This is a genomic window from Micromonospora sp. NPDC127501 (assembly GCF_040302185.1).
In the GTDB taxonomy this organism is placed as follows: domain Bacteria; phylum Actinomycetota; class Actinomycetes; order Mycobacteriales; family Micromonosporaceae; genus Micromonospora.
This window is the reverse complement of sequence record NZ_JBEORJ010000004.1, coordinates 1-115,343: the sequence shown is the minus strand read 5'-3', so window position 1 is coordinate 115,343 and position 115,343 is coordinate 1. Positions and strand designations below refer to the sequence as shown.

Here is a 115,343-nt window from a genome sequence, read left to right as displayed (position 1 = left end):
TGTCAGCCAGCACCGCGATGGTGAACACGGTGAACGTGACCAGTCGGAAGACCACGGTGAACCGGTAGAACACCCGCCACTCGGTCACCGTGGCGAGCAGGTAGTAGACGCCCATGTTGAAGGCCGCCATCGAGGACGCCAGCAGGAACGTCCCGGTGTGATCACCGACGGACCGCGTCGCCGGCACCTCGAACCCGAGCATGCGCAGCTGCGCCTCCGGCCAGAGCAGCCCGACCGCGCCCATCACCAGCGCCAACACGCCGAAGACCGCGATGGTCCAGCCCGCGATGGATCGCGGCAGCTTCATGAAGGGCCTCCCCAGGCACGGCGACGGTCACCACTGTGGACCCGTACGCGGTGCTGACACGCTAGCCGCTCCCCGAGACCACCACATCCCCAGAACCGGCAGAACCTGCACCCCACCCCCGGCTGGCGTTGATCAAGAGCTTTCGGTCATCGGTGGCCCGGACCCTGACGCGAACCTCTTGATCAACAGCGGAGGGTGAGGGGGTGGGTCAGACCAGGGCGGTCAGGCGGGTGTGGAGGGCGTCGGCTGCGGCTCGTTCGCTGCGCTGCTCGGTGGCGTACGCCAGGCGGACCGCCTCCTGCGCGCAGGACACCGCCTCCGCCGGGCGACCGCACGCTGCCAACGCCTCGGCCAGCACACTCGCCGCGATCACCTGGCTGCGCACGTCCTCGGCCGGCGCGGTGACCGCCCGGCGGGCCCAGTCCAACGCCTGCTCCCGCTGACCGTGAGCGAGCAGCGCCGCCGCGTACTGAGCCATCGTCTGGCGGCGGGAGAAGAGCAGCGAGGGTGCGTTCGCGGCGGCCGTGGCCACCGGGGCGAGCAGCCCGACCGCTGTCGCCGAGTCGCCGGCGGCGAGACGGGCCGTCGCCAGCAGCACCCGGGGCGCCACCTGCGCCGGAGCCTGCGGGTTGTGCGGCTCCACGGCGGTCAGCACCGCGCGGGCCACCCGCTCGGCCGTCTCGCAGTCACCCATGTCCAACGCGACGAAGCCGCGCAGTGTGCCGGCCATCCCGGTGAGCAGCGGATGCGAGGTGCGCTCCGCGTACGCCAGGGCGTCGGTGAGCAGGTCGGCCGCGTGCTCCGGCTCGCCCAGGCCACGTGCCACCACCGCCCGGACCACCAGGGCGAACCCACGCCCCCAGTCGTCGGACGCGGCGGCGAACTCCCGGTACGCCCGTCGGGCCTCCCGGTCCGCCTCGGCCAGGTCACCCAGCTCGGCCGTGGCGAACGCCGCCACCGCGCGCAACGTGCCCACCGCCCACGCCTCACCGACCCGCTCGCCGAACGGCAGGAACACCTGCGCCATCCGACACGCCTCGCGCAGTCGGCCGGCGAGCAGCCGGGCGAACGCCGTCGTGCCGCGCAGCCAGGCCCGCCCGTACGGGTCCTTCAGCTCGGCGAAGAGTCGGGCGGCCCGGCCGAGCACCGCGTCGGTCCCGGCGAAGTCACCCCGGGTGGTGGTCACCCAGGCCAGGTTCTGCAGGGACCACGCCTGCCCGCGTCGGTCCTGCGCACCGAGGCTGACCTGGTAGGCGGCCGCCAACCGGCTGCTCGCCTGACTCAGCCGCCCGGCCACGAAGTCGGCCATGCCGAGCCGGCGCATCGCCGTGGCACGCTGCGTGGGCAGCCGACCCTCGGTGGCCACCTGCAACGCCTCCTCCCAGGCGGTCACCGCCCGGCCCTGGTCGCCGAGGGTCTCCTGGGCCTGCCCCGCCAGCAGCAGGGCGCTGACCCGGGTGGCCTCGTCCCCCGCGTTCGCGGCGATCTTCTCGGCGTACGCCAACGCGTCGGAGACCCGGCCGACCTGGAGCAACGCCCGCGCGTGCACCACCCGATCGGCTGCCGGCACTCCATCGCGGGCCAGTTCGGTGGCGCGCTCGGCGTACTCGACGGCCATTGCCGGCTCACCGGCGGAGAGCGACCGGCGGGCGGCCCGGCCGAGCGCGGCGACGCCGAGCGGAACCACCGCCCGGGCCGGCGCGTCCGGGCGCAGCTTCACCGCGTCGGCGAGCGTGGCGGCCCGCTCGACGTGCGTCGCCACGAAGTCGTCCCGGGCCTCGTCGGTGAACCCGCCCACCGTGCTGGCCGTGGTCTCGTCCGCTGGCGCCGCCCAGCGGGCCAGCGCCGCGTGCCGCTCGGCCAACTCGGCCTTGCTCACCCCGGCGTACGCGGCCTCCCGCATCAGCGGTGTGGCGAACGAGTAGCCAGCACGCGAGCGGTGCAGCATGCGGCGTTGCAGCAACTCCTCGACCGCCCGGTCGAGCTCGACCGCGACCACGGCCGACGGCCGGCCGTCGCGACCGCCACGTTGCTCCCGCATCGCCTCCAGCGCGCCGGTCGGCACCGTGTCACCGGTGACCGCGGCGTCGCGCAGCACCGACCGGGCGTCCGGCGGCAACGCGTCGATCCGGGCCGCGAGCACGGCGGCGAGGTCCCGGGAGAGCAGCCGACTGCCCAGCGAACCCGGCACCAGCCGCCAGCCGGTCGACCCGCTCTGCTCCCGCTCGCCGGAGCCGGACCGATCCGCCGCGGCACCCCGCGTCGAGGCGGCACCGCGCACTGATTCGGTGGTGAGTGCGCCCCGTTCGATGAGAAGGGTGACCAGCTCGGCCAGGTAGAACGGATTGCCCTGCGCGGTGGCGAGCAACCGGTCGGTGTCGGCCTGCGGCAGCTTGCCGCCGCCGAGGTAACTCGTGAGCAGCCGGGCCGCGTCGGCACCGCGCAGCGGCGGCAGCGAGTGCACCTCGGCGTCCGCGACCCGGGTCAGCGCGCCAGCGGTACGCACCAACTCGGGGCGGCCGAGCAGCAGCACCAGCACCGGGCCGGTGAGCCGGGACAGGGTCAACCCGAGGGCACTGATCGTCTCGGCGGTGGCATCGTGCAGGTCGTCCACCACGATCACCAGCGGCGCCTCCGAGGCGAGCCCACTGAGCAAATCGGCGACCGCGTTCGGCACCACCTCGGCGTCCGCTGCCGGAGTGCCCGATCCGCCCCACTCGCCGCTGTCGCTGCCACCGTGCGCCGGGAGTTCGGCGTAGCCGAGCAGGGCCAGCAGCTGCTCAGTGGCGATCGGCGGTGTCTCCGCACCGGAGCGGGCGAGCCGCTGCCCGAGCCGGCGCAGCCGCTCCTCGACCGCCGGGCGGGTCAGCGCGGTGGACGCGTCGCTGGGCAGACCAACGGCGGCCCGCACCAGATCGGCCAGGGGCGCGAGCCGTCGCCGCTCCCCGAACGCGGCACAGCGCACCGAGAGCACCCGGGCCCCGGTGTGCGCCGCGTACCGGCCAGCACCGACGTCGTACCCGGCGGCGAGGCGCTCCACCTCGGCGGCGAACCGGGACTTGCCGATGCCCGCCTCGGCGGTCATCAGCAGCACCCGTGGGTCGCCCTGGTCGATGACCTCGGCGAGCCGGCCGGCGACCCGACCGATCTCCGTCTCCCGGCCGACGTACGGCGCCTCGTCGCCGAGCCCCGAGCGGGTGCCCGGCGCGTCCAGCAGGCCCAGCAGCTCGTACGCCTCGACCGGCTCACGCTTGCCCTTGAGCCGCAGCGGGCGCAGCGCCCGCCAGGAGGAGACGTGCCTGGTGGCCGTGACGGTACGTCCACCGGCGTAGACGGCCCCGACGGCGGCGGCGTCGGCGAGCCGGGCCGCGGTGTTCACCGTGTCGCCGATGACCGTGTATTCAATCGCGGCCTGGATGCCCGCGATGACGTCGCCGGTGTTCAGCCCGACCCGCAGCCCGAGCGGCGCGCCGCCGCCCCGCTCGTCGTCGAGCACCCGGCGGACGGCCCGTTGCATGGACAGGGCGGCCCGGACGGCACGTTCGGCGTCGTCCTCGTGCGCCACCGGCGCGCCGAAGACCGCCATGATGCCGTCACCGGTCAGCTTGTCGACGTGCCCGCCGAATGTCTTCACCGCACCGGCGAGGGCGGCGAGGACCCGGTCGGTGACCGCGCCGACGCGTTCCGGGTCGAGGTCCTCCGACCAGGAGGTGAACTCGGAGAGGTCACCGAAGAGCACGGTGACCACCCGGCGCTCGGCCGCCGGCAACGTGGCGGCGGCCGGCAGCGCGGCGCCACAGTTGTGGCAGAACCGCGCGCCCGGAACGGCAACGGTTCCACACACGGGGCAGGTCACATGTGCTCCAACCCACTGACCCCGGGCGCGGATTCCCCGGTGTCGACGCCCAGATACTCCAGTTGGGCCCGGACCGACCATTCGGCCGCCCACCAGAGTGAGCGGTCCACGTCCGCGTAGACCGTCGCCACCACGTCGGCGGGGGTGTGGGCGCCGGCGGCGACCGCCGCCCGGACCTGGTCGAGCCGGGCCCGGCGGTGGGCGAGGTAGAAGTCGGCGGCGGCGGCGCAGTCGGCCAGCGCCGGGCCGTGTCCAGGCAGCGCCGGGATCCCCCGGTACGCGGACAGCAGCTCCAGGCTGCTCAGGTAGTCACCGAGGTGCCCGTCGGGGTGGGCGACCACGGTGGTGCCCCGGCCGAGGATGGTGTCACCGGTGAGCACCACCCGCTCGTCGCCGTGCTCGACCAGGAAGCAGACCGAGTCGGCGGTGTGCCCTGGCGTCGGCAACAGACTGATGTGCAGACCGAAGCCGCCGAAGTGCTCGCCCGGCCCGGTCAGCGGCTCGCCGCCGATGGTGTGCGCCGGGTCGACGGCGAGCACGTGCACGCCGCCGAGCAGTTCACTCAGCCGGGCCGCGCCCTCGGTGTGGTCGGGGTGGCCGTGGGTGATCAGGATCAGCCCGACCGGGCCGTGCTCGGCGATCCGGGTCAGGTGCCCCTCGTCCGCCGGCCCCGGGTCGATCACGATGCCGGACTCGGCCGCCGGGGCACGCAGCACCCAGGTGTTGGTGCCGTCGAGGGTCATCGGCCCCGGGTTCGGCGCACGCAGCAGTGAAACCCAGCGGGGCAACTCGTCGGCAAGCGCCGCCACCGCCCCCGTCACGTGCCCGCTCATGGCTGCGATCGTACGACCCCGCCCGCCACACCCCACGATCTTGCACTTGCGGCCCCTGATTCATCCCGGTTCAAGGCTTTCGTCCGAGCAGAAAGTGCAAGATCGCGGGGCGATGGGGACGTGTCAGGCGACCTCGACGATCAGCTCGATCTCCACCGGGGCGTCCAGCGGCAGCTCGGCCACACCTACCGCGCTGCGCGCGTGGCGGCCGGCCTCCCCGAAGACGGTGCCGAAGAGGTCGGAGGCGCCGTTGATCACGGCGGGCTGACCGGTGAAGCCGGGCGCGGAGGCCACGAACCCGGTCACCTTGACCACCTTCACCACGTTCTCCAGGCCGACCAGCGAGTCGACCGCGGCCAGCGCGTTGAGCGCACACCGCTGGGCCAGATCCTTCGCCTGCTCGGCGGAGATCCCGGCGCCGACCTTGCCGGTCGCCAGCAACTTGCCCTCGGCCATGGGCAACTGGCCGGAAACGTACACGTGCTGCCCGGACTGCACGGCCGGGACGTAACTGGCCACCGGCGGCACGACCTCGGGCAGGTCGAGACCCAGCTCGGCGAGCTTCGCGTGCGGACCGTTGCTCACGCCTTCGGCCGCTTCAGGTAGGCGACCAGCTGGTCCGGATTCGGGCCGGGGACCACGGCGACGAGCTCCCACCCGTCCTCGCCCCAGTTGTCGAGGATCTGCTTGGTCGCGTGGACCAGCAGCGGGACCGTGGAGTATTCCCACTTCTGCATCGCTGAAGGGCTCCCTCTCGGTGCGGAATTGTTCGAGGGACAGCCTACGGTCCGCTGGCCGGACGAGGTACGGGACGCTGCTCCGGCGCGGCCGGCAGCTCCCCGCAGCGCCCTTCGTGCTCGTATCCCTGGGGGCAGCGGGACCGGTCTGGCAGCAGCAGGTCGCAGAAGACCCGGTGCCGGTTGTTCTGATCGTCGGCGTTGGAGACGGTGGTCTCGCCGGCGTCCAACTCGGGCAGGAAGCCCAGGGACACCGCGACCCGACCGGCCAGCACGGTCGCCGCCGCCAGATTCGGCACCCGGATCGGGAGGTGGATGACGAAGCCCGGCTCGTCGTCCTCGCGGGTCCGCTCGGCGGGCTGGCTCGGCATCCGGGCCGCCTCCGCCTGTTCCGGCATCCGGCGGTACGACCGTTCGTTGATCGGCTGGTTGGTGACCTGCCCGCCGGCCTCGACCACGGACCCGAGCCGGCGAGGCCGATCGTTCGTCGGGAACTGGGTGCGAGGGATGTTGTCCGCGTCGCGCATGCACTGCCTCCGGTCGTACCTCTCGGACCATGCTTCCGGCCCGGACCCATTCGTCCGTTCCGGCCCCCGCACCGGGACGAAGGTAGGTCTGGGGCTGCGGTCCCACCAACAGGACGCGCACAAGAGGCCACCAACAGTCACATATGCGACACACCGCAGGTCGGGGGCCCGACACCGAAACCGACGCGGGTACCGCTCACCGGATCGCTGGGCCGCTCGACAGGCAGGGGCGACACCGATCCGGTCATCGACCGCTACCCTTCCGGTCGGACGGTCGCGCAGCGCCCGGCCGCCCGCTCGATCACGCTCGGCGCCAGGGGTGGCGGCGGGCGCCGCACCCCTGGGGGAACGACATGACCCACCCGCCCAGCGGCGACCAGGCCGGCACACCCGCTCACCCACCGGCCCACCCGGATCCCGCCGGTCAGCCCGGCGCGCCGACCATCCCCAGCCAGCCGACCCCCGCCGCACCGCCCGGGCAGCTCGCTCTTCCCGCCTCCCCCGCCCAGCCGGCACTCTCCGCCGCCCCCACCTCACCGGCTTTCCCCGGGCAGCCCAGCGGCGCCGGGCAGCCGGCTTTCCCGGGGCAGCCCAGCGGCGCCGGGCAGCCGGAAGGGCCTGGCGGCCCCACCTCGGCCGCCGCACCGACGCAGCCGGGTGCACCGAACCCCTCGTCGATCCCTGCGGCCCCGCCGGCCTATCCGCCCTACCAGGGCACGGCCGAGCCGAAGAAGAAGCGCGGTCTGCTGATCGCGGCGATCGCCCTGGTCGTGATCATGGTGCTCTGCGTGGGGGGCGGCGTGGTGGCCTTCCTGACCCTGCGCGATGCCGAGACCGGCGAGGGTGCCAAGGAGCCGGCGGTCGCCGTCGACGAGTTCCTCACCGCGGTCTACAAGGATCGCGACGCGACAAAGGCGGCCGCTCGCGTCTGCGCCGCTTCCCGCGACGACGACAAGATCGCCGCGAAGGTGGCCGAGGTGGAGAAGTACGCCTCCACCTACCAGAACCCACGCTTCCGGTGGACCACCCCGAAGGTGGACAACCAGACCGGGGAACGGGCCACCGTCTCCACCCGGCTCACCATGACCACCGCCGACGAGAAGGTGGCCGACCAGGAGTTGCGCTTCACTGTGGTGCAGAAGACGGGTTGGTGGGTCTGCGAGGTCGCCTGACCGCCCAGCCTGGATAGGCTCGACGGGTGTGTGCAGCTGAGCGTCCGATCGACCCGGCCGGTACCGGATGGCCCGCCCGTCTCCACGTGGTGACCGGCAAGGGCGGCACCGGTAAGACCAGCGTGGCGGCGGCGCTGGCCCTCGCGCTCGCCGCCGGCGGCCGGCGCACCCTGCTGGTCGAGGTCGAGGGGCGGCAGGGCATCGCCCAGCTCTTCGGCATCGAGCCGCTGCCCTACGAGGAGCGGCACCTCGCCGACGCGCCGGACGGCGGTGAGGTGCGCGCGCTGGCGGTGGACGCCGAGGAGGCGCTGCTCGAGTACCTGGACATGTTCTACAAACTGGGCGCGGCGGGCCGGGCACTGCGCAAGCTCGGCGCCATCGACTTCGCCACCACCATCGCGCCCGGCCTGCGGGACGTCCTCCTCACCGGCAAGGTGAAGGAGGCCACCACCCGCACCACCGGGCAGCGGCGCGCGTACGACGCGGTGGTGCTGGACGCCCCGCCGACCGGGCGGATCGGCCGGTTCCTCAACGTGACGGCGGAGACCGCACGACTGGCCAAGGTGGGCCCGATCAAGACGCAGAGCGAGGGGGTCGCCGCGTTGCTGCGGTCCCCGATGACCGCGGTGCACGTGGTCACGCTGCTGGAGGAGATGCCGATCCAGGAGACGATCGACGCGATCGCCGACCTGACCGCCCTCGGCTTCGGCGTCGGGAAGGTGCTCGTCAACGGGGTCCGACCGCCGCTGCCCGCCGGAGCCGCGGTCACCGCCGCGGAGTTGAGGCGCGGGCTGGTCGCCGCCGGGCTGCCGGCCGATCGGGACATCGTGGCCGGGTTGCACGATGAGGCGCGTGACCAGCTCATCCGGCGCGAACTGGAAGATTCGCTCCGCGCCGACCTGGTGGAGTTGGGGCTGCCGATGATCGAGCTGCCGTTGCTGCCCGACGGGGTTGATCGGGCGGGGCTCGCGACGCTGGCCCAGGCCCTCGTCCGCGCCGAATGACTCACACCTGAGCGCAGCACGGGCGCACGGACCCACCGGCCCGATACGCTCGATTGGTGCCTTCCGAAGACGCGGCGCCGCAGCTGGACGTCGACCAGATCCTCGCCGACCCAGGCGTGCGGATCGTCGTGTGCTGCGGTGCCGGCGGAGTGGGAAAGACGACCACGGCCGCGGCGCTGGCGCTGCGGGCCGCCGAGCACCACGGCCGGCGCACGGTCGTGCTCACCATCGACCCGGCCCGCCGGCTGGCCCAGTCGCTGGGCCTGACCGAGCTGGACAACACCCCTCGCCAGGTCAAGGGGATCGACGTCGAGAGCAGCGGCGGCGAGTTGCACGCCATGATGCTGGACATGAAGCGCACCTTCGACGACGTGGTGTTGCAGCACACCGACCCGACGAAGGCCGCGGAGATCTTCGCGAACCCGTTCTACCAGGCGATGAGCTCGACCTTCGCCGGCACGCAGGAATACATGGCGATGGAGAAGCTGGGCCAGCTGCACGCCCGGGGCGAGTGGGACCTGATCGTGGTGGACACTCCACCGTCCCGCTCGGCACTGGACTTCCTTGATGCGCCGGCTCGGCTCTCCCGTTTCCTCGACGGCCGGATGCTGCGGCTGCTGCTGGCCCCGGCGCGCAGCGGCGGGCGGAGCATGTTCAGCCTGGTCACGGCCTCGTTCGGGATGTTCTCGAAGGTGGTGCAGAAGGTGCTGGGCGCGCAGCTGCTCACCGACCTGTCCGGCTTCGTGGCGGCACTGGATTCGATGTTCGGTGGTTTCCGGCAGCGCGCCGAGCAGACGTACCGCATCCTGCAGGCGCGGGAGACGGCCTTTCTGCTGGTCGCGACGCCGGAGCCGGACGCGGTCCGGGAGGCCGCCTACTTCGCGGGCCGGCTGCGGGACGAGCGGATGCCGCTGGCCGGCCTGGTGCTCAACCGGGTGCACCGCCCGGCGGTCCCGGAGCTGGACGCCGAGCAGAGCCGGGTCGCCGCCGAGCGGCTGACCCAGCTGGGTGGGCATGAGGCCACCGCCGACGTGCTGCGGGCGCACGCGGCGTTGGCTCGCCAGGCGGTACGCGAGCAGCAGGTCGCCGCGCGCTTCACCGAGGCGTTCCCGGCCGTGCCGGCGGTTTCGGTCACGGCGCAGCCCGCCGACGTGCACGACGTCGACGGGCTACGGACGATCGGCACGGCGATCAGCCGGCCGTGACCGGCGTCAGTTGGCCGCGCTGACGAGAATCTTGTCCTTGCCGGCCTTGTCCTTGCTGTTCTTCTTCATCGCGGCCTCGAACATCTTGCGCCAGCTCGTCACCTGCGGGTGACGACGCAGCAGCGCCCGCCGTTCGCGTTCGGTCATGCCGCCCCACACACCGAACTCGATCCGGTTGTCCAGCGCGTCGGCCAGGCACTCGTACCGAACTGGGCAGCTCCGGCAGATCCGCTTCGCCACGTTCTGTTCGGCGCCCTGTACGAACAACGCGTCCGGGTCCCCGTTCTGACATGCCGCCAGCGACGGCCAGTCAGTGATCATGCCCATGTGTACACGTCCCCCCTTGCAGTACCTACCGACCTCGTCGATGCACGTCAGCCGGCAATTCCCCCCGATCGTCCGGCCCGCCTTCCCCAAGGCGGCGCGGACGACATGTGGCGCTGTCGCCGCCCCCATCATGCTCTGTAGTCGACTGATTACGCAACGTTGTCGACGAAATCCATCATTCCGGACACTCCCGGCTTCCCGGGCCTTCGACCGCCGGTTACCCCGCCCGGGTCAGCGATAACGCTGCGCCGCCTCACTGAATCGGAGGAGACTCACGCCAGTTCACACGCAACCAAGCACCGGGGGTCGTGCGTTTAGCACAACGAGGGCAGCGCGCGCAGGAAATGGGGAAAGAACGCCCCAGCGCCCCTCGTTCCCTACTCGCGTACCCTGTCGAGGTGACCTGGATGCGGAAACGTGACCACAATGTGCTGACCAACGCCGCATCGCTACTCGTGTGTGGCCTGCTGGCCGGCGTGGTGGTCGCTGCGGCGGCCTTCCCCGCGGTAGCGATGTCCGGCTTGGCCGCGAAGGCCGGCGCCGAGACATTCGGTGCCCTGCCCACGGAGCTGACGGTGGCCCGCGCGCCACAGATCAGCTACCTGCTGGCATCGGACGGCAAGACACCGCTCGCGACGATGTACGACGAGAACCGACGCGACGTCAAGCTCGCCGACATCTCGCCGGCCATGCAGAAGGCCATCATCGCGGCCGAGGACCACGACTTCTACAAGCACAACGGCGTCGACATCAACGGTGTCGCCCGCGCGTTCGTCAACAACCAGAGCGAAGGCTCCGGCCGGCAGGGCGCCTCGACGCTGACCATGCAGTACGTCCGGCTGGCCATCGCCTACTCGGCCACCCACCCGGCGGACGTCGTCGCGGCGACCGAGGACACCAGCGCACGCAAGCTGCGCGAGATGCGGCTGGCCCTCCAGGTCGACAAGGAATTCTCCAAGGACGAGATCCTCACCCGCTACCTCAACCTCGCCTCGTTCGGCAACGGCGCGTACGGAATCTACGCCGCAAGCCAGGTCTACTTCGGGAAGCCGCCGAGCAAGCTGAAGATCGAGGAAGCGGCCTTGCTGGCCGGCATGGTCAAGGCGCCGACGACGAACGACCCGACCACGGAGGCGGGTTACCCGCTCGCCAAGGACCGGCGCGACTACGTCATCCAGAACATGGTCGACATCAAGGCGATCACCCAGCAGGAGGCGGACGCCGCCAAGGCGACCGAGCTGGTCGTCAAGGACAAGCGCACCCCGAACGGCTGCGTCGCCGCCAACGTCAACGAGTGGGGCTTCTTCTGCGACTACTTCTACCGCTGGTGGATGGATCAGGAGACGTTCGGCTCGACCAGGTACGACCGGGAGCGGCGGCTGAAGAGCGGCGGCTACAACGTCGTGACCACGATCGACGTCCAGGCGCAGCGCGCCGCGGACAAGGCGGTCCGTAAGGCAAAGAGCGTGAACAGCAAGGAAGCGGCAATGGTCGCGGTGGTCGAGCCGGGCACCGGCCGGGTGCGGGCGCTCGCGGTCAACCGGCAGTTCAAGCTCGACGACCCGAAGAACCCGAAGAACAAGCTCTCCAGCGATCCCGCGAAGAGCAAGAAGAAGATTCGGGGCAACTACCCGGCGACGGTCAACCCGCTGCTCACCGGCGGTGACGGCATCACCGGCTACCAGGCCGGGTCGACGTTCAAGATGTTCACCATCGTCGCGGCGCTGGAGAAGGGCATTCCGCTCAGCTACCCGATCAACGCGCCGAAGCAGTTCCGGTCGGAATACATCATCCGGCCTGGCCCGGCGGCCTGCCCGGGGACCAACCTCTACTGCCCCACCAACTCGACCGAGAGCATGGCCGGCGTACACAACATGTGGAGCGCGTTCGGCCGGTCGGTGAACACCTACTTCGTGCCGCTCCAGCAGCAGGTCGGCGCCGAGAACGTGGTCAAGGCGGCCAAGCGGCTGGGCATCAACTTCCGGTCCCAGGAAGATCTGACCCTGGAGAAGGGCGCGCACCAGTGGGGCGCCTTCACCCTGGGCGTCTCACAGACCACCCCGCTGGATCTGGCCAACGCCTACGCCACCCTGGCCGCGGACGGCAAGTACTGCGAACCCATCCCGGTGCAGGAGATCCGCGACCCGGAGGGCAACAAGCTGGACATCGCCAACCCGCGCTGCGAGAAGCGGTTCAGCACCGAGGTGGCCCGCGCCGCTGTGGACGCGGCCCGCTGCCCGGTCGGCGACAAGTCGTCGTCCTCCCGGTGTGCGGGGGCGACCGCACCCAACGTGCGCGGCGACGTCGGTTATCCGGTGGCCGGCAAGTCCGGCACCACCGACTCGGAGAAGACCGCCGCGCTGGTCGCGATGACCAAGCAGTACGCGGTCGCCGGCATCATGGCCGACCCGGACTGGCCGCAGACCAACGTCGAGATGAAGCACGCGGAGAAGGACGGCATCAACCCGCCGGTCTGGGAGACGCTGCGCGACGCGATGAAGGGCAAGGAGCGCATCGACTTCACGCCGCCGGGTCAGAAGATCTCCGAAGGTGACCAGCGCAGCATCCCCGACGTGAAGTGCGTTTCGGTGGATCAGGCGAAGTCCCGGCTCAAGGGCGCCGGCTTCGAGCCGGTCGTCTCCAGCGCGAAGGTGCCGTCCTCCTGCAAGGCGGGCGACGCGGCCGGCACCAGCCCGGACGGACGCACGATCAAGGGTGGCGTGGTCACCATCGAGGTCAGCAGCGGTGGCGGCACGCCGGGCAACACCGACGGCAACCCGGGCGGCCAGCCCGGGGGCCGACCCGGTGGTCGCCCCGGCGGCTGAGCCGACCAGTAGGACACAACGGGCGGCCACCCTCCTCGGGTGCCCGCCCGTTTCGTCTGTCCGGACCCGCGATCGGCTACGACAACCCGTCGCGCCGCGCCGCTGACCCTGCCGGGTCAGAGACCGAGCTGTCGGCGTACCTCGGCGGCCACCCGGCCACCCTCGGCCTGGCCCGCCACCGCGGCCTGGGCCGCCTTCATCGCCGGGCCCATCTGGGCCTTGCCGGTGAAGCCGCCCGCGGCGAGCGCCCCCGACACCAGCTCGGTCAGCTCGGCGTCCAAGAGCTGCTTGGGCAGGTAGCGGTCCAACACCTCACCCTCGGCGCTCTCCTTCGCGGCCTGCTCGGCGCGCCCGGCGTCGGCGAAGGCGGTGGCCGCCTCCCGACGCTTCTTGGCTTCCTTGGTCAGCACCGCGAGCACCTCGTCATCGGTGAGCTCGCGCTTGGCCTTGCCGGCGACCTCGGCGGTGCCGACGGCGGCCAGGGCCATCCGCAGCGTGGAGGTGGTCAGCTCGTCGCGCGCCTTGAGCGCGGAACGCATGTCGGCAGTGAGGCGGTCCTTCAGCGTGCTCATGGACGGTCAAACTACCCTGAACGCCATGCGAAAGCGCACACTATTCCGGCTCGCCGCCGGAACCGCCACGATCGGCGCGGCCACCCTCGCGTACGCGTCGCTCGTCGAGCGCAACATGTTCACCCTGCGGCGGTACGACGTGCCGGTGCTCCCGGCCGACGCGGAGCCGCTGCGCGTGCTGCACCTGTCGGACCTGCACATGATGCCCGACCAGGCGCGCAAGCAGCGCTGGGTGGCATCGCTGGCCGCCCTCGACCCCGACCTGGTGGTGGTGACCGGTGACAACATGGCACACCCTGGCGCGGTGCCCGGGGTGCTGCGGGCCCTGCAACCACTGCTGGACTACCCGGGCGCATTCGTGTTCGGCTCCAACGACTACACCGGGCCGGTGTTGAAGAACCCGTTCACCTACTTCCTGCCCGACCGGGAGTACACCGAGGGCGTCGAGCTGCCCTACGAGGAGTTGCGTCAGGTCTTCACCGGCGCCGGATGGGCGGACCTCAACAACGCCAGGACCACGCTGAAGGCCGGCGGCCGACAGCTCGACCTGGTCGGCGTCGACGACCCGCACATCGACCGGGACGACTACCCCTCCGTGGCCGGCGCGGTGTCGTCCTCGGCGGACCTCTCCATCGCGCTGACGCACTCACCCGAACCGCGGGTGCTCGACCAGATGGCGGCGGACGGCTTCGGGCTGCTGCTGGCCGGGCACACCCACGGTGGTCAGGTCTGCGTACCGGGCTTCGGGGCGCTGGTGACCAACTGCGGCCTGCCTCGCTCGATGGCGCGCGGCCTGCACCGGTGGCCGGGCTCGGACTCCTGGCTGCACGTCTCCGCCGGCCTCGGCACCCACCCGACCGCCCCGATCCGCTTCGCCTGCCCCCCGGAAGCCAGCATCCTGACCCTCATCCCCCGCTGACCGCGCTGCCCCCGCTGCGCCGCCCCCGCCTCGCCCCGCCCGCTTCAAGATTCGCGCACCATCAGGGATGTTGCTGCCTCGGCGCGTCGTGAGGCAGCAACATCCCGGAAGTAGTGCGGATCTTGACCACTCCGGGCAGGGTCGGAGCAGCAGGGGTACCGAGTTTGACCATCGGGGCGGGTGGGCTACTATTTGTCGGCACGCCTCGGGGTGTGGCGCAGCTTGGTAGCGCGCTTCGTTCGGGACGAAGAGGTCGTCGGTTCGAATCCGGCCACCCCGACCAGAGGTAACAGCAGGTCAAGGCCCCTCCACGGAGGGGTCTTGATTCGTTTTCAGGGCTTATCGCTCATCCTGAGGCAGCGAGAAGGCAGCGAATGACGCGAGCACCCTGCGATCCCGGTCGCGGGTCGAGTGTGTGTAGCGGTCCAGGGTCGTGGATGTCTGCTCGTGTCCCATCACCTTCGCAACGTCATTGATCGGCACGCCATCGGAGACGAGCCAGGTCGCATACGAGTGCCGCAGGTCGTGAAACCGGAGCGCGAGGGGCAGCCCGGCCCGTTGCAGCGAAGGCTTCCAGATCCGCGCCCGGAAGGTGCCGCGCTTGAGCGGTTCGTCGGTCCGGGCAACGAAGATCAGATCTTCGACGCCGGTCTCGAAGGACTGCCGGTGGTCGGCCAGCGCCTGGACCACGAAGGGCGGCAGCGGCACAGTCCGCCGGCCAGCTCGTGACTTCGGGTAGGGCTTAAGCGTGACGTGTCCTGACACCTCCTCCGCGACCCGCACCACCCGGAGCAAGCCCGCGGCCAGGTCCACGGCATCCCAGCGGAGTCCCGCGCACTCACCCCAGCGGAGGCCGGTGCCAGCGGCGACGGCGACCAGGGCGCGATACCGGTCCGGAACGGCGGGGAGAAGCCTGTCGAACAGATCCGCGCGGGAGATGACCAGTTCGTCGGTGTCCATGCGCCGCCGGGGCGGGAGACGGACGCCCTCGCAGGGGTTGAAGCCGATGAGCCGGTCACGAACCGCCGACCGGAGCACCCCTGACGTGAGCCGATAGCACTCGCGGACCGTAGCTGGCGACAGCCGCTCCCCCAGCTTGGTCACCCACTCCTGCACGGCCGAGTGTTCGATCTTCGCTAGCGGCACCGCACCCCAACGCGGCACGACGTGGTTTCGCATGATGGAGGCATCGCGGGCCGCGGTCGCCTTCTCGTCGTTGCGATTGCTCAGCCAGCGTTGCGCGTAATCGACGAAGCGGAGCCGGCCGGCATCGGGAGCGACGTACGTTCCGCGGTTGAGCGCCGACTCGACCTCTGCCAGGAAGGCGTTGGCCTCCTTCTTGGTGCGGAACGTCTTTGATCGCTGCTGGCCGGCCGGATCACGCCAGCACGCCCGGTGACGCCCAACGGGAGTCTTACGAACGAAGCCCATCAGGCCCACCCCTCCGATGCTCGGTTGTCCTGCTCGTTGGCCTCGTTGAGCCAGTCGTGGAATCGCTTCTTGGGGATAACCCAGCGCCCGCCGAGCTTCCGGGCGGGTATCTCTCCCTCGCGGACCAGGGCATAGGTGCTGCCCAGGGAGAGCGAGAGCAGGCGGGCAACCTCGCGGACGGAGTAGACGGCGCGGGTGTCACTAGTACGCAGGATCCGACCGGGCAGATCCGGACGGTTGGCGACGGGGATGGTGGCGCGTTCCATTACTCCTCCAGTCAAGACGTGGGGTGGTCGACGGTGGTCGGGGCGGCGGTGGCAGCGCGGTCTCGCGCGGCCAGGAGCGCGGCCTTCCATTGCGCCCGTTGCGACAGGGCACGTAGGAGCCGGTGTTGCAGGGGCGGGATGTCTGGGTCGTCGGGGCGGGCCATCTCCCAGGCGTATGCGGTGGGTTGGTCCGGGCCGGCGGGGTCGGCGTCGTCGGCGCCGGTGGTGATGCCGAGGAGGTTGCGGACCCAGGCGCGAGCGTCGGCGCGGTGGTCGGCGAGGGTTTTTCCGGACCAGTCGCGGGAAACGAGGATGCGTCGGCCGCCGATGCCGAGGGTGGCCCGTTGGTGGACCTTGCCCTTGCAGCGTCCTGCTTGCAGCCGCTCGTGTGCCTTCTTGGGTTGGATGCCGTAGAGCAGCCAGTTGGCGCACCGCTCGTTGCACGGGGTCACCCGGAGTTGGTGCCACAGCCGGTCGAGGTGGTTCCGCTGCCGGTCGGTGTCGGTCTTGTGGCAGTCGGCCGCGCTCTTGGTGATGTACTTCGTGATGTAGCCGATGGTCCGGTCGGCGTGCACGGTGCCGGGGGTGACGCCCTCAGCGTGGACTTGCTGGCCGAAGCGGACGACGTGCACCGGTTCGGCGGTGGGGTCGGAGTCGACCAGGTCCAGCGCGTCCCGCCATGAGGGCAGTGGGTCGGCGGTGTCAGGGTCGACCCACTCTCCGCGATCGTTGTTCCACACGGGGGGCCTGTCGAGGGAGTACACGAGGTCGTCAGCCGGTGGCCACCACACCTGGTGATAGGTGGCGGCGGCGACCTGCCGCAGCATCGCTCGGGGGATGGTGCCTCGGATGGCGAAGTGGCCGTGCGGCGCCAAGCGGCGTTGAGGCTCGACGCACCCGGCGTACTGGACGTTCCAGCCCACACACCGGCGCAGGTTCTGCCAGAACCGGTCGAGGAGCCGGGCGAAGTGCACCGCATCCCAGGCAGCGCGCCGGTAGTCGTAGCTGTCCGGGTCGACCGGTGTCCCATCGGGCCGAACGCGCCCGTAGCTATCGAGGGTGAGCGACAACCACATCGACGGGCGATGTTCCGTGCCATCCGGCGCGGTGTAGATCTTGCCCAGGGTGCGGCGTTCTACTTTTTTGCGGGGCAGGTCCGGGGCGTCCTGGCGGCGGCGAGTGGAGCGTTTGCGGCGCCCGCCGAGGTTGATGCCCAGACCGAAGCCGTCGGCGTCGTCGTGGGGTGGGGCGACTTGCCCGCGGAGTCCTTCAGCGGCGATGGCTTCTTCGACTTCGGTGATGGCGTGGTCGATGCCGGGTACCTGGTCGAATTGCGCGGCGCGTTGGGCCTCATCGCGGGCGAATTCCAGGTGCGCGCGCAGCAGGATCAACTCTCGCTGGGCGTCGGTGGCGGGGTTGGGTGCGGGGGCGGGTTCGTCGGTGCGGTGCCAGCCTTCCCGGATCTGGGTTTGGCGTAGCCGGCGGGCGCGTTTGGCGCACGGCTCGCATTTGTCTTCCCGGGTGGAGCCGCAGGGCAGGTCGATGACTTCGGTTTGGCCGGTGTGCAGGTCGGTGCGGCGCAGGGTGACCGGGCGCAGGCACACGCCGTACTCGGCGGCCATCTCCTTCAGCACCTGACGCGACATGGGCAGAGCAAGGCGGGCAGCACGGGACCCACTCGCCGGCGGGACAGCCAGGGCGGGGGCGGGTTCGGTGGTGGCGTCGGGGGCGAGGCCGGGCAGGGTCGGGGCGGTCAACGGGTCACCTCCGGGAGGTCGAACAGGGCGGGTTGGGTGTCACCGATTGGAGTGGTGCGGGTCGAACCGGCGGTGCCGGCCCAGCGGTGGGCGGCAGCGGTGTGCCGGGCGCAGGTGGTTTCGGCGCGGTAGCGGCCGGTGCCGGGTTGGCCGGCTTCGATCAGGGCGGTGGCTGGCCCACCGCAGCGGGCGCAGTAGGTGGGCCAGCCGGTAGCCATGGCGGTCAGTGGCCGCATCCGGAGCAGTGCAGACCCGGGCAGCAGCGACCCGAGCGCCGCAGGAGCAGGGCGATGACGATCAGGACCAGGACGACGCCCGCGATAGCGGGAAACGCGGCCCGGATCGCCTGGACGAGCTGCGCGGCGAGATAGCCGACAGCGGCGACGACGCCCACAGCCGGGACGGCGATCGCGGCGGCAATACGACCGCGGTTGACCCTGCTGGCCGGGACGAGTGTGGGTCGGGTGGTGTCGAGGAACCGCACCGTGACCGTCACCCGGGAGTCCCCGGGGATCAGTTGGGGCTCGCTCATGGAGAGCAGCCGGTTGGAGTCGCGGACGAGGGCGACGGTCGCGGCGACTTCGGCGGGGGTGCCGACGATCCGGCGAGCGACAACGGCGGGACGGCGGGTCTGGACGCGGGCGAGCTGGGTGCGGGTCATCGGGTCACCTCCGAGGTGAAGACGTGGCCGTTGCGAGGCGACTGGACGACGGACGACACCAGCGCGGCGCGCATCACCGATGCCGGGGCGGACATCGGCGCGGTCGGCACCACGGCGGCCGGAGCCGGATCGGCGGGCACGTTGACCGGAGCGAGGTCGGTGGGCTGGTGCGCCGGGACCGTGGCAGGCTGGGCCGGAGCCGGGGCGGTCGGAGTCGGCGCGGACTGAGCGGACTTGCCGTTCAGGACGAGTTTGGACAGGGCGAGGAACGCCAGCGCCGGGACCGAGGACAGCAGCCGAGACGAGAAACTGTCGTTGGCGACGGCGATCTGCGCGGCCAGGGACAGCGCCACGGCAGCGATCAGGATCGCCAACGGGTAGAGCACGGAGGCTTCCGGGTCGTGGCGGCGGCGTCGGCGAATGACCAACAGCGCGGCGGCCGGGGTCAGCTCGGAGATGACGGCGTTGGACCAGCCGAACCAGTCCCCCGTGCCGGCGGGAGCGTGGAGCATGGTCCAGTCCTTGACGTGGGTGAACGACGCGGCGCCGGCCATCCCGCCCACGGCCAGGAGGATGAGGACCAGGGCGATGGCTTCCAGCCGATCGGCGTTCAGGACGCGGCGCATTCGGTCACCTCCGCCTCGGGCGCGGCCGGCGGGGTGGGACGGAGCCAGGCGAGCAGGTTGCGGATGTAGATGGCGCCGTAGGCGAAGCAGGAGACGAGGAAGCCCCACTGCTCGGTCGTGATGGAGTAGGCCAGCCACAGGAGTTGAGCGGCGAGACCGACGGCCCAGCCGGTCCAGGAGCGCTTACCGGCGAGGTAAAGGCCGGTGACGCCGACGGCCATCAGGAGCCAGGACCACAGCTGCGGGTTCATGCGGCCCACCCCCACGCTTCGACGTCGTCGGCGGCGATTTCGGCGTGCCGGGCGAGCGCGGCGGCGAGGATCGCGTCGGCAGCGGTGTCGGGGGCGCAGTAGGGGCACTGCTGGTCGGGGTCGGTGTGGGCGAGATCGAGGCAGGTCCGGCGGATGGGCCGGCGAGTGAGTCGACGGGTACGCATCACGTGCTCCAAGGAGGGCAGAGGGTCAGCGGTGGGTGGGGGTGATGTGCACGCGGATCCACTCCGGCGGCTCACCGGTTGAGGCCACGGCTTCTGAGAGGCAGCGCCACAGCGCCCACGCCTCAGCCGGGGTGAGGTACATGCGGCGCCGGCCGGAGCCAACCGCGACGTACAGGTCGGCGTCGGGGGTGACGCGGACCGTGACCGGCACCGTGGCCTTGTCGACGTGCGGGGCGCGCAGCCGGTAGAAGCGACGCTGCTCCGGGGTCTGCTCGTCGGGTTCGTCGGCGTAGGGCATCCGAGCGGCCGTGCCCTCGGGCAGCTCGATGGTCATCGGGGGTCACCGCCGTTCGGGGTGGTGTTGAGGTCCAATGCGTTGAGCAGCGACGGCGGCAGCAGCGGAGCGGCCTGCCGAGGCGGGGTCGGCCGGTAGGTATGCCGCCCGTTGCCGTTGGAGGGGGCCGGCTTCACCGGGGCCGGGGACTCGACCGGTTCCGGCGCCATCTCAGGTGACGCGGGGAACGTCGCGGCCATGTCCCGGATCACGTCATCAGCGATGTAGGAGAACCGGACGCGGGCGGGTTCCGGCTGGCCGTCAAGCAGGACGTAGGCCACGCCCTTGGCCGACAGCGGGATCTGATCCGCAAGCGCTCCCCGGTCACGGGCGCCGTCACCAAGCAGGAGATCAACGTGGCCGCGTTCTGTGAGGCCGAGCGCGATGCGGGTCGGGAAAAGGTCCCGGACCGAGACGACTTCCTTGCGGGGGTCCTGGGTAGCGGCGATGACCAGGACGCCGAGCCCGGCACCCTGCGACAGCAGCAACCCCAACGACTGAGCGATCCGATTGCGGATGTCGCTGTCGGGCAGGTACGCCAGCAAGGCGGCGATCTCGTCAATGACGATGACGATCAGCGGCTCATCCACCGTCGGCGTGTGCACCCGAACCTTGCCCCGGAGTAGCCGTTGCCGGGCGCGCATCCGGGTCACGGCGTCATCGAGCATGTCCGCCATACGGGTCCAGTCGTCATCGACGTAGCGGGAAAACAACGGCCGACCGATGGACAGCTCCATGCCGCCCTTCGGGTCGATCGCCCACACCCTCACCAGACCCGACCGGATGCCCGCGGCCAGAGCGCGAAGCAGGGACCAGATGACCGAGCCCTTGCCCATCCGCGTCGCCCCGCCGATCAGGACGTGGGTGGCGAGCAGCCGCAGGCAGTAGACGGCCAGGTCTTCGCGCAGCCCGAGCGGTAGGGCGGTGAAGTCGGGGCGGGCCGGCACAGGCAGCGGCGCCACGATGCGGGTCAGCGGGTCGCGGCGGATGAACACCAACCACACATGCCGAGGTCGGTCCCGGAACCGGATTGCGTCGAGGCGGCGCAGCAGCCACGCCAGCCGACCCGAGCGCACGGGTGGTGCCTGCCGGCGGCCGGAGAAGACACGGCAATGCCGGGTGCCGAACGAGTACGCCAGATCCCGGGCAGCCTTGTGGTACGCCTCCGGGTTCTGCCCCCGAGGCATCCGCAGCACCACTTCATCGGTGGCGTAGGAGCAGCGCACCGAGAGCAGGTCGGGGACTTTCTCGCCACCGTCGTACTTCTTCACCAGCCCGCACAGCGTCATCGCCTCGTGCCACTGACGCCGGTAGACCCACAGCCGCCGCCACACCGTGACGGCACGCAGAACGACGAGGCGGTGGAAGGAGTCCCGACCGCGCCAGAACCACAGGCCAGCGCCAGCGGCGAGGACGAGCACGACCAGGAGGTGCGGCCACCAGCCGCGCGACTGGTGAACGTCGACGGCGACCAAGACCAGGACGACGCCCGGCCAGGCCCGCCAGTTACGCAACGCCCACACCACGAGGCGCACCACCGCTATGGCGAGGCGGACCAGAACGAAGGCGATCGTGACCGTCCAGACCAGGGGCCACGGAGTAGCCACCTGGAGGCGGCGGAAGTTGACCAGCGGAGCGCGCATCACGCCACCGCCTTACGGGTGCTGTGCTGCTCGGTCCACGCCTCTGCGCAGGTCTTGTGTACCGGCTTGCCCGCGGGGCTGCGGCAGATCGCCGGTTTCCCGCAGATCACACACGGGACCGGCGCGCCGGCACTACCGCCGCGAGTCCAGTCCAAGGAAATTGGCATGATGAACCTGCCCTTCCAGGCCGAGAGGGTTGAGAGGGCAGCGGGGCGGTCAGGCCGTAGGAAGCGGACCGCCCCGCGCCAGAGAAGGGATCAAGCAGCCTTGCCGCGCGACTCGGCCAGGGTCTTCGGAGCCGTCAGCGCCGTGGCCCGGTAGGAGTAGGCCAGCCTGCCGTTGCTGCCGACGTACGGCGTCACCATCAGGTTCTCGAACTCCACCGGCTGAAACGGCCCCACCGGCGGTACCGGCTGCACATCCGCCAAAACCTTGATCGACACCTCACGCGAGCGGGAACCCAGTTCCGGGTCCATGTCCATCACCCGGCACTGCCACACCCGCTGCCCCGTCAGCTTGTCCTTGCTCGGCGTTCGCGCCCGGGTCTTCTCGTCGAAGTCCTGCGCCTCCGCGATCGAGTCCGGCACCAACACACACCCGTGCGGAAAGACCGCCTCGAACGGAACCGAGAACCGAGTACCACCCCTGAGGGCCATGTCGATCTCCTTCGCTGCTGCGACTTGACCGGCGCTCCGGTCTCTGTGATGCACCTAACCTAACAACTGATATGGAAGCCAGTCAACTGTTAGATGCAACGTTCTCGCGGAGCGCAAGCGAGCGGTCAGAGCACCTGTCATCTGTTAGGCCGCTGGTAGCCTGCAAGCGATACGCGACACCAACCAGAGGGAGCGCCGCGATGACCTCTCCGCAGGGCCGCACCGAGCGGCCGGAGGCTCGGCATCAGCAGGTGGCTCGGAACATCCGCAACGAGATTGAGGCGGGTCGGCTGGTCCACGGCACTCCGCTGCCGTCGACCAGGAAGCTCGCGGAGGAGTGGGGCGTCAGCGTCTTCACGATCACCGAAGCCATGAAGGTGCTGGCTGAGGAAGGTCTCGTCATCAACGAGTCCCGCTCGAAGCGGGTGGTACACGCGCCAGACCAGCTGCGCCGCAGCGAGGTACGCCCGGAGCGTCCGCGAGTTTTGTTGATCGGTGGTTACGCAGGTAGCGGCAAGACCGAGTTGGGCCGCATCTTGGCGCGCGAAACGGGGTGGCCGATGCTCGACAAGGACACTCTGACTCGGCCAGTAGTTGAGGCGGCGCTGGCTACGCTTGGACTATCGCCGAACGATCGCGAGTCGCAGACATACTTGAGCACTATCCGCCCGCGCGAGTACGAAGCCCTGCAAGACGCGGCTAGTGAGAATGTGCAGTGCGGCAACAGCGTCGTTGTGACAGCGCCCTTCATCCGAGAGTTCGGCGATCCTGCATGGATGGCTCGCACACGTGCGTTCTATGAGGCGGCGAACGCCGCTGTCACGGTGGTGTGGGTGTACTGCGATGCCGACACGATGCTGACTTACGTACGTCGGCGCGGCGCTGCCCGCGATGGGTTCAAACTTGCCGACTGGCCGGCGTACGTGGGCTCCATCAACCTTGGCTTCCGTCCGGTGGACGCTCACGTGGTGGTAGACAACTGCGCTTCGAGCCGTCCCTTGCAGGAGCAGGCCAAGGAATTGGTAAAAGGGATCCTCGCGGGCGAGGGCTTGTGACGCGGGGTGTGGTCCTCTACGGACCACCGGCGGCCGGCAAGGACACCGTGACCGCTGCGTTGCGCGACCTCGACCCCCGGTACGTCCTGTTCGAGCGGCTGAAGGTGGGACCGGGCCGCACGAGGGGTTATCGCATGGCCGATGCGACGACGCTCGACCAGTTGCGCCGTGCCGGCGATGTCGTTTGGGAGAACCATCGATACGGCGCGCGGTACGTGGTTGACCGTCCGTTCCTGACGCAGCGGCTGTCGGCCGCGGTGCCTGTCGTGCACCTTGGGCAACGTGAAGCTGTCGCGGCTGTTACGAGGGCTGTCCCCGATGCCAGCTGGTGGGTGGTCTACCTCTGGTGTCCCCGTGACGTGGCTGAGCGGAGGATCCTGGCGCGGCAGACCGGCGACGCGGACGCGCGTCTGCGGGCATGGGATGACACCGAACCTCTACCCGATGCGGATCTCACCATCGACACCGCAGAGGTGTCGCCGCATGCCGCAGCCGAGCGAATCCACCGTCACGTCCTGGCCGATGGTCGATGGACCGTGCCGCACGCCTGACGGAGCAGTTCGAGTAGACCGTGACCGTCCTGGATGGTCGCGTCGGGAGTCAGGCCGGGGTCGGGTGGTTCACGGTCTGTGCGGGGTGAACGCATCAGAATGGCGGCTTGAGCAGCAGCGCGGCGGGCGCAGGCGATGTCCCGGTGCAGGCTGTCACCGATGAACCAGCAGTCTCCGATGGGTACGCCAACAGCGTCAGCTGCCAGAAGGGCCAGCTGGGGGTTGGGTTTGCGGGGGCCGGCTTCGTCGCTGTAGAACTCGGCGGTGAACAGGTCGGACAGGCCGGTGGTGGCGAGGTAGTCGCGATGGGCGGCGCCGCACAGGGTGTTGCTGACTACGGCCAAGGGAAGCCCGGCATCGGCAGCGGCGCGCAGTGCCTCCGGGACGCCGGGACGTACCTCCCATTCGGCCCGCCAGGTCCAGGCGTATGCCAGCGCGGTGGCTTCCCGCTCGACCGCGTCTCGGGCTGACTGAGGCCAGGTGGGGGAGACGAAGTTCGCCCACACCTGCGCGTGCGGAAGCTCGATCGGGTCGCCGGTCTTGCCCACCTCATCGCGCCACAGCGCGTATGCCCGTACGCCCTGGCTCAGATCAGCGGCGATCTGCTCATCGGATACCGCGCCTTCCACGATCCGGGCGAACTGGCGAACCAGCTCGGGCGGGGCCGAAGGCTGCGGAGGGGCGTCAACCAGGACGCCGCCGAAGTCCAGCAGGAGTGCGCGAGGCGTATGAAGCATGCGGCCATCCTTCACCAGCGAAGAGAAGGGGTGAAGGAGCAGTGATTTAGGGCGTGGTGAGCCGGCAGGATCTCGATGTGAGCGGGTCGGGGCGCCGGAGCGTTGAGTGCCCTTTCGCGGCTGCTTCGGTTGACTGCGCCGGAGCGTGACCTGAGTGGCATGTCGCGGCCGGTGGAGAGCTCGATTGGGTGAGTTGCGTCGCGCTGGCCTTGGTCGCTCGGAGCTGCCTGTGATCTGTTGCCGAATTGGCCTGTACTAGATCAAGGCGCTCCGCGCGGCGCGGGCCGGGGCGCGGTAATCGGCTCCTACGGAGCCGCCGCCCCGGCCGCCTTCGGCGCCGGGGCGGAAAGTCAGCCGGCCCGAACCCCACACCCCGCCCCGCGCGTCACCCCTGGGTCAGTGAGGTGACCGGGTGACGAGTCCGGAAGACCGTGGCCGGGCAGACATGCCTCTACCCGTTCTCAGCGATCCGAAGACGCGAAGACTAGCTAGGCACAAACCGGAGTTGCCGAACGGCCGTCACGGGGCCACTGAGGCCCATGAGAGAGGAAGGAGGTGGAGTGGGTAGGTGAGAGAGGGGGCGGGGTTAGGGCTGCCTCCGGCGGGGGCAGACGACTCCAGGATGGAGTTGCCGAACGGTTTCGGTGGGTGGGTGGTTGGGGAGCTGCCATCCCGTCTACCACCGACCCAGGCAAGCCGAGCAGACCAGGGCCAGGGCGCCAAGGTCGTTCGTCCAGTAGGGCGCTCCACCTTGTCACCCTGGCCCTGGCCCGCTCCACGGTGTGTGGGTCGGCGGCAGACGGGATGACAGTCGGAGGCTTGCGGGAGGTTGACACGATTCGGCGTGGTGTCTGAACCACAAGGCGTGGCCGCATCAACCCAGCCCGTTCCCGCCATGGAGGGTGCTTTGGCCGATCCACGTGACATCCCGACACTCTCACCTCTGAGAGAGCGGTCAGGTCAAGTAAAACTCATACTCCTAAAGAGGATCGCCGAGTTAGGCGAACCGCGGTTAGGGAGTGGGTTTTACGCGCTCCTCCCCGTCGCGGCCGCGACCGCCATCATATTGTTTCTTGTCCTCTTTATATTCCTATGGATCCTGATTGCGATTCTATCGGGGTTCAACGCACCGAACGACAGAACCCTGCCGGCCGTTCTTACAGCATCAATAAGTATGACCGCGCTAATTGGAGCATCTTTAGGCGCGATATACGCGTTTCGGAAGCAGGTGTTGGCGGAGCGCGACGGGCTTAGGGCCGATCAGCAAGTGTATTCGGACAGGTACGTCAAGGCCGCGGAGCTGCTGGCTCACGAAAGGCCGTCGGCCCGTCTTGCTGGACTTCACTCCCTGGCCATCCTCGCCGACGATTGGAAAGAAGGGCGGGTTCCATGCGTCATGGCCATCTGCTCCTACCTGAGACTGCCAACTCTCGATCTTCAAGCCGAAAACCCGGATGCGGGAGAACGAGAAGTGCGGCGGACAGCATGGAAGTCGATTCGAACTCGACTGCTAGACCCGACGGACGGCATCTCGTGGCATCAGCAGGAGTTTGACTTCTCGGGTGGGCATTTCGACAATGTAGACCTAGACCTGACAAGGCTCAACGATGCGAGGATCCAGTTTCGCAACTGTGTTTTCCGGGACGGAGAATTGCGGCTGCGGGCGACGAAACTCACGGACGTTGTGCTGGACTTCACCGGGTCGAGCTTCCACAACATGAAGGTCATGCTACAAGGTGCGGAGTTGAATGATGGAGCGGTCGTATGTTTCGACGAGACATCGGTGACCAATTCTTCATTCGAGCTTCATCAGATGTCGATGAAAGCGGAAAGCCACCTTTTGGTTCGTCGCGCTCAAATCTCGGACTCAGCCTTCAAGTTCGACGCGGACGACGAAGGGTTCTTCTTCCAGCGACCCGCATCGAAAGTCGATGGAGAAGTCGATTTCTCCGAGTCAACGCTCGATCGGACGCGGTTCTCAATGCATGCGTACGCCCTTACTGGAAGGCTCGTACTGCACGAAGTCCGGACCAATGATGTTCGCATCTCGGTCCCGTCGCGGATCTCTGGAGACGCATACGTCAACTTGGATGTTGTGTCCAATGGGCCGACAGAGATCAGCATCGGACCGGGAAAGCTGGAGGGCGGCGATCTTAGAATCAGGCCACGCGGAGGGGAGCCCAAAACCCTTGAAGTTCAGTTCAATACCTTCGAGCTGGCTGGAGGTGAGGTATTAATCTACCCGTCCGTACCTTATTGGAAGCGCTTTCGCTTCGATTTAATCCACGAACAGCGCGGCCGACTGGTTATCAGCGGCGATTTCGACGAGGACGTTGATCTCGACATAGACCGAGCCGCCGACATCAGGGAGCACTGATGGCGTCCAACCTCTCCCATCTGCCAAGGCGGCGCGGCCGCGGCAGACTTGATGATTAGTCCCGAGCGCCAGGCTGTCCAAACAGCCGCTGCGACAGCCGTCGGAGGAGGCCTTCCCGGTCTCGGCTGCTCACGCTGGGAAGAGTGCCATCAGGCGACGATGTGGCAACCTCCCTGACCCCAGGCCCATCAGCCCCTTCGGCTGTTGGCATCCACGGCGGGAGCGACAAGTGTTCGAGGTCTAGCGCTTCGCTGTGTAGGTACTGATGCATCGAGAAGTCGTCCTCTGTCGTTACGTCAGAGCCGACTTCCCCGTCGACAATAGCTGAAATGGCTAGCTCCCGGTTAGCCGGGCTAAGACTCCGAAGGTCCTTTTCCCGAGGCTTGCACCTTGCCGCCCAAGCTTCGCCAAGCGCTTGCCATAGCCAGTAGCGTTCAACTGGGTCGTCTGTAGCATCGAGACGCTCAGCCAGCTTATCTGAGGAGCGCAGCTTCCCGTTAGGTCGAAGCCAATTCGCCAGTTGCGGGGGAAGTTCTGGAAAGTTTTCTCCCGTGAACGGGTCCAAAGTCCCCGAATACAGAACTGTCGTGAGAGTAAGGCTGCAGGGGCGCTCACTCCAGGGGGTCGCCTCTACGCGGAATTCGGACACCCTCTCGAATACTCGCCCCTCCGCACTGCTCTGCTTCGAATATTTGGACCTCGCCACATCCTCAAGGGGTTTTAGCCAGGGAACCAGGTCGTTGGGGAACGCGAACCGCGAGAACTTCCGCCCAACCAACTTTCCGAACTTGCTCTGGTCGCGTTCGTCAAATACGCCTTGTTGGCGGTGGCGGCGCGCTATGAACTCCTTGTCAACAGTGGCGATGTGTTGCAAGTCAGCAAACCAAAGTGCGCCACGAGCTGGCACATGTACCAGGCTCGGTTGCCTGCCATCCCGTGCCGTTCCCGCCCTTTCCTCAGTCAGTTCAACTAGTGGAGCAACAGCGATGGCCGGTGGGTGTGCCCGAACCAGATCACAGGTTTGCGACACGATGACCACGCCGTCGGGTGTCGGGACCCACTCGCAGCCATCCGGGCTGCGTTGAATTGGGATCGCCGTTACATCAACGATGTCACCCTGCCTAAGGGCTTCCAATTCGATTGACTGCGGCTCAGGGTATGTCTGGGATGTCAACGGTTTCTACCCTGCTACGTCAATCATCATCGTGGGTAGCGCCGAGGAGCTGCGCAGGGGTCAGTGGTGCTCGGTTTATCGCAGACCGACTGCTGTTGACCGCAGATCGGAAGTGATCGTAGGGGCTCATACCATCCCTTGCTGGCGCCAGGAACAGCTCTCTTCGTTCCGAAGGCGTGTTCGTCGGAAGAGCCGATATCGCGCGGGTCAGTTCGGCGAGGATCTCAACGTGCCGTGCAGTCATCTTGCCGCCATTCGCCCAGTTATGGACAGCCCTCCTGCTGACTCCGAACAGCCTTGCCAACTGCTCCCAAGTGAGTCCGGCTTCATCGTAGAGCTTTCGAACGGTCTGAGCGACAGGTGGCCGCTCCGGCGTTTCTACACAAGCAGGAAATTTCGACGCAAGAAAGACGGCGCTGCTACTGGAAGAGTCAGCGTACTGCCGCAAGTCGGCGGCAACGCGCCGACCCGTATTGGCTGTGGCCCCAGCGGACGCGGCAAGAGCAAACACAACAGCGATATTGGTCCACTTACCAAGTGAGACCGAGCTTGTTCCCGACGTAGTGGCTTGCGGCGGCTCGATGCCCACCGGAGCATTGGTGTGTGAAGGGATAGTCGACGTGCTCATTCCGCCTCCCCAAAGACCTCCAGGAACTTGCTAGTAACTGCCCATCGAAAATGCGTATATGCCCGCCCGGCTAGGTTGTTCGCCGTCAAAACCAATGATGAGGCGTCGAATGGGCGGCGTTGGCTGTTGAACAGATCAAGATCCAAGATCCAAGACTTATTAGCTGTAGGGGTGATGGTGGGGTCAAACACTCCATTGGGAGGGAGGAGTCCCCAATTCAGTAGGGAGCCGCCCCAGTCGGTGACGAACTGTGACTGACCGAAGGCGTGAGTTAGTGTTGCATTTTCAGGAAGTGGTGCTCCGGCCGGTCCAAGAAGTTCGGGACGAACTAGCTCGGGGAGCATGTCAATATGGGACGTGTCGCTGATCCTATTGGTGTACCGGAAGCCAACGCGGGAAACTGATGGAGGGTCAATCTCCTTTCCGTAGGCGGTCAGGACCTGAGACAATCGCTCCAAGAAGTCGGTTCGACCTCGATATCTGCTTGTTTCCAGCGCCACAAAGTTGCGAGTGAAGGTGACCTGCCAAGCGTCATCCCCACTTCGCAGGCGCCAGATCCAAGAGGAATCAGCCTTCTTCTCCTTGATGCCCTCCTGGGTAATCAAGACAGACGACTCGTGGCCGCTTTCAAAGATGGGAAATTGCTTTGCGATTCGCGATCCCACTCGCATCGCAGCTTCCGTCCCTTCCTCCTCGTTGGAGAGGACAAGGAGAGCGGGATGTCGAACCTGGGCCAGGACACGGACTAGCGGTGCGGACGCGAGTGGAACCTCTTCGATGGCTTCGTCGTCGTACGGGCTCGCTGGCTGGGGGGTCTGGGCGGGCATGCTTCACAGCGTACTTCACAGCAGCGCTGCCCGATAGCACCTTTCATTACGAAAGGCAAGACTTTTTGGACCGGACGCCGATGTCCATCTGTGCAGTCGTTCACTCCACCAGTAAAAGTGACCACTCCAACGTCCGCCATCGTGCCTGGCCACATGACGAACTAGTGCAACGCCGGTACAGAAGAGAGTCGGCGGGAACCGGTAAAGCCGAGGAGGCGACGACGAGCCGGTCGAGGTTCAGGCGTCGATCGGTCCGCTTCCGACCGAGTTGGTTCTGCCTAGGGCTCCGGGGTTCAAGCCCAACATGTACAGCAGGGAAGTACAGCAACCGACCGCCCGCAACCGGCGCCGACCGACGGCGGCAAGACGGCCGGCAGCGTGGGAAGTCGTGCAAGACCGCACTGCCCGGAGCTACGGATCGGAGGGCACCCTCGGGGCTGAGGTGCGGTGCTGCCGGCGTAGGCATGAGCCTCGTTGGTGGTGTTGATGGGCTCCGCTTGGGGCGCCCTCTGCCAACTGAGGTACGCCCGCAACTGCCGTCATGAGGTTGACGCCGACCGCACCGATCAGGGCGGCCGCGGATCCGCCGTAGTAGATCCAGCGAGGCGCTTCCGCTCCACTGGTCGCAGCCCACGCCGCGAGGAAAGCCTGCGCGACGGTGGCGAGGACAGCGATGAGCGCTGCGGCCACCGTGCGCAGACGGGGGGTGCACAGCGAGCGGCGGGGTTCGAACCCGCGACTTCGCCCCCAGCGCAACCCATCAACACCATCCGTTCAGTATGACGCGACATCGCAAGGCCACCCGTACGGCAAGCCCAGGACGGAGTGGTCCCTCGCCAACTGACGGCGACACCGCGAGCAGGTCAGCGGCAGTCGCCGACGCCGGCCGACAGGAGTCTTGATCTTTGCGAGGCAATCGGTCGCGCCGTCGGCAGTTCTCGGAGCGCCCGTTTGCTGTTTGCCGGTCCATCCCCGAGGAAAGACTTCGCTTGACGAGTGTCAGGCGGCTCGTGAACGTCTCCTCAGCGACGACCGGAGTGCCAGCGGCGTAGCCGCACGCCCGCGGTCGGCCGGGAGGCCAGCCGAACAAGGTCAAGATCCGGGCCAATATCCTTGAAGTCGATGTCTGGCGAGCCGAGCGTTACCAGGACGCTGTTGATCGATGTCGTTCGGCGGAACTCCTGGACCCTTTGCTCTGTTGCGTCAGGCTCGCTCGTATCCACCGGCACGCCAGGACGGCGCGAGTAACCGCAGTCGGTATAGCCGATGTACCACCTGAGATACAGGCCGGGGTTACCCCAGTAGTAGCGCTCCCAGTAGCTGGACCGCCTGGCCCCGAGCCATCCAAAACGGTCTTCACCCTCTGGGGCTTGATCGTCGAGGACTCCGTTGAAGACCGTTCGGCCCAGCTTCACCCACCTGTCCTGTGGGGTTGCCACGCGGATTTGAGGGGAGAACCAGCGGTTCGCGGTAGTAAGCGAATACGCCACCACTACATCTCCGACATCGCCGCAGGTAGTCCAGGTGACCAAATAGCCGTCTCGATCGAGCACCCAGGTCCGTACCGTCAGGTCTGCCTCCGCCCACGTTCCCTCGGAGGGAACCCTGCCCTTGGCTCGGCCCTCAAAGGTTGGTTGCCCAAATAGCTCCTTCACCAGGTCGGGGTGCATCCCGGGCACGAGTCGTTCATAGCTCTTTGTCCAGCCTCGGCGCCGACCAAGAGTCCTTCTCCACCAAGCGCGCAGGAGCGTGAACAACGTAATCGACGCGACAACAGGTGGCACGGTCTTCATTGCGTCTACGAGCCAGGACAGCCAGGTCACGGCAGGATCATCCGACATCCAGTCGGGCCACGCACGCCCGACCACGGAGCTACGGATCAGCAGGGCCATCGGTCGTGGTCCTTACCACCTACGATCATGGTTGTGCGCCTTGCTGATGTGACACGCTCCGATGTCCTCGCCGCCGTTCAGGAGTTCGACGAGCTTGGCCGGGAGGCGTTTCTGGACAAATACGGCTTCGGGACCGCCCGGACGTACTTTCTAGAGGTCAACGGCCGTCAGTACGATTCAAAGGCAATCATGGGCTACGCGCACGGGGTCAGCCAGGGCGAGTTCCTACGCTCCGGTGATTTCACCGGAGGAGAGGCGAGTGTCGTCCACCACCTCCGACGGCTTGGCTTCGTCACCCGGACTCACCGAAACCCGCCCTGGACATGGGACGAGGTCGTCCTGGCCTGCGCGCTAGTGCGTGACAACCGCTGGCGGTGGTTGACACCAAACGATCCGCGCGTGGTTGAGCTGTCTGAGCTGCTCCAGCTCTACACCGCGCATCCGATGGAGGAGCGCGGCCCGGACTTCCGCAACCCCAACGGTGTGGCCCGCAAGACTGCCGACATTGCCACCCAGCATCCGAACTACACAGGCAAGCCGACCAACGGCGGGCGGTACGACCCGGAAGTGCTCATGGCCTTCCTGGACCGACCAGCCGAGATGGAGCAACAGGCCATCGCCATCCGGCAAGCCATCCTGAACGAGTCAGCTGGCCCTGTCGAGGTGGCAGACGTGGACCTCGACGGGCTGAGCGCCGACGAGGGGCGGGTGTTGCAGCGACTGCACCTCCGCCGCGAGCGAGACCCGAAGCTACGGCGAAAGGTGATCGAGGCGTATAAGCGCCGGCACGAGGTGGTCGCCTGCGAAGCATGCGGATTCGACTTCCGGAAAACGTATGGCGACCGCGGCACTGACTACATCGAGTGCCATCACCGCACGCCTCTCCACGTCAGTGGACCTACACGCACACGCCCCGAAGACCTCATGCTGTTGTGCTCCAACTGCCACCGAATGATCCATCGATCGTCGCCCTGGCTGACCCCGGAGGAACTCATCTCGCTCGTTGAGCGCCACCGGCCGCATTAGTCGGCCCAACGCGGCCGCACCGCTGGTAGGCGGGGCAGCCAGGAAGCAGCCAAAACAGCAACAAGGAACGATAAGGGGCGACACGAGACCGTAAAGGGGCGCTGCCCAGCAGCGTGAGGCGGCATCCGACGACATCTGACGATGCACCACAGCGGCGTTCGGGACGAAGAGGTCGTCGGTTCGAATCCGGCCACCCCGACCAGAGGCAAGAGGGCACATCCGATTCATGGATGTGCCCTCCGGCATATCTACGGTCCGCAGCGGCTCCAGGTCCCCAACGGCGACCGCATCCCGACCTGGCGACCTGGCAGAGCCTCGATGCCCCTCGGCGGGTTTCACCGTCTGCTGCCGGCCTTCAACCTTCTGGCCCTCGACGGAGTCGTGAGAGGTAACCAATCAAGGCGGGGGCTCATGGCAGTTGACGACGAGCGTTTTCGAGAGTTCGTCGAGACGCGCTACGTAGATCTCTTGCGCGTGGCGTACCACCTCACCGGCTCGACCCAGGACGCCGAGGATCTGGTGCAGGCCGCGCTGGTGAAGGTGATGCGTCGGTGGCGGCGAGTCGACGATCCGATGGCCTATCTGCGGCGAGTCATGATCAACCAGCACATCAGCGTCTGGCGTCGCCACCGGATGCACGAGGTGGTGACGGCGTTCTTCCCCGAGCGGCCCACCCCGGACATGACCGAGACGGTTACCGAACGGAGCGCCCTCTACGAGGCGATGCGGGCGCTGGCACCTCGTACCCGTGCCGTCATCGTGCTTCGGTACGTCGTCGATCTGCCCGAGGCGGAGGTCGCAGCCGCTCTCGGCTGCTCCGTCGGGTCGGTCAAGAGTCGCGCATCACGAGGATTGGCTCGCCTGCGCTTGGCGCTGGCACCGGACGCACCCCCGTCGGCACAGTCCGCGACTCCGACACCAGCGTCAGCCGATCCAGCACCGACCGGGACGACGAGAATGACGGGGGTAACACCATGACGGTCGACGATGAGCTGAGCCAGGCCCTGGCCGAGCTGAGCAGGACACTGACCCCGCAGCCAGACCCGTACGGCCGAGCGAGGGCGCGATACCGACGGAGCCGGCAGCGACGCCTCGGCGCGCTGGTTCTGGCCCTCGTGGTCTCCGTGGGAAGCACCGCCTTCGCCATCGCCAGCCCGGGCCGGACCACGCAGCCCCTACCCGCGGACCCGACCGAGTCCCTCGCACCCGTGCTGGCGTGGTCGGACCGACTCCTCCAGTCGCCGCCGCGCGGTGCCGTCGCCGGGGACAGCAGTTACGTGCGTCAGCTCTCTGAGCAGTTGTTGGCTGCCCAACGCCGGGGAGAATTCTCCCGCCTGACGGCGCCGGTGAGCGGGGTGAAGGTCCTCTTCGCCGACGACGTGGACGGCCACCGGGTCGCGCTCGCCGCCTTCGTCCGTAACCAGCCCGATCCGGCCACCGGCTGGCCGAGCGCCGCAGTATGGCTGGTCGCCGACGAAGGTGCCGGCGCCGAGGAACTGGCCAGCACCGCCGCCATCCGGTCGGTCAGCGACGCTCTGGAACCCTACGAGAGCCTGGCCGTGGACGGTCCGGAGGCGGCACACGTCGCGATCGTCCCGGCCGGATGTGTCTTCCTCAGCTCAGCGTTGCCGGACGGCAACACCTTCCGGTGGGCCCCTGAGCCGACCGGGTCCTACCTGGTCCGTACGGCGGAGACCCAGCGGCCCGAGTGGTGGCGGGTCGACTGCGGCGGGGTAACTCGCAAGATAACGCCCGGGCCAGGTTCGCTGGCCTCCACGCCGGTCACCGACGCTCAACTCGCGACGGCGATGTCCCGCGTACGCGGCAGTGTCGAGCAGCAACGTGCCCGGGAGTTGGTGTACCAGTGGGCCCAGTCAGAGGGTTACCGCGTGACCGCCCTTCCGAGCGTGGTGTGGGGCGGACACGTTGCTGGCCTCCCAATCAGCCCGGCCGACGGGTCGCCCGACGCGACAGAGCCGTCGGTGGAGGACGCCCAGGTGACGGTCCTGGCTGCTCCCGGTGTGGGCGGCGGCTGGATCGGCGAGGTGTCGATCGCCCCCGATCAGCCACGGTCCGACGGCGTGCTCAGCACCGGCACCTCCTTCACCGCGACGACCGACCCGACCGATCCGGCCGGCGTGCTGGCCGTGTCCATCGACGATGACGCCGCCGGCGGCGAGGGCCAGTGTTTCCTGCTCGTGGTGACGCCGGCAGCCGCCACCACGGTGCGCATCCTGCGCGATGGGCAGGAGGTGGCGAGGAGCGCCGTCACCGGCTCCGGGACGGCCATGCAGGTGCCCCGCCCCACCGCGGGCCTCGTCGTGGAGGCGCTCGACGCGGCCGGCGGGACAATCGCCAACGGTCGGGTGGCCCAGCAGGGTGCACAGCGGGCAACCGAGACCGACACCTGGAACCAGGAGTGACCGCTGCGCGACGACCCCCGGCACGGCGACGCCCGTCGGACCGGTCGTTGAGCTGCCGATATAGGTGTTTCTACCGATCCCCTCGAATGCTGCCAGCTCTAGCGTCAGTGGCACACCACGCTGTCCGAGGGGGACCACCGATGACCATCGCACCGGATCTCATCGCCGTGAAGGCACGCCAGCAGGTGACGTGGGCCAGCGGTGACTACGGCGCGGTCGCCGCGCTCATCCATCCGATCTCCGAGCTTCTGGTGACCGCCGCCGACCTTTCCGCCGGCGCCCGCGTACTCGACGTGGCGACCGGGTCCGGCAACGCCGCCATCGCCGCCGCCCGCTGCGGCTGCGTCGTGACCGGCGTCGACTACGTACCCGAACTGTTGGAACGCGGCCAGGCCCGCGCCGCCGCGGAACGACTTCCGGTCACGTTCGTGACCGGCGACGCGGAGCGCCTGGCGTACGCCGATGGGTCCTTCGACGCCGTGCTCTCCGTCGTCGGGGTGATGTTCGCGCCGGACCAGGAGCGGGCGGCGGCCGAGCTGGTCCGGGTCTGCCGACCCGGCGGCACGGTGGCGTTGACGTCGTGGACGCCGCAGGGCTTCATCGGCGACCTGTTCCGCACGGTCGGGCGGCATGTGCCGCCGCCGGCGGGGCTGCGCCCGCCGGTCGAGTGGGGCGACGAGGGCCGGGTGCGCGAGCTGCTCGGCGCGGCCGTGGGTGAACTGCGGGCGGTACGCCGGGAGTTCGTCTTCCGCTTCGGCACACCGGAGGAGTTCGCCGACTTCTTCCGGGTCAACTACGGGCCGACGTTGAAGGCGTTCGAGGCACTGCCCGAGGAGCGACGCCCGGACCTGCACGCCGATCTGGTGGAGTTGGCTCGCACCCACAACCGCGCCACCGACGCCACGGTCCGCATCCCGGCGGAGTACCTGGAGGTCGTCGCACAGCGGACCACCGACCCGGCCTGACACCCGCCCGCGCCACCCCGCTCGAGGTGACGCGGGCCGGCCGGTCCTGCCATTCGGTGCGCTCGATCCCCATCCTGCCGCTCGGTGCGCTCGATCTCAGTCCTGCCGCTCGGTGCACTCGATCTCAGTCCTGCCGCTCGGCGCGCTCGATCCCAGTCCTGCCGCTCGATCGGTGCGCTCGACCTCAGTCCTGCCGCTCGGTGCGCTCGATCTCCGCGAACGCGGCGGCCAGGTAGTCGTCCAACGGCACGCTGGTCGCCGCCAACAGGTCGGCCACCAGAAGCGGAGCGTGTCGGGCCAGCGCCGCCGCGTCCGGCGGTGACTCGTCGCTCTCGGGGTCGTACACGCCCAACGCGCCGGCCAGCAGGACGAGCACCACGTGCGGGTCGACATCCGTTCGCCACCGCGTCGACTCCTGCACGCAGCGGGTCAGCACCTGGCGGATGTCGTCGCCGGTCAACCCGTCCGGGTGGCTCTCCTCCAGCAGCAACCGAACCACCGCGCCAAGCACCAGGCCGGAACGCTCGTCCGCGGCGAGACCGCCGACCGCCTCGTCGTACGCCTGACCGTCGCGTGCCTGGGCGGCGGCGACGGCCGTCGTTGCGGTCAACGCGATGGCGCGGGCGGTAGCGGGCAGATGTCGCCAGGTGCCGGTCATCGCGCCAGCATCGCAGACCCGGCGGACACCAACCGGCCGGGACCACGGCGAGTGGATCAACGTGGGATTGGTCACCAGCCGGTCCCGGTGACCGCGAGGCGTGGCCAAAACGGTTCGCGCGGCGTCAGACCCACCGAACAGAATGCCGGCATGCTGCGTCGTGCCCTGCCCCGCCGTTCGGAAGCTCGCCGGATCCTCCTCGGCACTCTGCTGTCGGCGATCGGGCGGGGTCTGACCCTGCCGTTCCTGTTCATCTACCTGACCGACGTACGCGGGCTCACCGACACCCGTGCCGGGCTCGTCATCGGCTGGTACGGCGTGGTCACCCTGGCCCTGTCGCCGCTGGGCGGGACGCTGATCGACCGGATCGGCGCCCGCCGGGTGGTGGTGCCCTGCCTGCTGATCGAGGCGATCGGCACCGGCTCGTTGGCGCTGGTCCACTCGACCGGCTCGGCCCTGCTGGTGATGACGGTGATCGCCATCGGCAGCTCGGCGATCTGGTCCGGACAGAACACCATCCTCGCGTCGCTGACCGACGACGATGAGCGGCAACGCGTCTTCGGGTTGAACTTCGCCCTGCTCAACCTCGGCATCGGCATCGGTGGCATGACCTCCGGCGCGATCGTCGACACCGCCCGACCCGGCACCTTCCAGGCGATCTACCTGCTGGACGCGGTGACGTACCTGATGCCGGCGCTGATCCTGCTCACCCTTCCCGGGGTGGGCCACCGACTCGGCAAACGTCGAGGCGTCGACGAGCCGTCGCCCGGTGGCTACCTGACGGTGCTCCGCGACCGCCCGTTCCGGCGGCTGGTGATCTTCGGGCTGATCCTCACCACCTGCGGCTACGCGCAGGTGGAGGTGGGCTTCGCCGCGTACGCGGTGCGGGTGGCCGAGGTGAACCCCCGGGTGGTGGCCTGGGCACTCGCGGCCAACACCGTGATGATCGTGCTCGCGCAACTGCTGGTCATCCGCCGGATCGAGGGGCGCAGCCGCACCCGGGCGTTGGCCGTGGTGGGAGCGGTGTTCGCTGCCGCCTGGCTGGTCCTCGGCGCGGCCGGCCTGGTCAGTGCTGAGAACGCCGTGCTGGCCGCCCTGTGCGTGGTGCTCTGCTCGGCGATCTTCGGTTTCGGCGAGACGATGCTGTCCCCGGTGATGCCCGCACTGACCAACGCGCTGGCCACCGACGAGCTACGTGGCCGGTACAACGCGATGAGTTCGATGATCTTCGGAATCAGCGGTGTGATCGGCCCAGTGACCGCCGGCCCGCTCATCGGCGCCGCCAACGGCATGGTCTGGGTGGCAACGGTGGTCGGCGGCTGCCTGGTCGCCTCGCTGGTCGCGCTCTCCCTGCGCCGGCTGCTCACCACGGAGCAGGACGGCCTCGCGACGACCGCCCCGGCGTCCCCCGCCCCCGCGGCCGCCACCGCCTGACCTCGAACACCCCTCCGCGCCCCGCGCCTCTCCGCGCCCCTCCGCCCCTCCGCCCCTCCGCGCTCCGCGCCCCGCGCCCCGCGCCCCGCGCCCCGCGCCCCGCGCCCAAGATCCGAGCAACTTCCCGGAAGTTGGTGCCTCGGGCGCGCGGGGGACAGCAACATCCGGGAAATTGCGCGCATCTTCCTCATTTGGCCTCGCCGTTGATCTTGCCGAGGAACCAAGATCGTGCTCAATCCTGGATGTAGTGGCATCCCCGCGCGCCGATGCCACTACATCCATGTTCGAGCGCGATCTTGCCCGGAGGGGCGGGCGCGGGCGGCACGGGCGCAGGCAGGCCGGCACGAGAGGCCGGGCGCGGGCGGCCAGGCGCGAGCAGGGACGGGCGGGCGCGGGCAGGGACGGGTCGGCGCGGGCAGGGACGGGTCGGCGCGGGCAGGGACGGGTCGGCGCGGGCAGGGACGGGTCGGCGCGGGCAGGGACGGGTCGGGCCCCGGAGCTGGTGCTCCGGGGCCCGATGTCGCGGGGTCGGCCGTCAGGCGGCGGGGACCTCGGCGGTGGTGCGGATCCGGTCCAGCGTCGGCGCGGAGACCGGCGACTGGGCGGTCAGGTAGGCCACGAACGCGTCCAGGTCGATCTGGCCGGTGACCAGGTTCGTCCCGCCGGTGAAGGTGCTGAAACCGTCACCGCCGCCGGCCAGGAAGTTGTTCACCGTCACCCGGTAGGTGGCGGTGGTGTCGACGGCGGTACCGCCGATGGTGAGACTGCCCCGGACCACGCGGGTGCCGGCGCACGGGTCGGCCACGGTGGCGCTGGTGCCGTTCAGGTCGACCACGTAGCCCAGCGTGGACGACGGGTACAACGTGCGGCCGGTGACGAACTGCTGCTCCAGGACGCAGTAGAGCTGCGCGCCGGTCAGGTCCAGTGTCACCAGGTTGTTGGCGAACGGCTGCACCGTGAACGCCTCCCCGTAGGTGACCGGGCCGGCGTCCAGGGGAGCCCGCACCCCACCCGGGTTCATGAGGGCGGCAACCGCGCCCTGCTCGTCATCGGTGGCGGCGAGCTGCGCGTCGGCGATCACGTTGCCGATCGGCGACTCCCCGCACGAGTTGGGCACCTGCGGTGAGCAGGTGCCGAGCAGGTTCTCCTGCGTCGTGGGGAGGGGGGTGGCGGTCACGCCGACCTGGCGGTCGGCGACCGGGCCGAGCACCGTCTTGTACCGGTTGATCAGCGCGGTCTGCCTCCGGTCCGGGGCCACGTCGCGGGTGACCACGACGTTGTTCGCGGCGGCGGAGATCACGTCCCCGCTCTGGCGATCGATCTTCAGGTCGATGTCGGTGACCAGGCGACCGAACGAGCTGGCACTGGTGACCAGCTTGCCGTTGATGTCGCAGTTGTACGCCTGGTGGGTGTGCCCGCTGACCACCACGTCGATCGACGGGTCCATCCGGTTGGTGATGTCCACGATGGGGCCGGTCAAACCGACGCAGTCGTTGATCCCGCCGGTCGACGCCTGGGCGCCGCCTTCGTGCAGCAGCACGACGATCGCCTGCACGCCCTTGCCGCGCAGCTCGCGCGCGTACCGGTTGGCGGTGTCCGCCTCGTCGGCGAAGCTGAGGCCGGCGACGCCCTGCTGGCTGACGATCTGCGGGGTGCCCTCCAGGGTCATGCCGATGAAGCCGACCTTGACGCCCTGCACCTTGTGGATCGCGTACGGCGCCATCAGCGGCTTGCCGGTGGCGGTCTTGAAGGCGTTCGCGGACAGGTACTGGAAGTCCGCGCCTCGGTACGGGGTTCCGTCGGCGCAACCATCCACCGGGTGGCAGCCGCCGTTCTGGATTCGCAGCAGCTCGGCGGCGCCTTCGTCGAACTCGTGGTTGCCGACGCTGGCGTAGTCCAGCCCGGCCATGCTCAGCGCCTCGATGGTCGGCTCGTCGTGGAACGCGGCCGAGAGCAGCGGGGACGCACCGATCAGGTCACCGGCGGCGACGGTGATGGTGTTCTTCTTCTTGGCTGCGGCGCGCAGCTCGGCAAGGTGGGTGGCCAGGAACTCGACGCCACCCGCGGTCTGCCCGGCGATGGTGCCGCTGGACCCGCTCGGCGGCTCGAGGTTGCCGTGGAAGTCGTTGAGGGCGAGCAGGGTGACGTCGACCGGCTTCGGCCGCGCGTCGGCTTGCTCAGGGCTGGTGGCGACCGCGCCGAAAGCGGCCACCGCGAGCGCGGTCAGGCCGACAGCGGCCCGACGCATCCCGGGTATGAACATGGATCTCCTCGTGAGATTCGGCGCGTACGGTGCCTGGCCTCTGGGTCGACCGGGCCGCCGACGGACGCCGTCGAAAGGGTCGCGGATGACGGTGGTTGAGCATGGCCCCCGCCTCGACAGCCTCTCATCCGGACGCCCACCGGTCGACCCGGGCAGCGCATCGGAGCAGCGCGTACGCCGGGGCCGCAATCGATCATCGTTTAACGCGGTCTGCCGGACAACGTCGGACCCAGGGTCTAGAAAGGACGGGACGGCCTACGAGGATTGGGGACGGCATCGTGAGCGGAACGACACCGGTGGCGGAGCAGGTGCGATCGGCCGACGGCACGCCCATCGCGTTCGAGCGGTCCGGTGCCGGGCCGGCGGTCGTCCTCGTCGGCGGTGCGTTCAGCGATCGCAACGCGACCCGTGATCTGGGTGCGGCACTGGCGCCGGATTTCACCGCCTTCAGCTATGACCGTCGCGGTCGGGGCTACAGCGGCGACACCGCACCGTACGAGGTCGGCCGCGAGATCGACGACCTCGCCGCCCTGATCGCGGCGGCGGGTGGTTCCGCCGCCGTCTACGGCATCTCCTCCGGGGCCGTCCTGGCCGCCCTCGCCACCGCTCAGGGCCTGCCGGTGACCAGGTTGGTCATGTTCGAGCCACCGTTCCAGGTCGGGCCGCACGTGGGCGTCCGCAAGGACATCACTCCGCAGCTCATCGAGCTGATCGCCGCCGACGACCGGGACGGCGCGGTGGAAACCTTCCTCAGCGCCTCGGTGGGGCTGCCGGCCGAGCAGATCACCGGGATGCGGTCGCAACCGGTGTGGGGTGGGCTGACGGCGGTCGCGCACACGCTGGTGTACGACGCGATCGTCACCGCCGGAGGGCGGCTCCCCGTCGAGCGGCTGGCGGCCATCACCGCGCCGACCCTCGCGGTTGACAGCACCGGCAGTCCACAGTGGTTGCGGGATGCGAGTCGGGCGGCGGCCGAGGCCGTTCCGGGCGGCCGGGCCGTGAGCCTCGACGGCGGTTACCACGACGTTCCGCCGGCGACGCTGGCCCCCGCGCTGCGCGAGTTCCTGCTCGGTTGACCGCGTCAGCGGCGGCCGAGGCGCGGCCCGCGGGTCAGCCGTCAGCCAGCGCCTTGTCGACCAGGGCAGCTACCGCGTCCGGTGGCCAGGCGCCCGCCACGCCAGGCCGGGCCGCCAGGTAGGTGGCGATCCGCTCGGCGGGCCAGCCGTGCGACTCGCGCAGCCCTCGGGCGATCATGCCGAGGTAGATCGGCGCGGGAGGTCGGCACGGCACGGCTGACGCCCCCTCGGGGGCGGTGAAGGTGAGCATCGGAACACCGTCGCGGCTGCCCGGGCAGATCAGCGTCTCGTACCGCCCCGGGCCGAGCGTGGCCCGTCCGTTGGCGACGGCGGCGTCGATGGCCGCGCCGGTCGCCGCGATCAGGTCGGTCGTGTCGCCCGTCGGCCGGTACATCTCCTGGGCCGCGATGTCGGTGAACTGCTCCAGGGTGACCAGGTAGGCGCGGGCCGCGGCCTCGCCCGGCAGGTGCGGGTCGTAGAAGGCCATGCCGCCGGTCCAGGCACCGGACTCGCCGGCGAAGTAGATGCCGCCGGGCAGTGACACGGGCGTCGATCGGCTGGGTGGACGCCGGTCGCGGCAGCCCGGGTACGTCCGCTTTCCGCCGGGTGGGCAGCCGCCACCGATGTACCAGCCCAGCCGGGCGGCGTGCATGTTCGAGCCGTAGGAGACGTACCAGGCCAGCACGACGACCCTCAGAAGCCGCAGGTCTGCCCGGCGGAGTGGCTCACCTGCACGGTATGGGTCACGCATCCGCCGGTCTCGACCGAGTGCAGCAGGAAGGCGGTGGGCTCGTTGACCCAACCGATCTGCTCGTCGGCGCTCATGGTGAGCGTGCTCTGCTTCCAGGTGCTGGGCGCCACGGTGAGGACCGTGCCCGCGTACGCGGTGGTGACCGGGCGGTGCAGGTGGCCGGCGCCGACCCGTACCACGTGCCGGTGCCGACCGATCACCTCGGCGAGCGCGTCACCGTCGGCGAGCCGGATGGAGTCCGCGGCGGGGATGCCGACCGCGACCGGCGGGTGGTGCAGGAAGATCACGGCGGGCACCTCGGGCCGCCCGGCCAGCACCCCGTCGAGCCAGCCGAGCTGTTCCTCGCCGAGTAGGCCCCCGTCGCTGCCGGGGACGAGCGAGTCGAGCACAACGACGGACGCCGCCTCGTGGTCGACGTGGTAGTAGGCCGAGAAGCCGCCGCCGAGCCACGGTGTGCCGCCGAACGCGTCGAGCAGGGACTCCCGGTCGTCATGGTTGCCGGTGGTCAGGTGCACCGGCAACGGGAAACGGCCGATCACCTCGCGCAGCGCCGCGTACTCGTCGGGCTGGCCGTGGTCGGCCAGGTCGCCGCTGATCACCACGCAGTCCGGTCGGGGTCGCAACGCCAGCACCCGGCCGAGCGCTCGGTGCAACCCGGCGGCCGGTTCGGCGGCGAGCAGGCCGGTGGTCAGGTGCGGGTCACTGAGCTGGGCGATGAGCATGGGCTCGCCTCCTCGGCGCCGGGAGGCTCCACGCTAGCGGCAGGCGCGGCGTCACGGGGGCCTACGCCGATGTGGGTGAGTTGGCCGTTGAGGGGGACGGGGCGCCGGGTCCGGCCCGCTCCGGAGGTCGAGTCACGTTCGATCGACGCCGGACTGTCAGCTGCCTTGCAGCGGTTCAGTGAGAATTCGCTGATGGCACGTGCCATTGCCGCCCCGGCGCAAGCTGACAATTTCTTGCCTGCTTGCGCCGGGACGGCAATCAGTTGAATTTATCGACTAGGCCAGTCGAACGGGAAGCACGATGCTGTTGCAGTTGTAGGTCGTCGTGCCGGTCCACCAGATCAGGGTGTTCCGGGTCTGGGTTCCGTATACGCCATCGGCGGTAATTCCCTCGGACCTCTGCGCATTCCTCAGAGCAGTCTTGGTTGCCGGACCGAAATCGCTGTCGATTGCGATGTTCTGGTTGTAGCAGTATTTCAAGGTCTGCTGCAACGTCTTCACCGCCGCGCTGTTGGCGCCCTGCGCCATACCGCAAGCGGTGCTGGCAGCGGTGCTGCCAGCCGAGGGAATGCTCTCGCCCGAGACGCCGACGTCTCCCCCGACAACCGAAACTGTCCGATAGCAGGTCGCCTGAATTGTGAAGTCTCCCGCAAGTGCGGGCGAGGCACCAATCAGCTGAACTCCACCGAACGCGAGCGCACCGAACAGTGCGGCTCCAACACGTGCTTTCCCCGTTGCGCGCATTTTTGATCCTAACTAGAGGGACAATCCAATGTGGAACACATTCACCGTAACCAAGACTCTAATGGTGCGCAAGCACTTCGCCCCGAGGGGGGCGCTCCGAATAGCGAGGGCCATGCACATAGTAGTTGATCCATCGGTTTACGTGTGCCCCTCGCACTGCCGCTCACCACCGCCCAGGACGGGCGATGGCCGCGACCGCCCAGAGCCGGCCGCCGTCCACGCCTGACCTGCGGCCCGGGCGCCGAGGGAGCGCCACCCCCACACCCCGGCCTCAATGCCCACAGGCTGCGTCCACAGCCTGTGGATAGCACGTGTGTACGAAGCCCGGCCGGTCCCAGCCGCCGTGAGTACGCTTGATCGAGCGGTTCGGCGTCGGCCGAGCTCCTCCCCTACCTGGAACGACGTGCGAGTGGATCATCAGCGAGTCATCCGTGACGTCACCGTCCGCCTGCCGATGGCGTCGAGCACGCCGGAGGCGTGCCGGTGGACGGTCACCGCGCTGTCCCGCCACACCCCGGCGACCATCTCCGTGCTGCTCGCGGTCCACGACCGCCTGCGCTGCGTCGCGGCGACCGGGGCCTGGCAGGTCTTCGCCACCGTGCCGGCGCGGACCGGCATCGTCGGCCGGGTGTACGCGACCGGCACTCCCGCCGTCGTCCCGGACGTCAGCGTCGACAAGGACTACCTGCCGGTCCGCCCGGATGTGACCGCCGAGCTGTGCGTGCCGGTGCTGGACCCGACGGGCCGCGCGATCGGCGTACTCGACCTGCAGTGGAGTGAGCCGACCGACCTGGAGCCGTGGCGGGAGACCGCGCAGCGGCTGGCCGACGGGCTCGGTGCGCGGATCGCCGCCCTCGGTGGCCCACCTGCGGAGAGTCGCAGCGAGAAGCTGCTTCGGCACGCGGCGGCGCTCTCCTCCGCGCCGACCGAGGGGGAGGTGATGGGGGCGGCGGCCCGCGCCGCCCGCGAGGTCTCCACGCTCTCCACCGCACTGCTGCTGATCGGCGGTCAGCTCGGCCCGTCCCCGGCGACGCCGAGCGACCTGGAGACCCGGATTCGCGCCGAGCTGGCCGCGGCGGGTCCGGCCGCCCTGGACCGGATGGTCGAGCGGGCCCACCGTTACGGCGCCGGGTACACGCTGGGCGAGACCGGGCATCCCCCGACCGAGGACTACCGCCCGCTGACCCGGGCAGGGGTACGCACGCTGGTCGCCGTGCCGGTCGGACCCACGGACGCCGGTGGGGTGCTGCTGGTCGCCGACGAACGCGCGCTGCGCCCGGACCCGACCACCGTCAGCCTCATGGAATTGCTCGCCGGGCAGGCCTGGACGAGCGTGGACCGGCTGCGCACGCTGGCCCGGCTGCGGGAGCAGGCCAGCTCCGACCCGCTGACCGGGTTGCGGCACACCGGCCCGTTCGGGCAGCGGATCGCGGCGGCCACCCCCGGGCGTACGGCCCTGCTGGCGATCGACGTGGACGGCTTCAAGACCGTGAACGACACGTACGGCCACCAGGCCGGCGACCGGGTGCTGGTCGGGTTGGCCCGGGCGCTGGAGGGGGCGCTGCGGCACGGCGACGAGTTGTACCGGATCGGCGGCGACGAGTTCGTCGCGGTGATCGAGGTGAGTCGCCCGGAGGAGGCGGTCCGCATCGCCGAACGGCTCACCGAGGCGGCTCGACGCATCGGCCGCACGATCAGCGTGGGCGTCGCACTGCCCCGCCCCGGCGAAACCCCCGACCGCACCCTGAAACGAGCCGACCAGGCCCTCTACGCGGTAAAACGCCAAGGCCGAGACGGCGTCCTGCTCTCCGCCGCGTAACCGCCCTCCGTCTCCGCCGATCTTGCACTCTCGGTTGTCGTTCTGTCGCCCTCACCCCTTATGCCGGCACAGAAACTGCAAGATCGCGGCAGCGGGGGGTTGGGGGTCAGGGGGTGCGGAGTTCTTTGGCCAGGAGTTCGGCGATCTGGGCGGTGTTGAGGGCCGCGCCCTTGCGGAGGTTGTCGCCGGTGACGAAGAAGTCGAGGGCGCGGGGGTCGTCCAGGGCGCGGCGGATCCGGCCGACCCAGGACGGGTCGGTGCCGACGGCGTCGATCGGCATCGGGAACTCGCCGGCCGCGGGGTCGTCGACCAGGATCACCCCGGGTGCGTTACGCAGCGCCTCGCGGGCGCCCTCAGCGTCGACCTCGGTGGCGAAGACCGCGTGCACGGCGACCGAGTGGGCGGTGACCACCGGCACCCGGACGCAGGTGGCGGAGACCTTGAGGTCGGGGAGGCCGAGGATCTTCCGCGACTCGTTGCGGATCTTCATCTCTTCCGATGACCAGCCGCTGTCCGCCGGGGAGCCGGCCCAGGGGACCACGTTGAGCGCCATGGGTGCCGGGAACGGGCCCAGGTCGTCGCCGACCGCCTGGCGTACGTCGCCGGTGCGCGAGCCGAGCGCCCGATCGCCGGCGACCTTGGTGAGCTGGTCGTGCAGGATGTCGACGCCGGACTGGCCGGCTCCGGAGACCGCCTGGTAGGAGGCGAGCACCAGCTCTCGTAGGCCGTACTCGCGGTGCAGCGGCGCGACGGCGACGATCATCGCGAGGGTGGTGCAGTTGGCGTTGGCGATGATGCCCCGGGGCCGGTTGCGGACCTGCTCGGGGTTGATCTCCGGGACGACCAGCGGGACGTCGCGGTCCATCCGGAACGCGCCGGAGTTGTCGACAGCGATCGCGCCCCGGGCGACGGCGATCGGCGCCCACTCGGCGGAGACCTCGTCGGGCACGTCGAACATGGCCACCTGGACACCGTCGAACGCCTCGGGGGTCAGCGCCTGGACGACGAGTTCCTCGCCCCGGCAGCGGACCCGGCGACCGACGGAGCGCTCGGAGGCGAGCAGCCGGATCTCGCCCCAGACGTTGCGTCGCCCGGTGAGCAGCTCACACATCACGGTGCCGACGGCACCTGTCGCTCCGACCACGGCGAGGGTGGGCAGCGCCGTCATCGGCGCTACCTACCCGTCCCCGCGTAGACCACGGCTTCGGTGTCGCCGCCCAGCTCGAACGCGTCATGGATGGCGCGGACGGCGGCGTCGAGGTCGGTGTCCCGGCAGACCACGGAGACCCGGATCTCGGAGGTGGAGATCATCTCGATGTTGACCCCGGCGGCGCCGAGCGCGGCAAAGAAGCCGGCCGCCACCCCGGGGTGCGAGCGCATGCCCGCGCCGATCAGCGAGACCTTGCCGACGTGGTCGTCGTAGAGCAGGCCCTTGAACTTGACCGGCTCCTGGATCTTGCTCAGCGCCGCCATCGCGGTGGGGCCGTCGGCCTTGGGCAGGGTGAACGAGATGTCCGTCCGGCCGGTGCCCTCGGTGGAGACGTTCTGCACGATCATGTCGATGTTGATCTCGGCGCCGGCGACGGTGTCGAAGATCCGCGCGGCGGCACCCGGCTCGTCGGGCACCCCGACGATCGTGATCTTGGCCTCGCTGCGGTCGTGCGCGACCCCGGTGATCAGTGCCTGCTCCACGGAAAGGTCCTCCATCGATCCGGTGACCATCGTGCCGGTGTTGGTCGAGTATGACGAACGGACGTGGATCGGCAACCCCGCCCGCCGGGCGTACTCCACGCTACGCAGGTGCAGCACCTTCGCGCCGCACGCGGCCAGCTCCAGCATCTCCTCGTAGGTGATGTGCTGGATGTGTCGGGCGTTGGGCACGATCCGCGGGTCGGCGGTGAAGATGCCGTCCACGTCGGTGTAGATCTCGCAGACGTCGGCGTGCAGGGCGGCGGCGAGCGCCACGGCGGTGGTGTCCGAACCACCACGGCCCAGCGTGGTGACGTCCTTGGTGTCCTGGGAGACGCCCTGGAAGCCGGCCACGATGACCACCGAACCCTCGTCGAGCGCGCCCTTGAGCCGCCCGGGGGTGACGTCGATGATCCGGGCGCGGCCGTGCACCGAGGTGGTGATCACGCCGGCCTGCGAACCGGTGAACGAGCGGGCTTCGTACCCCAGGTTGTGGATGGCCATGGCCAGCAGGGCCATGGAGATCCGCTCCCCGGCGGTGAGCAGCATGTCCAGCTCGCGGCCCGGCGGCAGCGGGCTGACCTGGTTGGCCAGGTCGAGCAGCTCGTCGGTGGTGTCGCCCATCGCGGAGACCACCACCACCACGTCGTCGCCGGCCTTGCGGGCGGCGACGATGCGCTCGGCCACCCGCTTGATCCGCTCGGCGTTGGCGACGGAGGACCCGCCGTACTTCTGCACCACGAGTGCCACGACGGTGCACTCCCTCCCAGCGACCCTGAGCGTGCCGACGCCGCCGGAACCGGGGCCGGCGGCGCGTGTCAGACCTCATGAGGGTATCCGGCGCACAACGAAGCCGGGTCAGGTGATCCCACCATCCGGCCCGGCCGGGACCGGCCGGGCCGGTCCCACCAGGTCGGACGGGCACGCCGGGACGCCCCGCCCGACACGCCGGAACGAGCCGGGTACGCGCCGGCGCCCACCTACCGCCCGCACCCACCAGAATGGGCCGGTGCCCGTCCTCATCCGCTCGGCCGGCCGCGTGCTCGGGCCGCTCGTCCTCGCCCTGCCAGCCCTCCTCGTCGCCTGCGCCAGTGAGCAGCCTCCGACTCCGCCGCCGGTCGATCCGGGGCCGGTCGAGGTGGACGCCGCACGGGATGAGCTGGCCGCGCTGGCCGCGGCGGCTCAGGACCGTCACCTGGTGGCCCAGTACGTCTACAGCCGGGCGGGTCAACCGGATCGCACCATCGTGTTCACCAGCGCGAACGACGGCAGCTGGCGGGTGGATGTGCCGGGGGGCGCCCTGGGTGGCACCGCCGACGTCTCGATGGCCAGCACGGCCGACGGGCTGTTCCAGTGCGCCCTGCCGTCGGCGGGTCATACCGCGTCGGCGAGTTGCGTGCGCCTTGGTGATCGCGACGACGCGATCCCACGCCGGTCAGACCCCCGGGTCCAGCACCTGCTCACCGACTGGCTGAACGTGCTCACCGACCGACGCGCGCCGTTGGCGGTCGCCCCGGCCGACGCGCCCGAGGGCCTCACCGGCACCTGCTACTCGGTGGATTCCACCTCGGCGTCGCTCAACGCCCCGCTGGATGTGGGCATCTACTGCTACGACCAGGACGGCACGCCGACCGGCGTCCGGACCGGGGCCGGGACGCTGCGGCTGGCCGCTGCACCCGGCCCGGCACCGGCCACCGTGCAGCTGGCCGGCCCGGTGGTGATCGACCGGGAGCCGCTCGACACCGCGGCGCCGCCGACTCCGGACCCGTCGGACAGCCCGAGCGCGGGAACGCCCTGATCTTCGTCCCGTTACGGGTGCTCTTGCCCACATTTAGCAACCCCCGCCGTGGGGGGCGAATCGCCCATACCGCACGATTCATCGCATGGCCGACCTCACCCCGCTGCTCGCCTACCGCTGGAGTCCGCTGGCGTTCCACCCCACCGAGGAGTTGAGCGCGACCGATGCGTCCTCCCTGTTGGAAGCGGCCCGCTGGGCCCCGTCACTGGGCAACCGCCAACCGTGGCGGTTCACCCTTGGTCGCCGCGATGACGAGACGTGGAAGCGGATCCTGGTCAACCTGCCCGAGCGCGACCAACGATGGGCACACCGTGCCGCCGCGCTGCTGCTCGCCGCACACGTCGACGGCGACACCACACCGGACGCCACGCCGCCCGACGGAGCGGCGTACGACCTGGGACAAGCGGTCGCCCATCTCACCGTGCAGGCCACCGCGCTCGGACTGCACGTGCGGCAGGTGCTGACCGTGGACCGCGCCGGACTCGCCGTCGACCTGCACCTGCCCCCCGACGTGCGGCCGTACGCGGTGCTCGTCGTCGGGCAACTCGGCGACCCGCTCAGCCTGCCGGCGGACCTCGTCGCCGAGGAGACCGGGTTGCGCCATCGCCGACCGCTGGCCGAACTTCTGCTCGGCTGATCGCTCGCCCGTCCTACCCGCCGCGGCTCGCGCGAAGAAGGACCGCCGCGGCGTCGGTGTTGCGATAGCGCACGTGCCGACCCTCGCGGGACCGGGACACCAGGCCGGCGCCGTGCAGTGCGGCCAGGTGTTGGGAGACGTTTCCGGCGGACATCCCGGTGAGTCGGGCCAGGTCGGTGGTGGTCAGCGCCGTCTCGAGCAGGTGCAGCAGCGCGGCCCGGCCCGGCCCGATCACCCGGGCCAGTGGGTCGCCGGGCGGTGGCGCCGTCGCCTCCCAGAGCGTCCCGACGGCACGGACCGGGTACGCGCCGGCCGGCAGCGAATCCTCCAGCAGGTTCCACAGCACGTGCTGCTCGGTGAACACCGTCGGGTTCAGCGCCAGCCCACGACCGCGGAGGTCGAAGTCTCGCTCGAACGTGTCGTCGCTGATCACCCGGTCGCCGTGCCAGCGCAGGCTCGGGTGGAGCTGCTCGAAGAACCGACCCGCGCCGCTCTCGGCGAGCTGCGCGGCCCGGTACGCCACGTCGGCGTCGAGCAGCGCCCGCATCCGCGGCCAGTCCGGGGCGATCGCCTCGTCGTACCAGACCCGCACCGCGTCGACGACCTGCGGCAGCAGCCCGCCGGGGTCGGCGAGCAGCGCCCGCCCGAACGGGCTCAGCGGTTTCTGCCAGGTCGTCGACAGCAGGTCCTGGACCACCACGGCCGGCGGCGTCGCGGCGATCTGGTCGAGCTGCTCGGCCATCTCCACGTTCGGTCGGGCCGCCGGGGTGAGGAAGTCGGGCAGCCAACGGCCTGGCACGACCAACCCCACCAGGGGTCGGACACGGTCGGCCACCTCGGGACGACGCAACGTCACCCGGGCCCGGTCGATCCAGGGCAGGTGCACCGCGTAGCGGATCGGGTTGGCCAGCGCCCACATGCTCATGACCGTCTCGTTGACAGGTGACACGGCGAGCCGTACTCCCGCCACGTCGGCCAGGCTGAACCGCAACTCGGACACACGCCCCCCAGGAACAGGATTCGGCCCAGCCTAAAAGACTCGACCGGACCGATGGGGGCCCGCTTCACTCCCCGGACATGGGGACCAGAGAAACCATCCGCACCGCCGTTCGAGACGTCGTACCGCCGGCCGGGCTGACCCGGGCCCTGGCCGTGCAGGCCATGGTCTACGCCGTCGGCAGCGGCCTGTTCCACGCCGGCAGCGCCGTCTTCTTCACCCGGGCACTCGGGCTCAGCGCCGCCCAGGTGGGGTTGGGGCTGTCCATCGCGGCGGGGGTGTCGCTGCTGGGCACGGTGCCGCTGGGTGGGCTCACCGACCGGTACGGGCCGCAGCGGGTCTGGGTGGTGGGGCTGGTGCTCGACGCGGCGCTGTTCGCGACCTACCCGTTCGTGGGTGGCTTCGCCGGGTTCCTCGCCGTGGTGGTGGCGCTGGCCGCCGTGGAAGCCGCGAGCGGCGTGGCCGTGCAGGTCTACTCGATCAACGCGCTCCCCCCGGACGAACGGGTCACGGCGATGGCGTACCAGCGCTCGTCGCTGAACGTCGGCTTCGGGCTGGGAGCGGTGATCAGCGGCCTGGTGCTGGCGGTGGACACCATCGAGGCGTACCGGGGGATGGTGTGGTTCATCTCGATGGTCTTCCTGGTCACGGCCCTCTTCGTGCGGCGACTGCCCCGGCTCCCGCAGGTGGTCCGGCCGACGGAGCCGATGAGTCGCCTCGCCGTGCTGCGGGACCGCCCGTTCATGGCGGTGTCCCTGCTCTCCGGGCTGCTCACCGCGCACCAGACGCTCTACCTGACGGTGATGCCGCTGTGGATCCTCACCCACACCGACGCCCCGAAGACAATCATCGCCGGGCTGGTGCTGCTCAACACGGTCCTGATCGTGCTGCTCCAGGTACGCGCCAGCCGGGGCGCCGACACCGCGTCGGGCGCGGCTCGGGCGTCTCGCCGCGGAGCCCTGCTGATCACCCTGTTCTGTCTGGTCCTGCCGATCTCCGGGCTGACCCGGGGCGCGCTCACCGTGGTGGTGCTGGTGGCCGCCGCGACGGTGCTGATCCTGGCCGAGCTGATCGAGTCGGCGGGCGCCTGGGGCCTCACCGCCACCCTGCCGCCGGCCGGCCAGCGCGGCGCGTACGTGGGCGCGTTCCGGCTCGGCTCCCAGGTGCAGTACCTGATCGCCCCAGTCGGTCTGACCGCGCTCGGGGTGACCACCGGCGGGTGGGGATGGTTACCGACGGCAGCGATCTTCGTGCTGGTCGGCCTGGCGATCGCGCCCGCGGTGGCCTGGGCGGAACGGACGCCGAGGCTGGGTGCCGAGGCCGCAGAGCCGGCCATGACCCCGGTCCCATAGTCCGGACCTGCCTTTCCACTCTCCGTTCCATCACGTAGGGTGACCTGGTCATGTGGCAGGCGCTTCTCCTTAGCCGCCGCGACGAGGCCTGACCGGCCGGCACCTCGTCGCGGAGTCGCATCGCGCCGTCCAGCACATCCGAGTTTCTTCTCGGCACCGCCGCGCACCGTCGCCCGGCATCTCGCCGACACCTTCCGATCTGCTGACGCCACATGTTCCAGGGAGCACTCTGAGATGGCTCAACCTGTCACCGACGCCGAGACCGATCCGATCGCCCGGCAACGCCCCAGCCGGATGCCGTACCACCGCTACCAGCCGTACCAGGAGCAGTTCCGGGTCGAACTGCCCGACCGCACCTGGCCCACCCGCACCGTCGAGGCCGCACCCCGCTGGTGCGCCGTGGATCTCCGCGACGGCAACCAGGCCCTGATCGACCCGATGTCGCCCGAGCGCAAGCGCCGGATGTTCCAGCTGCTGGTCCAGATGGGTTACAAGGAGATCGAGGTCGGCTTCCCGTCGGCCAGCCAGACCGACTTCGACTTCGTCCGGCAGCTCATCGACGACGACATGATCCCGGACGACGTCACCATCCAGGTCCTCACCCAGTGCCGCGAGCACCTGATCGACCGGACGTTCGAGTCGCTGCGCGGCGCGAAGCGGGCCATCGTGCACTTCTACAACTCGACCTCCACCCTCCAGCGGCGGGTGGTCTTCGGCCTGGACCGGGACGGCATCGCCGACATCGCCACCACCGGGGCGCGGCTCTGCCAGAAGTACGCCGAGATCCACACCCCGGACACGGAGATCTTCTACGAGTACTCGCCGGAGTCGTACACGGGCACCGAGCTGGAGTACGCGCTGGAGGTCTGCTCCCGGGTGATCGACGTGATCGACCCGACCCCGGACCGGCCGCTGATCATCAACCTGCCGGCCACCGTCGAGATGGCAACCCCCAACGTGTACGCCGACTCGATCGAGTGGATGCACAGGCACCTGCCGCGCCGGGACAGCGTGGTGCTGAGCCTGCACCCGCACAACGACCGGGGCACCGGCGTGGCCGCCGCCGAGCTGGGCCTGCTCGCCGGTGCGGACCGCATCGAGGGCTGCCTGTTCGGCAACGGTGAGCGCACCGGCAACGTCGACCTGGTGACCCTGGGGCTCAACATCTTCTCCCAGGGCATCGACCCGATGATCGACTTCTCGAACATCGACGAGATCCGGCGAGCCGTCGAGTACTGCAACCAGCTGCCGGTGCACGAGCGCCACCCGTACGCGGGCGACCTGGTCTACACCGCCTTCTCCGGTTCCCACCAGGACGCGATCAAGAAGGGCTTCGACGCCCTCGCCGCCGACGCGAAGGCGGCCGGCGTACCGATGGACGAGCACACCTGGGCGGTGCCGTACCTGCCGATCGACCCGAAGGACCTGGGCCGCACCTACGAAGCGGTCATCCGGGTCAACTCGCAGTCCGGCAAGGGCGGCGTCGCGTACATCATGAAGAGCGAGCACCAACTGGACCTGCCGCGCCGGCTCCAGATCGAGTTCTCCGGGGTGGTGCAGCAGGTCACCGATCACGACGGCGGCGAGGTCGACCCGACCGCCATGTGGGAGATCTTCGCTACGCACTACCTGCTCGACCACCAGCCCGACCCGGCGGTCCGGTTGGCCGGCTACACGATCGGCACGGCGGACGGCAAGGTCGAGATCGAGGCCCAGGTCGGTGTGGGCGGCGAGCGTCGCTCGCTCGCCGCGGTCGGCAACGGCCCGATCGACGCGTACGTCAACGCGCTCCAGTCGGTCGGGGTGGGCGTACGGGTGCTCGACTACCACGAGCACGCGCTCTCCTCCGGTGGTGACGCGCAGGCCGCCGCGTACGTGGAGTGTGAGGTGGACGGCAGGACGGTCTGGGGTGTCGGCACCGACGCCAACATCGTCACCGCGTCGATCAAGGCGGTCACCAGCGCGGTCAACCGCGCCCGCCGCTGACCTGGGCGCGACACCCCCGAAGTGGGCTTCCTACTTCGGGGGTGTCGCGGCGGGCAGTGAATGGCAGGGCTGGGACGGCGGGGCTTTCCGGGGCGGTCGGTGGACCAGCACCAGGGCCAGCAGCGCGCCGACCACGAGCAGCCCGGCACACCACTCCATCGCGCCCCGGAACGCGTCGGTCAGCTCGGCCTTCTGCTCGTACCCGCCGCCGGAGAGCCCGACGAGCAGCGGCAGCGCCGCCACCGCGAGCAGGCCGCCGGCGCGGGACGCGGCGTTGTTGAACCCGCTGGCCACCCCGGAGAACCGGTCCTGCACGGCGGCCAGCACCGACGCGGTCAGCGGTGCCACCACCAGGGTCAACCCGATGCCGAAGAGCAGCACCCCGGGCAGCACGTCCCGCCAGTACGACGCGCCCGGTCCGACGCCGCGCAGCAGCAGCAGGCCGACCGCGGCGACCACCGGTCCGATGGCGAGCGGCAGGCGTGGGCCGATCCGGGCGGACAGCGCACCGGCGCGCGCGGAGCCGACCAACAGCAGCAGGGTCATCGGCAGCAACGCGATGCCGGTGCGGAAGGCCGACCAGCCGACCACGTTCTGCAGGTAGACGGCGAAGAAGAAGGTGAAGCCGCCGAGTGCTGCGTAGACGACGACGGTGAAGAGGTTCAGCACCGAGAAGAGGCGGCTGCTGAACAGCCCGGTGGGCAGCATCGCGGCGTCGCCACGCCGCCGTTCCAGCAGGACGAAGGCCACCGCGGCGAGCACTCCGACCACGGCTGCGATCAGCACCTCGGCGGAGTCGAACCCGCGGGCCGGCGCGTCGATCAGGGCGTAGGTGACGCCAGCGAGCGCGAGCGCTCCGAGCAGGGCTCCGGCGACGTCGAACCGCCGTCGGGTCCGGTCCCGTCCCTCGGTGCGGGAGGCACTCTCGTCCCGGCTCTCCGGCACCCAGCGCAGGGCTGCGAGCAGCACCAGCACGGCGATCGGCACGTTGAGGAAGAAGATCCAGCGCCAGGAGAGCGCGTCGATCAGCCAGCCCCCGATGAACGGGCCCAGCGCGGTGGACACCCCGGACAGCCCGGCCCAGGCGCCGATCGCCCGGCCCCGGTCGTCCGGATGGAAGCTCGCCTGGAGCACCGACAGCGACCCGGGTGTGAGCAACGCGCCACCGGCACCCTGGAGGAATCGGGCCGCGATCAGCATGCCGGTGCCCTGGGCCAGCCCGCAGAGCACGGAGGCGGCGGTGAACCAGACCACGCCGATGAGGAAGACGCGTCGCCGACCGAAGCGGTCGCCGAGCGCGCCCCCGAGCAGCACGAACGCCGCCAGCATCAGCAGATAGCCGTTGATGGTCCACTGGAGATCGGCCACGTTCGCGCCGAGGTCCTGCCCGAGTTTCGGCAGCGCCACGTTGACGACGGTGCTGTCGAGGAAGACCATGCCAGAGGCGAGTACGGCGGCGAGCAGCGTGCCCCGGCCGGCGGTGGTGCCCATCCGGAGGGCGGTCGCCGGTACGGGTGCGGTCATCCCACCAATCTGCCTTGCATCATGTGGGAGACGCCACGAAACGCCGAAACCGTGCCCGGGTACTGTGCGCAATCGCCGGGAGCCCCCAAGCTGGAGAGGTGTCGTCTGTGCGTACCAGATCAGGACCGCGAGCGGCGGTGGCCGCGCTCACCGCGGCGCTGGCGCTCGGCGTGGTCGGTTGTGTCCCGCAGGATGAGCCGACCACACCCCCGTCGAGCGACGGCGGCAACGCCGCGGAGCAGCTGAGCCAGCTCACCGTCGCTACCGCCGGCTCGATGAAGGGCTACAGCCGGGAGCGTTTCCCGCACTGGCGGGACACCGGCAAGAACTGCGATGTCCGGGACAGCATCCTCCAGCGCGACGGCAAGGACGTGAAGCTCTCCGGCTGCAACGTGGTCGGTGGGCGCTGGGAGAGTGTGTACGACGGTCGCAGCTTCTCGGATCCCTCCGACGTGGACATCGACCACATGGTGCCGTTGGCCAACGCATGGCGCTCGGGTGCCGACGAGTGGGACAACGCGAAGCGCGGCGATTTCGCCAACGACACCACCCGTCCGCAGCTCTTCGCGGTTTCCGCCACGTCCAACCGGGCAAAGGGTGACCAGGACCCGTCGCAGTGGAAGCCGGCAAACCGGTCTTACTGGTGCAAATATGCCCAGGACTGGGTGACGGTCAAGCACTACTGGCGGCTGACGGTGACCACCGCCGAGAAGGCCGCCCTGACCGACATGTTGGAGGGCTGTTCAGTGGGGAGCGATTCGTGAGCGCCGCCGGCGAGACCGGCCCGTCCGCCGCCGGCATGACGGCGGACGGCGCCGCCGAGACCCCCGCCGCCGTGCCGGGTGCCGGCATGGTCGCGGATTCGGGCGGGGCGGCCGGCCCGCAGGCCCGCACCACCGACATCGTGCCCGGCCCCGGCGGCGTGATGACCGACGAGGTCGGCGTCGTCACCGGTGACCTGACGCTGCGCACCGAGTACGCGGACGGCAAGGTCACAGTGCGGGTGCAGTACAAGGACGCGGACGAGTGGTACGTGGTGACCGGCACGTCGGTCACGCTGGCCGACCCGGCCGGGCTGGACGCGGTGCACGGCGTCGCCGTGGGGCTGCTGAACCGCCCCGAGGGCTGACGGGCGCCGGCACCGCGTCCAGTCTCAGACGTACGAGCCGGGCTCGGTGGGCGCGGAGACCACGCCCGGCGCGTCCCCCTCACCCTCGGGTCGGACGATCTGCGCGCTGACCCCGTGCGGGCGCAGTTCGCCGCTGGCGATCTGCTCGGCCCAGTGGCAGGCCACCCGGCTGGTGCCGATGTCCCGCAGCACCGGTCGCTCGTCGGCGCAGCGGGTGGGCTGCGCCCACGGGCACCGGGTGTGGAAGCGGCAGCCGGACGGCGGGTTGGCCGGCGACGGCAGGTCACCGGCGAGCAGGATCCGCTCCCGGCGGTCCTCAACGTCCGGGTCCGGCACCGGCACCGCCGACATCAGCGCCCGGGTGTACGGGTGCAGCGGCTCGGTGTAGAGCCGGTCGCTCGGCGCCTCCTCGACCAGTGCGCCCAGGTACATGACGCCGACCGTGTCGGAGATGTGCCGGACCACCGCGAGGTCGTGTGCGATCACCAGGTAGGTCAGCCCCAAGCTGTCCTGGAGTTCGTCCAGCAGGTTGACCACCTGGGCCTGGATCGACACGTCGAGCGCCGAGACCGGCTCGTCGGCGACGATCAGCTCCGGCCCGAGCACCAGCGCCCGCGCGATGCCGATGCGCTGCCGCTGCCCGCCGGAGAACTCGTGCGGGTAGCGGGACAGCGCCCAGCGCGGCAGCCCGACCGCGTCCAGGGTTTCGCCGATGATCCGTCGACGGTCGGTGCGGTCGGTGCCGATCCCGTGGGTCTGTAGGCCCTCGGTCAGGATCGACTCGACGTTCTGCCGGGGGTCGAGGCTGGACATCGGGTCCTGGAAGATCATCTGCATCCGGCGACGCATGCTGCGCAGCTTGCCGGACGGCAGCGTCGTCAGCTCGACGCCGTCGAAGCTGACCTCACCGGCGGTCGGCGGGGTGAGCTGGAGCAGCGCCCGGCCCAACGTGGACTTGCCGCAGCCGGACTCACCCACCAGGCCGTACGTCTTGCCCCGCGCGATGCTCAGGTCGACCCCGTCGACGGCCTTCACCTGGCCGACCACCCGGTCGAAGAGCACTCCCCGCTTGATCGGGAAGTGCACCTTCAGGTCGCGCACCTCGACGAGGATGTCGTTCTCACTCACGCCAGCACTCCGCTTCGCTCCGCGCCGGCGCGAGACGCCACGCCGCTGTGCCTGATGGTTCGCTCGCTACGCTCGCTCACGCTGACTCCTCCTCGCGCGGGGCGGGCACCATGCCCGGCAGCGGCTCCGGGTTGACGCACCGGTAGCTCCGTCCGTCGTGCGCGTGCACCAGCTCCGGCGGCTCACCCACGCACTCGTCGATCCGACGGGCGCAGCGCGGGGCGAAGGCACATCCATCCGGCCAGGGCAGCAGGTCACGGACCGAACCGGGAATCGGGTTGAGCTTCTCGCCCCGCCCGGCGTCCAGGCGCGGCACCGAGCCGAGCAGACCCACTGTGTACGGGTGACGCGGCTGGCGGAACAGCGGACGACGGCGGGCCGTCTCCACCACCCGGCCGCCGTAGAGCACGTTGACGGTGTCGCACATGCCGGCCACCACGCCCAGATCGTGCGTGATCATCAACAGCGCGGTGCCGGAGTCCCGGACCAGCTCCTTGAGCAGCTCCAGGATCTGGGCCTGGATGGTGACGTCCAGCGCGGTGGTCGGCTCGTCGGCGATCAGCAGCCGAGGCTGGCAGGCCACCGCCATCGCGATGAGCGCACGCTGGCGCATCCCACCGGAGAGCTGGTGCGGATACTCCTTGAGCCGCCGCTTCGGGTCGGGGATGCCGACCCGGTCCAGCAGCGCCGCCGCCTCCTTCGCCGCGGCCTCGCCCTTCATCCCCCGGTGCCGGGTGAGCACCTCGGTCACCTGCAACCCGATCGGGATCACCGGGTTCAACGAGGAGAGCGGGTCCTGGAAGATCATCGCGATGTCCCGGCCCCGGATGTCCCGCCGCGACCGGTCGTCGAGCTGGAGCAGGTCGGTGCCGTCGAAGACGGCCTTGCCGCCGACCCGCAGGCCGGGCTGCTTGGGCAGCAGACCCATGATCGCGAGCGAGGTGACGCTCTTGCCACAGCCGGACTCGCCGACCAGGCCGACCACCTCACCGGCGTCGACCGAGAAGGACACCCCGTCGACAGCGTGCACGGCCCGCTGACCGCGGCGCGCGAACGTGACGGAGAGATCTTCAACTTCGAGCAGTGCCATTGCCGGGCCTACTTCCGCAGCTTCGGGTCGAGGGCCTCACGCATCGCCTCACCCAGCAGGGTGAAGCCGAGCGCGGTGATGATGATCGCGACGGCCGGGTAGATCGCCAGTGACGGCCGGATGCCGAGGTACTGCTGCGCGTCGGCGAGCATGACCCCCCACTCCGGTACGGCGGTGTCCGGGTTGCCGAGGCCGAGGAAGGAGAGCGCCGCGGCCTCGATGATCGCGGTAGCCAGGGTCAGCGTGGCCTGCACGATCACCGGGGCGAGCGAGTTCGGCACCACGTGGGTCAGCGCGATCTTCGACTTCTTGACGCCGAGCGAGGTCGCCGCCAGCACGTAGTCGCTGTTGGCCTGGGAGATCATCGAGCCGCGCAGCAGCCGGGCGAACACCGGCACCGAGACCACGCCGACCGCGATCATCACCGTGGTCAGGCTGGCCCCGAGCAGAGCGGCGATGCTCACCGCCAGCAGCAGGCTCGGCATCGCCAGCAGCATGTCGATGAAGCGCATCAGGGTGGTGTCGATCCACCGCCCCCATCGGCCGCCGAGGCCGGCCGCGGCACCGGAGACGCCACCGATCAGCGCGCCGACCGCCAGACCGATCAGGGTGGAGACCACGCCGACCAGCAGGGTCTGCCGGGCACCCACGATCATCCGGCTGAACTCGTCGCGACCCTGGTGGTCGTACCCGAACCAGTGGTCACCGGTCGGGCCGGGGATGACACCCGGCTTGATCAGCCCTTCCCGGATGCCCACCGTGTCCGTCGGCGCGTACGGCACGAGGAACGGGCCGACCACCGCGACCAGCACGAAGAGCGCCAGGATGACAGCGCCGACGATTGCGGCCGGGTTGCCGCGCAACCGGCGGAACGCCTCCTGCCAGAGGCTGACACCCCGCTCGTCGTCACGGGCGGCCAGCTCGGAGAGCCGGTCGATCTTTTCGCGCTTCTTGCCCGGGCTGAGTGTCATCGCACCCTCACCCTCGGGTCGATGAAGCTGTAGGAGAGATCGACCAGGAGGTTCACCAGCACGTACACCACCGCGATGATCAGGATGAAGCCCATCAGCACCGGATAGTCGCGTTGGCCGATGGCCTCGGCGACGAACGCTCCGATGCCGCTGAAGGCGAAGACGGTCTCGGTCAGCACCGCGCCGGAGAGCAGGCCGCCCGCGAGCAGACCGATCGAGGTGGCGACCGGCAGCATGGCGTTGCGCAGGACGTGCCGGCGACGAACCGTCTGCTCGGTCAGGCCCTTCGCCTCGGCGGTCCGCACGAAGTCCTCGTTCAGCACCTCCAGCACGCTCGCCCGGGTGATCCGGACGATGATCGCCAGCGGGATGCTGGCCAGCGCGATGCTGGGCAACACCAGATGCCAGAGGGCGTCGGCGGCGGCGTCCCACTCACGGGTCATCAACCCGTCCAGGACGAAGAAGTTGGTGACTCGGGTCGCCCCGAGTGTCGGGTCCTGCCGGCCGCTGGACGGGAACCAGTGCAGGTTCTCCGAGAAGATCGCTTTGAGCACGTAGCCCAGGAAGAAGACCGGGATGCAGATGCCGATCAGCGAGCCGCCCACGGACGCGTGGTCCAGGAAACGGCCGCGACGACGGGCGGCCAGGTAGCCCAGCGGGATGCCGACGCCGATCGCGATGATCATCGCGGTGATGGTCAGCTCGACGGTGCCGGGGAACCGCTCGATGAACTCCGTGGTGACCGCCCGCTTGGTGGAGGTCGAGGTGCCCAGATCGAGCTTGATCATTCGCCGTACGAAACGGCCGTACTGCACCAGGATGGGCTCGTCGAGCCCCATGTTGCGGCGGATCGCGGCCCGCATCTCGGGGGTGCCGCGCTCGCCGAGGATGGCGGTCTCGGGGCCGCCGGGGAGTCGGCGGAGCCAGATGAAGAGCAGGAGGGAGAGCCCGAACAGCGTGGGTATCAGCTGAAGCAGGCGCCTGACGATGAACCGGAACACGGCGGCCTCGAAGGGGTGCGGAGGGTTGCGGGCGGGCGCTGTGCGACAGCGCCCGCCCGCGTTCCTTGCTGCGTCAGATCAGGACTTACTTGAACTCGGCGGTCGCGTACCGCTCGTCGGTGAGCGGGCTCGCCTTGACGCCGGTCACGTCCTTGCCGAACACGATCGCCGGCGGCGAGTGCGAGATCGGCACACCGGGCAGGAAGTCCATGACGGACTTGTTCAGGGCCTTGTACTTCTCGGTCCGGGCCGCGATGTCGGCGGTGGTGTCCGCGTCCTTGAACTGGTCGAACAGGGCCTTGTTGTTGAAGCCCCACTCGTCCTTCGGCCGGTCGAAGAAGGTGCCGATGAAGTTGTAGGCGTCACCGTAGTCACCGGTCCAGCCCAGGAAGTGGATGTCGTGCTTGCTACCCGAGGTGGTGGCGTTCAGGTAGTCCGGGCTCCACTTCAGCGGGATCGCCTCGACGGTGATGCCAACGGCCTTCAGGTCCGCCGAGAGCAACTCGAAGATGTCCTTCGGGTTCGGCATGTACGGCCGGGTGACCTCGGTCGGGTAGTGGAACTTCAGCGTCAGGTTCGACGCGCCGGCCTCGGCCAGCAGCGCCTTCGCCTTGGCCGGGTCGTAGGTGTACTTCGTGACGTCACCGTTCCAGCCCTCGACGGTGTCCGGCATGAAGTTGTCGGCGACCTTGGCACCCGGCGGCAGCTTGGAGGTGACCAGCTGCTGACGGTTCAGGGCGTACGCGATGGCCTGCCGGACGCGGATGTCGGCGAGCTTCGGGTTGCCCTTCTGGTTGATCGCCAGGTAGAGCACGTTGAACGCCGGGCGCGTGAGCATGTTGAAGCCCTCGCTCTTCAGCGGCTCGACGTCGGCCGGGCCAACCAGGTCGTAGCCCTGGATGTCGCCGGAGCGCAGCGCCTGCTTGCGAGCGTTCTCATCCGAGATCGTCTTGAAGATGAGGGTCTTCAGCTTGGCCTTGGCGCCCGCGTAGTCCTCGTTGCGCTCCAGGGTCAGCGTCTTGTTGGCGACGTCCCAGGTCTTGAACTTGAACGGGCCGGTGCCGGTCGGGTGCTCCGTCGCGTACGCCGGGTACTTGATGTCCTCGGCGGTGCCCGCGACGTTGCTCGCGTCGAACTCCTGCAGCGCCTTCGGGCTGTGGATGGAGAACGAGGGGAGCATCAGCGCGGCCGGAATCTTGCTGGAGACCCGGGTGAAGGACAGGTCCACAGTGGTGGCGTCCTTGGCGGCGCAGGACTTGAAGAGACTCGGCGGAAGGTCCGCGTTCTCGTTCTTGGCGAAGCCGCCCATGACGTCCTGCCAGTACGCGGTCACGTCCGGGCTCTGCATGAGGCCCTTGGCGTTGTACCAGCGGTTGAAGTTGACGCAGACGGCCTCGGCGTTGAAGTCGGTGCCGTCGTGGAACTTCACGCCCGAGCGGAGCTTGAAGGTCCAGGTGGTGCCGGCGGCGTCCGGGGTCCAGGACTCGGCCAGGCCGGGGGTGACCTTCGTGCCACCCTCCTCCGGTCGGACCAGGGTCTCGAAGACCTGACGCGCGACGCGCAGCGACTCACCGTCGCTGGCGAAGCTCGGGTCGAGCACCTTCGGGTCTCCGGCGACGCCGAAGACGAGGGTGTCCTTCTTGCTTCCGCCGGATTTGTCGTCGCGGTTGCTCTCGGCGCAGCCTGCTACCGCGAGGGCCGCGACCGCGATGGCCGCGATCGCGACCTTCGGCCTGGGTGCACGCATGTGTGCTTCACCTCGTCCTTGGGGGTACGGACAACGTGGTGACAGGGGTCACCGATGGCGGTGACCATAGCTCCCGATGCGTCCCCCCGGAAACCGCTGAGTGGACGGTTGGTATCGGATCGTGCCTCAACCGCCGCTTGACCTTCGATTCGTAGGCAAACGAGGCGAAAAACCGATCAATCTGTATCCGCGATGCCAAACTGTTACGTCGAACAGCCCCGATGAGGGCACAGGTGTCAGATCATTTCCGGGCAGGGACGCAGCGGTGGCCGGCACCCACACGGGTACCGGCCACCGGCCGTTCGGCAGGGGATCAGACCGCGCGGCGCCCCTCGAAGGCCCGACCAAGGGTGATCTCGTCGGCGTACTCCAGATCGCCACCGACCGGCAGCCCGCTGGCCAGCCGGGTCACCGAGATGCCCATCGGCTTCACCATCAACGCCAGGTAGGTGGCGGTCGCCTCGCCCTCGGTGTTCGGATCCGTGGCCAGGATCAACTCCCGCACCCCGCCGCCACCGAGCCGGATCATCAACTCCCGGATGCGGAGGTTGTCCGGGCCGATCCCCTCCAGCGGATTGATCGCGCCACCCAGCACGTGGTAGCGACCGCGGAACTCACCCGTCCGCTCGATGGCCACCACGTCCTTGGGCTCCTCCACCACGCACAGCACCTCGTCGGTGCGGCGCGGGTCGCGGCAGATCCGGCACTGCTCGGACTCGGCCACGTTGTAGCAGGTCGTGCAGAACCGCACCAGCTCCTTGACCTTGCGCAGCGCGCCGGCCAGCCGGTTGACGTCGGCCGGATCCGCCGAGAGGACGTGGAACGCGATCCGCTGAGCGCTCTTCGGACCCACGCCCGGCAGCCGACCCAGCTCGTCGATCAGATCCTGGATGGCACCTTCGTACATCTGCCGGCTCAGAAACCGGGCAGGCCGAGGCCGCCCATGCCGCCGGCGACCGGGCCCATCTTGCGCTCGGTCAGCTCCCGGGCCGCCTCGGCGGCGTTGTGCACAGCCGCGACGACCAGATCCTCCAGCGTCTCCACGTCGTCCGGGTCGACGGCCTTCGGGTCGATCTTGATGGCCTTCAACTCACCGGAGCCGGAGACGGTCGCGGTGACCAGCCCGCCGCCGGCGGTGCCGGTCAGCTCGGCCTCGGCCAGCTCGGCCTGGGCGGCGGCGATCTGCTGCTGCATCTTCTGCGCCTGCTTCAGCATCTGCTGCATGTTCGGCTGTCCACCTGGGCGCACGGGATGGCTCCTTCTCGCACTCGTCTGCTCGACCGCCGCTCAGCCTATCCGCTGGGACCGACCTCGCCCCGCCCGGTGCGTCCGCCCACGCCGAGCCTTCGGGTACGGCTAGCCCTACCCCGAATCGGCCATCTGCTGGTAGTGCACCCAAAGCCGTCGCACTGGTCTGCTCGTGGCATGAACCTCAACCGCACCGGCCGGGTCGGCGCACTGTGCTGGCTCGCGGCCGCGCCCATCTTCCTCGTCGCCAGTCTGGTCACCGGGCTGCGGTGGCGCGAGCCCGCCTACAGCTGGGCCACCCACAACATCAGCGACCTCGGCAACGCCCACTGCGGCATCTGGGACACCACCCGCCCCCGTTACGTCTGCTCGCCGTGGCACCCACTGATGAACACCGCGACACTGGCCACCGCCGTCCTGCTCGCCGCCGGGCTCCTGCTGACCTGGCGCATCCTCGGTCGCGGTCCGGTGGTGCGCACGGCCCAGACACTCCTGCTGCTGGCCACCGGCGGATACGCCCTCATTGCCCTCTACCCGGCCGACATCGACGAGAACCTGCACGTCCTCGGCGCAGTCCTGATCATGGGGATTGGCAACATCGGCCTGCTCCTGGCCGGCTTCGCGCCACGCACCACGGCGCTCGGCCGGTGGCGACGGCTCACCCTCACCGCCGGGCTCATCGCGCTGGCCGGAACGACACTGTTCGCCGCCCAGCAGGGCCTGGCCATCGGGGTTGGCGGCATGGAACGGGTAGCCGTCCTACCCTTCCCCCTCTGGGCCTGCGCCCTGGGCGTCCTGCTAGCCGAGACCCCTCCCCTACGCGATCTTGCACTTCCTGCCTCGACATAAAGGGGCATTCCACGCAATACGACGACCGAAACTGCAAGATCGCCGAGCCAGGGCGAGCCGGGGCCGGGTTGTTAGCGGGCGTCGACTTCGTTGATCTTCTCGGCGCCGAAGGTTTCCCGGAGCAGCCGTACCGCCTGCTCCTCGCTGGACTCCCGCGCGGTCTTCTCGTCGATGATCTCGTCCAACGGCTCGTCGCCCGGATCGAACCCCTCAAAGGCCGGGGCCGCCGCCGGGGCCGCACCGCCGGGCCGGCCGGCCCGCGCCGGGCCGTCGAAGTCCGGGTCGTAGGGCGGCTCGCCCGCCCATTCGGCGTCCGCGACGGGCCGGGCTGCCGCTCCGGTACGCGCACCGCGCCCCGCCGCCGCCGCGCGAGCCGCGGCGATGGCGCTGCTCACCGGCGCACCACCGGCTGCCGCCGGCTGCCGGGCCCCCGGTGTCGGGTTACCGCGCCCGCCCGGCTTACCGCCACCGGCCGCCGACCCAGGACCGCCCGAACCCCCTGGCCCGGTGCCGTTCGCGCCACCACCGTTGGTGCCGCTGCCGTTCCCAGCGTTGCCGTTCCCGGCGCTGCCGTTCACGCCGCTCGACGCCGGTGCGGAGTGCGGGCTCGACTCGTTTCCGGCCGACACGCCGCCGGGTAGGGCGGCCTCCGGCCAGTCCTCGTCATCCGTAGCCTCGGTGGCGAGGGCGCCGCCGCCGGGGCGGGCCGCCGCCGGCCAGTCGCCGTCGTCGTCCGCTGCCGGGACGGAGGGCGCTGCGCCCTGCCCACCAGCACCGTGACCAGCGGAAACCGCACCGACACCGCCACGCGAAGCCGAGCCGGCGGGGCCGCTCGGGTTCGCGGCGGTCGACGAGGCGTTCGTCGGGCCGACGGCGGTCGGGGCGTTGGGCCCCACAGTCCCCGGCCCGGCGGCGTTCGCACCTGGCGCTGCGGTCGAGCCGGACCCAGCGGTCGAGCCGGGCGCGGCGCTGAAGCCAGGCGCGCTCGAACTTGGCGCAGCGTTCGAGCCAGATGTGTTCGAGCCAGGCGCTGGGTTCGAACCAGGCGCTGCGTTCGACCCTGGAGCACCGTTCGACCCTGGAGCACCGTTCGACCCTGGCGCACCGTTCGACCCTGGCGCACCGTTCGAGCCGGACGCACCGTTCGAGCCAGGCGCGGCGTTCGAGCCAGGCGCGGGGTTCGAGCCAGGCGCGGGGTTCGTGCCTGGCCCGGTTGGTGGCGCGCTCGTCGGGCCGGAGGCAGCCGGGGTCGCGGCGTTCGTCGCGGCGGCGGGCGCGGCTGGCGGGGCGGCGGGGCGGGCCGGTGCGGCCTGCTGTGAGCGCGGTGAGCCGGACAGCGACGCGCCACCGCGCTCGCCGGCCACCTCGCACCGGATCTGCCAGCGCCCGCCCAACTCCTCGTAGAGCGCGTCGGTGAGCACCGCCGCGTGGTCGGCCATCATCTTGGCCAGCACCGTGGACTTCACCGTCAGCACCAGCATGTCGCCGTCGAGTTCGCGGACGACCGCGTCCCGCATCAGGGCGGCGATCCGCTTGTTGGTCCGGTTGACCTTGCCGACCACGTCGGGCCAGACGCGGCGGACCGCGACCGCGTCCAGCGCGGCGGCCGGTGCTCCGGGTCGGGGCGGCGCGGGCGTGGCCGGGTCGGGAAGCACCGCCGACGGTGGCACCACGCGACGCGGGGTCGGCCCGGCAGGCGAGACGGGTCCGGCCTGGTCAACGGGGGCGGACCCGGTCGACGCGCCAGGGGAGGCCGGGATCGGCGAGTCGGCCGCCGCGACGTACGAGGTAGGTGCACCGGAGGTCGGAGCGTGCGAGGCGGGTGCCCCGCTGACCGAAGCAGCCGGGGCGGGAGCGCTCTGGGTCGGGGACGCAGCCGGGTCGACCGCCCACGGCGGTGCGGAGGTCGGGGCGTTCACGGGTGCCGGGGTGGCGGCAGCCGGGACCGGGGTGGCTTGCTGTGGGCGTACCCCTGGGTGGTTGGTCGGCGCGGAGCCGGCGGCGGCCGACGGCGCGTCGGTGCCGCCCAGGGTGAGCCGGCGTTCCATCCGCTCCAGGCGCTGGAGCAGGCCGCCGGTGGAGTCGTCCGCGCCGGGCAGCAGCATCCGGGCGCAGATCAGCTCCAGCAGCAGGCGGGGCGCGGTGGTGCCGCGCATCTCGACCAGCCCGTTGTGCACGATGTCGGCGCAGCGGGACAGCGTGGCCGAGCCGAGCTGCGAAGCCTGGGCAGCCATCCGCTCGATCTGGTCGGCCGGGCCGTCGATGAGACCCTTCGCGGCGGCGTCCGGCACCTGCTGGATGACGATCAGGTCGCGGAGCCGCTCCAGCAGGTCGGAGGCGAACCGGCGCATGTCGTGCCCGGCCTCGGCGACCCGGTCGACGGTGGCGTACGCGGCCGCGCCGTCACCGGCGGCCAGCGCGTCGCACATCTCGTCGATCAGCGCCGAGTCGGTGACACCGAGCAGCGCGACGGCCCGGGCGTAGCTGACCCCCTCCGCGCCGGCGCCGGCGATGAGCTGGTCGAGCACGGAGAGGCTGTCCCGCATGCTGCCGCCACCGGCGCGGACGACCAGCGGAAAGACCGCCGGCTCGACGGCGACGCCCTCGGCCTGGGTGAGCTGCTCCAGGTACGGGCGGACCACCTTCGGCGGAAACAGCCGGAACGGGTAGTGGTGGGTCCGCGACCGGATCGTGCCGAGGACCTTCTCCGGCTCGGTGGTGGCGAAGATGAACTTGACGTACTCCGGGGGCTCCTCGACCAGCTTGAGCAGGGCGTTGAAGCCCTGGGTCGAGACCATGTGCGCCTCGTCGATGATGTAGATCTTGAAGCGGCTGCTGGCCGGCGCGAAGAAGGCGCGCTCGCGCAGCTCGCGGGCGTCGTCGACACCGCCGTGGCTGGCCGCGTCGATCTCGATCACGTCGATCGACCCGGTGCCGTCGGTGGCCAGCGAGCGGCAGGACTCACACTTGCCGCACGGCTCCGGGGTGGGGCCCTGCTCACAGTTGAGCGAGCGGGCCATGATCCGGGCGCTGGTGGTCTTGCCGCAGCCACGGGGGCCGGAGAAGAGGTAGGCGTGGTTGAGCCGTCCGCTGCGCAGCGCCTGCGACAGCGGCTCGGTCACGTGCTCCTGGCCGATGACCTCAGCGAAGGTACGCGGCCGGTACTTGCGGTAGAGCGCCAGCGTCACTCGTCCCGCCTCCTCTCGACCGAGCCATTCTGCGCCGGTCGGGCGCGGGTGACCACCCACCACCCCGGGGCGCCTGGGCCTTCGGGCTTGATCGACTCGGCTGTCGGCCTTGATCGACTCGACTTCCTGGAAACCGCGGTGTCCGCGCGGCCGGGACACCGCGACATCACGGATGCCGAGCGGATCAACCGGCCCACAGACAAAAAGGCCTCCCGTGCACCCGGCAGAGCTCGCTTATCCTTGCTGCCTTCCGGCCCTGGGGAGGTTCACGAGATACCGCCGCACGGGAGGTGACGCCCAGCCTACCCGACCGCCCGTCGATCTTCAGGGGGTGGTGGGGTCGCCCGCCCGACACGGGCCTGTATCCTGGCTCGCGGAGGATTCGCCTAGAGGCCTAGGGCGCACGCTTGGAAAGCGTGTTGGGTTTACACCCTCACGAGTTCGAATCTCGTATCCTCCGCTCGCCTGAGCTGCACGAACGACAGGGCCGGCCCCACGGGGACCGGCCCTGAGTCGTCTGTGTGGTGGCGTCAGCCCACCACCTGGACGTGCTCCGCGCCCTGCCCCGAGAACCACGCCTCCAGCTCTGTGCCGCCGAGGGACCGGGTCGCCCTCTCGTCGACGAGGACCGGACCGATGACGGCACCCTTCGCGCCCTCGAACTGGCAGCCGAACATCCTCGCGCCGGTCAGCACGGTCGGCATGCTCGTGCCGCCGAGCGTGCACCAGCGCAGGCTGGCCAGCTCAAGATTGGCGGCGCGCAGATCGGTCTTGTAGAGCGTCGCGGAATTGAGAACCGCGCGGCGGAGATCCGCCCCTTCCAGAACGGCGTCGTCGAGCTGCACCGCGAACAGCCGAGCCGAACGGAACAACGCCTCATCGGCCGAGCAACCGACCATTTCCGCCTTGGCCAGGTCGGCGTGGGAGAAATCCGCGCCCTGCAACTCCGCGTTGGTCAGGTTGGCGTCGCCGAGGTTGGCCTCCTCGAATCGGACACCGGCCAGGTGGGAATTGGCGAGATAAGCGCCGGCCAGGTCGAGCCGGCTGAGGTCCGCCCCGCGAAAGTCAAGAAAATCCCCAGAGAGGTACGCCGTGGCCGAAGCGTCGGCGAACCACTCCTGGAGCGCTTTCCGCGCGTCCGGGCTGTCGGGCCACCGGATCACGTCGCCGCTGGCCCGCTTGTATCTGCTCATTCGCCGAACACCACCTCGCCGTCCCACTCCGACCTCCGGAACCTAGCGTGTTCTCGATGCGCAATGCGCTGGCGAGGTCAGGCGCGGACGCGGGCCCAGGAGAGGAAGCGGTCGGTCAGCCGGGCCGGGTCGACGTCGGTGAGGTGCTCGCCGGCCTCTGCTTGCAGCGTCGCCAGGTAGACGGTCAACGCGAGTCGGTCGTGCCGGTATTCGCCGAGCAGCCGCAGCTTCGCCGCCGAGCAGGGCCAGGCGATGCCGCACGCGGCACAGCGCCAGGTGGGTCGGGTCGGCAGGTGGTTCCGGTAGCGGCGGCGGGGCATGGGTGGACCTCCTTCGCGGTGGACGGGGGCCGCCCCGCCTCCCCGTCGGGGCGACCCCGGACTGACGCCGACCGCCGGGCTCTTGCGCCTCCACCGGCCACGCCGTCTTCTGTGGACCACCCTCGGGAGAGTTACGAGACAGATACACCGCGTAGCGATATGGTTCCCAGATATTTAGGACATCCGATGGAGGGGCCGTGAACGACGCGCTTCGGGTGGCGCTCAGCGACACCGGGCACACCACCGAATCCCTCGCCGAGACCGTCGGCGTCGACCCGAAGACCGTGGGGCGCTGGTTGACCGAGGACCGCATCCCGCATCCGCGCCACCGGCTGGCGGCTGCGGAGGCTCTGCACAAGGACGTGTCGGACATCTGGCCGGACACTTCGAGACGTCGTGATCCCATTTGGTTTCGTCCGTGGCAGGAGATCGAGCGCGAGGCGGTGTCACTTCGGTCGTACGAGTCGACCGTTCTGCCGGGGTTGCTCCAGACCGAGGCGTACGCCCGCGCGGTGCTGGGCGGCGCGGGCCTGATCCCTCGCGGTGAGATCGAGCGGCATCTCACGGTCCGGCTCGGCCGGCAGGGCATCCTCAAGCGGGACGACCCGCCGCAGTTCACGGCGGTCGTGGACGAGGCGGTCATCCGCCGTCCGGTGGGCGGCCGGTCGACGATGCGCGAGCAACTGCTGGCCGTGGCGTCGGCGTGCGTCGAGCCGCACATCCGGGTGCACGTCGTGCCCAGCACGGTCGGCGCCTATGCCGGCCTCAACGGACCTTTCGTGATCGCGCACAGCCACGACCACCGGGTCGCCGGCTACCTCGACAACCAACTTCAGGGACAAGTGGCTAGCGACCCCGAGGACATCGCCGCCATGATGGCGGCATGGGAGAACGTGCGCGGCGAGGCGTTGTCCCACTGGCAGTCGGTCGAACTCATCCAGGAAGTGGCGGAGTCATGGAGCTGAACGGCGCCCGGTGGCGCAAGAGCAGCCGCAGCAGCGGCAACGGCGGAAACTGCGTCGAGGTCGCCGACAACCTGCCCGGCGTCATCGGCGTACGGGATTCAAAGGACCCGACCGGCCCGGCGCTCGCCTTCGCGCCCACGGCTTGGCGCGCGTTCGTCAGCCAGCTCCCCCGGCGGACCTGAGCAAGCCCCGACGACCTCTTCGCGCAAACGCCCGGCCGGTCCACGACAGACCGACCGGGCGTTGCCGAGCACCACTCAGAAAATCGTGCCACCACTCTGCGGCCCGGCGATCCGCAGACCGTAGCGCTGGGGCCAGATGAACTCGGTCCGGTCGGACAGACCGCTCCACGTCTTGTTCTGCGGCGCCAGCCCGCCAGCGGAGGCGTAGAACGGGTTCATGACCCCGGACGGATATCCGGCGAAGTCACCCTTCACCTCTTCGCCGATTGACGCCACGACGGCGTCGAGCCCGCTCGCGCGGCTGAGGTTCAGCAGGGCGACGGAGGAGCCGAACCTGTCGCCGTTCTCGGAAGCATCCGGAACAGACCCGTAGTTCTGGTCGAACGCCTGCGCGCCGGCACCGGTCAGCCCACCGGCGGACCCCTTGAGCAGGGTGATCATGCCGGCGTCGACCCGCGAGCCGACGTCCTCGCCGGGGGTACCGACCAGCACGTCCGCCTTGCCATCACCGGTCACGTCGCCGACCGCCAGTACGCCACCGAAGCGGTCGTCGTCCTCGGGGTTGTCCGGCACGCCGGCCGTACGCTGGGTGATGATCTGCACGGCGGTGCTGGACAGGCCGCCGGAGCGGCCGGCGAAGGCCGCGATGAGGCCGCCGTTGATGTGCGGGGTCTGCGCGCCGGGGGCTCCGACGACCACCTCGCCGAGCCCGTCGCCGTTCAGGTCGCCGACCGCGAGTGCGTCACCCAGGTACCAGGCGACGGTGCCGGTCCCATCGTCGGGTTCGATCGCCGCACCGGTGACCGAGGTGGCACCGGTGGACGACACACCACTCGCCGAGCCCCACATCAGGGTGACCATGCCGGTGCCGCCCCAGCTCGCGCCGTCGTTTTCCCGGGGAGCGCCGATGACCAGATCCTGGTACCGGTTGTTGTCGACCTTTCCGATCGCGAGCGTGAAGCCGAACTGGTCGTTGCTCTCGGCCGATCCGGGCACCGCGGCCTGGTCCTGCTGGAGGTGCTGAGCTCCGGTGGCCGTGAGGCCGCCCGACGCACCGAAGAGGACGGTGACCGCCCCGGCGATCGCCTTGGTTCCGATCGACTCGCCCCAGGCGCCGATGGCGAGGTCGTCGCGGCCATCCCCGTTGATGTCACCGGCCGCGAGGGCACCCCCGAACTGGTCGAAGGTCTCCGGGCTGTCCGGAACACCCGGCGAGTCCTGGTTGAAATGGACTGCCGAGTTGACCACCAGGCCGTTGCTGCTTCCCGGAATGACCCAGATCCCGCCGGCGTGGGTCTTGGTCCGGGTGTCCGGCTCGTCAGGGTTGCCGATCGCCAGGTCGTCGTAACGGTCGCCGTTGAAGTCCCCCGCCACGAGAGTCGTGCCGAACGCGACGGAACCACCGTCTCCCGGTATGGCACCCATGAGGTAGTCGACCTTTGCGGCGGATGAATACCGCACGGTGACCACACCGGCCGGGGCCAGCGGCAAGTTGTAATTGAACGGGTCGCCAGAGGCCGCGATGTCGTCGGTGCCGTCGCCGTCGAAGTCGGATCGACCGGCACCCGTGCCCCGCAACCGGGGCGTCGCCTTCAGCCAGGACACCTCGTGGTGCTGGAGAACGACGCCGTCCCGGGTGATGGTCCGGATGCCTTCCGCAGCCTCTGCGGGGGCACTGATTGCCAGGCTGGCCAGAACAGTTGGGAGAACCAGAAAGGATGCGCTTCGCTGCATAGATACCCCGTTTCGATGGGCGCCTGGACACCATAGGCAGCCGACTCGATCATCGAAATAAGACGAACGGGCAGTGCGGGTGACGGACCATTCGGCGGTGGGCAACTGAGCATGGAGGGCGGGTACCGTCCGGAGGCGGCCGACGGTCCTGCAACCGTCGTACACATGTTCTATCCACAGGCTGTGGAGGGCGGAGGGTCCGATGGCTTACCAGCTCAGCGCGGTGGTCGCGGACGTTGAGCTGCTCCGCGAGCAGACCGCCGAGCTGGATCACGCGGTCCTCGGCGAGCTGCGCCAGGACTTCGCGTTGTTGCCGGTCACCCCGCAGTTGGTGATCGAGCTGACCGGGTCGTTGCCGGATTTCGCCACTGACGACCGGAGCGCCGCGCGCCCGTTCGGCCTGGTGTTGTCGACGGCGCTGGTCGAGGTGCTGACCCGCTGGTCACAGTCGGGGCCGGTGGCCTATCTGGAGGCGGAGTTCGGTGGTGGCGTCGGCCACCAGTCGGCAGCGGTGTGGTTGGGCGGGGTGCTGTCCTGGGGCCCACGCTTCGACGACGAGTTGAGCGGACCGCGCGAGCAGTGGCCGATCAACGGTGCGCTGGGTCAGCTCGGCGTGGAGCGCGGCACCTGGATCGACCCGTTCGCCGAACTGGGGTTGCACCTGGAACGGAGCACCGAGGGCTGGCTGGCGCACGGGCGGCGTCGACTCAGCGCCGACTACTGGGACGAGCTTGTCGAACAGTGGGAAAACCAGTAATCCGGCGTTCGGCAGCAACCTGAACGCTCCCGTTCCGTTGGGGACTGGGGGATTCCATGAAATTGCGACAATTTGCGTTTATCGCCACGCTGTTGACGGCTGCCTCGATCGCGGGCAGCGGCGTACCGCCAACCGGGTCGATTCCGAACGGCAGGCCCGCCGGCAACGTGGAGATCATCGACCTGAACGGCCTGCGCAACATCGAGTTCGGTGCCACCGAGGACGAGCTGACCCGACGCGGCATCCTGCGCACCAGCCTGGACGCCTGCGGGCCGATGCTCGCCGGCCACGACACGGTCAGCCCCGTCTTCGTGGAGGACAAACTCGTGCTGCTCTGGGTCGGCGACCCGATGCGGACACCGGAGGGCATAACTGCGGGCTCGTCCATTGACGAGGTCTGGGACCGCTACCCGGAGGTCAGCCGGCTGCGGGCTCCACAGGGGACGCGTCGGCTCGACGGGCTACTCGCCCGCAGCGGCGACCGCGCGTACCTGTTCCTGCACGACGGGCGCACGGTCCGAAAAACCATCGCCGGGTACGCGAACTGGGCGCGCCGCCTCTTCGACGAGGGCGTCGGCCCCTGCTGAACCGTCGTTCAGCAGGTGCCCAACAAGCCGATTGTTGGTTATCGAGCTTCGTGAAATTATCCCTCCGCTCGCGCAGATCGCGCGACTCTAGCGGGGGAGCCAAGCGTGCGTACAACCCTGTTCGATCCATTGTGGAGACACGTGGCGAGGTGGGCGGCCGTGGCCGCCCTCGGCGCCGCCGGAGCGGGCCTGCTGGCAGGTCCAGCCACCGCCGCCCCGACCGGCGAACCGTCGGCCAAACCGGCAGCGACGGCCGAGCAGCCGCGCCCGGCCACCAAGCCGGCGCAAGCGCCGGTCATCCCGGCGGCCCCCGAGGCCACCAAGACCCCGACGAAGGTCGGCAGCACGGTGGCCACCTGCGGCGGGCAGCTTCCGCTGGGCACGGTCAAGAACTGCGCGTCGATCTCGGGCGCCACAAAGCAGACGTGGACGATCACCTCGACCGTCGACCAGGACACCCTCTACATCGGGCTTCTGGAGGTCTCCGGCGATGGTGTCGGGGCCGAGGTCAAGGGTCCTGACGGCACCCACGCCTGCTACGTCAGCTCGTACCTGACCGACTGCGTGCTCGGCGCCGCGGGCACCTACACGGTGACCGTGGGCCTCGACTACGGCACCGGCAAGGGCGCCTACTCGCTGTCGGCAGAGTCGATGCGGACCCCGTCCACCTGCGTCAACCTGCCCGACAGCTTCTTCTCCTTCGCCTCGACCGGACGCAGCGGCACGCTGCCCGCCGGCCTGGCCGCCCGCTGCTTCACGTTCAAGCAGCCCGCCGGCTCGGTCCTGCACCTGGCCGACCCGGGCGGTGCCGAGGACATCCAGGGCGCCATCCTGAATGCGCAGTTCCAGCCGGTCTGCACGGTGCGCTACGTCACTGAGTGCACGCTCGAAGGGTCCGGGCCGTACCGGCTCTTCCTGCGGGAGGCCTACGGCAGCAAGGCCGCCTACACGCTCAAGATGCCGCGGCTCTCGCGGGCCGTCGGCTGCCCCGCCCTGCCCCTGACCGCGTTCGGTGACCCCGGCGCCGCGGTCGGGACCGGCACTGTGCCCCCGTCCGAGGGCATCGGCTGTCAAGCGCTGCGAGTCACCACCCCCGGCCCGCTGCTCGTCCGGATGGAGCAGAACGCCAACCAGTACCTCAACTGGCAGGTGTACGACGAGGCCGGACGAGTGGTGTGCGCGGAGTGGGACTCCTCGCGGTCCTGCGCCGCACCGACGGCCGGCAACTACACGTTCGTGGCGCAGAACTGGAACTGGGAACCGGTCACCTATCGGATGGCGGTGGCCCGGCTCGACCAGTCCGAGGGCTGTGCCGCCCCCAGCGGGCTCGGGTGGGACCAGCCGACCCTGACGGTGCACCAGACGTCAGCGGTGCAGACCAACTGCCAGCCGTTCCACGGCGAGGCCGGTGAGCGCGTCATGGTGTACCGGACCCCGGACCGGTACAACGACATCTCCTCCTGGCTCGTCGACGAGCAGGGCGGCATGGTGTGCGCCGAAACGTCGGAGGGGGAGGACGGCTGCGTCCTTCCGTCGACCGGAACCTTCCGGGTCGTCTCCTACCTCTCCCGCTGGAATTCCGAGGACACCGACCTGACCTACCGGATGCAGGTCCGCAGCCTCTCGGACGCGACCGGCTGCCCGACGGTCACCCCCGGGGCGTACAACGCCGCCCCGGCCGGCCCGCTCGGCGCCGTCCGGTGCCGCGCCCTGGACCTCCCCGCCGCGGGCACCTACCGGATCAAGGCGGTCGGGGAGGACAACTACCCGCAGGACGCGAGCGTCTACGACAGCACCGGACACCGGCTGTGCATGGACGAGTGGTGCCCGATCCCCGCCGCCGGCAGGTACACGCTGGTGCTCGGTGGCGGCACCGCGGACTCGGTGATCGGTGAGGACCTTCGGTACCACCTCGCGGTGCTGCCGTGGCTGCCGTCCAACTGCCGGCCTGCGTCCGACACCGGCTGGCAGGACGCACCGGTACGAGGGCAACTCGCCAACCCCGCGCAGTTCGACTGCCTCCAACTGAGCAGCCCTTCCGGCGCTCTCATCACCGAACTGCTCCCGGGTGACGCCACCGGAGCCGGCTCGCCCGACGTGACGGTGATCGACTCCACCGGGGCGTTCATGTGTGACTCCTCCTGGGCGCTGCGCCAGTACCACTGCGAGCTGACCGGCCAGGCACCGTACTTCGCCGTACTCAACTCGCGCGACGGCGCCTCGGACGGGCCGTACTCGCTCGCGTTCGCACGTACCGACGGCCCGCCCGCCTGCCCGACGCTGCCGGCGGGTGCGACGGGTGCCACGGTGACGACGGGGGCGGACCGGTTCGGGGTCTGTTTCTCGATCCCGGCCGACGCTCGCGCCGCCACGGAGTCGTTCACGTGGAAGCGGACCGACGGTACCGGTGACGCCCGCCTGTCGGTGTTCGACTCGGAGGGGCGTCGCTACTGCGGCCCGACCGGTTACGCCGTCGAGCGGACCATTTCCTGCTCGCTACCTGACGGACCAGTCACGGTGATCCTGGAGGCGGACGGCGTCGACGCCGCGTACCAGCTGACCCACCGCGACGCCAGCAACCCCGGCGCATGACGGGCGGCGAGCCGGCTCTTCACCCGGAGAGCCGGCTCGCCGAAAACCACAGCGTCAGCGGCCGAGCGACCGCCAGAAGTCGTACGAGTGGGCCGCCCTGAAATCGCTCGTTCCCGGCCTGCCGTCACCGACCAGCACCCGCACGTAGGAAGAGCCGCTGCCCAGTCGAGGCCAGCCCACCCGACCCGTCCGGGCGAAGTCGGTCCAGGTCCGGACCATCGCGTCGGAGAGCCGCCGCTGAGTCGGCGTCATCGCCTCGGCGTAGTCGACAGTGAACAGGTACGGCAGCTCGGCGCAGTGATACGCGCCGGTGGCGAACGTCGGTTCCGGACCTTCGGTGAAGAACGGCGCGTCCTCGTCGGCGAACTCGTACGCGAAGGTCGGCACCCGCCGCGCGAATGCCAACGCGGCGGAGTGGACCGGCTCGGCGTAGTCGTGATCGGTCAGCACGGCCCCCAACGTCGCGCTGGCGGGATGTGCGGGGTCGCGCGGATAGCGGGCCAGCACCTCCCCCGCGTGGTCACCGAACGTGGCGCGCACCTGGTCGCGGTACTGGTCGTCGGTGAGCGGGCACGACTCCGGCTCCTGGGCCGGCTTCGGCGGCTCCGGGCAGTTGAGCCCGACCCGTTCCATCCCCCACACCATGAGCCGGGACTCGTCCCGGTTCATCCCGGTCAACACCGGCACCGGATGCAGCCTCCCGGTGGTCAGCGCGTCCGCCGGGTCCACCGGCAGCGTGCGCCCGTTGACGACCGGGCCCAGGTCGACACCCGCGCCGGGATAGCCGACCGTCTCGATCAGCCGCGCGGGGGAACGTCCGCGCAGGCAGGCGGCGACCACAGCCGGGTCGGTGCAGCCGATTCTCCGCGCGAACTCCTGGGCCGCCCCGACCGCCTCGGCCCGGGTCTGAACCGGGTTGGCGCACGAGTTGCTCTGCACGATCGCCCGGTGGAACAGGCCAGCGGTGGCGGGCGCGGCGAGCTGGGCGCAGACGCTGGTCGCCCCGGCGGACTGGCCGAACAGAGTGACGTTGCCTGGGTCGCCCCCGAAGGCCGCCGCGTTGCGCCGCACCCAACGCAGCGCGGCCTGCTGGTCCTGCAACCCGAAGTTGCCGGTGATTCCGTCCGGGCCGGCCAGCGCCGGATGCGCCAGGAAGCCGAGCGCGCCGAGCCGATAGTTCACCGTGACGACGATGACGTCACCACCCGCGGCCAGCCGCTGCCCGCCGTACCCGTCGCCGCTGCCGAACCGGAAGTCCCCGCCGTGCAACCAGACCATGACCGGTCGAGGCGTTCGTGCGGCCGAGCGCGGGGTGGTGACATTCAGGTAGAGGCAGTCCTCGGAATCGGAGGGTGTGTCCATCGGCAGCCCTTGCAGTTGGGCGCAGGCGGCACCGGGCCGGCTCGCGTCGCGTACTCCGGTCCACGTCGGGCCGGGCTGCGGCGGGGCCCAGCGCAGCGCGCCCACCGGTGGGCTCGCGTACGGAATGCCCTGAAACGAGCGGTGGTCGGCCGCGAGGGTCCCCCGCACCGCGCCCTGGTCGGTCCGGACGATCGCCGCGCTTCGGCGGTCATCATCGGCCGCGGCCGGACCGACGGCCATCGCCGGGCAGACGAGGACGGCAGCGCCCACCGTGACGGCCCATCGGGGGTACGACACTCTTCTCATGCTCTCCCCATTTCGTCGACGCCGGTACGGCGTACGCACCGGGCTGCGCCGAGCATGTCGAGCTGGCGACCACCCGACCAGGGAGCTCTAGTACGCCGCGGCAGGAAGGACGGGGGGCGCGTGCTGGTGCTCTAGTGCGCTACGGTCACCGCGAGGCCGGCGGGAGGCGATCGTGGCGGAGATCGACGAATCCACCCCTCCTTATCTGCGCATCGTCGGGGAGTTGCGGCGGCGCATCGTGGCAGGCGACTTGGGCCCCGGCGACCGGGTGCCGTCCACCCGGCAGATCGTCCGGGAGTGGGGCGTCGCCATGGCGACCGCCAGCCGGGCGCTCACCGCGCTTCGGCAGGAGAACCTGGTCCGGGCGGTGCCGGGTGTGGGCATGGTGGTGACCGGCGCAGCGCCGACCACGCCGGTTCGGGGTGCCCCGTCCGCCGGTCGGCGGCTGCCCGTCCAGGGGTTGACCCGCGACCAGGTGGTGCGGACCGCCATGACGATCGCCGACGCAGAGGGGTTACCGGCGCTGAGCATGCGGCGCATCGCGATGGAGTTGGACGTCCCCACCATGTCGCTGTACCGGCAGGTTCGGGGCAAGGAGCAGCTTCTCGTGCTGATGGCGGACGCGGCCTTCGCCGCGCATCGGCTGCCGCGCACGTTTCCGGCCGGTTGGCGAGCCCAACTGGAGTTGCTCAGCCGACTTCAGTGGGCGATCTACCGGCGGCATCCCTGGCTGGCCCAGGTCGTCTCGCTGACCCGCCCGCTGATGGCGCCGAACGCCGTCGCGCACACCGAGTGGGCGCTGCGCGCCCTCGCCCGGCAGGGCCTGGACCAGCACACCCAACTCCACCTGGTGGCCGCACTGGCCAACCATGTTCGGGGCACCGCCATCAACCTGGAGCGAGGGATTGAAGCGGAGCAGGACACCGGCCTGACCGACGACGAGTGGATGGAGGCCCAGGCCGACGTGTTCGGTGGGTTGCTCGCGGCGGGCGAGTTTCCGCATCTGGCCCGACTCAGCCGGACGGCGGTCGACCTCAATGTCGAGACTCTCTTCGAATTCGGCCTGCAACGTCTGCTCGACGGCGTGGAGCAGCTACTCAGACTGACCGATTAGGTCCCCTTTATGGGCAGTTGTGCCACCATAGGTCGCTGAAGAGCTGCCAGCCGTCGAGCTTCCCGAGGAGACCATGCGATGTTTGCCCACAGTGGCGCATCTCGAGAGCTCACGGGGATGGCCCGGCTGGTCACCACCCTGACCCTGTTCGCTACGGCCACTGTCCTGGCCGTCCTGGCTGAACCACGCAGCGCGAGCGCCGCCGAGCTGCCGGTGCCGCTGGGCACGGCCGCGAACTTCGCTGTCCTCGCCGGCACGACGGTCACCAACACCGGGCTCAGCGTGGTCACCGGCGACATCGGCGTGAGCCCGGGCACCGCCGTGACCGGATTTCCGCCCGGTCAACTGAACGGCGCGATTCACTCCAACGACGGCCCTGCCGTTCAGGGCAAGAGCGATCTCGCCATCGCCTACGACGATGCCGTGTCGCGGACAACCACGGACACCGTCGCGACCGAGCTCAGTGGCACCACCAAGACCACCGGCGTGTACGAATCCGCTGGGGGCACGTTCACCATCGCCGGGGACCTCACCCTCGACGCGGAGGGTGACCCGAACGCGGTCTTCATCTTCAAGACCGTCAGCACCCTCATCACGGGCGCGTCCAGCACTGTGAACCTGATCAATGGTGCTCAGTCGTGCAACGTCTTCTGGCAGGTGGGAAGCTCGGCCACGCTCGGCGCCAACTCCCTGTTCCGCGGCAACATCCTCGCCTTGACCTCGATCACCGTGGGCGCGGCGCTCGAGGTGGACGGCCGGACGATGGCGATCAACGGCGCGGTCACCATGGACACCGACACGGTCACCAGGTCGACCTGCGCGGAGCCGGGAGAGTTGTCGATCAGCGCGCCGGAGACGGCCGACCTGGGCAGCGCCGGCCTGGGCGGAGTCGTGTCGGGCAATCTGGGGCCGGTCACGGTGACGGATGAGCGCCTGCTGTCGGAGCCGACCTGGACCGCGACCGTTGTCGCGACGGACTTCGTCACCAGCGGCGTCCCCGTTCACACGATCTCCAACACCAACGCCTCCTACTGGTCGGGCCCGGCCACCACAACCAGCGGCATCGGCACCTTCACCTCAGGCCAGCCCACTGCGGCAGACGCAGAGACCATCGATGTCGAACGTACGGCGTTCACCCTGACCGACGGCGTCGGCAACAACTCGGCGACCTGGGATCCCGTGGTCTCGGTCCAGATTCCCCTGACGGCCGTCGCGGCCGTCTACACCGGAACGATCACCTTCTCGGTCGCCTGAAGGCTGCCGCCGGCGGCCGCTCGACACCAGGCGGCGCTGCTCGAACGGGCGAGCGCGACCGGATCGGCGTGCGCGGGTAGGTCGCCTTCGGCGACGGCGCGGGCGAGCCGGTCGGCGAGGGCACCGTCACCGCCCAGGCGGCCGGCGGCGAGGAACCCGGCGATGGCGCGTTCCCGGTGGAGCAGCTGGTGCCGCCCTTGGATCGACAGGCAACCGGCGGGTCGGTTCGGGTTACGGCGACCACGTTCTGGCGCAGCAGGGGGGCGACCACCTGGTACGCGGTCGGTTGGGCGAAGACGTCCCGCGCGTACCCCCTGTCCTTTTCGACGTAGGGCCACGGCCTTGCGGAACAGCTCCTCCTTGCTGCCGAAGGCGGCGCAGAGGCTGGGCTTGTTGATCCCCATCGCTCGGCAAGGTCGCTTACCGAGTAGTGAAAACCGATCGGTACAGAAATTTGTCGACCCGGGCGGCGGTTGCTACGGTCAGATACGTACCGCTCGGTACAGAACTACTGGAGGCCCGGCCGGCCGCACATCACCACACTCCAACAGAGGAGATCCATCGTGGGACAGCTCGACGGCAAGACCGCCCTCGTCACCGGGGGCACCACGGGCATCGGCCTGGCCGCCGCCCGCCGCTTCGCCGCCGAAGGCGCGTACGTCTTCGTCACCGGCCGCCGCAAGGGCCCGGTGGACGAGGCCGTCGCCAGCATCGGCGCGAACGTCACAGGCATCGCCAGCGATGTCAGCAAGCTCGACGACCTGGACCGGGTGATGCGGGCGATCGAGGAGCGGGGCGCTGGGCTGGACGTGGTGTTCGCCAACGCCGGCGGTGGCGAGTTCCGGTCGCTCGACTCGATCACGGTCGAGCACGTCGCCAACACCTTCGACACCAACATCTACGGCACCATCTTCACCGTGCAGAAGGCCCTGCCCCTGCTCAACGAGGGCGCGTCGATCGTGCTCACCGGCTCGACCTCCGCCAGCAACGGCACCCCGGCGTTCAGCGTCTACGCCGCGTCCAAGGCGGCCATCCGCTCGTTCGGCCGCACCTGGGCCGCCGAGCTGATCGGCCGGAAGATCCGGGTCAACACCCTGGTGCCCGGCTCGACCGAGACCCCCGGGCTCGCCGGCCTCGCACCCAGCCCCGCCGAGGCACCCGGGTTGCTGAAGACCATCGCATCGAGCGTGCCCATGCAGCGCATGGCACACCCGGACGAGATCGCCAACGCCGCGCTCTTCCTCGCCTCCGACCAGAGCAGCTTCATGACCGGCGGCGAGCTGTTCGTCGACGGCGGCGAGCAGCAGCTCTGACGCGAGAACGCCCGGTCGATCCTCGCGGATCGACCGGGCGTTTCTGCATTTCAGAGCGGTGGCGGAGGGATTTGAACCCTCGGAGGGCGTTAACCCTCACACGCTTTCGAGGCGTGCTCCTTAGGCCGCTCGGACACGCCACCGCCGACGAGGGTACAGGACCGCCGGTTCCGACGCCGAACCGGTATCGCCCGGGCCGGCCTGGCAGGATCTTTGCCATGAGTACGCACATCGGCGCGAAGCCGGGCGAGATCGCCGAGCGGGTCCTGATGCCGGGTGACCCCCTGCGGGCCAAGTGGATCGCGGAGACCTACCTCGAGGGCGCCACCTGCTACTCGACGGTTCGGGGCATGCTGGGCTTCACCGGCCGCTGGAACGGCGTCGAGGTTTCCGTCCAGGGCTCCGGCATGGGCATGCCGTCGGCCTCCATCTACGCCCACGAATTGATCAACGAGTACGGCGTGAAGACGCTGATCCGGGTCGGCTCCTGTGGTGCCCTCAGCACCGACCTGCAACTGCGGGACGTGGTGGCCGCGATCGGCTCGTCCACCGACTCGAACATGAACCGGATGCGCTTCGACGGGCTGATCGACTACGCCCCGGTGGCCGACTTCGGGCTGCTGCGTACGTCGGTCGAGGTGGCCGAGCGGCGCGGCATCACCATGCACGTGGGGCCGATCCTGGCGGCGGACGCCTTCTACACCGACCGGCCGGACCTGTACGACGCCCTCGCCGACTACGGCGTGCTGGCGGTGGAGATGGAGTCGGCGGCGCTCTACACGATCGCTGCCCGGTTCAAGGCCCGCGCGCTGACCGTGTTGACCGTCAGCGACCACATCAAGACCGGTGAGAAGACCACCTCGGAGGAGCGCGAGCAGACCTTCAGTCAGATGGTCGAGATCGCCCTCGACACGATCATCGCCTGATCCGTTCCGGCGAGGCGGCGTCACTGCCGAGAGCGGTATGACTCAGAGGTATAAATATGCCTCAGAGTCATACCGCTCTTTCGCATCGCACCGGGCCCAGACCGCCACGCCAGCCCGACCCGCGCCACGCCAGCCCGACCCGCGCCACGCCAGCCCGTCATGCCGGCCCGACCGCGCCACGCCGCGCCCTGACCGCCACGCCAGGCCGACCCGTCACCCCGGTCAGACGGCGGCCAGCGCCTCGGTCGGCGCCAGGCGGGCGGCGCGCACCGCCGGGTAGAGGCCGGCGAAGCCGCCGATGACCAGCGTCGCGCCCACCCCGCCGAGCATCGCCCAGGCCGGCACCACTGTCGGCCAGTCCTGCGACAGCGCGTAGCCCGAGGTGACCAGGATGCCCAGCACCACCCCACCGATCCCGCCGAGCGCGGAGAGCAGCAGCGATTCGGTGAGGAACTGGGCGCGAACCTGACCACGGGTGGCGCCGAGCGACCGGCGCAGGCCGATCTCGGCTCGGCGTTCCAGCACCGAGATCACCATGGTGTTCGCCACGCCGACCCCACCGACCAGCAGGGCGACCGCGCCCAGGCCCAGCAACAGGCCGGTGAACGCGGCGTCGCTCGCCTCGGCGGCGGCCAGCGCGTCCGAGGGCCGGGACACCTCGACCTCGTTCGGCGCCTCCGGGTTGGTGGTCGCGCCGAGCACGGACCGGACCGCCTCGACCTGCGACTCCTGCGCCCGGGTGTAGACGGTGGTCGGGTGACCGTCGAAGCCCAGGTATTCGGCCGCCGCCGCCCAGCCGACCAACGCCGACGTGTCCAACTCGGGGGCGAGCGGTGCGGCGGCGAGGGTGCCGACCACTGTGAACGGCCGCCCACCCAGCCACACCTGCACCTGCGGGTCCGCCGAGGTGATCCCGAGCCGCTGCGCGGCGGTGGCGCCGAGCACGACCGCGGGGTAGCGGGCGGTCGCCTCGTTGAGCCAGGTGCCGGTGGTCACCTCGGCTCCCACGGTGCCGAGCAGGTCCAGCCGGGCCGCCCGGGTGGCGATGCCACCGGTCTCCGCCGCCGGGATCCGATCCGAGCGGTACACCTTGGCGTCGGGCACCTGCCCGGTCGCGGACACCTCGGTCACCGGACCGATCCGCCCGATCATCGCAATCGACTCCTCGGGCAGTTGCGCGTCCGCGCCGAACAGGGTGGTGCCCGGCTCGACGGTGAGCAGGTTGGTGCCGAGCGCGTCGAGCGCCCGGTCCAGCTCGGCCCGGGACGACGAGGAGATGCCGACCACCGCGATCATCGCGGCGATGCCGATCGCGATGCCCAACGCGGAGAGGAACGCCCGCAGCGGACGGGTCCGCAGCCCCACCCCACCGACGCGCACGACGTCCGCCGGCCGCAGTCGGGCCGGGGTCAGCGTCGCCATCAGCCAACCCCGCCCGAGGCGAGGGCCGAGTCGTGCCGCACCGCGCCGTCGCGCATCCGCACCTGCCGGGGCAGGCTTCCCGCGATCTCCCGATCATGGGTGATCACCACGACGGTGGTTCCGGCCCGGTGCAGATCGTGGAGCAGCTCCAACACCCCGGCACCGGAGTGCGAGTCGAGGTTGCCGGTCGGCTCGTCGGCGAGCAGCACCGCCGGCTCGCCGACCACCGCGCGGGCCACGGCCACCCGCTGCCGTTCTCCGCCGGACAGCTCGTGCGGCCGGTGCCCCAACCGGTGGCCCAGGCCGACCCGGACCAACGCGGCCTCCGCCCGTTCGCGCCGCCGCCGCAGCGGTACGCCGGAGTAGAGCAACCCGTCGGCCACGTTGTCCACTACCGGGACGCCGGGGGCGAGGTGGAACTGCTGGAAGACGAAGCCGATCCGGGTGGCCCGCAGCGCGGACAGCTCCCGGTCGGTCAGCTTCGCCGCGTCGTACCCGTCGATGAGCACGCTGCCCGACGACGGCCGGTCCAGGGTGCCGATCAGGTGCAACATGGTCGACTTGCCCGATCCGGACGGGCCGACGATCGCTACCAACTCGCCGTGACCGATCCGCAGGGACACGTCGTCCAACGCGACGACGCCGCCGGCGTACCGCTTGCTGACCCGGTCGAGCACGATCACCTCGCCGCTCACGTCGGCACCACCACCGTCGTGCCCTCGGTGAGGCCCGTACCGGTGACCTCGACCCGGCCGTCGGCGAACAACCCGGTGGTCACCGCGAGGACCCGGCTCGCGTCGCCCTCGGCGACCTGGACGCCGTAGCCGCCCTCGGCCAGCGCCAACAGGGCCGCCACCGGCACGGTGAGCACCTCGCGGCGCTCCGAGACGGTGAACGTGACGTCCGCGCTGGCCTGGTCGAAGCCGGTGAGGGCCTTCGGGTCGGTCACCGCGACGGTCACCTCGATCTTCGTCTCGGCGTCGCCGGCCTGCCCGTTGGCGGCGGTCGCGCCGGCCTGGACGACCGTCTCGACCGTGCTGATCGTGCCCGCCACCGTCGCGCCGTCCGGCAGCCGCACAGTGACCTTCGCGTCGCGCTTGGCCAACCGCTGGTCGTCCACGTCCAACTCGACGGTGACGACCCGGCTGGTGCCGGTGTACGTCAGCACCGCCTGGCCGGGCTGGGTGAGATCGCCGACGTCGACCTGGTGGCTCTCCACCCGGACCTCCCGGTCGGCGTACACGACCCGCCCCGGCTCGACCCGACCCGTCTCGCTCAGGCCCAGATCGTCCTGCCAGTCCCGGACGGCGTCCGCGGTGGCACCGGTGTACTCGTCGTCGACAGTGAAGCCGGTGTAGCCCAGCGCCTCGAGGTTCCGCTCGAACTGCGCGACGTCGGGCCCCTTAACCCCGGGGGCGAGGGTCCGGTACGCGGGCAGCCCGCCGTAAAGCAGCACCACCTCCTCGTTGTCGACCAGGTAGAGGGCCTTGCCCCGGCGCACCGTCGACCCGGTGGCCGCCAGCCCGGTGACGGTGCCGCTGAGCTTCGCCGTGGCGGTACGCGTCGCGCCGTACCCCAGCTCACCGTCCGCGGTCTCCGAGTCGGCGAGGGTCTGCCGGGTGACCGTGGCGGTTGCGGGTGGCACGCTGCCGGCCTGGGCGCGGCCCCCGTCGGCGCCGCCGCCGAAACCCACCGCGGCGACCACGCCCACGGCGGCGACCAGCAGGACGACGCCGCCGGTGACGGCGGCGCGCAGCCGCGAGCGTCGGACGGCGCCGGTCACCGGCCACCTCCGAACTGCGGCGCGTGCTGCCGGCACTTCTCCAGCGCGGCCTTCATGGCCGGGTCGCCGATGTTGATCGCGTTGCCCCCCGCCCCGATACGGACCCGCCCGTCGGCGTCCGGGTCCGGGAAGTCCGGCACCCCGTTCTCCCGCATGCACTTGGCCAGCGTCCGCATCTGCTCGGCCTGCTCGGGGTTGAGCTGCGGTCCCTGCCCACCGTTGGGCAGCTTGTCCTGGCACTTCTCCATGGCCGCCTGGACCTTCTGCTGATCCACGTCCGCGCCGAACCGGAAGCCGGGACGCCCGCCCGCCTCCGGGTCGGGCATGTCCACCCCGTTCTCCCGCATGCACCTCGCGAAGGCGAGTTGCCGCTCCGAGTCACTGACCGGCGTGCCGCTCGCCGTGGCCTCCGCCTTCGCCCCACCGGCGGTCGCGACCCCGCCGCCGTCGTCGCCTCCCGCGCCGCACCCGGACAGCGCCAGGGCGAGCAGGACGGGGATCGCAAGCATCTGTCGTCGCATGGTGTCCGCTTCCGCTCAGGTCCGGCGCGGTTCGCCGAACGTGGCACCCAGTGCACGGCAGCGGGCGTATCCCCGGCGTTACCGTCGGCGGTTATGCCGGCGTTACCGCGCCCCGAGCACCATTGAGGGGTGAGAGTGCTGGTGGTCGAGGACGAGAACGTGCTGGCGGACGCCATCGCCGAGTGGCTGCGGCGGGAGTCGTTCGCTGTCGACGTGGCGTACGACGGGGACGCCGCGTTGGAACGGCTCGGCGTCAACGAGTACGCCGTGGTGGTCCTGGACCGGGACCTGCCGGTGGTGCACGGCGACGACGTGTGCCGGGCGATCGTGGACGCGGGCGGGGAGACCCGGGTGCTGATGTTGACCGCGTCGGCGGCGGTCCGGGAACGGGTGGCGGGGTTGGCGCTCGGTGCCGACGACTACCTGACCAAGCCGTTCGCCCTGGTCGAGCTGTCGGCCCGGGTGCACGCGCTGACCCGCCGGTCCCGCCCGGCGGCGCCACCGACTCTGCGTCGCGCCGGCATCCAGCTCGACCCGGCCCGACACGAGGTACGCCGGGACGACCGGCACGTGGCGCTGTCCCGCAAGGAGTTCGCAGTGCTGGCCGAGCTGCTGCGCGCCGAGGGCGCGGTGGTATCCGCCGAGGACCTGCTGGAACGCGCGTGGGACGAGCACATCGACCCGTTCACCAACGTGGTGCGGGTGACCGTCATGAAGCTGCGCCGCAAACTCGGCGACCCGCCGGTGATCGAGACGGTTCCCGGGGCGGGGTACCAGATCCGATGAAACGCCTGACGATCCGCGCCCGGCTCACCCTCATCTACGGCGGGCTCTTCCTGTTGGCCGGGGTGGTCCTGCTCGCCGTCACGTACGTGCTGGTGGATCAGCGGATGCCGCAGCCGTTCGGGGTGAAACTGCGGGACCTGCCGAAGACCGCCCCCACGACGCCCAGCGGGCAGAACGTCGACAACCTGCGCGCCCTGTTGCAGGAGGTGCAGGACGAGGCGAAGCGCAACGCGTTGGAGTCGCTGCTCACCCAGGGCGGCATCGCGTTGATCGTGGTGTCGACGGTGGCGATCGCGTTCGGCTGGCTGCTCGCCGGTCGGGCGTTGCAGCCCCTGCACCAGATCACCGGCACGGCCCGCCGGATCGCCGGCGCGGACACCGCCGGCCGTGGTCTGCACGAGCGGATCGCGCTCACCGGCCCTCCCGACGAGGTACGCGAACTCGCCGACACCTTCGACGAGATGCTGGAACGACTGGATCGCTCCTTCGACGGGCAGCGCCGGTTCGTGGCGAACGCCTCGCACGAGCTGCGTACGCCGCTGGCGCTCAACCGCGCCCTGGTGGAGCTGGCTGTCACCCGCCCGGACGCGTCGGCGGAGACCCGGCGGCTGGGCGAGTCGCTGTTGGCGGTCAACGAACGCCACGAGCGGCTGATCGACGGTCTGCTGACCCTGGCCGACTCGGAGAACGAGCTGACCGAGCGTACGCCGGTCGACCTGGCCGAGGTCTGCGCGCACACGACCGATCAGGCCGGGAAGCAGGCACCCGGCGTGCGGGTTCGGCGGGCCCTGGCGCCGGCACCCACCAGCGGCGACCCGGTGCTGTTGGAGCGGCTCACGTTCAACCTGGTGGAGAACGCGCTGCGCCACAACCTGCCCGCCGACGGTTGGGTGGAGGTGCGCACCGGGCTCATTGACGGCCGGCCCACCCTCACGGTGACCAACACCGGCCCGGTCATCCCCGGCTACGACGTCGAGACGATGTTCCAGCCTTTCCGTCGGCTGTCGCGGGAGCGGGTAGTCGGCGCGCGGGGCTTCGGGCTGGGGCTGTCCATCGTCCGCGCGGTGGCCCGGGCCCACGGCGGCACCGCCGAGGCGCAGCCCCGCCAGGACGGCGGCCTGATCGTCACGGTCACCCTGCCGCCGGCCTGACCGGCGGCCCGGTTCAGCGGAAGAACGCGCGCAGGACGGTGGCGGTCTCGGCCTCCAGGACCCCGCCGTAGACCTCGGGGCGGTGGTTGAGCCGACGGTCCCGCAGCACGTCCCAGAGCGATCCGGCCGCGCCGGTCTTGGGTTCCCACGCGCCGAACACGACTGTGGAGACCCGGGCCAGCACCAGCGCCCCGGCACACATGGTGCACGGTTCGAGGGTGACCACCAGGGTGCAGCCGTCCAGCCGCCAGCGGCCGGTGCGTTCGGCACCCCGGCGCAGGGCCAGCACCTCGGCGTGGGCGGTGGGGTCACCGGTCAGCTCGCGCTCGTTGCGTCCGGTGGCCAACTCGGTGCCGTCCGGCCCGTAGAGCACCGCTCCCACCGGTACGTCGTCGACGTCGGTGCTGACCGTGTCGTCGACGGGTGGACCGGCGACGGCGATCTCCAGGGCGCGGCGCATCCACAGCTCGTGCCGCTGTCGTCGGCCGACCTCGCCCAGGTCGGCCAGGCCCTCGTGGGCGCCGGGCCCGGCGCGGCCCACCGCGCCGGGGGTCGGCTGGCCCGGTCGGATCGACTCCAGCGACGGATCGGTGGCGTCGGCCGGCTCAGACCTCACGCAGCTCCTCGACCTCGTCGGCGCAGCCGAGCACCTGGCAGATCTCGGCGGTGACGTCCGCCGGCATCATCCCCTCGTGGGTGCAGAGGGTCAGCAGCTTCTGCGCGGAGATGCCCAGGTTGGCCAGCAGGTCGGCCTCACCGACCGGGTCGGCCTCCGGGTCGACGACGGGCTGCTCGCTCTCCTCGTCACCGGTGCTCACCGGGCGTGGCTCGTCGTCACCGTCGAGCCCGGTGACCGAGGTCTTCAGGTCACCGACCAGCAGCGCCCCGAGTTGCGACTCCTCGGCGTACGCGGAGTCCGAACCGAACACGCGCAGGTCCTCGCCCTCGTCGAGGCGCAGGATCACCAGGTACGCGTCGTCGGCCTCGACGAAGAGCAGCGACACGTCGGCCTCCTGGTCGACGTCACGCAGCCGGTCGGCAACCTCGTCGATGTCGGTGGCGCCACGCAGGCTGACCTCGGCGGCGGTCCAGCCACTGTCGTCGCGCACCACGGCCGCAGCGAAGTACGACACGGTCCCCCCAATAGCCCTCGACACAGCGTCGACTCGTTACGCGTGCACGTTAGCCGGTCGGGTCGGCAGGCGACCCGTCAACGCCCCGAAGGGCGGGTCATTCCTGACAAAGTCGGATCAGCCGACGACTCGACGGCGGGTGGCGATGAGCTGGCGCAGACGCTCGGTGCGCTGCCGCTGCGGTCGGCTGCGCTGACGGACCGCCCGGGCGCCCGCCAACTCGGCCAGCAACTGCAGTCGACGGCGATTGCGATCGGGATCCTGCCGGGGAGTGGTCCAGGCCATAGTCCCGAGCGTGCCGAGTCTCGGCGGCCACGTCAAGACGGCGTTCGCTACGCAGCCAACCGGGCACACGGTGCAGTCACCGAGCGCCGTTTCGGAGCCCGTCCGTGCCGGTCACCACAGCGGCCAGTCACCACTGGTGGCCCAGCGGACCGCCACCACGGCGGCCGCGATGCTCCAACCACCCGCCGTGACGATGGCGACCCCGGTGGCCACCCCTCGGTCGCCGTAGCGAACCAGCACCAGGGCGGTGACCCAGGCCAGCAGGCCGGCGAACACCGTCCACCACGCATAGCTGGTCACGTCGGTGCCGAGCAGGCCGAACAGCAGCAGCCAACCGGCCGCCGCGCCGCCACCGGAGGCGACACCACCGCCGGTGACCGGGTGCGGCTCGCGGTAGGTGGGCCGGGTCGGTGGCCCGGAGGGGAAGAGACCCGACGGGGTACGCGGCACCGGGCGGACGGCACCGAAATCCGGGCCAGGGTCGGGTCCGGCAATGGTCACCGTCGCTGCCCTCCCTCACGCGTGCCGCTCGTGCCCACGGTACCGGCTCTGCCAGGATGACCGGATGTCCTCGCCGACGATCAGCCGCCGCGCTCGTCCGGCGTACCCGATCCTGCTGCTGCTCGCCCCGGTGCTGGCCGCCGGCTGTGCGACCACCCGGCCGGGGGTGCCCGACGGCGCCGCGCCGACGCCACCTTCGGTCTGGGCGACCGCCGACCAGCCGGCGTCGCAGCCGCCCACGCCGGTGGCGACCCACCCGAGCCCTCCGGCGCCGTCGTCGGCCAGGCCGTCGGCGACGGCACCCCGCACCGGGCTGAAGCACGTCTTTCCGGTACGCGCCGACGACGTCGACTATCACCCGACGCACGGGGCGTACCCGGCGACGGACCTCTTCGCCGACTGCGGCGAGCCGTTCGTGGCGGTGACCGACGGGACGGTGCTGGAGGTGAGCCGCGTGGACCGGTACCGCAAGCGTGGGCCACAGGGCCCGGACAACGGCGGCCTGTCGGTCGCCCTGCTCGGCGACGACGGGGTGCGCTACTACGGCTCGCACCTGAGCGTCGTGACCAGCGGAGTCGACGCCGGGGTGCGGGTCCGCGCCGGGCAGCAGCTCGGCAAGGTGGGCCGCACCGGCAACGCGAACAACGTGTGTCATGTGCACTTCGGCATCTCGCCGGCCTGCGCGGGCAAGGACGGCTGGTGGATCCGGCGCGGGGTGATCTGGCCGGCGCGTTACCTGGACTCCTGGCGGCGCGGTGGCAACCGGGAGCCGGCCGCCGAGGTCACCGCGTGGCAACGCAAGCACGGCTGCCCGAAGGCGCCCTGACATGGCCCGCGCGAGGGATCCCATCGCCGACCTGCGCCGGATCGCGTTCCTGCTGGAACGGGCGAACGAGGCCACCTACCGGGTACGCGCGTTCCGGTCGGCGGCGAAGGCGCTGGCTGGTCTGCCTGCGGCCGAGCTGACCGAACGGGCCGGCAACGGCACGCTCACCGAACTGGCCGGTCTCGGTGACGTCACGGCCCGCTGCGTGGCGGAGTCCCTCGCCGGTGAGGAACCCGTCTACCTCCGCCGGTTGGTGGCGACCGAGGGCAGCGACCTGGACGCCGAGGCCACGGCGCTCCGCGCCGCCCTGCGCGGCGACTGTCACACCCACTCGGACTGGTCCGACGGCGGCTCGCCCATCGAGGAGATGGCGCTGGCCGCTGTGGAGTTGGGCCACGAGTACCTGGTGCTGACCGACCATTCGCCCCGGCTGACGGTGGCCCGGGGGCTGACCGCGGAGCGGCTACGCCGGCAGCTCGACCACGTGGCGCAGGTCAACGCGGCGCTGCCCGAGGGTTTCCGGATCCTCACCGGGATCGAGGTGGACATCCTCGCCGACGGCTCCCTGGACCAGGACGACGACCTGCTGGCGCGGCTCGACGTGGTGGTCGGCTCGGTGCACAGCGGTCTGAAGGACGAGCGGTCGAAGATGACCAGGCGCATGCTGAAGGCCGTCGCCAACCCGCACCTGGACATCCTCGGTCATGTCACCGGCCGGATGGTGTCGTCCCGCCCGGCCGGGGTGACCGGTCCGGGCGATCGGGGGCACCGCGCGCGCACCCGGGCGGAGAGTGACTTCGACGCGGACGCCGTCTTCGCCGCCTGCGCCGAGCACGACACCGCGGTCGAGATCAACTCTCGGCCGGAGCGACAGGACCCGCCGAAGCGTCTGATTCGCCGCGCCCTGGAGGCTGGCTGCCGGTTCGCCATCAACACCGACGCGCACGCGCCCGGCCAACTCGACTGGCAACGATTCGGCTGTGAACGTGCAGCCCTCTGCGGCGTCCCCGCCGACCGCGTGATCAACACCTGGTCGGCCGAGCAACTGGTGGCCTGGACGCACAACCGCACCTGACCAGCCCTCCGGCGCTGATCCACTCGCGTTCCTTGAAATCGGGCTGCCCCGGTCCGCCGGACACCCCGACTTCAAGAAACCGAGTCGATCACGCGCCGGATCCAGCGGTGGTCTGTCAGCGGCGGGCGGGTTCGGCGGCGGGTGTCGCGGGAGCACCGACGCCGACGACCGGGCTGCTCCGGCGGCGACTGAACATCCCCTGCGAGACCGCGACCCCGAGCAGCACGATCAGCGCGCCGACCGGTTGGTGCCAGTTGAGTCGTTCGTCGAGCGCCAGCGCACCGATCAGCACCGCGAAGATCGGAATCAGGTACGTGACTGTGGACGCGGTGCTCGCGCCGGCCACCCGGATGTTGCGCATGTTGATCACGAACGCGAGCCCGGTGCCGAGCGCGCCGAGAGTCAGCACACTTGCCACCGCCCCCGCAGACAGCTCGGTGGGCAGCGGCGGCAGGCCGGCGACGAAGGGGGTGACGATGGCCAACTGCGCGGCGGCGAGCAGCAGTTGCGCGGTGGAGAGCGACAGACCCGAGTACGCGCTGCCGGCGACGAACCGCTTCTGGTACGGGATGGCCACGCCGTAGCAGGCCGCCGCGCCGAAGCACATGAGCTGCCCGGTGAAGTGCGCCCCGCCGATGCCCTCCCACACCCCGAGCACCACCAGCACCCCGACGAAGCCCAGCCCCAGCCCGACCGCACGGCGCACGGTGAGCCGCTCGGTGCGGAAGACCAGCACCGCCAGCGGCAGCACGATCAACGGCGTGGTGGCGTTCCAGATGCCTGCCAGCATCGACTCGACCCGCTGTTCGCCGTAGCCGAAGAGGGTGAACGGCACCGCCACGCCGAAGGCGGCGACGACGGTCAGGTGCGCCCAGACCCGGGGCTCGCGGGGCAGCCGGTCGCGCAGCACGGCGAGGACCACCAGCAGGGTCAACGCGCCGGCGACGACCCGGTAGAGGGTGAGTTGGACCGGGTGCAGCTCGGCCACCCCGACCTTGATGAAGAGAAAGCTGGAACCCCAGATCGCGGCGAGGGCGACAAAGCCGGGCAGCCAGGCGCGGACCGGCGCTTTGTCAGGAGTGGTATCGGTGGTCACCCCTGACACTCTGCCGCAACCGTACGACAAAGTCGCGCGCCTTTCGGCCGTCGCACCGTGGCTGAACCCGCAGCTCCAACACGACAAACGTCGGCGACACAGGGGTGGGGTGGTCACGTAGGGTCGCAGCGTGGGACGAATTGATGAACTCGCCAACCGTTACGTGGCCGAGTGGGCGCCGTTGAGCCCCACCGGCGCGACCTTCGTCGGCATCGCCGGCCATGACGACCAGCTCGACGACCTCTCGCCCGACGGCTACGGGGCGCGCGCGGACCTCACCCGCCGGACCCTCGCCGAGCTGGAGGTGACCGAGCCGGAGACCGAATCGGAACGGACCGCCAAGGAGGCCATGCAGGAACGGCTCGGCCTGGACCTCGCCCGGTACGACGCGGGCGAGGTGACCAGCGAGGTCAGCGTGATCACCAGCGGGCTGCACGAGATCCGCATGGTGTTCGACCTGATGCCCACCGCGACCAGCGACGACCAGGCCAACATCGCCGCCCGGCTCAACGGCTTCGGCACCGCACTGGAGGGCTACAAGACCACCCTGCGTGAGGCTCTCGCCGCCGGTGAGGTCAGCTCGAAGGTGCAGCTCGTCGAGGTGGCCAAGCAGTGCGACATCTGGGTCGACCCGACCGGTGACAACTTCTTCCACGGGCTGGTCGAACGGCTCGGGGCGGAGGGCACGCTCGGCTCGGAGCTGCGTCGGGGTGCGGCGGCGGCGACCGCGGCGACCGCCGAGTTCGGCCAGTTCCTGCGTACCGAACTGGCCCCGCACGGGCGGGACAAGCAGGCCGCCGGCCGCGAGCGCTACGAACTCGCCTCGCAGTACTTCCTCGGCGCCAAGGTCGACCTGGACGAGACGTACGCCTGGGGCTTCGCGGAGCTGGCCCGCCTGGAGGCGGAGATGCGGGTCGTGGCGGGGCGCATCGCCGGCTCCGGTGCCAGCGTCGACGAGGCCGTGGCCACGTTGGACGCCGACCCGGCCCGGACCATCCAGGGCAAGGAGGCGTTCCGGGACTGGATGCAGGCGCTGGCCGACAAGGCGATCACCGAGCTGCACGGCACCCACTTCGACATCCCGGAGCAGGTCCGCCGCATCGAGTGCTGCCTCGCACCGACCAGTGACGGCGCCATCTACTACACCGGCCCGAGTGAGGACTTCTCCCGTCCGGGTCGGATGTGGTGGGCGGTGCCGCAGGGCATCAGCGACTTCTCCACCTGGCGAGAGGTGACCACGGTCTACCACGAGGGCGTGCCGGGTCACCATCTCCAGGTGGCGCAGACCGCCGTCCGGGCCGACCTGCTCAACCGCTGGCAGCGGCTGCTCTGCTGGGTCTCCGGGCACGGTGAGGGCTGGGCGCTCTACTCGGAGCGGCTGATGGACGAGCTGGGCTACCTGGAGGACCCGGGCGACAAGCTGGGCATGCTCGACGGCCAGGCCATGCGCGCGGCACGGGTGATCGTGGACATCGGCATGCACCTGGAGCTGGAGATCCCGAAGGACAATCCGTTCGGTTTCCACCCGGGCGAGCGGTGGACGCCCGAGCTGGGCTGGGAGTTCATGCGGGCGCACTGCCGGGTTCCGGACGAGAACCTGCGCTTCGAGCTGAACCGCTACCTGGGTTGGCCGGGGCAGGCGCCGTCGTACAAGGTGGGTGAACGGATCTGGCTCCAGGCCCGCGAGGACGCCAAGGCCCGCAAGGGCGCTGATTTCGACCTGCGGGAGTTCCACCGGCAGGCGTTGGACCTGGGTGCGCTGGGTCTCGACCCGCTGCGCCGGGCGCTGGCCCGGCTCTGACCGGGCGGTGGCTGCGCGCGTCGACGGTACGACGAGTCCGTCGGCGCGCGCGGCCACGCCGCGAGCCGAAGCTGCTCGCGCGACCGGACGCCCGAGCCCGCTTCGCGGCGGTGCGCTCGCCCGAGGCCGCTATGCGGCGGTGCGCTCAGCCGAGGCTGAGTGCCAACGCCGGGCGGGCGGTCAGCGTGTCGCTGGTGACGTACGCCAGGTCGATGGTCGGGTCGGTGAACGTGATCGGGATGGGCGAGGTGATCGGAAGGCCGTCCGGTAGCGGCAGATCCGGAGTCAGCGTGATCTTGATGCCGAGCAGTCGGCCGACGAACCGGGTCGCGTAGAAGGCCACGTCTCCCCGCACTGTCAACTGGTTGGTCGCGTACCGCTGGTTGCGCCCTTCGGGGCCGTCGGCCCGCAGCAGGAAGTCGGTGGTCACCGCCTCCCGCATGCTGAACTTCAGCACCTTGAGGTCGCCCCTCACGGTGTGCAGGTCCGTGACCCCGTCGAACCGCAGCCCGGTCATCCGCACCGACGACCCGGTGAGCTTCGACGGCGTCTGGGCCACCGTCGGCAGGGCCGGATCGGCGGCGATCCGCGGCAGGAGCTTGCCCGGCTGCACCGTTCCCGGCCGGTCGGGTGCCGGTTTGCCGGGCTTGCCCGGGGTCGGCTTGCCCGGGGGCTGTAGCGGGCAGTCGGCGGGGCCGGGCGTCGCCGTGCTGGTCGGCCGGGCTGCCGGCGTCCCGGTGGGGCTCACCGAGGGCGAGGGATCCTTTCGGCCTCCGAGGCCGAGCAGATCACCGATCCCGTCCAGGATGTCGGTGACCACGTTGCCACCCTGTCCCGGGCTCGGGATGGGCGTCGGCGTGGCCGCGCTGCGGCTGGGCGACGGGGTGACGGCCCGGGGCGGAGTGGGGCAGCCGGTCGAGGCCGGTCGACTCGGCGCGGCCTGCACCGCTCGGGGCTGGCTGGCCAACCCGACGGCCGCCAGGCCGAGGACCACGAGAGCGATGGCGAAGGCTCGCGGATCAGCGGAACGTCCCGGCCACTCGGGCGGCGCACCCTCGTCGGACGCTCCGGCTCCCGGATGATCGACCCGCACGACACCGCCCCGGCCAGCACCGTCCTGGTCGACACCGCCCTGGCCGACACCGCCCTGGCCGACACCGCCCTGGCCGACACCGTGCTGCTCGGCACCGCTGCGGTCAGATCCGTCGGCGCCAACATCAGCCAGGCCAACGCCGGCCAGGCCGGCACCGCCCGGGTCGTCGCCGTCCTGCTCGATCTCGGCCGGTGGCGGGGTGGGTGGTGCGGGGCGGATCGGGGTCCAGGCGAAGGCGAGCGCGCTGCCGACGACGCCGAGCAGCAGACCGACGAAGAAGCCGCCCAGGTTGAGCCCGATCAGCGAGTACACCGCGGTGACCGCCGCGACGACCGAGTAGAACAGGCGCTGTGCCGGGGTGAACCAGAGCAGCAGGCCACAGGTCACCAGGATGATCGGGATCAGCAGCGAGAGCAGACCGGTGGCACCGCTGTGGAAGCTGAGGCCGTTGACGGTCATTCGGGTGGAGCCGAACATCTCCAGCCCGGCCAGGGCGATGAGCAGACCACCCCAGAACGGCCGGCTGCGCTGCCAGCGGCGGAAGAGCCGCCACGCCTGAGCCGGACCACCGGGCCGGGCGTGGGACGGGTTCGCGGTTGTCACGTACTCCTCCTGGCCGAGCGGGGACGGGGACGTGGGCCCGGCCCGCGGTGCTGACCACCGCGGGCCGGGGCTCACCTCAGAAGCACTCCTTGCCCTTGGCGTCGTCACCCACGTTGACCTTGAGTCGGAGGCCGACCAGGTTGAACGTGGCCGCCGTGGTGTAGCGGGACACCTGTTGCAGGTTGGTGATGGTGACGTGGTCGGAGTTCTGGCCGAACGAGCCGGCCTGCGCGGTCGGGTTGAGGTCGGTGGCGTCCCGACCGATCCTGATGTTGGTGAAGGTCGCGTTGCCGTTCAACGTGTCCATCGCGATCAGCAGGTCCTTGGCGCGGGCGGGTTCCTTGCCTTCGCCGGCGTTGATGGTGAGCACCACCGGCAGGCCCGGCAGGTCGGCGCGAACGGACTGGCAGAGGCTGTACAGCTCCGCGCTGCTGATCTCGGAGAGCGCGACCGGGTGGACCTGGCCGGGCTTCCCGTCCTTGCCCTTCTCGCGGACGACACCGCCGTACTGCTTGAAGCCGTCGCCCTCCAGACGGTCGGCGCCGATCTTGAAGGTCTGCCCGGAGACGGTGATGTCGGACGCGATCGCGCCGGTCGACATGCCGAACAGGATGGCGCCGACGGCGGCGGTGGCGGGGACCGCCATGGCGGCGAACCGCCGCCACCGGATACGACCCTGATCCTCAAAGCGATCCTGCACGGGTTCCTCCTCAGGTGGCCGGTCTCGGACTGGCGGCCCCGCACCAGGCCCGTCATGTGTTACCGGCGGGTAACGATCGAGCCTGATCGTGCACCCGTTGCGGCGCAGCTCACAACCCCCTGACCATCGGGCGGCAACACGCGCGTGATCCAACGGCAGGTCGATGTCACGAATTGCATAGGTCCCTGCGTGGACAGAAGCCTCGGCAGATGACAAAGGGGACACAACCCTGCTCCACAACAGCGGAGAGTGGCAGGGCATAGACGAATTACAATCAGGTAACGAATGTAAAGTACGCAGCGTCCCGGAGCGCCGTTCGGCCACCTCCTGTCATCCGAACATCCAGGCGATCCGGGAAACAGCAGGACCCCACCGAGCGGCCCCAGGTCCTAGGGTTTCGACGTGCATCTAGACGACGTGCGACGGGACTGGACCAAGCTCGGCGCAGAAGATCCACTCTGGGCCGTACTCGTTGAGCCCGGCAAACGCGGCGGACGGTGGGACGTCGGGGAGTTCCTGGCCACCGGCCGCGCCGACGTCGAGGAGACGTCCCGCCAACTTCGCCAACTCGGCATGCCTACCCGCTGGGAGCGGGTGCTCGACTTCGGTTGCGGCGTCGGGCGGCTGTCGCAGGCACTCGCCCCACACGCGGACGAGGTCGTCGGTGTGGACATCGCTCCGACCATGCTGGAGGCCGCCCGGCGACTGAACCGGAGCGCCGAGAACATCCGGTTCGTCCTCAACGACGCACCGGACCTGAGCCAGTTTCCCGACGGTCACTTCGATCTGGTCTACAGCGCCCTAGTGTTGCAACATCTACCGCGCCCCGCGATCGATCACTATCTGGCCGAGTTCCTGCGCGTGTTGCGGCCAGGCGGCACCGCCATCGTGGGGTTTCCCACCGAACCGGCGCATACGGCCCGGGGCATCGTCTGGCATCTGGCGCCGTCCCGCCTGATCAGCTGGGCACAGTGCCACCTGCTCAATTACCCGGCGCCGATGAAGATGACGGTCGTGCCACACGCTGACATGGTGCGGCTCATGGCCGCACACGGCGGGGACATCGTCGGGCAGTGGCGCGATCTGCTGTACAGCGACGACTGGGTCTGCACCCGGTACGCGGTACGTCGCGCAGGGCATCCGCCGCAGGAGCCGCTCCACGACTGAGGGGTGGCCCGCATCGCGGCCCACCCCTCGGTCGTGCTTCCTGTCGTACCTGTCAGCGCCGCTCCACCTCGCCGGGTGCCGGGCGTTGGGTCGGCACCGTCGGGTCCTCGGACTTCCAGTTCGTGGACGCCGGCGGAATCTCGTCGGTCAGCGGACCGCCTGCGGGCTCGGTCCTGGGCTGCTCGGCGGTCTTCGCGTCGCGTACCGGTTGCTGGTCCACCCGGGTCTGAGTCGCGTCGGCGCGGGGTGCCACAGCCGGGTCGGCGCGGTGCCGGGCGGCACCGTCGTTGGTCCGCGTCACCAGCCAGACGCCGACGACGAGGGCGATCAGACCAAGGACACCGGCGACGATCGGACCCCAGAAACTGATCAGGCCGATCTTGAAGCGGTTGTCCTTGACCGTCTCGACACTGCGGCTGACCGTGTCGTCGTTGTAGTTGAAGTCCGCGTCCAGCAGCACGGTGGCGGCGCCGGTGTCTGGGCGCAACTCCTTGTTCTGCTGCTCCCGCACGTTCACGTAGGAGCCCGTCACCGGGTCGACCCAGACCGTACGGGTGTTGCTGTAGACGATCTGACCGCTGGTGGCGCCGGGAGCGAACCTGCCGAGCAGCGGCTTGAGGCTCGCCTCCGGGGTGTTCAGCACCTCGTTCTCGATCCGCTGCTCGAAGCGGTACGCCTCGATGCCCTTGATCTTTTCCGTGCCGACGAACTTCGCCGGGGTGGCCCGCTTCAGGTCACGGTCGAAAATCTGGTAGTCCCGCTTGTCGGTGCCGAAGGGGAACTTGTAGATCTGGCCGGAGTAACTCACGTTCCCGACCGGAGTCTGCTCCGCGCCGCTCTCGTTGAGCCACTGCTCCTTCCACGAAGCGGCGGCGCCGGAGATCCGGTCGAGGGCCAGCTCGGTGCTGTACTGGCTGACCACATCCGGGGTGTCGGCACGCCTGACCGTCTGGTAGACATCCCAGATCACCGCGTCGCCCTTGAGTTCCTCGGGTAGCCGGTCCCTCGTGTCGTCCGGCTGAGGAATGACCTCGACGCTGGAGACGAGGTCACCTTGCAGGACCTCGATGCTCACCGACTCGCCGACACGGGTGATCTTCAGGAACTTGGCGTTCTTCGCCTCCGCGACGGACGTCGTCGGGTCAAGATCATAAGGCAGTTTGGTCACTGAGGGGGCCACATAGAACGGCAGCCCAGCCGCGAAGACCAGCAACAAAACACCGAGCCCGAAGAGCGCGGCGCCCACGCGAAGCTTCACTCATCCTCCTGTAGCCTGCCGCCCTACGACCTGTTGTCCGGGGCACCCGATCCTTAACATGGCGGGAGGTTACTCCCCGGTCACCTTCAAAGCGACCCCCTGGATGTCCAGATGTCCACAGCCGCCGCGCCAACAGTTCCGCAGCCTTCGGTAACCGACCGACTCCCCGCCCTCGACGCGCTGCGAGCAATTGGCGCCGTGGCGGTCGTCGGTCACCACGTCGGGTTCCAGACCGCCGCCACCATGAACACCACGTGGGGCGGCTGGCTGGCCCGGCTCGACGTCGGCGTTGCCATCTTCTTCGTGCTCTCCGGATTCCTGCTGTTCCGACCGTGGGCGCTGAACGCCGCAACGGGACAGTCCCGACCGCGCGCCGGGCGGTACCTCTGGCGGCGGGCCCTACGAATCCTGCCGGCCTACTGGCTGGCGGTGCTGGTCTGCCTGATCGTCCTGCCGCAGAACCGGCCGGCGTCCGCCGGTGACTGGATTCGCCACCTCACCTTCACCCAGATCTACGGGCCCGGCCAGTTGCGCTCCGGGCTCACCCAGACCTGGAGCCTCGCCACCGAGGTCGCGTTCTACCTGATCCTGCCGCTAGTCGCCGTGCTCGCTGTTGGTCGGTCATGGCGTCCCGTCCGAACCGTCGTGATCGTCTGCGGGGGTTTGTTGGTGACCGGGGGATGGCTCGCCCTCTTGGGGATCGGCTGGCTCCACAACGGGCTGCACACGATGTGGCTCCCCTCGTACGCGGCCTGGTTCAGCGCAGGGATGGCCCTGGCGACGGCGCACGTCGCCCTGCGCACCGGGACCGCGCCCGGCGCTTTCCGCGTGCTGGACGACCTCGCCTCCGCACCGATTGCCTGCTGGGCAGCGGCGGTCGGGCTGATGGCGATCGCGACGACGCCCATCGCCGGCCCCCGCGACCTCGCCGGTCCGACAGCCGCCGAGTTCGCGGTCAAGCTGGCCCTGTACCTCGCGATCGCGACACTGATCCTGATCCCGCTGGCCTTCGGCGGGCGAACGCGCGTCAAGGAGGTCTTCGGCGCCGAGTCCGCACGATGGCTCGGCACCGTCTCGTACGGACTGTTCCTGTGGCACCCGCTGGTCATCGAACTCATCTACCTGGTCAACGACCGACCTCTCTTCACCGGCGGACTGTTCAACATCTTCGCGCTCACCATGGTCTTCGGGCTGGTGTACGCGGCCGTCAGCTACTACGGCGTCGAGCGGCCCCTGCAACTGCTCGGATCGCAGCGTCGGAACCGACGGGCCGGGCGGGGGCAGGCATCCGGCAGGCCCGCCGTCGATGTGCCCGCACCGGCCCGCACGGCTCCGACGGTCACGGCGGGTACTCCGACGCCCCCGTTCGGCGCGTAGCGTCCGACCGATCAGCGCTGCCCATCCGGGCATTGCCGGGCCGGCACCCCAGCCCCTAGTGTGACGCGCGTCCCTAAATTACTTGAGAGTAGGGTTCGCGTGGAGCGTCGCTTCGGCATGCCCGGACACGTGCTGTTCCTCAACTGGCGAGACACCCGTAACCCCGAGGGTGGCGGTTCCGAGGTGTACGTGGAACGGATCGCCGCCGAGTTGGTGGCGCGTGGTTTCCGCGCCACCCTCTTCTGCGCCGCCCACAGCGAGGCACCCGGCGACGAGATCAACGAGGCGGGCGTCCGGCTGGTGCGGCGCGGCGGCAGACACACCGTCTACCTCTGGGCGGCGCTCAGCTACCTGGCCGGCGCGCTGGGCGTCGGCCCGCTGTCGAGCCGTCGGGGCGGCCGGCCCGACATCCTGGTCGACGTGTGCAACGGGTTGCCGTTCCTCTCCCCCCTGTGGACACGGCGCCCGGTGGTCAAGCTGATCCACCACGTGCATCGCGAGCAGTGGCCGGTGGTCCTTCCGCAGTGGGCCGCCCGGTTCGGCTGGTGGGTCGAGTCGTCGCTCGCCGTCCGCGTCTACCGGCGGTGCCGGTACGTCACCGTCTCCGAGGCCACCCGCAGAGAACTGGCCGTGCTGGGCGTACCACCGGAGCAGGTCGCCGTGGTGCACAACGGCACTCCGGCGCTGCCCCGCACCGACGCCGAGCGGGCTACGTTCCCGCTGCTCGTGACGCTGAATCGGCTGGTGCCACACAAGCGGGTCGAGGTGGCGTTGCGGGCTGTCGCGGCCCTCTCCGACGAGTTGCCCCAACTGCGGCTGGTCGTCGCCGGCCAGGGCTGGTGGGAGTCGCACCTGCGCGAACTCGCCGCCGAGCTGGACATCACCGAGCGGGTGGATTTCCGGGGCTTCGTGACGGAGGAGGAAAAGGCCGCCCTGCTCGCCTCGGCCTGGGTCGCCCTGACCCCCTCACTGAAAGAGGGCTGGGGCCTGACGATTGTCGAGGCGGGTTCCGCGGGAACGCCAACGGTTGCGTTCCGGGAAGCGGGTGGAGTCGCCGAAGCTGTCGTGGACGGGCGTACCGGCCTGCTGGCCGACGACATCGACGACTACCTGGCGAAGGTGCGCACGCTTCTGCACGAGGAAGAGATGCGGCGGGAGATGGGCGCGCAGGCCCGGGAGCACGCGGCGAGTTTCACCTGGCAGGCCGCGGGTGGGCGCTTCGCGGACCTGCTGAACGGTGCAGAGTCGCCCCGCCCAGTGCAGCGGCGGGGCGAGCCGTCCTACCTGTCGCCGTAGACCTCGGGGGCGTACGGGTCCTTCTTTCCGGCACGCTTGGCCGCTTCCGAAATACTCTTGGCCTCGTTGGCCGCCTCTTTGTCGGTGGCGGTCGTGGCGGCCGAGAGCCCGCCGAGGGCCAGGATCCCCAGCAACGCCGCCACCATGCCGGAGACGACCAGGGTCAGAGCTCTACGCATGCCAATCCTCCAATGGCGAGACGTGCGAGCGGACGTTACCACGCGGTAGGGCGGCGGTGTAGTGCCGAAATGGCGGCGGCCATGACCACCAGAAGGGCAGCGCCGAGCGCCATCACGACGGCCCACGCGCCACGCCCAGGGGGATCCGATTCGGGAGGAACAGTCGGATTCCGGTAGAGAGTGAGAAACGGTCCCTCGTGGACGACCTGCAGGTCGCGCAGGGTCGCCGGGTCGACCTCGCCGGGCAGTTGATGCTGCACCACCACCCAGCGCACGCCCGTCGCCGAGACGGGCCGCCCCTCGGCCAACACCCGGCGCACCTCGCGGAGCCGTGGATTCTCCCCGGCCACCGCGACATCACCGACCCGGAGCGTGTCGTCGATCAGCACCGTCCCCGGCAGATAGCGGGGCGCCGGATCCAGGACGACACGTCCCGGGTTCCACGGATAGGCCCGATAGGCGGACAGGGGCAGCGCGAGGATCTCCCCCGGCTCGCCGGCCACCCGCTCGGCCACCGCCTGCCAGTCCGCCGGATAGTTCACCGGACGAAGCCGCCCGGCACCGCCGAAGGCGAGGTCCGGCATGACGGCCACCGGCAGGAGCAGCAGGCCGACCAGAACCACCCCCGCCACCTCCCGGTCGATTCTCGCCACCAGCCGCTCGGCGCCCAACGCGGCACACACCACCAGCAGCAGGGCGTACGGGGCCAGGAATTTCTGACCGTCTCGAAGCAGCCCTCCACCCGGCAGATGCACCACCGCCCAGCGCAGCGCGGCGGCCCCGCCGGGGAGCACCCCGAGGGCAGCCAGAAGGCAGGCGACCCCGGCGAGCACCGCCAGCCGTACCGCCGTTCCCGGGGGCAGCCGCCGCCGCAGCAGGCCGGCACCGACACCGGCCAGAATCAGCAGGATCAGGGTCGCCAGCGGCACCAGCGGTGCCGCGCGGCTGGAGGGGGTCGCCTGCGCGCTCCAGACGCCACCCGTACCCGCGAGCGCCACCAGCGGGCCGGCCCAGTTCTCCGAACGCGCCGCGAACGCCGCCACCCCCGCCGGGTCGGATGAACCGCCAGCGCCGGTGACCAGGGCCGCGGTCACCCAGGGGGCGTTGAGTAGCGCGACGCCGCCCACCACGAGCGCCGACCGGCGAAGGCGCGTCCGGTCCGAGACCAGCAGGACCACAGTGCCCAACGCGATCAACCCGCCGGTCGGGGTGATCGCGGCGGGAGCAGCGGCGAGAACCACCCGAGCGAGCGCGCCATCACGACCCGCCCGCAGGTCCAGCGCCGCCCGGACCAACCAGGGCAGCGCGGCGTACGCGAGCAGCAGCCCCCACTGCCCGATCAGCAGCCGCTCAGCAAGGTAGGGCGTCCACGCGTACGCCACCGCGGCGAGCAGCCGGACCGCGAGCCGTTCGGTCGGCACCAGACGGCCGGCGCCGACAGCGGCCAGGAGAACCGCCCCACCGAGCGCCACCCGCTGCACCACCCAGCCCGGCACGAGCTGGGTGACCAGGGACATCAGTGCGTCCATCGGCACCGCCCGGGGCAGAGTCTGCGCCGGGGCGACGAGATCCCAGGTCAGCGGCTGCCGAGGTACGAACACCATGTCGTACAGCAGCGCGTAGCCGGGTGCCGCAAGCGGGGCCAGCACCAGCACCGTGACGGCCGCCGCGACGGCGTACAGCGGCAGCGTGTCCCGCACCCGCCGCACCGGTGGGGCGTCGACGCGGGTGGTCTGCTCAACCATTCACGGTGCCGGCACCGCGCGACCGACGGTGATCAGTTGGGTGCACACCCTGACCCCCGAGGTGCTCACGGTGACCTCGACGGCGTCCCCAGCCCCCTCCAGCAGGAAGAACACGTCGTTCAACCCGCGCTTCAGGGTGATTACCCGGACGGCGTCCCCGAGACGGACGATTGCCGTCGAGTCGCCCGTACTGACGTAGCCGAAGTGGATCGCGTACGGCCACTCCTCCAGGTACCCGTCCAACGGGATCCGGGCGGGCTGGCCACCCTCCGCCAGGTGACCGCAGTTGGGCACCGTGCCGGGCACGACCTTCCGCCCCTGAACCACGACCGGACGAATACGGCCGAAGTCGTCGAACATGAACGGCTTCTCGGCCTCCTCCACGAAGGTGGGCCGACGCTCGGCCGGTCGGAAGAAGTGCGACTGGAGATTGTCCGGCCAGAAGTAACCGGCGATGACGCGGTCCGGGACGGTGGTTTCCAGGAAGACGGTGCCCGGCGCAGCGGCGGCGAGCTCGATCTGCGCCGTCGCGAGGTAGTCCCGTCCGTACTTGGTGCTCCAGTTGTCCCCGAAACGGGCCGTGCTCCACAGCGTGCCCACGCCGATGGTGACCAGGACGACGATTATCGAGACCAGGCCGACCGCGAAGGCACCCGGCTCCCGCAGAACGGTCGGCACCGGCCACGCGGACACGTCGTCCTCATCGGCGTCCTTCGTCCCCAGCAGCGCCACGCCGGCACAGATGGCGGCGACCAGCACCACGTCGGCAACGTACCGGGGGATGATTCCCACGAACGAGCCGAGCGGGCCACCGAGGCGGGTCACGGCGAAGAGCGCCGCGACCAGCCCGAGGTAGCACGCGAGTAGCAGCCACGCCCGCCGAGCCGACGGGCGCCGCCGCGCGGTGACCACGATGAAAGCCACCAGCACCGCCCAGGACAGCCACTTGGCGATGTCGTACGGGTTCACGGCCGGAGGACCGTCACCGGCGTACGACCAACGCCAGGGGCCTCCGAGCAGACCCGGAACGACGGTTTCGCCGACCAGGTCACCGAGGAATTTGAGGACCTGACCGACGGATGTGGGTTCGTCCAGCTCGCGGGCGGGACGGGTCAGATAGAACGCCAGGTACGCCCCGGAGAGCGCACCGAGCACCAGCCACGCCGGCCAGTGTCGGCGGACCGTCGTCACCAGGCTGCGCCAAGCACCGCCCGACGTGAAGAGGAAGAGGGTCAGCAGGAACAGCAGCGGCACGACCAGCAGGGACTTGGTGTCGAAGAGCAGGCCGAACACCACCCACAGGACGACCGCCACGAGGTGCCGCAGTCGGCCGGTCCGCACGTATCGGATCTGGGCCGCCGCCGCCATGACCAGGGCCAGCTGCATCGGCATCACGAGCAGCCCGACGAGCCACAACGAGGAGACCTCAAGCGTCAGCGGGCTGAACACGAACAGGCACAGCGGGATGAGCAGCCCCCAGCCTGGCCGGAGCAGATCGCGCAGCAGCCGGTAGACGGCGAACCCGATCGCCGCCTGGCCGACCGCCAGCAGCAGCACCCAGGGCCAGGTGACGAACCCCGCCGCCCGCACCATCGCCCACGCCACCAGCAGGCCGCCGGGCATGAGGTGGTTGTTGAAGGTACGCAGGAGGAAGTCCGCGTCCAACCGGGTGTCGAGGACCTGGGCGGCGATGACGAACTCGTCCTGGGAGAACCAGCCACGGGTGGCAAGGCCGGCGCGCCAGGCGACGGACACGACGATGAGGGCGAGCGCTACCGCGCGGACGCGGTCGGCACGGAACCATCGGCCGACCGGACCCGGCCGGTCGGCATCGGACGTGACGCGTTCCGGGTGCGTCTCGGCCTCAGCTTCTGGCATTGACATGGTCGGCAGCCTGCCACACGCTTACACGCCGTGGGGATGGCCGTTCTCCCGATAACGCCAGCGCGGCACCCCTGGTGGCCCGTCCGTGCCAGCTCCGGATAACGTCGCGCAACGGTCGTGGGTTGCAGGTGCGCGTCCGGCTGGCGAAGACAGGAGCCGAAATGCGTGCAGAGGTGACCAGTGACGCCGCACCGGGTTCCAGCCGTGCCCGGCACACGGCTCGACGGTTCCGGCACCTGACCATCTGCATCGCTCTCACCGCCCTCGCCTTTCAGCAGGCCCCGGGTCAGATCGTCCCCGACACCAAGATCGACCTGAACGTCAACGCGACCGGGTGGCTGCTCCGCTCGCTGCACCTCTGGGACCCCACCGGCACGTTCGGTCAGCTACAGAACCAGGCGTACGGATATCTCTGGCCGATGGGCCCGTTCTTCCTGCTCGGATCAGAACTCGGCCTCGCGCCCTGGGTGGTCCAGCGGCTGTGGTGGGCGCTGATCTTCTGTGTCGCCTACCTGGGAGCGGTACGGCTGGCGGGCAGGCTGGCTATCGGCACGCCCGCCGGACGCATGATCGCCGGTGTCGCCTTCGCGCTGTCACCCCGCATCCTCACCCAGCTCGGCTGGGGCTCGGTGGAGTCCTGGCCCAGCGCCATCGCCCCCTGGGTGCTCATTCCGCTGGTGGGCCTCGCCCGCGGCACCCCCGTGCGGCGCGCCGTCGCCGGGTCGGCCGTCGCCGTCGCCTGCGCCGGTGGAGTCAACGCCACAGCCGTGGCCGCGGTGGTGCCACTCGCCCTGCTCTGGCTCGCCACCCTCCAGCCCGTACGCCGCCGCGTCACCGCCATCGCCGCCTGGTGTGGCGCGGTGGCGCTGGCCACGGCGTGGTGGTTGGTTCCGCTGCTGGTTCTGGGGCGGTACAGCCCACCCTTCCTGGACTACATCGAGACGGCCCGGAACACGACCAGCGTCACCGACGCGGTGACGACGCTCCGCGGCGCCTCCTACTGGCTCGCCTACCTGGCCTCCCCGTTCGGTCCGGTCCTTCCGTCCGGTGCACGACTCGCCAACGCGGCGGTACTGGTCGCCGCCACCCTGGTCGTCGCCGCCCTCGGTGTCCTTGGGCTGTCCCGACGCGGGATGCCGCACCGCCGGTTCCTCATCACCGGTCTGGTGCTGGGTGCCGCGCTCGTCGGTCTCGGACACGTCAGCGACCTGCCGAACATCCTCGCCGGCCCTCAGCGGGAGTTCCTCGACGGCGTCGGTGCCCCCCTGCGTAACGTGCACAAGTTCGACGTCCTGCTCCGCCTGCCCCTGGCCCTGGGCATGGCGCACCTGATCGGCCTCGCCGTCCGCGCGGCACGCACCGCGCCCGAGCTGCACCGCCCACGAACTGTCGCACGCGCCTGGCTCACGGCCGGCGTGGCCATGGTCGCCGTCACGGCGGTTGCCACGCCCGCACTCGCCGGCGGTCTCGCCACGCCGGGCGGCGTCAAGGCGGTGCCCGGCTACTGGCATGAGGCCACGGACTGGCTCGACGCGAACACCGGGCGCGGGCGGGTACTCGTCGTACCCGGGGCGCGTTTCCCCTCGTACGACTGGGGCACCACCACCGATGAGATCACCCAGCCGCTGCTGAACAGCCGGTGGGCGGTACGCAACGCCATCCCCTTCACCCCACCGACGACGATCCGGCTGCTGGACGCGATCGAGTCGACACTCGCCACCGGCTCCGGCTCGACCGGGCTGGCCGACCTGCTCGCCCGGTCCGGGATCAGCCACGTCCTGTTCCGCGCCGACCTTGACCACGGCCGCTCCGACACGGCCCGCCCGGCAGTGGTCCGCCAGGCACTGGATCGCTCACCCGGGCTGACCCGCGTCGCCTCCTTCGGCCCTTTGCGCGGCGGGCCGTCGTCTCCGGACGAGTTCCGCGACCAGGGGCTCGACGCGCCCGTCCGGGCGTTGGAGGTCTACCGGGTCGACCGGCCCGTCGAGCCCGTGGTCGCCTACGACCGTGACGACGTGACCACAGTGGTGGGTGGCCCGGAATCGCTCCTCGACCTCGCCGCGGCAGGGCAGCTCGGCCCGGCGCCAACGGTCCTGGCAGGCGATGCGGCGGCTACCGGCGTCGCCGGGCCGGTCGCGATGACCGACGGTCTGCGCAGGCGGGACGTGTCGTTCGGCCGACTGCGCGACAACACCTCCCAGACTCTCACCGCCGATGACACCTTCGAGGTGACGGCACCCGCCCACGACTACCTGCCCGAGTGGGGGGCACAGCAGTCCACCGTCGCCCGTTTCGAGGGCATCAGCGCGATTCGCGCGTCGACCTCCCGTTCGCAGGTGGACTCTCCCGGCGGCGCCCGCCCCGAGCACCAGCCGTACGCGGCGATGGACGGCAATCCCGAAACCTCCTGGCAGTCCGCGCCGTATTCGCCCAGCGACCGCCAGTGGGTCGAGGTGGGCCTCGCGAACCCGACACGGGTCACCCGGGTCGAGGTCTGGTTCGACGTGAAGGCCGACGCCCTGCCGACGGCGGTGACCGTCACCGCCGGGTACGAGAGCCGCACCGTCGACCAGTTCAGTGATCACATGGTCTTCGAACTGCCCGGCGTCCATGTCACCCGTGCGGTCCAGATCACGATCGACGACGCTTACGACCTCCGCTCGCTCGGCAACGGGTCGGTCGGCATCGCCGAGATCAAGATTCCCGGGATCCAGACCAGCCGGACCCTTCTCCTTCCCGCCGCACCGGCCACCGACCGGCCGGCGACCGTCGTCGTGTCGGCGGCGCCCACTACACCGGCCTGCTTCTCCGTCGACGGCCTCCCTCGCTGTTCCACCGACGCCGTACGCGGCTCTGAGGACGGCTCCACCATCGACCGGACCCTCTCCCTGCCCGCCGCCGGGGCGTACGACGCCAAGCTGTGGGCGCGGCCGACGGCCGGCCCGGAGCTGGACAACGCCCTCGACAAGCTGGTGGCCGACGCACAGCCGCTGCGTCTCTCCGCGCAGGTCAACGCCTCCTCTACGGCCGTTGCCGACCCGACCGGCCGGGCCGGCGCGGCACTCGACGGGGATCCGACCACCAGTTGGTCACCGGCGGCCAGCGACGAGGCGCCGATCCTTCGCCTCAAGTGGCTCAAGCCGCAGACCATCACCGGGCTCCGTTTCTCCGTGGACGACGAGACAGCCGCCACCCGCCTCGGCAGTGTGCGAGTGGTCGGCGACGACGGATTCCGAAGCAGCCTGCTCGGCGACGACGGTCTCCTTCGCCTGGATCCGCCGATGCGGACCGACGAGATCACCATTCAGTTCCTCGACAAGCCGTCCGCCACGAGCACCGACCCGTACAGGTTGCGGCTGCCGGAGCAGTTGCCCGTCGCGGTCGGCGAGGTGACGGTGCTGCCCGGAGCGCCCATCGTCAAACCGCGCCTCGACACACCTCTGACGCTGGCCTGTGGGTCGGGCCCGACGCTGCAGATCGGCGCGTCCCGGGTGACCACCACGCTCCGCGGCACACTCCGCGACCTGCTCGAACTGCGCGAGATGCCGGTGGCACCGTGCGGGCGGGACACGCCCCGACAGCTTGACCTGGGCCGCGGGGAGCACCGCCTGGTGACCACACCGAGCAAGCTCGCCTCGGCGACTCGGGTCGCCCTGGTGCCGCGGACGCCCAGGTCGACCCCGGCTGCGGTCGCCAGCACCATCGAGGTGGGCTCCTGGGCAGCCACCGAACGACGGGTACGGGTGGCCGATCACCCCGTCGACCGTGTACTCGCCGTGCGGGAGAACACCAACACCGGCTGGGAGGCGACCATCGGCGGGCGGACGCTGGAGCCGCTGGTGGTGGACGGATGGCAGCAGGGCTGGATTCTTCCCGCCGGCACCTCCGGCGAGGTCGTACTGCGCTTCGCCCCGGACACGACGTACCGGGCGGGCCTGCTGCTCGGCGGCATCCTGCTGGCGGTGGTGGTCCTCCTCGCGGTGCTGCCCGCCCGACAGCCCACCGGGCGCTTGTCGTCGGCCGCCGTACCGAGGGGCCGTCGTCGGCTCACCCGGTCCCTGCCGCTGTTGGCCGTCGGCGCCGCCGCACTGGTGCTGTGGAGCGGTCTCATCGGCGGCCTGCTGGTCGCGGCGGGGTTCATGCTGGCGGTACCCGGCCCACGCCGCCTGCCCTGGCCGGCCGACCCACGTCGGGCCAGGACGATCAGCCGGGCCGTCGAGACGTGGCTCCCCGGGGCGCTCGTTCTGCTCGCCGGGTGGCTCTATCTCAATTCGACGCAACGCAACACCGACGCCCTCTTGCAACTGATGATCGTCGTCGCCCTGGGTGCTCTCTGGCTCTCCACCGCCGCCCGGCGACGACCCGTACGCCGGGCCACGACGACTCCGGCGGAACCAGCGAAACCGGCGGAACCAGCAGTATCGGCGGAACCAGCGGAACAAGCGGCAGCAGAGGACCGGAAGCCGGACCTGGCGGCATCGGGGCCAGCCGACGGGCAGCATCCGACCCTCTCCGAGATCACGTGAGGGCTCGGCGGTCCCCCCGTTCGGAGGGGACAGCGGAGACGGAGCGGGCGGGCGGACGGATCAACGGCCTGGGCGCGGCGGGGGCCGCCGTCACAGTGGCCGGCGTCCTCGTCAACGGCCTGGCCTACCTGGTCCCGGTGTTGGCCGCCCGTCGGCTGGACCCGGCCGACCTCAGCGCGCTCGCCACCGCCCTCGGTCTGGTGGCCATCGTCGGTGTGCCCGGGCTCGGCCTGCAACTGGCCGTCGCCGTGCACCACGCCCGGCACGGCGCCTCCGACACTCGGCGGCTCACCGTCATCACCGCCGCGGTGGCCGCCGGAACCCTGGTCGCGGCGACGCCACTGCTGGTCACCGCCCTGGATCTCCCGGTCGAGATGCCCGCGCTGCTGGCGGTCACCACCGCGGCGATCGTGCTCTCCTCCCGGTCCCTCGGAGAGTTGCAGGGTGGCCAACGCTTCGTACGACTCGCCGTCGGGATGGCCCTGCTCGCCGCCGGCCGCTACGGCGGCGTCATCGCCGGGTTGCTGCTCGGCGCGGGACCAACCGGCGCGCTGGCGGTCGGCGCGTTGACCGCCGCCCTCACCCCTGCGGTGCTGACCCGACTCGCCCGCGAGCCCCGACGGTCGTCCACCGCGCCACGGCTGACCGTCGCTCAGGTCGTCGCCGGCTGCGGTGCGACCCTGGCGATGCTCGTCGTCTCCTACGCCGACCTGCTGCTGGCCCGGCAACTGCTGTCCCCGTCGGATTCCGGGGCGTACTCGGTCGGCACCGTCCTGAGCAAGGGCGCGCTCTGGGCACCGCAGGTCGCCGCCGTCCTGGCCCTACCGCGACTGGCCCGCGGTGACCGGCGCAGCCGAACGGTTGCGCTCGCGGTGACGGGCGGGTGCGGCGTGGTGCTGGTCCTCGCCTCGACGCTCGCCGGAGGGCTCGCCTTCCGCCTCGCCGGTGGGCCCGACTACGACCACCTGGGCCGGTACGCGCCCCTCTTCGCGGCGGTCGGTGCGCTCTACGCGGTGACGTTCGTGCTGCTCAACGACCGACTCGCGGCCGGCGCGCGCTGGGCGGCGGCACCGCTGTGGGTGGGCGTGGCCGGCCTGGTGGCCGTCACCGCGACCCTCCGGCCCCACACCGTCCCCGGCCTTCTCATCGTGGCCCTGGCCACGGCCGTCGTCACCACCGCCCTGATGGCGGTGACGGCCCGTCGGCGCGCTCCGGTTCCGGCGGCCGAGCCCGACTAGCCCTCCGCGAGCCAGTCCGTCAGCAGCCGGTGGTCGATCGAGTCCACCCGACCGAGCGGACGACCCGAGGCTGCCCGGTCCCGCAACTCCGCCCGGGTGAACCAACGCGCCTCCAGCAACTCCTCGCCGTCCACGCGAACCTCGTCGGAGGTGGCCGTGGCCCGGAAGCCCACCATCAGGCCTGCGGGGAACGGCCACGCCTGTGACCCCTGGTAGGTCACGTCGGTGACGGTCACGCCCGCCTCCTCGCCCATCTCCCGACGGACCGCGTCCTCCAGACTCTCGCCGATCTCGACGAAGCCGGCCAGCGTCGAGTACGCGTCCTCGGCCGCGCCCGCGTGCCGGGCCAGCAGACAGCGCCCCGACCGACCGGGTGCCTCGACCAACACGATGATGGCCGGCTCGATCCGGGGGAACAGCAGACGTCCGCACTCCGCGTCGGTGCAGGTCCGCAGGTGCCCTCCGCCGTCGGCGACGGCCGGCGCGCCACACGTCCCGCAGAATCGCTGCTGCCGGTGCCAGTGCAACAAACCCCTGGCGTACGCCTGGACGGCCGCGTCGCCGGGTTCCAGCCGCCCGACCAGTGCCCGCACGTCGACGGACCGCACCGCACCGGCCATCTCGACGGCGGACCGCTCGGGGAGTGCGGAGAGGTCCGCGGCGAACACGGCCGCCCCTCCATCGAGCCCCAGGAAGACGGTCTCGCCGGCGGCGGACCGGACCAGCGCCGCGCGCTCCGCGCTGAGCCGAACCGGCCCGTGCCCGTCGACGAGACAACGGTCCCGCCACATCGGCAGCAGCACGCTGGTCGCCTCGGTGAGCAGCGCACCCAACCGCGTCGGATCGGTGCGCAACGGTCCCGCCCGGTCCAGCGATCCGCCCCCGTACGCCAACACCCGCTCCGCAGTGCCCACCCGGTCACCGTGCCACGTCGGTGGTCGGCCGTCGGCACCGCCCCCGGACCGGTGCGACACGCCGAACGACACGCGGTAGCAGCGCCTGATGGGCGCAGCCGACGAGTACGGCCGGGCATTCGTTACCGTAGGTGCCTCCGGGAGGGAGGACCTCCCGCGGCACCCTGGCGATCGAGGTTGCAGTGACGCTGTACGGCGAAAACAGTCCACCCGCCGACGACCGGCCCACCGTGCAGGTCACCGCGGTCACCTGGCCGGACGATGGAGCTGAGCCGGTCACCACAGCCGCTCCCGGCGAGCCGGACGGCGGCCCGCGCCGGCCGCGTCGGATGCGCACGCTGCTCGCCGCCGGCATCACCGGTGGCGTCCTCGCCGCCGTGGCGGGTGCCGGCGCCTGGGCGTACGCCGGTGACGTTCCCCGTGGCACCAGCGTGCTCGGCACCGAACTGGGCGGCCGGAGCCGCGCGGACGCCGACCGGGAGTTGCGGGCGGAGCTGGACCGGCGGGCGGCAACGCTCGCCACGCCGCTGAAGGTCACCGTCGACGGGCGCACCGCCGAGATCAACCCCGCCGACGTGGGGCTGACCGTCGACGTGCCGGCGACCGTCGCGGCAGCCGCCGAGGCCGACGCCCACCCGGTCAGCCGGTTGGTGGGCTCCCGCACCGTCGAGCCGGTGGTGACCGTCGACGTGGGCCGGTTGGACGACGCGCTCCGTAAGGTGCTCGGCAACCAGGCCCAGGGAATGACGATGCCGGCGATCACCTATCAGGGCACCACGCCGAAGGTCGTACAGCCCAAGCCCGGGCTGGCTCTGAACCCGGAGCGTTCCGCCGAGGTGGTCCGCGCCGGCTGGTTGGCCGGTGCCCCGGTCACCGTGCCCCTGGTGGAGACCCACCCGGCGACCACTCCGGAGGAGTTGGACCGGATGGTCAACGAGCTGGCGAAGCCGGCGGTCGCCGCGCCGGTCACCCTGCGTACCAACAAGGGGCAGGTGACGATCCCACCCGCCGCCATCGCGAAGAGCCTCAGGTTCGGCGCCGACAAGGCCGGCAAGCTCGCCCCCTCCGTGGACGTCAAGCGGCTGCGGGCGGCGCTCGGCGACAAGCTGGCCGCCATCGAGGTGCCGCCGAAGGACGCCACGATGACGATTTCCGGTGGCCGGCCCACCGCCAAGGAGGGGCGAGCCGGGCAGCAGCTGGACTCGGCAGCCCTCAGCCGAGACCTGCTGGCCGTACTGCCGAAGGCGGACGGCCGCGAGGTGACCGGCGAGTTGAAGCCGACGCCGCCGGAGCTGACCGGGGAGAAGCTCGCCGGCCTGGGCATCAAGGAGCGGGTGTCGACCTTCACCACCCGGTTCACCGGCGGCATGGCGTCGTCGCGTAGCCAGAACATCGCGACCATCGCGAGGAAGGTGGACGGCACGGTCGTGCTGCCTGGGAAGACGTTCTCACTCAACGGGCACACCGGCGAGCGCGGGTACGCCCAGGGCTACCGGGACGCACCTGTCATCCTCGACGGCAAGCTGGTGCCGGGCGTCGGCGGCGGCACCTCGCAGTTCACCACCACGCTGTTCAACGCGACCTACTACGCCGGCTTGGAGGACGTCGAGCACAAGCCGCACTCGTACTGGTTCGACCGGTACCCGGCGGTCATCGAGTCGACCATCTTCTGGCCGGATCTGGACTTCAAGTTCCGCAACAACACCGAGTACGGCGTGCTCATCGACACGTCGTACACGTCCAGCACTATCACCGTTTCGATCTGGAGCACGAAGATCTACGACAGCGTGAAGACCGAGTACGGGCCGCGCCGCAACATCACGGCGCCGAAGCAGATCCACCTGGCTCCCGGGCCCTCGTGCATCGAGACCAACGGCATCAACGGCTTCACCCAGGACGCCTTCCGGGTCATCAAGAAGGGCGGCGTGGTGGTCAAGCGGGAGAAGTTCACCTGGCGCTACGACGCTGAGCCCCGCTACGTCTGCGGGCCGAAGACGTCCTGAGGCCCCGCTCCGGGTCGATCCTGCTCTGAGGTCAGTCCTGCTCTGAGGTCAGTCCTGCTCTGAGGTCAGTCCTGCTCTGAGTCGGCCCTGCTCTGAGGCGGCCCTGCTCTGGGGTCGGTCCTACCCGGGGTCAGCTCAGGTCTGGGGTCAGCTCAGGTCTGGGTCAGCTCGGTGGCGTTGCCGCCGTGCCCATTGCGCTTGCCGCCCTGGGGTGGCATCGGCACCGTGCGAGTTTCCTGCACCCGGATCTCGGCCCGGAACCGGTGCGCCGCGGGGTGCCACATCTCCTCGAACGGACCCATGACCTCGCCACCGATGCCGCGACGACGGACCCGGGACGCGAGCCACCAGAGGATGCCCAGGACCGCCGCCACGCCTCCCGCGAACACCAGAAAGATCAGGACCTCATCCACAGGCCGAGCCTAGCCCTGGACGCCAGGCCCAGGCCTGGACCGCACACTCAGCTTGCAGACCCACTGACCGCCGAACCCCTGATCTGCTGACCCCCGACCGCTGATCTGCTGATCCTCAGGCCGCAAGATCGCGCAGCATCCTGGATGTAGTGGTATCCGCACGCCGTGAGGCCACTACATCCAGGAACGAGCGTGACCTTGCCAGCTCCGGGCGCCCTGAACCCCTCCTTCCCGTCCTCACCGGGTCACCGGGTAGCCCGGGGTACTCAGCAACCCGGGTCGATCAACCCGGGCAGGGATACGTAGGAAAAGGGGAAACGCAGAAAAGGCCACCCCCCATTGGGGGTGGCCTTTTCTGGAAGATTGTCCGGCGGCGTCCTACTCTCCCACACCCTCACGAGTGCAGTACCAT

Annotated in this window: 103 protein-coding genes, 3 tRNA genes, 1 other RNA gene and 1 pseudogene (1 of these 108 running past the window's edge); 44 read left to right on the top strand and 64 right to left on the bottom strand. The window is 70.2% G+C overall.

All coding sequences use genetic code 11. The features are described 5' to 3' along the window. The 6 genes from ABTW72_RS10585 to ABTW72_RS10560 form a co-directional block, all read right to left on the bottom strand. Nucleotides 1-307, bottom strand: partial view of a hypothetical protein gene (locus ABTW72_RS10585; protein WP_350856992.1) — the 5' portion only. The gene continues 197 nt to the left of window position 1, outside the view; the window shows 307 of its 504 coding nt (coding positions 1-307); its start codon is at nt 305-307; the stop codon falls past the left edge of the window. A gap of 208 nt (nt 308-515) precedes the next feature. Further along, the gene (locus ABTW72_RS10580; protein ID WP_350856989.1) at nt 516-4,163 is read right to left on the bottom strand and encodes an adenylate/guanylate cyclase domain-containing protein; all 3,648 of its coding nucleotides are present in this window, start codon (nt 4,161-4,163) and stop codon (nt 516-518) included. Then, nucleotides 4,160-4,996 (bottom strand): MBL fold metallo-hydrolase, encoded by an 837-nt coding sequence (locus ABTW72_RS10575; RefSeq protein ID WP_350856986.1) that lies wholly within the window; start codon nt 4,994-4,996, stop codon nt 4,160-4,162. Before ABTW72_RS10575 ends, ABTW72_RS10580 begins: the two co-directional genes overlap by 4 nt. Nucleotides 4,997-5,119: 123 nt before the next feature. Further along, complete coding sequence (locus ABTW72_RS10570) at nt 5,120-5,581, bottom strand: RidA family protein (RefSeq protein WP_091403351.1); 462 nt, start codon at nt 5,579-5,581, stop codon at nt 5,120-5,122. Continuing rightward, nucleotides 5,578-5,733: a Sp36 family protein gene (gene sp36 / locus ABTW72_RS10565; protein WP_007466198.1), complete on the bottom strand. Its 156-nt coding sequence runs from the start codon at nt 5,731-5,733 to the stop codon at nt 5,578-5,580. The genes ABTW72_RS10570 and sp36 overlap by 4 nt, the downstream gene beginning before the upstream one ends. Nucleotides 5,734-5,777: 44 nt before the next feature. Next, entirely contained in the window at nt 5,778-6,260 is a 483-nt protein-coding gene (locus ABTW72_RS10560; protein WP_350856981.1) for a hypothetical protein, read from the bottom strand. A 587-nt stretch (nt 6,261-6,847) separates the two neighbouring features. Here ABTW72_RS10560 and ABTW72_RS10555 point away from each other — a divergent pair. The 3 genes and pseudogenes from ABTW72_RS10555 to bagB all read left to right on the top strand — a co-directional run. Continuing rightward, a pseudogene (locus tag ABTW72_RS10555) lies at nt 6,848-7,432 on the top strand (Rv0361 family membrane protein); the annotation flags it as partial. Between the two features lie 26 nt (nt 7,433-7,458). Then, complete coding sequence (gene bagA, locus ABTW72_RS10550) at nt 7,459-8,436, top strand: ATPase BagA (RefSeq protein ID WP_350856978.1); 978 nt, start codon at nt 7,459-7,461, stop codon at nt 8,434-8,436. A 53-nt stretch (nt 8,437-8,489) separates the two neighbouring features. Then, a complete protein-coding gene (bagB, locus tag ABTW72_RS10545) occupies nt 8,490-9,641 on the top strand; it encodes an ArsA family ATPase (RefSeq protein ID WP_112677302.1) in 1,152 nt (383 codons plus the stop codon). A gap of 6 nt (nt 9,642-9,647) precedes the next feature. Here the strand turns inward: bagB and ABTW72_RS10540 are convergent, their stop codons facing one another. Next, entirely contained in the window at nt 9,648-9,968 is a 321-nt protein-coding gene (locus ABTW72_RS10540; protein WP_030328078.1) for a WhiB family transcriptional regulator, read from the bottom strand. Between the two features lie 407 nt (nt 9,969-10,375). On the opposite strand from ABTW72_RS10540, the gene ABTW72_RS10535 reads away from it, so the two are divergent. Continuing rightward, the gene (locus ABTW72_RS10535; RefSeq protein WP_350856973.1) at nt 10,376-12,793 is read left to right on the top strand and encodes a penicillin-binding protein; all 2,418 of its coding nucleotides are present in this window, start codon (nt 10,376-10,378) and stop codon (nt 12,791-12,793) included. 116 nt (nt 12,794-12,909) lie between these two features. On the opposite strand, the gene ABTW72_RS10530 is transcribed toward ABTW72_RS10535, so the two are convergent. Then, on the bottom strand, nt 12,910-13,365 hold the full coding sequence (locus ABTW72_RS10530; protein ID WP_350856971.1) for a GatB/YqeY domain-containing protein: 456 nt from the start codon (nt 13,363-13,365) through the stop codon (nt 12,910-12,912). 25 nt (nt 13,366-13,390) lie between these two features. Here ABTW72_RS10530 and ABTW72_RS10525 point away from each other — a divergent pair, with 25 nt between their 5' ends. Next, entirely contained in the window at nt 13,391-14,284 is an 894-nt protein-coding gene (locus ABTW72_RS10525; RefSeq protein WP_350856968.1) for a metallophosphoesterase, read from the top strand. 206 nt (nt 14,285-14,490) lie between these two features. Continuing rightward, nucleotides 14,491-14,567, top strand: a tRNA-Pro gene (locus ABTW72_RS10520). Nucleotides 14,568-14,623: 56 nt separating this feature from the next. Here the strand turns inward: ABTW72_RS10520 and ABTW72_RS10515 are convergent. The 11 genes from ABTW72_RS10515 to ABTW72_RS10465 form a co-directional block, all read right to left on the bottom strand. Beyond that, nucleotides 14,624-15,715 (bottom strand): tyrosine-type recombinase/integrase, encoded by a 1,092-nt coding sequence (locus ABTW72_RS10515; protein WP_350857861.1) that lies wholly within the window; start codon nt 15,713-15,715, stop codon nt 14,624-14,626. After that, nucleotides 15,715-15,981, bottom strand: a complete 267-nt coding sequence (locus ABTW72_RS10510; protein WP_350856965.1) for a helix-turn-helix domain-containing protein — start codon at nt 15,979-15,981, stop codon at nt 15,715-15,717. The genes ABTW72_RS10515 and ABTW72_RS10510 overlap by 1 nt, the downstream gene beginning before the upstream one ends. Before the next feature lie 11 nt (nt 15,982-15,992). Beyond that, nucleotides 15,993-17,738, bottom strand: a complete 1,746-nt coding sequence (locus tag ABTW72_RS10505) for a replication initiator (RefSeq protein WP_350856962.1) — start codon at nt 17,736-17,738, stop codon at nt 15,993-15,995. After that, nucleotides 17,735-17,974 (bottom strand): hypothetical protein, encoded by a 240-nt coding sequence (locus tag ABTW72_RS10500; RefSeq protein WP_350856959.1) that lies wholly within the window; start codon nt 17,972-17,974, stop codon nt 17,735-17,737. The genes ABTW72_RS10505 and ABTW72_RS10500 overlap by 4 nt, the downstream gene beginning before the upstream one ends. Further along, complete coding sequence (locus tag ABTW72_RS10495; protein ID WP_350856957.1) at nt 17,962-18,399, bottom strand: hypothetical protein; 438 nt, start codon at nt 18,397-18,399, stop codon at nt 17,962-17,964. Before ABTW72_RS10495 ends, ABTW72_RS10500 begins: the two co-directional genes overlap by 13 nt. Continuing rightward, entirely contained in the window at nt 18,396-19,025 is a 630-nt protein-coding gene (locus ABTW72_RS10490) for a hypothetical protein (protein ID WP_350856954.1), read from the bottom strand. The genes ABTW72_RS10495 and ABTW72_RS10490 overlap by 4 nt, the downstream gene beginning before the upstream one ends. Further along, nucleotides 19,010-19,276, bottom strand: a complete 267-nt coding sequence (locus tag ABTW72_RS10485) for a hypothetical protein (protein WP_350856951.1) — start codon at nt 19,274-19,276, stop codon at nt 19,010-19,012. Before ABTW72_RS10485 ends, ABTW72_RS10490 begins: the two co-directional genes overlap by 16 nt. Next, nucleotides 19,273-19,461, bottom strand: coding sequence for a hypothetical protein (locus ABTW72_RS10480; RefSeq protein WP_350856948.1), 189 nt, complete (start codon nt 19,459-19,461; stop codon nt 19,273-19,275). Before ABTW72_RS10480 ends, ABTW72_RS10485 begins: the two co-directional genes overlap by 4 nt. Nucleotides 19,462-19,486: 25 nt before the next feature. Next, nucleotides 19,487-19,795: a spread protein gene (locus ABTW72_RS10475; RefSeq protein WP_350856945.1), complete on the bottom strand. Its 309-nt coding sequence runs from the start codon at nt 19,793-19,795 to the stop codon at nt 19,487-19,489. Next, nucleotides 19,792-21,438 (bottom strand): FtsK/SpoIIIE domain-containing protein, encoded by a 1,647-nt coding sequence (locus tag ABTW72_RS10470; protein ID WP_350856942.1) that lies wholly within the window; start codon nt 21,436-21,438, stop codon nt 19,792-19,794. The genes ABTW72_RS10475 and ABTW72_RS10470 overlap by 4 nt, the downstream gene beginning before the upstream one ends. Nucleotides 21,439-21,695: 257 nt before the next feature. Next, the gene (locus ABTW72_RS10465) at nt 21,696-22,094 is read right to left on the bottom strand and encodes a transcriptional regulator (RefSeq protein WP_350856940.1); all 399 of its coding nucleotides are present in this window, start codon (nt 22,092-22,094) and stop codon (nt 21,696-21,698) included. A gap of 200 nt (nt 22,095-22,294) precedes the next feature. On the opposite strand from ABTW72_RS10465, the gene ABTW72_RS10460 reads away from it, so the two are divergent. Then, entirely contained in the window at nt 22,295-23,149 is an 855-nt protein-coding gene (locus ABTW72_RS10460) for an AAA family ATPase (RefSeq protein ID WP_350856937.1), read from the top strand. Nucleotides 23,150-23,196: 47 nt separating this feature from the next. Next, complete coding sequence (locus ABTW72_RS10455; protein ID WP_350856934.1) at nt 23,197-23,700, top strand: kinase; 504 nt, start codon at nt 23,197-23,199, stop codon at nt 23,698-23,700. Here the strand turns inward: ABTW72_RS10455 and ABTW72_RS10450 are convergent. Then, entirely contained in the window at nt 23,658-24,437 is a 780-nt protein-coding gene (locus ABTW72_RS10450; protein WP_350857859.1) for an HAD family hydrolase, read from the bottom strand. The genes ABTW72_RS10455 and ABTW72_RS10450 overlap by 43 nt on opposite strands. An 847-nt stretch (nt 24,438-25,284) precedes the next feature. Between ABTW72_RS10450 and ABTW72_RS10445 the strand changes: the two genes are divergently transcribed. Next, nucleotides 25,285-26,814 carry a hypothetical protein gene (locus ABTW72_RS10445; RefSeq protein WP_350856931.1) on the top strand — a complete coding sequence of 510 codons (1,530 nt, stop codon included), beginning with the start codon at nt 25,285-25,287 and terminating at the stop codon, nt 26,812-26,814. A 1,193-nt stretch (nt 26,815-28,007) separates the two neighbouring features. Here the strand turns inward: ABTW72_RS10445 and ABTW72_RS10440 are convergent. From ABTW72_RS10440 to ABTW72_RS10430, 3 genes are all read right to left on the bottom strand, one after another. After that, complete coding sequence (locus ABTW72_RS10440) at nt 28,008-28,616, bottom strand: helix-turn-helix domain-containing protein (protein ID WP_350856928.1); 609 nt, start codon at nt 28,614-28,616, stop codon at nt 28,008-28,010. Next, complete coding sequence (locus ABTW72_RS10435; RefSeq protein ID WP_350856925.1) at nt 28,613-29,443, bottom strand: TIGR04255 family protein; 831 nt, start codon at nt 29,441-29,443, stop codon at nt 28,613-28,615. Before ABTW72_RS10435 ends, ABTW72_RS10440 begins: the two co-directional genes overlap by 4 nt. Nucleotides 29,444-30,465: 1,022 nt before the next feature. Then, entirely contained in the window at nt 30,466-31,335 is an 870-nt protein-coding gene (locus ABTW72_RS10430) for an ETEC_3214 domain-containing protein (protein ID WP_350856922.1), read from the bottom strand. Nucleotides 31,336-31,368: 33 nt separating this feature from the next. On the opposite strand from ABTW72_RS10430, the gene ABTW72_RS10425 reads away from it, so the two are divergent. The 4 genes from ABTW72_RS10425 to ABTW72_RS10410 all read left to right on the top strand — a co-directional run bounded on the left by ABTW72_RS10425 (nt 31,369) and on the right by ABTW72_RS10410 (nt 35,749). Continuing rightward, nucleotides 31,369-32,361, top strand: a complete 993-nt coding sequence (locus ABTW72_RS10425) for an HNH endonuclease (protein ID WP_350856919.1) — start codon at nt 31,369-31,371, stop codon at nt 32,359-32,361. Between the two features lie 411 nt (nt 32,362-32,772). Further along, entirely contained in the window at nt 32,773-33,339 is a 567-nt protein-coding gene (locus tag ABTW72_RS10420) for a SigE family RNA polymerase sigma factor (protein ID WP_350856917.1), read from the top strand. Further along, nucleotides 33,336-34,784, top strand: a complete 1,449-nt coding sequence (locus tag ABTW72_RS10415) for a hypothetical protein (RefSeq protein ID WP_350856914.1) — start codon at nt 33,336-33,338, stop codon at nt 34,782-34,784. Before ABTW72_RS10420 ends, ABTW72_RS10415 begins: the two co-directional genes overlap by 4 nt. 140 nt (nt 34,785-34,924) lie before the next feature. Further along, nucleotides 34,925-35,749: a class I SAM-dependent methyltransferase gene (locus ABTW72_RS10410; protein WP_350856911.1), complete on the top strand. Its 825-nt coding sequence runs from the start codon at nt 34,925-34,927 to the stop codon at nt 35,747-35,749. A gap of 184 nt (nt 35,750-35,933) precedes the next feature. Here ABTW72_RS10410 and ABTW72_RS10405 read toward each other — a convergent pair whose 3' ends face one another. Beyond that, nucleotides 35,934-36,482 carry a hypothetical protein gene (locus tag ABTW72_RS10405; protein ID WP_350856908.1) on the bottom strand — a complete coding sequence of 183 codons (549 nt, stop codon included), beginning with the start codon at nt 36,480-36,482 and terminating at the stop codon, nt 35,934-35,936. Nucleotides 36,483-36,557: 75 nt separating this feature from the next. Here ABTW72_RS10405 and ABTW72_RS10400 point away from each other — a divergent pair, with 75 nt between their 5' ends. After that, a complete protein-coding gene (locus ABTW72_RS10400) occupies nt 36,558-37,841 on the top strand; it encodes an MFS transporter (protein ID WP_350856905.1) in 1,284 nt (427 codons plus the stop codon). Nucleotides 37,842-38,376: 535 nt separating this feature from the next. Here the strand turns inward: ABTW72_RS10400 and ABTW72_RS10395 are convergent. Continuing rightward, nucleotides 38,377-40,104 carry a bifunctional metallophosphatase/5'-nucleotidase gene (locus tag ABTW72_RS10395; RefSeq protein ID WP_350856902.1) on the bottom strand — a complete coding sequence of 576 codons (1,728 nt, stop codon included), beginning with the start codon at nt 40,102-40,104 and terminating at the stop codon, nt 38,377-38,379. A gap of 278 nt (nt 40,105-40,382) precedes the next feature. Between ABTW72_RS10395 and ABTW72_RS10390 the strand changes: the two genes are divergently transcribed. Then, complete coding sequence (locus tag ABTW72_RS10390) at nt 40,383-41,180, top strand: alpha/beta fold hydrolase (RefSeq protein ID WP_350856899.1); 798 nt, start codon at nt 40,383-40,385, stop codon at nt 41,178-41,180. Nucleotides 41,181-41,214: 34 nt separating this feature from the next. On the opposite strand, the gene ABTW72_RS10385 is transcribed toward ABTW72_RS10390, so the two are convergent. The 3 genes from ABTW72_RS10385 to ABTW72_RS10375 all read right to left on the bottom strand — a co-directional run bounded on the left by ABTW72_RS10385 (nt 41,215) and on the right by ABTW72_RS10375 (nt 43,397). Further along, entirely contained in the window at nt 41,215-41,865 is a 651-nt protein-coding gene (locus tag ABTW72_RS10385) for a histone deacetylase (protein WP_350856897.1), read from the bottom strand. Nucleotides 41,866-41,873: 8 nt separating this feature from the next. Continuing rightward, complete coding sequence (locus ABTW72_RS10380; RefSeq protein ID WP_350856894.1) at nt 41,874-42,653, bottom strand: phosphodiesterase; 780 nt, start codon at nt 42,651-42,653, stop codon at nt 41,874-41,876. Nucleotides 42,654-42,929: 276 nt separating this feature from the next. Next, entirely contained in the window at nt 42,930-43,397 is a 468-nt protein-coding gene (locus tag ABTW72_RS10375) for a peptidoglycan-binding domain-containing protein (protein WP_350856891.1), read from the bottom strand. Nucleotides 43,398-43,806: 409 nt separating this feature from the next. On the opposite strand from ABTW72_RS10375, the gene ABTW72_RS10370 reads away from it, so the two are divergent. Then, complete coding sequence (locus tag ABTW72_RS10370; protein ID WP_350856888.1) at nt 43,807-45,216, top strand: diguanylate cyclase; 1,410 nt, start codon at nt 43,807-43,809, stop codon at nt 45,214-45,216. Between the two features lie 106 nt (nt 45,217-45,322). Here ABTW72_RS10370 and ABTW72_RS10365 read toward each other — a convergent pair whose 3' ends face one another. Beyond that, nucleotides 45,323-46,384, bottom strand: a complete 1,062-nt coding sequence (locus tag ABTW72_RS10365) for an aspartate-semialdehyde dehydrogenase (protein WP_091403390.1) — start codon at nt 46,382-46,384, stop codon at nt 45,323-45,325. Nucleotides 46,385-46,389: 5 nt separating this feature from the next. Continuing rightward, nucleotides 46,390-47,655, bottom strand: coding sequence for an aspartate kinase (locus tag ABTW72_RS10360; RefSeq protein WP_030489892.1), 1,266 nt, complete (start codon nt 47,653-47,655; stop codon nt 46,390-46,392). A gap of 259 nt (nt 47,656-47,914) precedes the next feature. Here ABTW72_RS10360 and ABTW72_RS10355 point away from each other — a divergent pair, with 259 nt between their 5' ends. Both ABTW72_RS10355 and ABTW72_RS10350 read left to right on the top strand, forming a co-directional pair. Beyond that, complete coding sequence (locus ABTW72_RS10355) at nt 47,915-48,703, top strand: hypothetical protein (RefSeq protein WP_350856885.1); 789 nt, start codon at nt 47,915-47,917, stop codon at nt 48,701-48,703. Between the two features lie 85 nt (nt 48,704-48,788). Next, the gene (locus ABTW72_RS10350) at nt 48,789-49,340 is read left to right on the top strand and encodes a nitroreductase family protein (RefSeq protein WP_350856882.1); all 552 of its coding nucleotides are present in this window, start codon (nt 48,789-48,791) and stop codon (nt 49,338-49,340) included. Between the two features lie 13 nt (nt 49,341-49,353). On the opposite strand, the gene ABTW72_RS10345 is transcribed toward ABTW72_RS10350, so the two are convergent. Then, the gene (locus ABTW72_RS10345; RefSeq protein WP_350856879.1) at nt 49,354-50,340 is read right to left on the bottom strand and encodes an ArsR/SmtB family transcription factor; all 987 of its coding nucleotides are present in this window, start codon (nt 50,338-50,340) and stop codon (nt 49,354-49,356) included. 77 nt (nt 50,341-50,417) lie between these two features. Between ABTW72_RS10345 and ABTW72_RS10340 the strand changes: the two genes are divergently transcribed. Continuing rightward, a complete protein-coding gene (locus tag ABTW72_RS10340; RefSeq protein WP_350856876.1) occupies nt 50,418-51,689 on the top strand; it encodes an MFS transporter in 1,272 nt (423 codons plus the stop codon). Between the two features lie 234 nt (nt 51,690-51,923). After that, nucleotides 51,924-53,675 (top strand): 2-isopropylmalate synthase, encoded by a 1,752-nt coding sequence (gene leuA / locus ABTW72_RS10335; protein ID WP_350856873.1) that lies wholly within the window; start codon nt 51,924-51,926, stop codon nt 53,673-53,675. Nucleotides 53,676-53,705: 30 nt separating this feature from the next. On the opposite strand, the gene ABTW72_RS10330 is transcribed toward leuA, so the two are convergent. After that, on the bottom strand, nt 53,706-55,199 hold the full coding sequence (locus tag ABTW72_RS10330; RefSeq protein WP_350856870.1) for an MFS transporter: 1,494 nt from the start codon (nt 55,197-55,199) through the stop codon (nt 53,706-53,708). A gap of 107 nt (nt 55,200-55,306) precedes the next feature. On the opposite strand from ABTW72_RS10330, the gene ABTW72_RS10325 reads away from it, so the two are divergent. Both ABTW72_RS10325 and ABTW72_RS10320 read left to right on the top strand, forming a co-directional pair. Continuing rightward, nucleotides 55,307-55,963: an HNH endonuclease family protein gene (locus ABTW72_RS10325; protein ID WP_350856867.1), complete on the top strand. Its 657-nt coding sequence runs from the start codon at nt 55,307-55,309 to the stop codon at nt 55,961-55,963. Continuing rightward, nucleotides 55,939-56,328: a hypothetical protein gene (locus tag ABTW72_RS10320; RefSeq protein ID WP_502892191.1), complete on the top strand. Its 390-nt coding sequence runs from the start codon at nt 55,939-55,941 to the stop codon at nt 56,326-56,328. The genes ABTW72_RS10325 and ABTW72_RS10320 overlap by 25 nt, the downstream gene beginning before the upstream one ends. 24 nt (nt 56,329-56,352) lie before the next feature. On the opposite strand, the gene ABTW72_RS10315 is transcribed toward ABTW72_RS10320, so the two are convergent. From ABTW72_RS10315 to ABTW72_RS10285, 7 genes are all read right to left on the bottom strand, one after another. Beyond that, nucleotides 56,353-57,456, bottom strand: coding sequence for an ABC transporter ATP-binding protein (locus tag ABTW72_RS10315; protein WP_350856861.1), 1,104 nt, complete (start codon nt 57,454-57,456; stop codon nt 56,353-56,355). 76 nt (nt 57,457-57,532) lie between these two features. Next, nucleotides 57,533-58,546, bottom strand: coding sequence for an ABC transporter ATP-binding protein (locus tag ABTW72_RS10310; protein ID WP_112588584.1), 1,014 nt, complete (start codon nt 58,544-58,546; stop codon nt 57,533-57,535). Nucleotides 58,547-58,554: 8 nt separating this feature from the next. Next, nucleotides 58,555-59,517, bottom strand: coding sequence for an ABC transporter permease (locus ABTW72_RS10305; RefSeq protein WP_350856857.1), 963 nt, complete (start codon nt 59,515-59,517; stop codon nt 58,555-58,557). Further along, nucleotides 59,514-60,518 carry an ABC transporter permease gene (locus ABTW72_RS10300; RefSeq protein ID WP_124776655.1) on the bottom strand — a complete coding sequence of 335 codons (1,005 nt, stop codon included), beginning with the start codon at nt 60,516-60,518 and terminating at the stop codon, nt 59,514-59,516. The genes ABTW72_RS10305 and ABTW72_RS10300 overlap by 4 nt, the downstream gene beginning before the upstream one ends. An 85-nt stretch (nt 60,519-60,603) precedes the next feature. Then, nucleotides 60,604-62,265, bottom strand: a complete 1,662-nt coding sequence (locus ABTW72_RS10295; protein WP_350856853.1) for an ABC transporter substrate-binding protein — start codon at nt 62,263-62,265, stop codon at nt 60,604-60,606. A gap of 313 nt (nt 62,266-62,578) precedes the next feature. Continuing rightward, the gene (gene recR, locus ABTW72_RS10290) at nt 62,579-63,172 is read right to left on the bottom strand and encodes a recombination mediator RecR (protein ID WP_030328135.1); all 594 of its coding nucleotides are present in this window, start codon (nt 63,170-63,172) and stop codon (nt 62,579-62,581) included. An 8-nt stretch (nt 63,173-63,180) separates the two neighbouring features. Further along, a complete protein-coding gene (locus ABTW72_RS10285; RefSeq protein WP_007466279.1) occupies nt 63,181-63,489 on the bottom strand; it encodes a YbaB/EbfC family nucleoid-associated protein in 309 nt (102 codons plus the stop codon). A gap of 201 nt (nt 63,490-63,690) precedes the next feature. Between ABTW72_RS10285 and ABTW72_RS10280 the strand changes: the two genes are divergently transcribed. Next, the gene (locus ABTW72_RS10280; RefSeq protein WP_350856850.1) at nt 63,691-64,362 is read left to right on the top strand and encodes a DUF998 domain-containing protein; all 672 of its coding nucleotides are present in this window, start codon (nt 63,691-63,693) and stop codon (nt 64,360-64,362) included. Nucleotides 64,363-64,433: 71 nt separating this feature from the next. On the opposite strand, the gene ABTW72_RS10275 is transcribed toward ABTW72_RS10280, so the two are convergent. Further along, on the bottom strand, nt 64,434-67,550 hold the full coding sequence (locus ABTW72_RS10275; RefSeq protein WP_350856847.1) for a DNA polymerase III subunit gamma and tau: 3,117 nt from the start codon (nt 67,548-67,550) through the stop codon (nt 64,434-64,436). A 203-nt stretch (nt 67,551-67,753) separates the two neighbouring features. Continuing rightward, nucleotides 67,754-67,843: signal recognition particle sRNA small type (gene ffs, locus ABTW72_RS10270), an RNA gene on the bottom strand. A gap of 82 nt (nt 67,844-67,925) precedes the next feature. On the opposite strand from ffs, the gene ABTW72_RS10265 reads away from it, so the two are divergent. After that, nucleotides 67,926-68,010, top strand: a tRNA-Ser gene (locus ABTW72_RS10265). Nucleotides 68,011-68,080: 70 nt separating this feature from the next. Here ABTW72_RS10265 and ABTW72_RS10260 read toward each other — a convergent pair. Then, entirely contained in the window at nt 68,081-68,713 is a 633-nt protein-coding gene (locus ABTW72_RS10260; protein ID WP_350856845.1) for a pentapeptide repeat-containing protein, read from the bottom strand. A gap of 107 nt (nt 68,714-68,820) precedes the next feature. Beyond that, nucleotides 68,821-69,063, bottom strand: coding sequence for a flavin reductase (locus tag ABTW72_RS10255; protein WP_350856842.1), 243 nt, complete (start codon nt 69,061-69,063; stop codon nt 68,821-68,823). 197 nt (nt 69,064-69,260) lie between these two features. On the opposite strand from ABTW72_RS10255, the gene ABTW72_RS10250 reads away from it, so the two are divergent. Then, complete coding sequence (locus ABTW72_RS10250) at nt 69,261-70,028, top strand: helix-turn-helix domain-containing protein (RefSeq protein ID WP_145796324.1); 768 nt, start codon at nt 69,261-69,263, stop codon at nt 70,026-70,028. Then, nucleotides 70,019-70,210: a DUF397 domain-containing protein gene (locus ABTW72_RS10245; protein ID WP_350856838.1), complete on the top strand. Its 192-nt coding sequence runs from the start codon at nt 70,019-70,021 to the stop codon at nt 70,208-70,210. Before ABTW72_RS10250 ends, ABTW72_RS10245 begins: the two co-directional genes overlap by 10 nt. A gap of 75 nt (nt 70,211-70,285) precedes the next feature. Here the strand turns inward: ABTW72_RS10245 and ABTW72_RS10240 are convergent, their stop codons facing one another. Continuing rightward, a complete protein-coding gene (locus ABTW72_RS10240) occupies nt 70,286-72,049 on the bottom strand; it encodes a hypothetical protein (protein WP_350856836.1) in 1,764 nt (587 codons plus the stop codon). A gap of 97 nt (nt 72,050-72,146) precedes the next feature. On the opposite strand from ABTW72_RS10240, the gene ABTW72_RS10235 reads away from it, so the two are divergent. The 3 genes from ABTW72_RS10235 (at nt 72,147) to ABTW72_RS10225 (ending at nt 75,880) form a co-directional block, all read left to right on the top strand. Then, nucleotides 72,147-72,701: a hypothetical protein gene (locus ABTW72_RS10235; RefSeq protein ID WP_350856833.1), complete on the top strand. Its 555-nt coding sequence runs from the start codon at nt 72,147-72,149 to the stop codon at nt 72,699-72,701. A gap of 92 nt (nt 72,702-72,793) precedes the next feature. Further along, nucleotides 72,794-73,288, top strand: coding sequence for a hypothetical protein (locus ABTW72_RS10230; protein ID WP_502892182.1), 495 nt, complete (start codon nt 72,794-72,796; stop codon nt 73,286-73,288). A gap of 141 nt (nt 73,289-73,429) precedes the next feature. After that, nucleotides 73,430-75,880, top strand: a complete 2,451-nt coding sequence (locus tag ABTW72_RS10225; protein WP_350856827.1) for a hypothetical protein — start codon at nt 73,430-73,432, stop codon at nt 75,878-75,880. A 54-nt stretch (nt 75,881-75,934) separates the two neighbouring features. Here ABTW72_RS10225 and ABTW72_RS10220 read toward each other — a convergent pair whose 3' ends face one another. Next, nucleotides 75,935-77,539: a carboxylesterase/lipase family protein gene (locus ABTW72_RS10220; RefSeq protein WP_350856825.1), complete on the bottom strand. Its 1,605-nt coding sequence runs from the start codon at nt 77,537-77,539 to the stop codon at nt 75,935-75,937. Between the two features lie 181 nt (nt 77,540-77,720). Here ABTW72_RS10220 and ABTW72_RS10215 point away from each other — a divergent pair, with 181 nt between their 5' ends. Together ABTW72_RS10215 and ABTW72_RS10210 are read left to right on the top strand one after the other, a co-directional pair. Continuing rightward, nucleotides 77,721-78,662, top strand: coding sequence for a TetR/AcrR family transcriptional regulator C-terminal domain-containing protein (locus ABTW72_RS10215; protein ID WP_350856822.1), 942 nt, complete (start codon nt 77,721-77,723; stop codon nt 78,660-78,662). 117 nt (nt 78,663-78,779) lie between these two features. After that, nucleotides 78,780-79,916 carry an ice-binding family protein gene (locus ABTW72_RS10210; protein ID WP_350856819.1) on the top strand — a complete coding sequence of 379 codons (1,137 nt, stop codon included), beginning with the start codon at nt 78,780-78,782 and terminating at the stop codon, nt 79,914-79,916. On the opposite strand, the gene ABTW72_RS10205 is transcribed toward ABTW72_RS10210, so the two are convergent. After that, nucleotides 79,883-80,320 carry a hypothetical protein gene (locus ABTW72_RS10205; protein ID WP_350856816.1) on the bottom strand — a complete coding sequence of 146 codons (438 nt, stop codon included), beginning with the start codon at nt 80,318-80,320 and terminating at the stop codon, nt 79,883-79,885. The genes ABTW72_RS10210 and ABTW72_RS10205 overlap by 34 nt on opposite strands. A 159-nt stretch (nt 80,321-80,479) precedes the next feature. On the opposite strand from ABTW72_RS10205, the gene ABTW72_RS10200 reads away from it, so the two are divergent. Further along, entirely contained in the window at nt 80,480-81,229 is a 750-nt protein-coding gene (locus ABTW72_RS10200) for an SDR family oxidoreductase (protein WP_350856813.1), read from the top strand. A 56-nt stretch (nt 81,230-81,285) separates the two neighbouring features. Here the strand turns inward: ABTW72_RS10200 and ABTW72_RS10195 are convergent. Further along, nucleotides 81,286-81,372, bottom strand: a tRNA-Ser gene (locus ABTW72_RS10195). Nucleotides 81,373-81,447: 75 nt separating this feature from the next. Here ABTW72_RS10195 and deoD point away from each other — a divergent pair. Then, entirely contained in the window at nt 81,448-82,155 is a 708-nt protein-coding gene (gene deoD / locus ABTW72_RS10190; RefSeq protein WP_350856810.1) for a purine-nucleoside phosphorylase, read from the top strand. Nucleotides 82,156-82,377: 222 nt separating this feature from the next. Here deoD and ABTW72_RS10185 read toward each other — a convergent pair whose 3' ends face one another. Genes ABTW72_RS10185 through ABTW72_RS10170 form a run of 4 tightly spaced genes read right to left on the bottom strand, consistent with a single transcriptional unit; the run spans nt 82,378 to nt 85,869 of the window. Then, nucleotides 82,378-83,577 carry an ABC transporter permease gene (locus tag ABTW72_RS10185; protein ID WP_350856807.1) on the bottom strand — a complete coding sequence of 400 codons (1,200 nt, stop codon included), beginning with the start codon at nt 83,575-83,577 and terminating at the stop codon, nt 82,378-82,380. After that, nucleotides 83,577-84,260 carry an ABC transporter ATP-binding protein gene (locus tag ABTW72_RS10180; protein WP_211326764.1) on the bottom strand — a complete coding sequence of 228 codons (684 nt, stop codon included), beginning with the start codon at nt 84,258-84,260 and terminating at the stop codon, nt 83,577-83,579. The genes ABTW72_RS10185 and ABTW72_RS10180 overlap by 1 nt, the downstream gene beginning before the upstream one ends. Nucleotides 84,261-84,268: 8 nt before the next feature. Next, the gene (locus tag ABTW72_RS10175; protein WP_350856804.1) at nt 84,269-85,360 is read right to left on the bottom strand and encodes a peptidoglycan-binding protein; all 1,092 of its coding nucleotides are present in this window, start codon (nt 85,358-85,360) and stop codon (nt 84,269-84,271) included. Beyond that, on the bottom strand, nt 85,357-85,869 hold the full coding sequence (locus ABTW72_RS10170) for a hypothetical protein (RefSeq protein ID WP_225855149.1): 513 nt from the start codon (nt 85,867-85,869) through the stop codon (nt 85,357-85,359). Before ABTW72_RS10170 ends, ABTW72_RS10175 begins: the two co-directional genes overlap by 4 nt. A 141-nt stretch (nt 85,870-86,010) precedes the next feature. Between ABTW72_RS10170 and ABTW72_RS10165 the strand changes: the two genes are divergently transcribed. Beyond that, entirely contained in the window at nt 86,011-86,667 is a 657-nt protein-coding gene (locus ABTW72_RS10165; protein WP_238667299.1) for a response regulator transcription factor, read from the top strand. After that, a complete protein-coding gene (locus ABTW72_RS10160) occupies nt 86,664-87,818 on the top strand; it encodes a sensor histidine kinase (RefSeq protein WP_350856801.1) in 1,155 nt (384 codons plus the stop codon). The genes ABTW72_RS10165 and ABTW72_RS10160 overlap by 4 nt, the downstream gene beginning before the upstream one ends. A gap of 13 nt (nt 87,819-87,831) precedes the next feature. Here ABTW72_RS10160 and ABTW72_RS10155 read toward each other — a convergent pair whose 3' ends face one another. The 4 genes from ABTW72_RS10155 to ABTW72_RS10140 form a co-directional block, all read right to left on the bottom strand. Next, complete coding sequence (locus ABTW72_RS10155; RefSeq protein ID WP_091403639.1) at nt 87,832-88,278, bottom strand: nucleoside deaminase; 447 nt, start codon at nt 88,276-88,278, stop codon at nt 87,832-87,834. A gap of 145 nt (nt 88,279-88,423) precedes the next feature. Beyond that, nucleotides 88,424-88,951 carry a tRNA adenosine deaminase-associated protein gene (locus ABTW72_RS10150; RefSeq protein WP_112677338.1) on the bottom strand — a complete coding sequence of 176 codons (528 nt, stop codon included), beginning with the start codon at nt 88,949-88,951 and terminating at the stop codon, nt 88,424-88,426. A gap of 117 nt (nt 88,952-89,068) precedes the next feature. After that, nucleotides 89,069-89,236 (bottom strand): hypothetical protein, encoded by a 168-nt coding sequence (locus tag ABTW72_RS10145; protein WP_167362451.1) that lies wholly within the window; start codon nt 89,234-89,236, stop codon nt 89,069-89,071. Between the two features lie 111 nt (nt 89,237-89,347). Then, a complete protein-coding gene (locus tag ABTW72_RS10140; RefSeq protein ID WP_350856797.1) occupies nt 89,348-89,737 on the bottom strand; it encodes a hypothetical protein in 390 nt (129 codons plus the stop codon). Nucleotides 89,738-89,801: 64 nt separating this feature from the next. Between ABTW72_RS10140 and ABTW72_RS10135 the strand changes: the two genes are divergently transcribed. Beyond that, nucleotides 89,802-90,563, top strand: a complete 762-nt coding sequence (locus tag ABTW72_RS10135) for a M23 family metallopeptidase (RefSeq protein WP_350856794.1) — start codon at nt 89,802-89,804, stop codon at nt 90,561-90,563. 1 nt (nt 90,564) lies between these two features. Then, nucleotides 90,565-91,638 carry a PHP domain-containing protein gene (locus ABTW72_RS10130; RefSeq protein ID WP_350856792.1) on the top strand — a complete coding sequence of 358 codons (1,074 nt, stop codon included), beginning with the start codon at nt 90,565-90,567 and terminating at the stop codon, nt 91,636-91,638. Between the two features lie 115 nt (nt 91,639-91,753). Here the strand turns inward: ABTW72_RS10130 and ABTW72_RS10125 are convergent, their stop codons facing one another. Beyond that, nucleotides 91,754-92,734, bottom strand: a complete 981-nt coding sequence (locus ABTW72_RS10125; protein WP_350856789.1) for a DMT family transporter — start codon at nt 92,732-92,734, stop codon at nt 91,754-91,756. A gap of 130 nt (nt 92,735-92,864) precedes the next feature. Here ABTW72_RS10125 and ABTW72_RS10120 point away from each other — a divergent pair, with 130 nt between their 5' ends. Beyond that, entirely contained in the window at nt 92,865-94,535 is a 1,671-nt protein-coding gene (locus ABTW72_RS10120) for a DUF885 domain-containing protein (RefSeq protein ID WP_350856786.1), read from the top strand. A 145-nt stretch (nt 94,536-94,680) separates the two neighbouring features. Here ABTW72_RS10120 and ABTW72_RS10115 read toward each other — a convergent pair whose 3' ends face one another. Next, nucleotides 94,681-96,231, bottom strand: coding sequence for a DUF6114 domain-containing protein (locus tag ABTW72_RS10115; protein WP_350856783.1), 1,551 nt, complete (start codon nt 96,229-96,231; stop codon nt 94,681-94,683). A gap of 76 nt (nt 96,232-96,307) precedes the next feature. Next, the gene (locus ABTW72_RS10110) at nt 96,308-96,931 is read right to left on the bottom strand and encodes a DUF6230 family protein (protein ID WP_350856780.1); all 624 of its coding nucleotides are present in this window, start codon (nt 96,929-96,931) and stop codon (nt 96,308-96,310) included. 402 nt (nt 96,932-97,333) lie between these two features. On the opposite strand from ABTW72_RS10110, the gene ABTW72_RS10105 reads away from it, so the two are divergent. Continuing rightward, complete coding sequence (locus ABTW72_RS10105; protein WP_350856777.1) at nt 97,334-98,098, top strand: class I SAM-dependent methyltransferase; 765 nt, start codon at nt 97,334-97,336, stop codon at nt 98,096-98,098. 52 nt (nt 98,099-98,150) lie between these two features. On the opposite strand, the gene pgfA is transcribed toward ABTW72_RS10105, so the two are convergent. After that, a complete protein-coding gene (gene pgfA / locus ABTW72_RS10100) occupies nt 98,151-99,356 on the bottom strand; it encodes a cell envelope lipid trafficking protein PgfA (RefSeq protein ID WP_350856774.1) in 1,206 nt (401 codons plus the stop codon). A gap of 111 nt (nt 99,357-99,467) precedes the next feature. Here pgfA and ABTW72_RS10095 point away from each other — a divergent pair, with 111 nt between their 5' ends. Both ABTW72_RS10095 and ABTW72_RS10090 read left to right on the top strand, forming a co-directional pair. After that, nucleotides 99,468-100,733: an acyltransferase family protein gene (locus ABTW72_RS10095; RefSeq protein ID WP_350856771.1), complete on the top strand. Its 1,266-nt coding sequence runs from the start codon at nt 99,468-99,470 to the stop codon at nt 100,731-100,733. A 117-nt stretch (nt 100,734-100,850) separates the two neighbouring features. Beyond that, nucleotides 100,851-102,029 carry a glycosyltransferase family 4 protein gene (locus tag ABTW72_RS10090; RefSeq protein WP_350857857.1) on the top strand — a complete coding sequence of 393 codons (1,179 nt, stop codon included), beginning with the start codon at nt 100,851-100,853 and terminating at the stop codon, nt 102,027-102,029. Here the strand turns inward: ABTW72_RS10090 and ABTW72_RS10085 are convergent. From ABTW72_RS10085 to ABTW72_RS10075, 3 genes are read right to left on the bottom strand one after another with little or no spacing between them, the layout of a single operon-like run. Then, a complete protein-coding gene (locus ABTW72_RS10085) occupies nt 102,014-102,208 on the bottom strand; it encodes a hypothetical protein (RefSeq protein WP_350856768.1) in 195 nt (64 codons plus the stop codon). The two genes, ABTW72_RS10090 and ABTW72_RS10085, sit on opposite strands and share 16 nt — an antisense overlap. 35 nt (nt 102,209-102,243) lie before the next feature. Beyond that, the gene (locus ABTW72_RS10080) at nt 102,244-103,953 is read right to left on the bottom strand and encodes an MmpA family trehalose lipid delivery protein (protein WP_350856766.1); all 1,710 of its coding nucleotides are present in this window, start codon (nt 103,951-103,953) and stop codon (nt 102,244-102,246) included. Then, on the bottom strand, nt 103,954-105,831 hold the full coding sequence (locus ABTW72_RS10075; protein WP_502892190.1) for a glycosyltransferase family protein: 1,878 nt from the start codon (nt 105,829-105,831) through the stop codon (nt 103,954-103,956). It lies immediately after the preceding gene. 167 nt (nt 105,832-105,998) lie between these two features. On the opposite strand from ABTW72_RS10075, the gene ABTW72_RS10070 reads away from it, so the two are divergent. Then, nucleotides 105,999-110,363, top strand: a complete 4,365-nt coding sequence (locus ABTW72_RS10070) for an alpha-(1->3)-arabinofuranosyltransferase (protein WP_350856760.1) — start codon at nt 105,999-106,001, stop codon at nt 110,361-110,363. Next, nucleotides 110,360-111,601: a lipopolysaccharide biosynthesis protein gene (locus tag ABTW72_RS10065; protein WP_502892181.1), complete on the top strand. Its 1,242-nt coding sequence runs from the start codon at nt 110,360-110,362 to the stop codon at nt 111,599-111,601. Before ABTW72_RS10070 ends, ABTW72_RS10065 begins: the two co-directional genes overlap by 4 nt. Here the strand turns inward: ABTW72_RS10065 and nudC are convergent. After that, a complete protein-coding gene (gene nudC, locus ABTW72_RS10060; protein WP_350856757.1) occupies nt 111,598-112,515 on the bottom strand; it encodes an NAD(+) diphosphatase in 918 nt (305 codons plus the stop codon). The two genes, ABTW72_RS10065 and nudC, sit on opposite strands and share 4 nt — an antisense overlap. A 182-nt stretch (nt 112,516-112,697) precedes the next feature. On the opposite strand from nudC, the gene ABTW72_RS10055 reads away from it, so the two are divergent. Continuing rightward, a complete protein-coding gene (locus tag ABTW72_RS10055; protein ID WP_350856754.1) occupies nt 112,698-114,518 on the top strand; it encodes a VanW family protein in 1,821 nt (606 codons plus the stop codon). A 152-nt stretch (nt 114,519-114,670) separates the two neighbouring features. Here the strand turns inward: ABTW72_RS10055 and ABTW72_RS10050 are convergent, their stop codons facing one another. After that, nucleotides 114,671-114,931, bottom strand: coding sequence for a hypothetical protein (locus ABTW72_RS10050; RefSeq protein ID WP_350856752.1), 261 nt, complete (start codon nt 114,929-114,931; stop codon nt 114,671-114,673). Between the last annotated feature and the right edge of the window lie 412 nt (nt 114,932-115,343).

Bases quoted from the DNA above. Each gene is read 5' to 3' on its own strand.
- ABTW72_RS10575 (WP_350856986.1), bottom strand. From the start codon at position 4,996: ATGAGCGGGCACGTGACGGGGGCGGTGGCGGCGCTTGCCGACGAGTTG.
- sp36 (WP_007466198.1), bottom strand. From the start codon at position 5,733: ATGCAGAAGTGGGAATACTCCACGGTCCCGCTGCTGGTCCACGCGACC.
- ABTW72_RS10560 (WP_350856981.1), bottom strand. From the start codon at position 6,260: ATGCGCGACGCGGACAACATCCCTCGCACCCAGTTCCCGACGAACGAT.
- ABTW72_RS10540 (WP_030328078.1), bottom strand. From the start codon at position 9,968: ATGGGCATGATCACTGACTGGCCGTCGCTGGCGGCATGTCAGAACGGG.
- ABTW72_RS10535 (WP_350856973.1), top strand. From the start codon at position 10,376: ATGCGGAAACGTGACCACAATGTGCTGACCAACGCCGCATCGCTACTC.
- ABTW72_RS10530 (WP_350856971.1), bottom strand. From the start codon at position 13,365: ATGAGCACGCTGAAGGACCGCCTCACTGCCGACATGCGTTCCGCGCTC.
- ABTW72_RS10525 (WP_350856968.1), top strand. From the start codon at position 13,391: ATGCGAAAGCGCACACTATTCCGGCTCGCCGCCGGAACCGCCACGATC.
- ABTW72_RS10515 (WP_350857861.1), bottom strand. From the start codon at position 15,715: ATGGGCTTCGTTCGTAAGACTCCCGTTGGGCGTCACCGGGCGTGCTGG.
- ABTW72_RS10510 (WP_350856965.1), bottom strand. From the start codon at position 15,981: ATGGAACGCGCCACCATCCCCGTCGCCAACCGTCCGGATCTGCCCGGT.
- ABTW72_RS10500 (WP_350856959.1), bottom strand. From the start codon at position 17,974: ATGCGGCCACTGACCGCCATGGCTACCGGCTGGCCCACCTACTGCGCC.
- ABTW72_RS10495 (WP_350856957.1), bottom strand. From the start codon at position 18,399: ATGACCCGCACCCAGCTCGCCCGCGTCCAGACCCGCCGTCCCGCCGTT.
- ABTW72_RS10490 (WP_350856954.1), bottom strand. From the start codon at position 19,025: ATGCGCCGCGTCCTGAACGCCGATCGGCTGGAAGCCATCGCCCTGGTC.
- ABTW72_RS10485 (WP_350856951.1), bottom strand. From the start codon at position 19,276: ATGAACCCGCAGCTGTGGTCCTGGCTCCTGATGGCCGTCGGCGTCACC.
- ABTW72_RS10480 (WP_350856948.1), bottom strand. From the start codon at position 19,461: ATGCGTACCCGTCGACTCACTCGCCGGCCCATCCGCCGGACCTGCCTC.
- ABTW72_RS10475 (WP_350856945.1), bottom strand. From the start codon at position 19,795: ATGACCATCGAGCTGCCCGAGGGCACGGCCGCTCGGATGCCCTACGCC.
- ABTW72_RS10470 (WP_350856942.1), bottom strand. From the start codon at position 21,438: ATGCGCGCTCCGCTGGTCAACTTCCGCCGCCTCCAGGTGGCTACTCCG.
- ABTW72_RS10465 (WP_350856940.1), bottom strand. From the start codon at position 22,094: ATGGCCCTCAGGGGTGGTACTCGGTTCTCGGTTCCGTTCGAGGCGGTC.
- ABTW72_RS10460 (WP_350856937.1), top strand. From the start codon at position 22,295: ATGACCTCTCCGCAGGGCCGCACCGAGCGGCCGGAGGCTCGGCATCAG.
- ABTW72_RS10450 (WP_350857859.1), bottom strand. From the start codon at position 24,437: ATGCTTCATACGCCTCGCGCACTCCTGCTGGACTTCGGCGGCGTCCTG.
- ABTW72_RS10440 (WP_350856928.1), bottom strand. From the start codon at position 28,616: ATGAGCACGTCGACTATCCCTTCACACACCAATGCTCCGGTGGGCATC.
- ABTW72_RS10435 (WP_350856925.1), bottom strand. From the start codon at position 29,443: ATGCCCGCCCAGACCCCCCAGCCAGCGAGCCCGTACGACGACGAAGCC.
- ABTW72_RS10430 (WP_350856922.1), bottom strand. From the start codon at position 31,335: ATGGCCCTGCTGATCCGTAGCTCCGTGGTCGGGCGTGCGTGGCCCGAC.
- ABTW72_RS10420 (WP_350856917.1), top strand. From the start codon at position 32,773: ATGGCAGTTGACGACGAGCGTTTTCGAGAGTTCGTCGAGACGCGCTAC.
- ABTW72_RS10415 (WP_350856914.1), top strand. From the start codon at position 33,336: ATGACGGTCGACGATGAGCTGAGCCAGGCCCTGGCCGAGCTGAGCAGG.
- ABTW72_RS10410 (WP_350856911.1), top strand. From the start codon at position 34,925: ATGACCATCGCACCGGATCTCATCGCCGTGAAGGCACGCCAGCAGGTG.
- ABTW72_RS10400 (WP_350856905.1), top strand. From the start codon at position 36,558: ATGCTGCGTCGTGCCCTGCCCCGCCGTTCGGAAGCTCGCCGGATCCTC.
- ABTW72_RS10395 (WP_350856902.1), bottom strand. From the start codon at position 40,104: ATGTTCATACCCGGGATGCGTCGGGCCGCTGTCGGCCTGACCGCGCTC.
- ABTW72_RS10380 (WP_350856894.1), bottom strand. From the start codon at position 42,653: ATGCTCATCGCCCAGCTCAGTGACCCGCACCTGACCACCGGCCTGCTC.
- ABTW72_RS10375 (WP_350856891.1), bottom strand. From the start codon at position 43,397: ATGCGCGCAACGGGGAAAGCACGTGTTGGAGCCGCACTGTTCGGTGCG.
- ABTW72_RS10365 (WP_091403390.1), bottom strand. From the start codon at position 46,384: ATGACGGCGCTGCCCACCCTCGCCGTGGTCGGAGCGACAGGTGCCGTC.
- ABTW72_RS10350 (WP_350856882.1), top strand. From the start codon at position 48,789: ATGGCCGACCTCACCCCGCTGCTCGCCTACCGCTGGAGTCCGCTGGCG.
- ABTW72_RS10340 (WP_350856876.1), top strand. From the start codon at position 50,418: ATGGGGACCAGAGAAACCATCCGCACCGCCGTTCGAGACGTCGTACCG.
- leuA (WP_350856873.1), top strand. From the start codon at position 51,924: ATGGCTCAACCTGTCACCGACGCCGAGACCGATCCGATCGCCCGGCAA.
- ABTW72_RS10330 (WP_350856870.1), bottom strand. From the start codon at position 55,199: ATGACCGCACCCGTACCGGCGACCGCCCTCCGGATGGGCACCACCGCC.
- ABTW72_RS10310 (WP_112588584.1), bottom strand. From the start codon at position 58,546: ATGGCACTGCTCGAAGTTGAAGATCTCTCCGTCACGTTCGCGCGCCGC.
- ABTW72_RS10305 (WP_350856857.1), bottom strand. From the start codon at position 59,517: ATGACACTCAGCCCGGGCAAGAAGCGCGAAAAGATCGACCGGCTCTCC.
- ABTW72_RS10295 (WP_350856853.1), bottom strand. From the start codon at position 62,265: ATGCGTGCACCCAGGCCGAAGGTCGCGATCGCGGCCATCGCGGTCGCG.
- recR (WP_030328135.1), bottom strand. From the start codon at position 63,172: ATGTACGAAGGTGCCATCCAGGATCTGATCGACGAGCTGGGTCGGCTG.
- ABTW72_RS10285 (WP_007466279.1), bottom strand. From the start codon at position 63,489: ATGCAGCAGATGCTGAAGCAGGCGCAGAAGATGCAGCAGCAGATCGCC.
- ABTW72_RS10280 (WP_350856850.1), top strand. From the start codon at position 63,691: ATGAACCTCAACCGCACCGGCCGGGTCGGCGCACTGTGCTGGCTCGCG.
- ABTW72_RS10255 (WP_350856842.1), bottom strand. From the start codon at position 69,063: ATGCCCCGCCGCCGCTACCGGAACCACCTGCCGACCCGACCCACCTGG.
- ABTW72_RS10245 (WP_350856838.1), top strand. From the start codon at position 70,019: ATGGAGCTGAACGGCGCCCGGTGGCGCAAGAGCAGCCGCAGCAGCGGC.
- ABTW72_RS10235 (WP_350856833.1), top strand. From the start codon at position 72,147: ATGGCTTACCAGCTCAGCGCGGTGGTCGCGGACGTTGAGCTGCTCCGC.
- ABTW72_RS10210 (WP_350856819.1), top strand. From the start codon at position 78,780: ATGGCCCGGCTGGTCACCACCCTGACCCTGTTCGCTACGGCCACTGTC.
- ABTW72_RS10205 (WP_350856816.1), bottom strand. From the start codon at position 80,320: ATGGGGATCAACAAGCCCAGCCTCTGCGCCGCCTTCGGCAGCAAGGAG.
- deoD (WP_350856810.1), top strand. From the start codon at position 81,448: ATGAGTACGCACATCGGCGCGAAGCCGGGCGAGATCGCCGAGCGGGTC.
- ABTW72_RS10185 (WP_350856807.1), bottom strand. From the start codon at position 83,577: ATGGCGACGCTGACCCCGGCCCGACTGCGGCCGGCGGACGTCGTGCGC.
- ABTW72_RS10170 (WP_225855149.1), bottom strand. From the start codon at position 85,869: ATGCTTGCGATCCCCGTCCTGCTCGCCCTGGCGCTGTCCGGGTGCGGC.
- ABTW72_RS10160 (WP_350856801.1), top strand. From the start codon at position 86,664: ATGAAACGCCTGACGATCCGCGCCCGGCTCACCCTCATCTACGGCGGG.
- ABTW72_RS10155 (WP_091403639.1), bottom strand. From the start codon at position 88,278: ATGCGCCGCGCCCTGGAGATCGCCGTCGCCGGTCCACCCGTCGACGAC.
- ABTW72_RS10145 (WP_167362451.1), bottom strand. From the start codon at position 89,236: ATGGCCTGGACCACTCCCCGGCAGGATCCCGATCGCAATCGCCGTCGA.
- ABTW72_RS10135 (WP_350856794.1), top strand. From the start codon at position 89,802: ATGTCCTCGCCGACGATCAGCCGCCGCGCTCGTCCGGCGTACCCGATC.
- ABTW72_RS10130 (WP_350856792.1), top strand. From the start codon at position 90,565: ATGGCCCGCGCGAGGGATCCCATCGCCGACCTGCGCCGGATCGCGTTC.
- ABTW72_RS10095 (WP_350856771.1), top strand. From the start codon at position 99,468: ATGTCCACAGCCGCCGCGCCAACAGTTCCGCAGCCTTCGGTAACCGAC.
- ABTW72_RS10090 (WP_350857857.1), top strand. From the start codon at position 100,851: ATGCCCGGACACGTGCTGTTCCTCAACTGGCGAGACACCCGTAACCCC.
- ABTW72_RS10085 (WP_350856768.1), bottom strand. From the start codon at position 102,208: ATGCGTAGAGCTCTGACCCTGGTCGTCTCCGGCATGGTGGCGGCGTTG.
- ABTW72_RS10080 (WP_350856766.1), bottom strand. From the start codon at position 103,953: ATGGTTGAGCAGACCACCCGCGTCGACGCCCCACCGGTGCGGCGGGTG.
- ABTW72_RS10075 (WP_502892190.1), bottom strand. From the start codon at position 105,831: ATGCCAGAAGCTGAGGCCGAGACGCACCCGGAACGCGTCACGTCCGAT.
- ABTW72_RS10070 (WP_350856760.1), top strand. From the start codon at position 105,999: ATGCGTGCAGAGGTGACCAGTGACGCCGCACCGGGTTCCAGCCGTGCC.